General features: G+C 44.4%; 115 protein-coding genes, 2 pseudogenes and 1 riboswitch (2 of these 118 only partly in view). Of the genes and pseudogenes, 77 read left to right on the top strand and 40 right to left on the bottom strand.

Translation table 11 applies throughout. The annotated features are described in order from the left end of the window. Positions 1 to 576 carry the 3' portion of a Nif3-like dinuclear metal center hexameric protein gene (locus ACPUEK_RS13705; protein WP_425641083.1) on the top strand. Its footprint begins 186 nt before the window's first position, so 576 of the gene's 762 nt are visible here — the last part of the coding sequence; the start codon falls outside the window, past its left edge; its stop codon occupies positions 574 to 576. Positions 577 to 645: 69 nt separating this feature from the next. Here the strand turns inward: ACPUEK_RS13705 and ACPUEK_RS13700 are convergent, their stop codons facing one another. After that, positions 646 to 1,089, bottom strand: coding sequence for a ZapG family protein (locus ACPUEK_RS13700; RefSeq protein ID WP_425641082.1), 444 nt, complete (start codon positions 1,087 to 1,089; stop codon positions 646 to 648). A 130-nt stretch (positions 1,090 to 1,219) separates the two neighbouring features. Between ACPUEK_RS13700 and zapE the strand changes: the two genes are divergently transcribed. From zapE to ACPUEK_RS13660, 8 genes are all read left to right on the top strand, one after another. Continuing rightward, positions 1,220 to 2,329, top strand: a complete 1,110-nt coding sequence (gene zapE, locus ACPUEK_RS13695) for a cell division protein ZapE (protein WP_067037562.1) — start codon at positions 1,220 to 1,222, stop codon at positions 2,327 to 2,329. Positions 2,330 to 2,489: 160 nt separating this feature from the next. Further along, a complete protein-coding gene (gene rplM, locus ACPUEK_RS13690) occupies positions 2,490 to 2,918 on the top strand; it encodes a 50S ribosomal protein L13 (protein WP_067037564.1) in 429 nt (142 codons plus the stop codon). Positions 2,919 to 2,933: 15 nt separating this feature from the next. Further along, the gene (rpsI, locus tag ACPUEK_RS13685) at positions 2,934 to 3,326 is read left to right on the top strand and encodes a 30S ribosomal protein S9 (RefSeq protein WP_067037566.1); all 393 of its coding nucleotides are present in this window, start codon (positions 2,934 to 2,936) and stop codon (positions 3,324 to 3,326) included. Between the two features lie 198 nt (positions 3,327 to 3,524). Then, positions 3,525 to 4,121: a ubiquinol-cytochrome c reductase iron-sulfur subunit gene (gene petA / locus ACPUEK_RS13680; RefSeq protein WP_067037568.1), complete on the top strand. Its 597-nt coding sequence runs from the start codon at positions 3,525 to 3,527 to the stop codon at positions 4,119 to 4,121. Continuing rightward, entirely contained in the window at positions 4,121 to 5,356 is a 1,236-nt protein-coding gene (locus ACPUEK_RS13675) for a cytochrome b (RefSeq protein ID WP_231872640.1), read from the top strand. Before petA ends, ACPUEK_RS13675 begins: the two co-directional genes overlap by 1 nt. After that, on the top strand, positions 5,356 to 6,141 hold the full coding sequence (locus ACPUEK_RS13670; RefSeq protein ID WP_211564834.1) for a cytochrome c1: 786 nt from the start codon (positions 5,356 to 5,358) through the stop codon (positions 6,139 to 6,141). Before ACPUEK_RS13675 ends, ACPUEK_RS13670 begins: the two co-directional genes overlap by 1 nt. Before the next feature lie 113 nt (positions 6,142 to 6,254). Next, positions 6,255 to 6,887, top strand: coding sequence for a glutathione S-transferase N-terminal domain-containing protein (locus ACPUEK_RS13665; RefSeq protein WP_067037571.1), 633 nt, complete (start codon positions 6,255 to 6,257; stop codon positions 6,885 to 6,887). 61 nt (positions 6,888 to 6,948) lie between these two features. Further along, complete coding sequence (locus ACPUEK_RS13660; RefSeq protein WP_067037573.1) at positions 6,949 to 7,338, top strand: ClpXP protease specificity-enhancing factor; 390 nt, start codon at positions 6,949 to 6,951, stop codon at positions 7,336 to 7,338. Positions 7,339 to 7,342: 4 nt separating this feature from the next. Here the strand turns inward: ACPUEK_RS13660 and ACPUEK_RS13655 are convergent, their stop codons facing one another. From ACPUEK_RS13655 to ACPUEK_RS13645, 3 genes are read right to left on the bottom strand one after another with little or no spacing between them, the layout of a single operon-like run. Beyond that, positions 7,343 to 7,936, bottom strand: coding sequence for an SIS domain-containing protein (locus ACPUEK_RS13655; protein WP_067037575.1), 594 nt, complete (start codon positions 7,934 to 7,936; stop codon positions 7,343 to 7,345). Between the two features lie 14 nt (positions 7,937 to 7,950). Beyond that, the gene (locus ACPUEK_RS13650; protein ID WP_417503476.1) at positions 7,951 to 8,322 is read right to left on the bottom strand and encodes a YraN family protein; all 372 of its coding nucleotides are present in this window, start codon (positions 8,320 to 8,322) and stop codon (positions 7,951 to 7,953) included. After that, positions 8,282 to 10,042: a penicillin-binding protein activator gene (locus tag ACPUEK_RS13645; protein ID WP_425641081.1), complete on the bottom strand. Its 1,761-nt coding sequence runs from the start codon at positions 10,040 to 10,042 to the stop codon at positions 8,282 to 8,284. Before ACPUEK_RS13645 ends, ACPUEK_RS13650 begins: the two co-directional genes overlap by 41 nt. A gap of 103 nt (positions 10,043 to 10,145) precedes the next feature. Here ACPUEK_RS13645 and rsmI point away from each other — a divergent pair, with 103 nt between their 5' ends. From rsmI to thiH, 6 genes are all read left to right on the top strand, one after another. Then, a complete protein-coding gene (gene rsmI / locus ACPUEK_RS13640) occupies positions 10,146 to 11,000 on the top strand; it encodes a 16S rRNA (cytidine(1402)-2'-O)-methyltransferase (protein WP_425641080.1) in 855 nt (284 codons plus the stop codon). A 62-nt stretch (positions 11,001 to 11,062) separates the two neighbouring features. After that, a riboswitch (TPP riboswitch) is annotated at positions 11,063 to 11,167 on the top strand. A 148-nt stretch (positions 11,168 to 11,315) separates the two neighbouring features. After that, positions 11,316 to 13,286 carry a phosphomethylpyrimidine synthase ThiC gene (gene thiC, locus ACPUEK_RS13635; protein WP_425641079.1) on the top strand — a complete coding sequence of 657 codons (1,971 nt, stop codon included), beginning with the start codon at positions 11,316 to 11,318 and terminating at the stop codon, positions 13,284 to 13,286. Next, complete coding sequence (gene thiE / locus ACPUEK_RS13630; protein WP_425641078.1) at positions 13,287 to 14,429, top strand: thiamine phosphate synthase; 1,143 nt, start codon at positions 13,287 to 13,289, stop codon at positions 14,427 to 14,429. Then, on the top strand, positions 14,410 to 14,607 hold the full coding sequence (thiS, locus tag ACPUEK_RS13625; RefSeq protein WP_425641077.1) for a sulfur carrier protein ThiS: 198 nt from the start codon (positions 14,410 to 14,412) through the stop codon (positions 14,605 to 14,607). The genes thiE and thiS overlap by 20 nt, the downstream gene beginning before the upstream one ends. Position 14,608: 1 nt before the next feature. Continuing rightward, positions 14,609 to 15,382: a thiazole synthase gene (locus tag ACPUEK_RS13620; RefSeq protein WP_425641076.1), complete on the top strand. Its 774-nt coding sequence runs from the start codon at positions 14,609 to 14,611 to the stop codon at positions 15,380 to 15,382. Then, positions 15,379 to 16,539: a 2-iminoacetate synthase ThiH gene (gene thiH / locus ACPUEK_RS13615; protein ID WP_425641075.1), complete on the top strand. Its 1,161-nt coding sequence runs from the start codon at positions 15,379 to 15,381 to the stop codon at positions 16,537 to 16,539. The genes ACPUEK_RS13620 and thiH overlap by 4 nt, the downstream gene beginning before the upstream one ends. A gap of 299 nt (positions 16,540 to 16,838) precedes the next feature. On the opposite strand, the gene ACPUEK_RS13610 is transcribed toward thiH, so the two are convergent. Further along, positions 16,839 to 17,921, bottom strand: coding sequence for an integron integrase (locus tag ACPUEK_RS13610; protein ID WP_425641074.1), 1,083 nt, complete (start codon positions 17,919 to 17,921; stop codon positions 16,839 to 16,841). A 233-nt stretch (positions 17,922 to 18,154) separates the two neighbouring features. Between ACPUEK_RS13610 and ACPUEK_RS13605 the strand changes: the two genes are divergently transcribed. From ACPUEK_RS13605 to ACPUEK_RS13580, 6 genes are all read left to right on the top strand, one after another. Then, entirely contained in the window at positions 18,155 to 18,637 is a 483-nt protein-coding gene (locus ACPUEK_RS13605) for an SMI1/KNR4 family protein (RefSeq protein ID WP_425641073.1), read from the top strand. A 139-nt stretch (positions 18,638 to 18,776) separates the two neighbouring features. Further along, positions 18,777 to 19,178 carry a GFA family protein gene (locus ACPUEK_RS13600; RefSeq protein WP_425641072.1) on the top strand — a complete coding sequence of 134 codons (402 nt, stop codon included), beginning with the start codon at positions 18,777 to 18,779 and terminating at the stop codon, positions 19,176 to 19,178. 103 nt (positions 19,179 to 19,281) lie between these two features. Further along, on the top strand, positions 19,282 to 19,599 hold the full coding sequence (locus ACPUEK_RS13595) for an antibiotic biosynthesis monooxygenase family protein (protein ID WP_425641071.1): 318 nt from the start codon (positions 19,282 to 19,284) through the stop codon (positions 19,597 to 19,599). 86 nt (positions 19,600 to 19,685) lie between these two features. Beyond that, positions 19,686 to 20,471: a hypothetical protein gene (locus tag ACPUEK_RS13590; RefSeq protein WP_425641070.1), complete on the top strand. Its 786-nt coding sequence runs from the start codon at positions 19,686 to 19,688 to the stop codon at positions 20,469 to 20,471. A gap of 144 nt (positions 20,472 to 20,615) precedes the next feature. Next, positions 20,616 to 21,284 (top strand): alpha/beta fold hydrolase, encoded by a 669-nt coding sequence (locus ACPUEK_RS13585; protein WP_425641069.1) that lies wholly within the window; start codon positions 20,616 to 20,618, stop codon positions 21,282 to 21,284. A gap of 121 nt (positions 21,285 to 21,405) precedes the next feature. Beyond that, positions 21,406 to 21,726 (top strand): hypothetical protein, encoded by a 321-nt coding sequence (locus tag ACPUEK_RS13580; protein ID WP_425641068.1) that lies wholly within the window; start codon positions 21,406 to 21,408, stop codon positions 21,724 to 21,726. A gap of 283 nt (positions 21,727 to 22,009) precedes the next feature. Here ACPUEK_RS13580 and ACPUEK_RS13575 read toward each other — a convergent pair whose 3' ends face one another. Further along, on the bottom strand, positions 22,010 to 22,465 hold the full coding sequence (locus tag ACPUEK_RS13575) for a hypothetical protein (RefSeq protein ID WP_425641067.1): 456 nt from the start codon (positions 22,463 to 22,465) through the stop codon (positions 22,010 to 22,012). A 101-nt stretch (positions 22,466 to 22,566) separates the two neighbouring features. Beyond that, positions 22,567 to 22,974 carry an ABZJ_00895 family protein gene (locus tag ACPUEK_RS13570; RefSeq protein ID WP_425641066.1) on the bottom strand — a complete coding sequence of 136 codons (408 nt, stop codon included), beginning with the start codon at positions 22,972 to 22,974 and terminating at the stop codon, positions 22,567 to 22,569. A gap of 225 nt (positions 22,975 to 23,199) precedes the next feature. Here ACPUEK_RS13570 and ACPUEK_RS13565 point away from each other — a divergent pair. From ACPUEK_RS13565 to ACPUEK_RS13535, 7 genes and pseudogenes are all read left to right on the top strand, one after another. After that, positions 23,200 to 23,348: pseudogene (locus ACPUEK_RS13565) on the top strand (IS91 family transposase); the annotation flags it as partial. A gap of 301 nt (positions 23,349 to 23,649) precedes the next feature. Further along, positions 23,650 to 24,078, top strand: coding sequence for an SMI1/KNR4 family protein (locus ACPUEK_RS13560; protein ID WP_425641065.1), 429 nt, complete (start codon positions 23,650 to 23,652; stop codon positions 24,076 to 24,078). Between the two features lie 122 nt (positions 24,079 to 24,200). Beyond that, positions 24,201 to 24,548, top strand: coding sequence for a hypothetical protein (locus ACPUEK_RS13555; protein WP_425641064.1), 348 nt, complete (start codon positions 24,201 to 24,203; stop codon positions 24,546 to 24,548). Between the two features lie 157 nt (positions 24,549 to 24,705). Beyond that, positions 24,706 to 25,173: a DUF6892 domain-containing protein gene (locus tag ACPUEK_RS13550; RefSeq protein WP_425641063.1), complete on the top strand. Its 468-nt coding sequence runs from the start codon at positions 24,706 to 24,708 to the stop codon at positions 25,171 to 25,173. Between the two features lie 112 nt (positions 25,174 to 25,285). Continuing rightward, positions 25,286 to 25,768, top strand: a complete 483-nt coding sequence (locus ACPUEK_RS13545) for a GNAT family N-acetyltransferase (protein WP_425641062.1) — start codon at positions 25,286 to 25,288, stop codon at positions 25,766 to 25,768. 60 nt (positions 25,769 to 25,828) lie between these two features. Then, positions 25,829 to 26,068: pseudogene (locus ACPUEK_RS13540) on the top strand (putative quinol monooxygenase); the annotation flags it as partial. A gap of 98 nt (positions 26,069 to 26,166) precedes the next feature. Next, complete coding sequence (locus ACPUEK_RS13535) at positions 26,167 to 26,664, top strand: AAA family ATPase (RefSeq protein ID WP_067219283.1); 498 nt, start codon at positions 26,167 to 26,169, stop codon at positions 26,662 to 26,664. Between the two features lie 642 nt (positions 26,665 to 27,306). Here ACPUEK_RS13535 and ACPUEK_RS13530 read toward each other — a convergent pair. After that, complete coding sequence (locus tag ACPUEK_RS13530; protein WP_425641061.1) at positions 27,307 to 28,674, bottom strand: diguanylate cyclase; 1,368 nt, start codon at positions 28,672 to 28,674, stop codon at positions 27,307 to 27,309. Between the two features lie 29 nt (positions 28,675 to 28,703). After that, entirely contained in the window at positions 28,704 to 29,519 is an 816-nt protein-coding gene (locus ACPUEK_RS13525; RefSeq protein WP_425641060.1) for a substrate-binding periplasmic protein, read from the bottom strand. A gap of 157 nt (positions 29,520 to 29,676) precedes the next feature. Here ACPUEK_RS13525 and ACPUEK_RS13520 point away from each other — a divergent pair, with 157 nt between their 5' ends. Then, the gene (locus tag ACPUEK_RS13520; RefSeq protein WP_425641059.1) at positions 29,677 to 30,159 is read left to right on the top strand and encodes a nucleotidyltransferase domain-containing protein; all 483 of its coding nucleotides are present in this window, start codon (positions 29,677 to 29,679) and stop codon (positions 30,157 to 30,159) included. Between the two features lie 357 nt (positions 30,160 to 30,516). Here the strand turns inward: ACPUEK_RS13520 and ACPUEK_RS13515 are convergent, their stop codons facing one another. Continuing rightward, positions 30,517 to 30,807 carry a hypothetical protein gene (locus ACPUEK_RS13515; RefSeq protein WP_425641058.1) on the bottom strand — a complete coding sequence of 97 codons (291 nt, stop codon included), beginning with the start codon at positions 30,805 to 30,807 and terminating at the stop codon, positions 30,517 to 30,519. Between the two features lie 80 nt (positions 30,808 to 30,887). On the opposite strand from ACPUEK_RS13515, the gene ACPUEK_RS13510 reads away from it, so the two are divergent. The 3 genes from ACPUEK_RS13510 to ACPUEK_RS13500 all read left to right on the top strand — a co-directional run bounded on the left by ACPUEK_RS13510 (position 30,888) and on the right by ACPUEK_RS13500 (position 32,686). Further along, positions 30,888 to 31,358 (top strand): hypothetical protein, encoded by a 471-nt coding sequence (locus tag ACPUEK_RS13510; RefSeq protein ID WP_425641057.1) that lies wholly within the window; start codon positions 30,888 to 30,890, stop codon positions 31,356 to 31,358. Between the two features lie 411 nt (positions 31,359 to 31,769). Further along, complete coding sequence (locus ACPUEK_RS13505) at positions 31,770 to 32,306, top strand: hypothetical protein (protein ID WP_425641056.1); 537 nt, start codon at positions 31,770 to 31,772, stop codon at positions 32,304 to 32,306. Next, the gene (locus ACPUEK_RS13500; protein ID WP_425641055.1) at positions 32,294 to 32,686 is read left to right on the top strand and encodes a VanZ family protein; all 393 of its coding nucleotides are present in this window, start codon (positions 32,294 to 32,296) and stop codon (positions 32,684 to 32,686) included. Before ACPUEK_RS13505 ends, ACPUEK_RS13500 begins: the two co-directional genes overlap by 13 nt. Positions 32,687 to 33,278: 592 nt before the next feature. Here the strand turns inward: ACPUEK_RS13500 and ACPUEK_RS13495 are convergent. The 4 genes from ACPUEK_RS13495 to ACPUEK_RS13480 all read right to left on the bottom strand — a co-directional run bounded on the left by ACPUEK_RS13495 (position 33,279) and on the right by ACPUEK_RS13480 (position 39,242). Next, entirely contained in the window at positions 33,279 to 34,979 is a 1,701-nt protein-coding gene (locus ACPUEK_RS13495) for a hypothetical protein (protein WP_425641054.1), read from the bottom strand. A gap of 291 nt (positions 34,980 to 35,270) precedes the next feature. Then, positions 35,271 to 37,169 carry a TRAP transporter permease gene (locus ACPUEK_RS13490; RefSeq protein WP_425641053.1) on the bottom strand — a complete coding sequence of 633 codons (1,899 nt, stop codon included), beginning with the start codon at positions 37,167 to 37,169 and terminating at the stop codon, positions 35,271 to 35,273. 60 nt (positions 37,170 to 37,229) lie between these two features. After that, complete coding sequence (locus tag ACPUEK_RS13485) at positions 37,230 to 38,225, bottom strand: TAXI family TRAP transporter solute-binding subunit (protein ID WP_425641052.1); 996 nt, start codon at positions 38,223 to 38,225, stop codon at positions 37,230 to 37,232. A gap of 90 nt (positions 38,226 to 38,315) precedes the next feature. Further along, entirely contained in the window at positions 38,316 to 39,242 is a 927-nt protein-coding gene (locus ACPUEK_RS13480; RefSeq protein ID WP_425641051.1) for a dihydrodipicolinate synthase family protein, read from the bottom strand. A gap of 137 nt (positions 39,243 to 39,379) precedes the next feature. On the opposite strand from ACPUEK_RS13480, the gene ACPUEK_RS13475 reads away from it, so the two are divergent. Further along, positions 39,380 to 40,285: a LysR family transcriptional regulator gene (locus tag ACPUEK_RS13475; protein WP_067219653.1), complete on the top strand. Its 906-nt coding sequence runs from the start codon at positions 39,380 to 39,382 to the stop codon at positions 40,283 to 40,285. A 159-nt stretch (positions 40,286 to 40,444) separates the two neighbouring features. On the opposite strand, the gene ACPUEK_RS13470 is transcribed toward ACPUEK_RS13475, so the two are convergent. Continuing rightward, positions 40,445 to 41,224: an endo alpha-1,4 polygalactosaminidase gene (locus ACPUEK_RS13470; protein ID WP_156489060.1), complete on the bottom strand. Its 780-nt coding sequence runs from the start codon at positions 41,222 to 41,224 to the stop codon at positions 40,445 to 40,447. 59 nt (positions 41,225 to 41,283) lie between these two features. Then, on the bottom strand, positions 41,284 to 42,159 hold the full coding sequence (locus ACPUEK_RS13465; protein WP_067219309.1) for an MYG1 family protein: 876 nt from the start codon (positions 42,157 to 42,159) through the stop codon (positions 41,284 to 41,286). A gap of 360 nt (positions 42,160 to 42,519) precedes the next feature. Between ACPUEK_RS13465 and ACPUEK_RS13460 the strand changes: the two genes are divergently transcribed. Then, the gene (locus ACPUEK_RS13460; protein ID WP_170756318.1) at positions 42,520 to 42,672 is read left to right on the top strand and encodes a hypothetical protein; all 153 of its coding nucleotides are present in this window, start codon (positions 42,520 to 42,522) and stop codon (positions 42,670 to 42,672) included. Between the two features lie 44 nt (positions 42,673 to 42,716). Here the strand turns inward: ACPUEK_RS13460 and ACPUEK_RS13455 are convergent, their stop codons facing one another. Beyond that, positions 42,717 to 43,331 (bottom strand): uracil-DNA glycosylase family protein, encoded by a 615-nt coding sequence (locus ACPUEK_RS13455; RefSeq protein WP_425641050.1) that lies wholly within the window; start codon positions 43,329 to 43,331, stop codon positions 42,717 to 42,719. Positions 43,332 to 44,165: 834 nt separating this feature from the next. Here ACPUEK_RS13455 and ACPUEK_RS13450 point away from each other — a divergent pair. Continuing rightward, a complete protein-coding gene (locus tag ACPUEK_RS13450; RefSeq protein WP_425641049.1) occupies positions 44,166 to 45,488 on the top strand; it encodes a methyl-accepting chemotaxis protein in 1,323 nt (440 codons plus the stop codon). A 120-nt stretch (positions 45,489 to 45,608) separates the two neighbouring features. On the opposite strand, the gene ACPUEK_RS13445 is transcribed toward ACPUEK_RS13450, so the two are convergent. Continuing rightward, positions 45,609 to 46,874, bottom strand: a complete 1,266-nt coding sequence (locus tag ACPUEK_RS13445) for a cation:proton antiporter (protein ID WP_425641048.1) — start codon at positions 46,872 to 46,874, stop codon at positions 45,609 to 45,611. 240 nt (positions 46,875 to 47,114) lie between these two features. On the opposite strand from ACPUEK_RS13445, the gene ACPUEK_RS13440 reads away from it, so the two are divergent. The 4 genes from ACPUEK_RS13440 to ACPUEK_RS13425 all read left to right on the top strand — a co-directional run bounded on the left by ACPUEK_RS13440 (position 47,115) and on the right by ACPUEK_RS13425 (position 50,986). Next, positions 47,115 to 49,295, top strand: coding sequence for an OsmC domain/YcaO domain-containing protein (locus ACPUEK_RS13440; RefSeq protein ID WP_425641047.1), 2,181 nt, complete (start codon positions 47,115 to 47,117; stop codon positions 49,293 to 49,295). Between the two features lie 287 nt (positions 49,296 to 49,582). After that, on the top strand, positions 49,583 to 49,963 hold the full coding sequence (locus ACPUEK_RS13435) for a hypothetical protein (protein WP_067219321.1): 381 nt from the start codon (positions 49,583 to 49,585) through the stop codon (positions 49,961 to 49,963). Positions 49,964 to 50,130: 167 nt separating this feature from the next. Then, on the top strand, positions 50,131 to 50,460 hold the full coding sequence (locus ACPUEK_RS13430; RefSeq protein ID WP_067037617.1) for a hypothetical protein: 330 nt from the start codon (positions 50,131 to 50,133) through the stop codon (positions 50,458 to 50,460). Positions 50,461 to 50,569: 109 nt separating this feature from the next. Next, the gene (locus tag ACPUEK_RS13425; RefSeq protein WP_425641046.1) at positions 50,570 to 50,986 is read left to right on the top strand and encodes a universal stress protein; all 417 of its coding nucleotides are present in this window, start codon (positions 50,570 to 50,572) and stop codon (positions 50,984 to 50,986) included. Positions 50,987 to 51,162: 176 nt separating this feature from the next. Here the strand turns inward: ACPUEK_RS13425 and ACPUEK_RS13420 are convergent, their stop codons facing one another. Next, positions 51,163 to 52,260, bottom strand: a complete 1,098-nt coding sequence (locus tag ACPUEK_RS13420; RefSeq protein WP_425641045.1) for a LacI family DNA-binding transcriptional regulator — start codon at positions 52,258 to 52,260, stop codon at positions 51,163 to 51,165. 124 nt (positions 52,261 to 52,384) lie between these two features. Between ACPUEK_RS13420 and ACPUEK_RS13415 the strand changes: the two genes are divergently transcribed. The 11 genes from ACPUEK_RS13415 to ACPUEK_RS13365 all read left to right on the top strand — a co-directional run bounded on the left by ACPUEK_RS13415 (position 52,385) and on the right by ACPUEK_RS13365 (position 63,917). Further along, positions 52,385 to 53,308 carry an ABC transporter substrate-binding protein gene (locus ACPUEK_RS13415; RefSeq protein WP_067037622.1) on the top strand — a complete coding sequence of 308 codons (924 nt, stop codon included), beginning with the start codon at positions 52,385 to 52,387 and terminating at the stop codon, positions 53,306 to 53,308. Between the two features lie 71 nt (positions 53,309 to 53,379). Beyond that, positions 53,380 to 54,888 carry a sugar ABC transporter ATP-binding protein gene (locus ACPUEK_RS13410; RefSeq protein WP_425641044.1) on the top strand — a complete coding sequence of 503 codons (1,509 nt, stop codon included), beginning with the start codon at positions 53,380 to 53,382 and terminating at the stop codon, positions 54,886 to 54,888. Next, positions 54,881 to 55,870, top strand: coding sequence for an ABC transporter permease (locus tag ACPUEK_RS13405; RefSeq protein ID WP_425641043.1), 990 nt, complete (start codon positions 54,881 to 54,883; stop codon positions 55,868 to 55,870). Before ACPUEK_RS13410 ends, ACPUEK_RS13405 begins: the two co-directional genes overlap by 8 nt. A gap of 76 nt (positions 55,871 to 55,946) precedes the next feature. Continuing rightward, on the top strand, positions 55,947 to 57,494 hold the full coding sequence (locus ACPUEK_RS13400; RefSeq protein ID WP_425641042.1) for an FGGY-family carbohydrate kinase: 1,548 nt from the start codon (positions 55,947 to 55,949) through the stop codon (positions 57,492 to 57,494). 59 nt (positions 57,495 to 57,553) lie between these two features. After that, the gene (gene xylB / locus ACPUEK_RS13395) at positions 57,554 to 59,053 is read left to right on the top strand and encodes a xylulokinase (RefSeq protein WP_425641041.1); all 1,500 of its coding nucleotides are present in this window, start codon (positions 57,554 to 57,556) and stop codon (positions 59,051 to 59,053) included. Between the two features lie 11 nt (positions 59,054 to 59,064). Continuing rightward, positions 59,065 to 59,796 carry an SDR family oxidoreductase gene (locus tag ACPUEK_RS13390; protein WP_425641040.1) on the top strand — a complete coding sequence of 244 codons (732 nt, stop codon included), beginning with the start codon at positions 59,065 to 59,067 and terminating at the stop codon, positions 59,794 to 59,796. A gap of 141 nt (positions 59,797 to 59,937) precedes the next feature. After that, entirely contained in the window at positions 59,938 to 60,666 is a 729-nt protein-coding gene (locus ACPUEK_RS13385) for an SDR family oxidoreductase (RefSeq protein WP_067219342.1), read from the top strand. 184 nt (positions 60,667 to 60,850) lie between these two features. Continuing rightward, complete coding sequence (locus tag ACPUEK_RS13380; protein WP_067219348.1) at positions 60,851 to 61,735, top strand: DMT family transporter; 885 nt, start codon at positions 60,851 to 60,853, stop codon at positions 61,733 to 61,735. A gap of 213 nt (positions 61,736 to 61,948) precedes the next feature. Then, positions 61,949 to 62,077 (top strand): hypothetical protein, encoded by a 129-nt coding sequence (locus ACPUEK_RS13375; protein WP_425641039.1) that lies wholly within the window; start codon positions 61,949 to 61,951, stop codon positions 62,075 to 62,077. Positions 62,078 to 62,130: 53 nt separating this feature from the next. Continuing rightward, on the top strand, positions 62,131 to 62,778 hold the full coding sequence (locus ACPUEK_RS13370; protein WP_425641038.1) for a hypothetical protein: 648 nt from the start codon (positions 62,131 to 62,133) through the stop codon (positions 62,776 to 62,778). Positions 62,779 to 63,452: 674 nt separating this feature from the next. Beyond that, positions 63,453 to 63,917: a Spy/CpxP family protein refolding chaperone gene (locus ACPUEK_RS13365; protein ID WP_067037639.1), complete on the top strand. Its 465-nt coding sequence runs from the start codon at positions 63,453 to 63,455 to the stop codon at positions 63,915 to 63,917. A gap of 74 nt (positions 63,918 to 63,991) precedes the next feature. Here ACPUEK_RS13365 and ACPUEK_RS13360 read toward each other — a convergent pair whose 3' ends face one another. Beyond that, positions 63,992 to 64,639, bottom strand: a complete 648-nt coding sequence (locus ACPUEK_RS13360) for a YecA family protein (RefSeq protein ID WP_425641037.1) — start codon at positions 64,637 to 64,639, stop codon at positions 63,992 to 63,994. A gap of 58 nt (positions 64,640 to 64,697) precedes the next feature. Between ACPUEK_RS13360 and ACPUEK_RS13355 the strand changes: the two genes are divergently transcribed. The 4 genes from ACPUEK_RS13355 to ACPUEK_RS13340 all read left to right on the top strand — a co-directional run bounded on the left by ACPUEK_RS13355 (position 64,698) and on the right by ACPUEK_RS13340 (position 68,459). Further along, positions 64,698 to 66,467, top strand: a complete 1,770-nt coding sequence (locus tag ACPUEK_RS13355) for a RecQ family ATP-dependent DNA helicase (RefSeq protein ID WP_425641036.1) — start codon at positions 64,698 to 64,700, stop codon at positions 66,465 to 66,467. After that, positions 66,460 to 66,960 carry a SprT family zinc-dependent metalloprotease gene (locus ACPUEK_RS13350; protein WP_067037651.1) on the top strand — a complete coding sequence of 167 codons (501 nt, stop codon included), beginning with the start codon at positions 66,460 to 66,462 and terminating at the stop codon, positions 66,958 to 66,960. The genes ACPUEK_RS13355 and ACPUEK_RS13350 overlap by 8 nt, the downstream gene beginning before the upstream one ends. 82 nt (positions 66,961 to 67,042) lie before the next feature. After that, on the top strand, positions 67,043 to 67,879 hold the full coding sequence (gene ttcA, locus ACPUEK_RS13345; protein WP_067037653.1) for a tRNA 2-thiocytidine(32) synthetase TtcA: 837 nt from the start codon (positions 67,043 to 67,045) through the stop codon (positions 67,877 to 67,879). 13 nt (positions 67,880 to 67,892) lie between these two features. Continuing rightward, a complete protein-coding gene (locus ACPUEK_RS13340) occupies positions 67,893 to 68,459 on the top strand; it encodes a YfaZ family outer membrane protein (protein WP_067037655.1) in 567 nt (188 codons plus the stop codon). 77 nt (positions 68,460 to 68,536) lie between these two features. Here the strand turns inward: ACPUEK_RS13340 and ACPUEK_RS13335 are convergent, their stop codons facing one another. The 12 genes from ACPUEK_RS13335 to ccoN all read right to left on the bottom strand — a co-directional run bounded on the left by ACPUEK_RS13335 (position 68,537) and on the right by ccoN (position 79,778). Then, positions 68,537 to 69,079, bottom strand: coding sequence for an adenine phosphoribosyltransferase (locus tag ACPUEK_RS13335; RefSeq protein WP_067037657.1), 543 nt, complete (start codon positions 69,077 to 69,079; stop codon positions 68,537 to 68,539). Between the two features lie 26 nt (positions 69,080 to 69,105). Then, positions 69,106 to 69,867 carry a fumarate/nitrate reduction transcriptional regulator Fnr gene (gene fnr / locus ACPUEK_RS13330; protein WP_067037659.1) on the bottom strand — a complete coding sequence of 254 codons (762 nt, stop codon included), beginning with the start codon at positions 69,865 to 69,867 and terminating at the stop codon, positions 69,106 to 69,108. 30 nt (positions 69,868 to 69,897) lie between these two features. Further along, positions 69,898 to 71,268 carry an oxygen-independent coproporphyrinogen III oxidase gene (gene hemN, locus ACPUEK_RS13325; protein ID WP_425641035.1) on the bottom strand — a complete coding sequence of 457 codons (1,371 nt, stop codon included), beginning with the start codon at positions 71,266 to 71,268 and terminating at the stop codon, positions 69,898 to 69,900. Positions 71,269 to 71,349: 81 nt separating this feature from the next. Then, on the bottom strand, positions 71,350 to 72,018 hold the full coding sequence (locus tag ACPUEK_RS13320) for a sulfite exporter TauE/SafE family protein (RefSeq protein ID WP_425641034.1): 669 nt from the start codon (positions 72,016 to 72,018) through the stop codon (positions 71,350 to 71,352). Continuing rightward, on the bottom strand, positions 72,015 to 72,173 hold the full coding sequence (gene ccoS, locus ACPUEK_RS13315) for a cbb3-type cytochrome oxidase assembly protein CcoS (protein WP_067037663.1): 159 nt from the start codon (positions 72,171 to 72,173) through the stop codon (positions 72,015 to 72,017). Before ccoS ends, ACPUEK_RS13320 begins: the two co-directional genes overlap by 4 nt. Before the next feature lie 9 nt (positions 72,174 to 72,182). Beyond that, positions 72,183 to 74,561 (bottom strand): heavy metal translocating P-type ATPase, encoded by a 2,379-nt coding sequence (locus tag ACPUEK_RS13310; protein WP_425641033.1) that lies wholly within the window; start codon positions 74,559 to 74,561, stop codon positions 72,183 to 72,185. Beyond that, the gene (locus tag ACPUEK_RS13305; RefSeq protein ID WP_425641032.1) at positions 74,558 to 75,043 is read right to left on the bottom strand and encodes a FixH family protein; all 486 of its coding nucleotides are present in this window, start codon (positions 75,041 to 75,043) and stop codon (positions 74,558 to 74,560) included. The genes ACPUEK_RS13310 and ACPUEK_RS13305 overlap by 4 nt, the downstream gene beginning before the upstream one ends. Positions 75,044 to 75,101: 58 nt before the next feature. After that, complete coding sequence (gene ccoG, locus ACPUEK_RS13300) at positions 75,102 to 76,511, bottom strand: cytochrome c oxidase accessory protein CcoG (protein WP_425641031.1); 1,410 nt, start codon at positions 76,509 to 76,511, stop codon at positions 75,102 to 75,104. Positions 76,512 to 76,629: 118 nt separating this feature from the next. Beyond that, positions 76,630 to 77,526, bottom strand: coding sequence for a cytochrome-c oxidase, cbb3-type subunit III (gene ccoP, locus ACPUEK_RS13295; protein ID WP_067219382.1), 897 nt, complete (start codon positions 77,524 to 77,526; stop codon positions 76,630 to 76,632). Continuing rightward, positions 77,523 to 77,714 carry a CcoQ/FixQ family Cbb3-type cytochrome c oxidase assembly chaperone gene (locus tag ACPUEK_RS13290; RefSeq protein ID WP_067037672.1) on the bottom strand — a complete coding sequence of 64 codons (192 nt, stop codon included), beginning with the start codon at positions 77,712 to 77,714 and terminating at the stop codon, positions 77,523 to 77,525. Before ACPUEK_RS13290 ends, ccoP begins: the two co-directional genes overlap by 4 nt. A gap of 8 nt (positions 77,715 to 77,722) precedes the next feature. Beyond that, on the bottom strand, positions 77,723 to 78,325 hold the full coding sequence (gene ccoO, locus ACPUEK_RS13285; RefSeq protein WP_067219390.1) for a cytochrome-c oxidase, cbb3-type subunit II: 603 nt from the start codon (positions 78,323 to 78,325) through the stop codon (positions 77,723 to 77,725). 10 nt (positions 78,326 to 78,335) lie between these two features. After that, positions 78,336 to 79,778: a cytochrome-c oxidase, cbb3-type subunit I gene (ccoN, locus tag ACPUEK_RS13280; protein ID WP_067037676.1), complete on the bottom strand. Its 1,443-nt coding sequence runs from the start codon at positions 79,776 to 79,778 to the stop codon at positions 78,336 to 78,338. Between the two features lie 195 nt (positions 79,779 to 79,973). Here ccoN and ACPUEK_RS13275 point away from each other — a divergent pair, with 195 nt between their 5' ends. Together ACPUEK_RS13275 and tusA are read left to right on the top strand one after the other, a co-directional pair. Then, a complete protein-coding gene (locus ACPUEK_RS13275) occupies positions 79,974 to 80,603 on the top strand; it encodes an alpha/beta family hydrolase (protein ID WP_425641030.1) in 630 nt (209 codons plus the stop codon). 14 nt (positions 80,604 to 80,617) lie between these two features. Beyond that, a complete protein-coding gene (tusA, locus tag ACPUEK_RS13270; RefSeq protein WP_067219395.1) occupies positions 80,618 to 80,866 on the top strand; it encodes a sulfurtransferase TusA in 249 nt (82 codons plus the stop codon). Between the two features lie 23 nt (positions 80,867 to 80,889). Here tusA and ACPUEK_RS13265 read toward each other — a convergent pair whose 3' ends face one another. Both ACPUEK_RS13265 and ACPUEK_RS13260 read right to left on the bottom strand, forming a co-directional pair. Further along, positions 80,890 to 81,483, bottom strand: a complete 594-nt coding sequence (locus ACPUEK_RS13265) for a CBS domain-containing protein (protein ID WP_067037680.1) — start codon at positions 81,481 to 81,483, stop codon at positions 80,890 to 80,892. Positions 81,484 to 81,540: 57 nt separating this feature from the next. Then, positions 81,541 to 81,825, bottom strand: coding sequence for a hypothetical protein (locus tag ACPUEK_RS13260; RefSeq protein WP_425641029.1), 285 nt, complete (start codon positions 81,823 to 81,825; stop codon positions 81,541 to 81,543). Between the two features lie 240 nt (positions 81,826 to 82,065). On the opposite strand from ACPUEK_RS13260, the gene ACPUEK_RS13255 reads away from it, so the two are divergent. From ACPUEK_RS13255 to ACPUEK_RS13240, 4 genes are all read left to right on the top strand, one after another. After that, on the top strand, positions 82,066 to 82,797 hold the full coding sequence (locus tag ACPUEK_RS13255; protein WP_067037684.1) for a DUF599 domain-containing protein: 732 nt from the start codon (positions 82,066 to 82,068) through the stop codon (positions 82,795 to 82,797). Next, positions 82,787 to 83,488, top strand: coding sequence for an O-methyltransferase (locus ACPUEK_RS13250; protein WP_425641028.1), 702 nt, complete (start codon positions 82,787 to 82,789; stop codon positions 83,486 to 83,488). Before ACPUEK_RS13255 ends, ACPUEK_RS13250 begins: the two co-directional genes overlap by 11 nt. A 99-nt stretch (positions 83,489 to 83,587) precedes the next feature. Then, entirely contained in the window at positions 83,588 to 85,510 is a 1,923-nt protein-coding gene (gene htpG, locus ACPUEK_RS13245) for a molecular chaperone HtpG (protein WP_067219405.1), read from the top strand. A gap of 63 nt (positions 85,511 to 85,573) precedes the next feature. Further along, positions 85,574 to 86,413, top strand: coding sequence for a DNA ligase (locus ACPUEK_RS13240; RefSeq protein ID WP_425641027.1), 840 nt, complete (start codon positions 85,574 to 85,576; stop codon positions 86,411 to 86,413). Positions 86,414 to 86,566: 153 nt separating this feature from the next. On the opposite strand, the gene ACPUEK_RS13235 is transcribed toward ACPUEK_RS13240, so the two are convergent. Further along, positions 86,567 to 86,875 carry an ArsR/SmtB family transcription factor gene (locus tag ACPUEK_RS13235; RefSeq protein ID WP_067037692.1) on the bottom strand — a complete coding sequence of 103 codons (309 nt, stop codon included), beginning with the start codon at positions 86,873 to 86,875 and terminating at the stop codon, positions 86,567 to 86,569. 176 nt (positions 86,876 to 87,051) lie between these two features. Continuing rightward, positions 87,052 to 87,861 carry an exodeoxyribonuclease III gene (gene xthA, locus ACPUEK_RS13230; protein ID WP_425641026.1) on the bottom strand — a complete coding sequence of 270 codons (810 nt, stop codon included), beginning with the start codon at positions 87,859 to 87,861 and terminating at the stop codon, positions 87,052 to 87,054. 175 nt (positions 87,862 to 88,036) lie between these two features. Here xthA and gorA point away from each other — a divergent pair, with 175 nt between their 5' ends. The 10 genes from gorA to ACPUEK_RS13180 all read left to right on the top strand — a co-directional run bounded on the left by gorA (position 88,037) and on the right by ACPUEK_RS13180 (position 101,130). After that, entirely contained in the window at positions 88,037 to 89,395 is a 1,359-nt protein-coding gene (gene gorA, locus ACPUEK_RS13225; RefSeq protein ID WP_425641025.1) for a glutathione-disulfide reductase, read from the top strand. Between the two features lie 59 nt (positions 89,396 to 89,454). After that, positions 89,455 to 90,927 (top strand): aminoacyl-histidine dipeptidase, encoded by a 1,473-nt coding sequence (locus tag ACPUEK_RS13220; RefSeq protein WP_425641024.1) that lies wholly within the window; start codon positions 89,455 to 89,457, stop codon positions 90,925 to 90,927. Positions 90,928 to 90,929: 2 nt separating this feature from the next. Next, positions 90,930 to 91,673 (top strand): 2Fe-2S iron-sulfur cluster-binding protein, encoded by a 744-nt coding sequence (locus ACPUEK_RS13215; protein ID WP_425641023.1) that lies wholly within the window; start codon positions 90,930 to 90,932, stop codon positions 91,671 to 91,673. Further along, the gene (locus ACPUEK_RS13210; RefSeq protein ID WP_425641022.1) at positions 91,673 to 92,869 is read left to right on the top strand and encodes an exonuclease SbcCD subunit D C-terminal domain-containing protein; all 1,197 of its coding nucleotides are present in this window, start codon (positions 91,673 to 91,675) and stop codon (positions 92,867 to 92,869) included. Before ACPUEK_RS13215 ends, ACPUEK_RS13210 begins: the two co-directional genes overlap by 1 nt. Beyond that, positions 92,866 to 96,525 (top strand): AAA family ATPase, encoded by a 3,660-nt coding sequence (locus ACPUEK_RS13205; protein WP_425641021.1) that lies wholly within the window; start codon positions 92,866 to 92,868, stop codon positions 96,523 to 96,525. Before ACPUEK_RS13210 ends, ACPUEK_RS13205 begins: the two co-directional genes overlap by 4 nt. Before the next feature lie 268 nt (positions 96,526 to 96,793). Beyond that, entirely contained in the window at positions 96,794 to 97,522 is a 729-nt protein-coding gene (minC, locus tag ACPUEK_RS13200) for a septum site-determining protein MinC (RefSeq protein ID WP_067037707.1), read from the top strand. Between the two features lie 45 nt (positions 97,523 to 97,567). Further along, entirely contained in the window at positions 97,568 to 98,377 is an 810-nt protein-coding gene (gene minD / locus ACPUEK_RS13195) for a septum site-determining protein MinD (protein WP_067037709.1), read from the top strand. Position 98,378: 1 nt separating this feature from the next. Beyond that, positions 98,379 to 98,639: a cell division topological specificity factor MinE gene (gene minE, locus ACPUEK_RS13190; protein ID WP_067037710.1), complete on the top strand. Its 261-nt coding sequence runs from the start codon at positions 98,379 to 98,381 to the stop codon at positions 98,637 to 98,639. A 132-nt stretch (positions 98,640 to 98,771) separates the two neighbouring features. After that, on the top strand, positions 98,772 to 99,953 hold the full coding sequence (locus tag ACPUEK_RS13185; protein ID WP_067219431.1) for a cytochrome-c peroxidase: 1,182 nt from the start codon (positions 98,772 to 98,774) through the stop codon (positions 99,951 to 99,953). 124 nt (positions 99,954 to 100,077) lie between these two features. Continuing rightward, positions 100,078 to 101,130, top strand: coding sequence for an aldo/keto reductase (locus tag ACPUEK_RS13180; RefSeq protein ID WP_067219434.1), 1,053 nt, complete (start codon positions 100,078 to 100,080; stop codon positions 101,128 to 101,130). A gap of 88 nt (positions 101,131 to 101,218) precedes the next feature. On the opposite strand, the gene fusA is transcribed toward ACPUEK_RS13180, so the two are convergent. The 4 genes from fusA to ACPUEK_RS13160 form a co-directional block, all read right to left on the bottom strand. Then, positions 101,219 to 103,309, bottom strand: coding sequence for an elongation factor G (fusA, locus tag ACPUEK_RS13175; RefSeq protein ID WP_067219438.1), 2,091 nt, complete (start codon positions 103,307 to 103,309; stop codon positions 101,219 to 101,221). 158 nt (positions 103,310 to 103,467) lie between these two features. Continuing rightward, positions 103,468 to 104,643 carry a cation:proton antiporter gene (locus tag ACPUEK_RS13170; protein WP_425641020.1) on the bottom strand — a complete coding sequence of 392 codons (1,176 nt, stop codon included), beginning with the start codon at positions 104,641 to 104,643 and terminating at the stop codon, positions 103,468 to 103,470. Positions 104,644 to 104,664: 21 nt separating this feature from the next. Next, positions 104,665 to 105,330 carry a TIGR04211 family SH3 domain-containing protein gene (locus tag ACPUEK_RS13165; RefSeq protein WP_067037720.1) on the bottom strand — a complete coding sequence of 222 codons (666 nt, stop codon included), beginning with the start codon at positions 105,328 to 105,330 and terminating at the stop codon, positions 104,665 to 104,667. 166 nt (positions 105,331 to 105,496) lie between these two features. Beyond that, positions 105,497 to 106,081, bottom strand: coding sequence for a superoxide dismutase (locus tag ACPUEK_RS13160; RefSeq protein WP_067219443.1), 585 nt, complete (start codon positions 106,079 to 106,081; stop codon positions 105,497 to 105,499). Between the two features lie 165 nt (positions 106,082 to 106,246). Here ACPUEK_RS13160 and ACPUEK_RS13155 point away from each other — a divergent pair, with 165 nt between their 5' ends. From ACPUEK_RS13155 to ruvC, 7 genes are all read left to right on the top strand, one after another. Further along, complete coding sequence (locus ACPUEK_RS13155; RefSeq protein WP_425641019.1) at positions 106,247 to 107,218, top strand: hypothetical protein; 972 nt, start codon at positions 106,247 to 106,249, stop codon at positions 107,216 to 107,218. A 140-nt stretch (positions 107,219 to 107,358) separates the two neighbouring features. Continuing rightward, positions 107,359 to 108,717, top strand: coding sequence for a tRNA 5-hydroxyuridine modification protein YegQ (gene yegQ / locus ACPUEK_RS13150; RefSeq protein WP_067219449.1), 1,359 nt, complete (start codon positions 107,359 to 107,361; stop codon positions 108,715 to 108,717). A 164-nt stretch (positions 108,718 to 108,881) separates the two neighbouring features. Continuing rightward, positions 108,882 to 109,790 (top strand): sulfate adenylyltransferase subunit CysD, encoded by a 909-nt coding sequence (gene cysD, locus ACPUEK_RS13145; RefSeq protein WP_170756327.1) that lies wholly within the window; start codon positions 108,882 to 108,884, stop codon positions 109,788 to 109,790. Between the two features lie 15 nt (positions 109,791 to 109,805). After that, positions 109,806 to 111,419 (top strand): sulfate adenylyltransferase subunit CysN, encoded by a 1,614-nt coding sequence (gene cysN / locus ACPUEK_RS13140; RefSeq protein WP_067037731.1) that lies wholly within the window; start codon positions 109,806 to 109,808, stop codon positions 111,417 to 111,419. 63 nt (positions 111,420 to 111,482) lie between these two features. After that, complete coding sequence (locus ACPUEK_RS13135) at positions 111,483 to 111,968, top strand: hypothetical protein (protein WP_425641018.1); 486 nt, start codon at positions 111,483 to 111,485, stop codon at positions 111,966 to 111,968. A gap of 168 nt (positions 111,969 to 112,136) precedes the next feature. After that, positions 112,137 to 113,906 carry an aspartate--tRNA ligase gene (gene aspS / locus ACPUEK_RS13130; RefSeq protein WP_067100547.1) on the top strand — a complete coding sequence of 590 codons (1,770 nt, stop codon included), beginning with the start codon at positions 112,137 to 112,139 and terminating at the stop codon, positions 113,904 to 113,906. 128 nt (positions 113,907 to 114,034) lie between these two features. Continuing rightward, on the top strand, positions 114,035 to 114,094 hold the beginning of the coding sequence (gene ruvC / locus ACPUEK_RS13125) for a crossover junction endodeoxyribonuclease RuvC (RefSeq protein ID WP_067219459.1). Its footprint extends 489 nt past the window's final position; the window shows 60 of its 549 coding nt (coding positions 1-60); it begins with the start codon at positions 114,035 to 114,037; its stop codon lies beyond the right edge, outside the window.

Here is a 114,094-nt window from a genome sequence, read left to right as displayed (position 1 = left end):
CATCATGGTTACTTCTGGAAAGGCGAAAGTGAAGAAATTGTTGGTATGAAGTATCGCCGTATTTCTGCCTTGATAAAAAATGATATTAATTTGTTTGGTTATCATTTGCCAATGGATGCGAGCTTACTGGCAGGCAATAATGCCGGTTTGGCGCGTGCGCTTGGGTTGATGGAGTTGAGGCCTCTTGAGAAGGAAAAGCCATTGGAGGAAAGCATTGGCGTTGTTGGCCGAATTCATGAGGGCGTCTCTCCAGCCGATTTTAAGGCGAAAATTGAAACCGCTGTAGGGCGTGAGGTTTTGTTTGAAGCGGTCTCTGAGGATCTAATTACTGAGGTGGCGTTGTGTACTGGCGGTGCTCAGGGGTATATAGATAAAGCTTTGGCAGCGAATGCGGATGTCTTTATCACTGGAGAGGTGTCGGAAAAAACGATTCATACAGCCCGTGAAGAAGGTATTCATTTTTGTGCTGCAGGTCATCATGCGACAGAATGTTTTGGTCCACGTGCATTAGCTGGATACATTCAAGAGGAGTGGGGGGTTGACTGCGAATTTATTGATATTCCAAATCCTGCTTAACATAAAAAAGCCTGCTTAAAGCAGGCTTTTTTATGGGTATAGATTTAGCTGTTAGCAACAAAACTTTAATTAAATAGCGCGGCTTGGTTCTTCAGAGGCGTTGCGGTGCAGGCCATAGCTTTCACTAAGTGTGCCCTCATCGCTAGATTCTTTGGCAGCGTAATCTCGCGGTGGCGCAGTGGTGAACTCTGAGTCCGAATCGGTCTCTTTAGTCTCTTCCGGTTTTTCTAGTTCAACGGTCGCCAATGATGAAGCGCCTTCTAGTACGGCTTTACGAGCGTCAGCTAACTTTTTCTCTGCAGCAGAGATGTGCGCATGCAGCTGTAAAAAATGATCATCAGCCAATACTTGGCGTCGTTCTAGTTCTTGCTGCAAAGCTTCAATGGTTGCGCCGGCAGAGCGGTGTTTATCGCTCGAGCCTTTTTTGCTAAGTGAGCGGAAAGTCAATGCGCCAGCAAAACCAATAATGATGCCTGTAACAAAGACGATAATATCGAATACTTCTAGTTCCATGGTTTACTCCCAAAAACAGCTCCGATAATTATAACGGAAATACACCATAGGAAATATAGGGAATAGTGAGGTTTCTGTATCAATTTGGTAAGATGTCGCAATCTAACATGCAATGGTGTATTCCCAGACAATGACCCCGTTATCGAAATATCAGGAAGACTTAGAGCGTCCAGACTTTAATTATGATCCAGCGCAAGAGGAAGCTGTGCAGGCCCTACAAGATTTGTATGAGCGTATTGTCGCAAATGGATCAAGTGTCGTTAAACCACAGAAATCTCTGTTTGGTTTTTTTAAGAAAAAGCAACCTGAGATTAAAGTTGAGCAAGGTTTGTATTTTTGGGGTGGCGTTGGCCGAGGTAAAACGTATTTGATGGACACCTTCTATGAGTGTCTACCGATAGAGCGCAAAATGCGCTTACATTTTCATCGTTTTATGCAGATGGTTCATCAAGAGCTGCGTAAGCTAAATGATACTAAAAATCCGCTGGAAATTGTTGGTAAGCAAATTTCTGAAAAGGCTCAGGTGTTATGTTTTGATGAATTTTTTGTAACGGATATTACCGATGCGATGATTTTGGCTGGTCTTTTAGAGCAGTTGTTTATCAACGGTACAGTGTTGATTGCGACGTCTAACATTGAGCCTGATGGCCTTTATAAAAACGGTTTGCAGCGCGCACGCTTCCTACCTGCCATTGATCTTGTCAATAAGCATACTAAGGTAATGAATGTTGATGGTGGTGTGGACTACCGCTTACGCACATTGAAGCAAGCAAAGTTGTATCATTTTCCTTTGTCAGAAGAATCGCAAAATGCATTATCTGAGCGTTTTTTGAGTTTGGTAGTGAATCGTAATAATGTTGATGAAGGTGGGGGCGTTGAGATCGAAGGGCGAATGATCCCTCTCTTGCGAAGTTATGATGATGTTGCTTGGTTTGATATTAAAGCGTTGTGTGATGGTCCGCGTAGTCAGGTAGATTATATTGAAATTGCGAAGCAATACTCAACGATCATTATTTCTGATTTGCCGCAGTTTGATTCGTCTCGCGATGATATGGCGCGCCGCTTTATCAATCTGATTGATGAGTTTTACGATCGTCACGTAAAAGTCATTATCTCTTCTGAGGTCGGCATTGCTGATATTTATAAAGGGACGCGCTTGGCATTTGAATACGATCGAACGGTGAGTCGACTGCTCGAAATGCAGTCTGAAGAATACCTATCACTTGAGCATCGACCGTAATTAGCTTATTAAAATGCTTTAGTTTTACCGTGTCTTTGGTTATAATTCGCGCGCTCTGAAATTGAGTATGTGTACGTTATGAAATCATTTTGTGACTTCATAACCAATAATAATAGGTATTGACATGCGCACTCGCATGTAAATGATAAAGGGTTTTTTAATGAAAACTTTTACTGCAAAACCTGCTGAAGTACGCCGCGACTGGTTCGTGGTTGATGCTGAAGGCAAAACTCTTGGTCGTTTGGCTACAGAAATTGCTCGTCGCCTACGCGGTAAGCATAAAGCAGAATACACTCCTCACGTTGATACTGGCGACTACATTGTTGTAATCAACGCTGAGAAAGTACGTGTAACTGGTAACAAAGCTGCTGATAAGAACTACTACCGTCATACTGGTTACCCAGGTGGCCTACGTTCTATGAGCTTTGAGAAGTTGATTGATCACGCTCCAGAACGCGTTCTTGAAATCGCTGTTAAAGGTATGTTGCCTAAAGGTCCTCTAGGCCGTGCAATGCACAAGAAAATGAAAGTGTATGCTGGTACAGATCACCCGCACACAGCTCAACAGCCACAAGAACTTAACATCTAATACGGGAAGGTCAATATGTCAGCTACTCAATACTACGGAACAGGTCGTCGTAAAACGTCTACTGCTCGTGTATTTCTTAAAGCGGGTTCTGGTAACCTAGTTATCAATAACCGTTCTCTAGAGCAATACTTCGGTCGCGAAACTTCTTGCATGGTTGTTCGTCAGCCACTAGAACTAGTTGATGCAACTGAAAAATTCGACGTATACGTTACTGTAAGCGGTGGTGGTATTTCTGGTCAAGCCGGTGCTATCCGTCACGGTATTACTCGTGCGCTAATGCAATACGATGAGACACTACGTCGCAGCCTTCGTGCTGCTGGTTTCGTTACGCGTGACTCTCGTAAAGTTGAGCGTAAGAAAGTCGGTCTACGTAAAGCACGTCGTCGTCCTCAGTTCTCTAAGCGTTAATTTCTACTACGCTTCGTATTTTCAAAACGCCTGCATCGCAGGCGTTTTTTTATGTCTCAAATCAGTGTTTTGTGATTGTGCAAAAATGTTGCCTTGTCTACAAAATGCCTTTCCCATACCATCCTTTAAAGCATTCAAATCCTTATTGTTTTTATGGGTTTGAACTCGTTGACAGTAAATTGGTGGGAGAGAACCATAATGAGTCAAAGCGGCGTGAATGAAGGCCGTCGTCGATTTCTACTGGGTGCAACCAGCGCGATTGGCGCAGTGGGTGCAGTAGGGATTGCAACGCCTTTTGTTGCCTCATGGAATCCAAGTGCCAAAGCGAAAGCGGCTGGTGCACCGGTGAAGGCCGATATTAGTAAATTAGAAGTTGGTCAGCAAATGATCGTGGAGTGGCGTGGTCAGCCTGTATGGGTTGTTCGTCGTTCTAAGGAAACAGTTGCAGATCTGTCCAAATTAAATGACCAATTAGCGGATCCAGTATCTGCTGTTGAGCAACAGCCAGAGTACGCGCAAAACGAATATCGCTCAATCAATCCTGAGTTCGCTGTTTTGTTAGGTATTTGTACCCATCTTGGTTGTTCTCCTACCTATCGACCAGAAGTTGCCCCTGAAGATCTTGGGGAGAACTGGTTGGGTGGTTTTTTATGCCCATGTCATGGTTCCCGTTTTGATCTTGCAGGCCGAGTTTACAAAGGAGTCCCTGCGCCAACTAACCTTGTTGTGCCGCCGCACCGTTTCCTTAGTGATGCGGTCATTGAAGTTGGTGTCGATACTGGAGGTAACGCGTAATGGCTGTTATGAAAAACTTCATGGCGTGGGTGGATGCTCGTCTTCCAGTGACTCAAGCCTTCGAAAAGCACATGAGCAAATACTACGCACCTAAGAATCTAAACGTTCTCTATTTGTTTGGTGTGTTGTCTTTGCTGGTATTGGTTAATCAACTGCTTACGGGTGTTTGGTTGACGATGAGTTATAACCCATCGGCTGAAGGGGCGTTTGCTTCGGTAGAATACATCATGCGTGATGTAGAATATGGTTGGTTAATTCGTTACATGCATTCAACTGGTGCGTCAGCGTTCTTCGTGGTTGTGTATCTGCATATGTTCCGCGGCCTTTTGTATGGTTCTTACCAAAAACCGCGTGAATTAGTGTGGTTGTTTGGCATGGCGATTTACCTAGCGTTAATGGCTGAGGCGTTCATGGGTTACTTGTTACCATGGGGGCAGATGTCTTACTGGGGTGCTCAGGTAATTATTTCTTTGTTCAGTGCCATTCCAGTGATTGGTCCAGACCTAGCGCAATGGGTCCGTGGTGATTACTTGATCTCAGGTATCACATTGAACCGTTTCTTCTCTTTGCATGTCATTGCCTTGCCTTTGGTGCTGGTTGCTTTGGTTGTATTGCACTTGTTAGCACTTCATCATGTGGGGTCAAACAACCCTAAAGGTGTTGATATCAAGAAGCATAAAGATGAAAACGGCATTCCTTTAGATGGTATTCCATTCCACCCTTTCTATACAGTGCATGACATTGTGGGTGTGGCAGTGTTCTTATTTGTCTTCTGTGGTGTAATTTTCTTCTTCCCTGAAATGGGTGGCTATTTCCTTGAGAAGCCTAACTTTGAAGCGGCTAACGCGTTGAAGACACCTGCGCATATTGCGCCTGTTTGGTACTTTACGCCGTTCTATGCCATTTTGCGTGCGGTAACGTACCCGCTATTTGGTCTGGATGCTAAGTTCTGGGGCGTAGTTGCAATGGGCGGTGCAATTGCCATTCTGTTTGTGTTGCCTTGGTTGGATCGTAGCCCGGTTAAATCGATGCTTTATAAAGGGTGGATGAGTAAAGTTGCCCTAATCTTGTTCTGTATTAGTTTCGTGACTTTGGGTGTATTAGGTGTACTGCCATCAACTGAGAGCCGTACTAAGATCGCGCAAATTGCATCACTAGTGTACTTCTTATACTTCATTTTGATGCCTTTCTATACAAAATGGGAAAGTACTAAACCAGTTCCGGAGAGGGTGTAATGATGAAAAAGATGTTCGCAACAGTGGCGCTAGTGTTTGCGTCAGCGATGACTTTCGCATCTGGTGGTTCTGCGGTTCACTTAGAGCATATGGCTCCAGATTTGCATGACAAAGCGTCTCTACAGCGCGGTATGCAGGTTTTCACTAACTATTGTGCCGGTTGTCACGAAATGGGTTACGCCCGTTATGAACGTGCCGCGACAGATTTAGGTATTCCAGCAGATATCTTTGAGCAAAACCTTCTGCCATCTGGTAAGAAGATTGGCGAATTGATGACGAATTCAATGGATGCCGACAATGCCAAGAACTGGTTTGGTGCGACACCTCCAGATCTAACGCTTGAGGCGCGTCTGCGCGGCCATGATTGGGTATACACATACCTGAAATCGTTCTATGAAGATGAGACTCGTCCATGGGGAGTGAATAATACGATCTTCCCGAGTGTGGGGATGCCGAACGTACTTGAGCATCTACAAGGTGTGCGTCACATGACGTGCGCACAAGCACCATCTTTGGATGAGCATGGCAAGCCAAAATTTGATACACTTACAGGTGATATCTTAACTGAAGAGCAATGTAACGTTGTGGTTCAAAAGACTGAAGGGCAATTGTCCGAAGAGGAATTTGACCAAGTTGCTTACGACGTTACAAATTTCTTAGTATATATGGGTGAGCCAAGCCGTCTACAGGCTGAATCATTAGGCATAAAAGTGTTACTATTCATTGTTCTGTTTGGTATATTCGCATACCTATTGAACAAAGAATATTGGCGTGAAATTCACTAATGAACAGCTGAGTTTTGCTCGAAATGTCCCTCCTATGGAGGGACATTTACACAATAGTTTGTTAAGTTAACCCCTTCATGGGGTTTTCGTTGTTTATTGAATAGGGGTTATACATGGGTGTTATTGCAAAGCGCTCTTCAATGACGTTCTTCTCTGATGGAGAAGATCACTACAGCCATCGCGTACGTATTGTGTTGGCTGAAAAAGCGGTAACCGTAGATATTATTGATGTTGATCCTTTCAACAAGCCAGAGGAATTGGCGGATATTAACCCTTACAACGAGTTGCCGGCGCTGGTTGACCGTGAACTTGTTTTGTATGAGCCAAACGTAATGATGGAATACTTGGATGAGCGTTTTCCGCATCCACCATTGCTACCGGTTTATCCAGTTGCACGTGCCGAAAGCCGTCTTTACATGTACCGTATTCAGCGTGACTGGGCGGTATTAGTTGATACAATATTGACAAGTAAAGACCGTGAAACAGTTGAAACAGCCCAGAAAGAATTGCGTGAGAGCTTAGTAAGCGTATCACCAATTTTTGAAGAAAAGCCTTACTTCATGAGTGAAGAATTCACGATTGTTGATTGCTGTCTTGCTCCAGTATTATGGCGTTTGCCAATACTGGGTGTTGATATTGAAAAATCTCAAGCGCCTGGTTTGTACAAATACATGGATCTAGTATTTGAACGTGAATCGTTCAAAGAAAGCCTTTCTGAAGCTGAACAAGAAATGCGCCTTGATTAAGGTTAATTACGAATAACAAAAGGGGCATATTGCCCCTTTTATTTTATCTGGAGTGCAAGTAATGATTCCAAAGCGTTCTTATTTATTGAATGCAACCTATGAGTGGATTGCAGACAACGAGATGACGCCTTACCTATTGGTAAATGCTGAATATGAAGGGGCGGTTGTACCGCTTGAGTTTGTGAAAGACGGTCAAATTGTCTTAAACATCAGTATGAGTGCTGTGCGTCATTTGCATATTGATAAAGCCGGTGTTTCGTTTGAAGCGCGTTTTAGTGGAAAGCCAATGCAGGTGTTTGTGCCGATGGCCGCCGCTGAAGCGATTTATGCGAAAGAAAATGGGGATGGGTTGGCCTTTCCGCCAGAGGAATTTGGTGATGAGACTCCAGAGCCAGAACCAACGCCGCCAGAGCCGCCAAAAAAAGGCTTCACACTAAAAGTTGTGAAATAGCGCCTTAGTCATCGTAACCAAATAGCTGTCGTTCCAAAAGATCTACCAGTGCGTGAACGACAGTTGTTTGTACCTCTTGTACGCGTGCCGTTCCCGTTAGATTGATTTTTATTTCCGTATCATCCCGTGATGTGAGTGATGAGACATTCTTAGCGTCCGGAGTAGTCAATGCAACAATGCTCATCTTACGTTCGTGTGCTGCCTGAATTGCTTGAATAATCGGCGACGTATTGCCTTTATTTGCTACCACAAACAACACGTCACCAGGGTTACCCAGTGCTGTAATCTGCTTTGAAAACACATCGTGGTAACTGTCGTTATGAGTGATCGCGAGTAGAGCGTTGCCATTGCTGGTTAGAGAAATGGCAGGTAGACCTGGACGTTCACGATCCATGCGGTCTAACAACAGCGTGCTAAAGTATTGTGAAATAAATGAGCCTGTTCCATTCCCAACGGCAACGACCTTACCGCCATTTGCAATGCTATTAAATAACACAATAGCGGCATGCTCTATGTGAGCGGGTAATGTTTCCAGAGCATACTGTTGAGACTCAAAGCTTTGTGCGAATTGGGTATAAATGGCTTCTTGATAATCCATAACAACTACTGTGTCTACACTGCTTGTAACCAATCAATATGATGTAAATCTAAAAGGCCATCTATGGCAATTACATCAATTTGGTATTGGCTATGCTGCAGATTGTTTTTCATTAACCAATATTCTGCGGTTTTCAGAATTCGGCGATATTTTGCGGCTGTGATGCTTTCGCTAGCACTGCCTCGTGTGGCGTTGGCCCTGTAGCGAACTTCAACGAATACATAGGTAGATCGATGTTGCATAATCAAATCGACCTCACCAACACGCGAATGGAAATTTCGAGCGATAGCAACATAACCTTGAGAGACCAAGAACTGTTCGGCTAATCGCTCTGCTTTTTCTCCATCAGAGTTCTTTTTTCTGGGCGAAATAACTTTCTTTAGCATCGATAAGCTCTCCCTGCTTATACGTCACTATATTTGGTCGTCGATTGAAGATTCCGTCGTCATCTAGCGTAATGATCCCTGTTCTAGCGGATACTCTTGCTGATTTTACATTGGTAAACAAAGCTAATCTCTTAGCAAGTAAATAGCTGTCATTTCCCAACGCGGTCAACCGTTGCAGAACAAACGGCGTATCCCCGGTTTTGCTAGATGTATCTAGGACTGCAGGTAGCTCCGTAAAAATGATGCGTTCAATGTCTTCATTTTTAGTGGTGGAGTTAGGTGCTTTGTCGTGGATCGTTTGCGACGCTAATAACGGAATATCTTCGGCAAAATAGAAGTTTAGCAGAGGGCGTATCTGTTTCGCATCGTCAAGCTTGCCAACGTAGTATACATAATCCAAATCTTGGCGTGCTCGAGGTGTTGACTCAATATCTTGCTTTGTCCATTGACGAATTTTGTGAATACGCGCTTCACTTTCGTCCACTTGGAGTAACTGTTTAACCGCTGAGGCACGACCCGTAGGGGTATTCTCATAAGAGATGGTGTTTAGTACGGGTATGTTCAGCTCGTTGGCAATCTCGCGGAATTGATCGCTTTGGCGTAAAGCCCAAGTTGGCTGCATAGACAAAACAGCAGAGTTTTGAGCGCCTTCTTTCTTGGCAAACGTCATCAATTCACGAATATCGTCTCTTACGTTCAAAGAAAAATGATATAAGTTTGCTACGATCGTATTACTTTCAAGTTGGTTCAGTGCAATAGTTGGCACATCTGTAACCAGGTTAGGAAGTTGAGCAACGTTCTGCTTTCGCAAAGGTCCTAAAATAGTTTCTGCGCCACTTGCTAAGGCTACTTGATACGCTTCTGTGAAGGTAGTAAAAGAATCTGTATCGATGATACGCAGGTCCGGTTGCACCGACGTGTTGGAATAATATTGTTGTAAAATACCATCTAAAATCGCGTCAGATGCGGTTTTTAATTCTTTGCTCATCGGTAGCATGATGGCAACAGAAGTTGGCATGTGCTGCTCAAGTGATGCCATGATCTGGAAATCTAATGGCGGGTTCATTGACGCAGGGTGGCCAGGGTTCTGAGCTTGCCAGATGTGGAAAGCTTGTACTTGCTGGTCAACTGTCTGTGCTTGCTCGCGTAAGATTTTTGACACTTGAAGCCAGCCATCGAGTAGCGGAATAGGGCTGCTTTCTAAGTAAGAAACTTCATTGTCGGTAAGGTTTTGAATGGTTAGCCAAAGTTGTTGACGATTGGCTTCTTGCTGTTCAACAGGCAGCATCAAAGTAAGCTGCATGTAGTCTCTTACAGCACTTGGCCAACTGTCTAAAGAAGACATGACCGCGGCATGATGCTGTAACAGCTTAATATTGTTCTCTGGCCGTTGCGCGATGGGCATTTGACCCGCTTGACTCAGTACCTGCACTGCTAACATGGGCACTTCAAGCGCAATAGCGACTGTGCTTAACTCAAGTAAACCGCCAAATTTCGATGGCGTATCGAGGTTAATAACATGCGCTTCAAGGATCATACGAGCTTGTAGATATTGCTCATCTCTCACTAAGGCTTTTGCGGCTGCGAGATAAAATGGCGCGGACTGTTCAGGGCTAGACTGTTGTTTAGCCTGAGCCATAGCAAACTCGTAATCAAGAAGATCACCTTGCTGCATTTGCTGTGCAATCACAGGGCTTTGATTGGATGTGGAAGTTTCCATGGCTCCACAGCCAATAAGAGACAATGTGACTAAGGATAATGGTATGATACGGGATCTAAACAAACTCATATGTACGCAATACTTAAGCCGATAAAGAGGAAACATGGTAACACAGTCTGATAATGATGTGAGAGGAACCTTCTACATTGTAGCGACCCCAATTGGCAATCTGGATGATTTTACGGATCGTGCGAAACGAGTTTTACAAGAAGTTGACTTTATAGCGGCGGAAGACACTCGACACAGCAAACGATTGATGAACCATTTTGGTATTGAAACTCGATTATTTGCTTTGCACGACCACAATGAGCGAGACAAAGCCGCGTACATTGCATCGTTATTAGACGAAGGTAAAAACGTCGCTTTGATCTCCGACGCGGGTACGCCGCTGATTTCTGACCCAGGGTATCATGTAGTTCATTTTTTACGTCAAGAGGGGCATCGCATTGTGCCGGTCCCGGGCGCATCAGCATTAATCACGGCGTTGTGTGCATCGGGGTTACCCACCGACCGTTTTAGTTTTGTTGGCTTTTTACCGGCCAAAAGCAAATCGCGTCGTGATGAAATGTCCAGTTGGGTACCCAGCCTCGGTACCGTAGTATTCTATGAATCGACACACCGCATTTTAGACTGCTTAGAAGACCTGAATACGGTTTGGGGCGACACAGTACAAGTTGCCTTGGCACGAGAATTAACGAAAACATTTGAGACATTCTTGTCTGGTTCGGTTTCTGAAATTAAGCAAATTTTAGAAGACGATAGCAACCAAACCCGTGGTGAATTCGTCATGATGGTGTCACTTCCTGCCGAGCAAGAAGACAATACTGAAGCCCTTAAAGTGCTCACGATATTGCTAAAAGAATTGCCAGTGAAACAAGCCGCAGCTTTAGCCGCAGAAATTACGGGTGAGAAGAAAAATGCTTTGTATAAACAAGCGCTGACAATGAACGATTCTTAATCGGCTCAACAAGCAATGACCGTTTGGGAGTTTACAGCGACTTCCAAACGCGTATACTGATGCACAACTTGTCGGAGTGCCTTAATTGGCTGAGATCGCATTTTAATGCGGGATCCGCAGAACCTGATCAGGCTAATACCTGCGAAGGGAACAAGAAAGCATCTTTTCTTTTCTGCTGAATAAGCGTGGTTTGACCGCTTCAAATCTAGGTAACAACCCTAGTCGAAGAGGGGATCAAGCTGCCGCACGTACGTGGAAGTACGTGTTCTCCTGACAAGCATTTTTTCCAAATACAAACTTAATGGGAATCTGCTAATGTCGACTGCACCACCTAAACCCAATAAAAAAACGCGCGAAAAAGCCCGTCTAGACGCCAAAGCCTTTATCGAATCGTTACAGGCGACGCCATTTCCGTCGTCCGAGCGCATTTATGTGCAAGGGTCTGACGCGTCCATTCAAGTACCGATGCGTCAAATTAATCTTAGCGATACGCCAATTGGCTCCGATCCTGACAAGCTAACGTTTGAGCCGAACGAGCCCATCTACGTATACGATACCGCCGGCCCCTATGCGGACCCTGAAGAGAACATCGACGTACATGTCGGCCTAAAAGCCCTACGCCAGCAATGGATTGACGCTCGAAACGACACCGAAATCCTCGAAGGTGTGAGTTCAAACTTTGCTCAAGAACGTTTAGCGAACGATGAGTTGGAGGAGCTACGCTTCAAACACCTGCCCCGTGTGCGTAAAGCCAAAGCAGGTCAATGCGTGACGCAAATGCACTACGCACGTCAAGGCATCATCACGCCCGAGATGGAATACATCGCCATCCGTGAGAACCAAAACCTACAAGCGATCAAGTCTGAGCTATTGCTCAAACAACATCCGGGCCATAGCTTCGGTGCCAATATTCAAACAGAGATTACGCCAGAGTTCGTGCGTAAGGAAGTCGCCGAAGGCCGTGCGATCATCCCTAACAACGTAAACCATCCAGAAACCGAACCCATGATCATTGGTCGTAACTTCCTTGTGAAAGTCAACGCCAACATCGGTAACTCGGCGCTCACGTCTTCGATCGAAGAAGAAGTGGAGAAGCTAGTATGGTCAACACGCTGGGGTGCCGACACCGTGATGGACTTATCGACCGGTAAGAACATTCATGAAACGCGCGAATGGATTCTGCGTAACTCGCCAGTGCCGATCGGCACCGTACCGATTTACCAAGCGCTTGAGAAAGTAGACGGCGTCGCCGAAGACCTCAACTGGGAGGTGTTCCGCGATACGCTGATCGAGCAAGCGGAGCAGGGCGTGGATTACTTCACGATTCACTGTGGTGTGTTGCTACGTTATGTCCCCATGACCGCCAAACGCCTTACTGGTATCGTGTCGCGCGGTGGTTCGATCATGGCCAAATGGTGTCTGGCGCACCACGAAGAAAACTTCTTATACACCCGCTTCAAAGAGATTTGTGACATCTGTGCCGCTTACGACGTGGCCCTTTCGCTAGGGGACGGCCTGCGCCCTGGCTCCATCATGGACGCCAATGATGAAGCGCAATTATCCGAGTTACGTACTCTAGGTGAGCTAACCAAGATTGCGTGGGATTACGACGTACAGGTGATGATCGAAGGCCCCGGTCACGTGCCGATGCAGCTGATCAAAGAGAACATGGATCTACAATTGGATCACTGTCACGAAGCGCCGTTCTACACCTTAGGCCCATTGACGCAAGACATTGCCCCAGGCTATGACCACATTACCTCCGGCATCGGTGCGGCGCAGATTGGTTGGTACGGCTGTGCCATGTTGTGTTACGTGACGCCTAAAGAGCACCTTGGCTTACCCAACAAAGAAGACGTTAAGCAAGGTCTGATCACCTACAAAATTGCGGCCCACGCAGCAGATTTGGCGAAAGGTCACCCAGGTGCGCAAGTACGTGACAATGCGCTATCAAAAGCGCGTTTTGAATTCCGTTGGGAAGACCAGTTCAATCTGGCATTGGACCCGGAAACGGCGCGTGCCTATCACGATGAAACGCTGCCTCAAGCGTCAGGCAAAGTGGCGCACTTTTGCTCTATGTGTGGGCCAAAATTCTGCTCCATGAAGATTACCCAAGAGGTGCGCGACTACGCCGCGGGGCTTGAGAAAATCGAAGCGGTTGATGTTACGGCGGAAGAAGGCATGCAGAAGATGTCGGAGCAGTTTAAAGAGCTGGGCAGTGATGTGTATCTCACCACCGATAAGTTAAGCACAGACAAGCTGGCTGAAGCCGAAACGGAGCAGTAAATGCACGATACAGAGATTAAAACCATCGCGTTTACCGACGCGTGTTTTCAATCTTCTGTGGCTGAGCACGCTCGACAGCTAGGCTGTCGGGTGACTCACGGCATCACAGAAGCGCGGCGGATCGAAACCAGCCTTGCAGGCGTCATGCTCACCACCGATAGCGAAACGTGGCAGTTTGTGGATGAGCTCGATGCCAGCAGCGTAGTGCATCAAGCTCATTGCGACGGCCATGAGGTGTGGGTCAAATGGCTGCAAGACGATCGAATTGCGCACTTTTCTGCTCCCGCCTTGGGCGAGGTGGTGGTCGAAGATCTCGCCGTTGCGTTGGCGTGTTTTATCGCGCAAGGCTACGAACACTTAGATGCCATGACCTTGGCGCTGGCCTGGTTAACTCAGCTGGCGCAAAAGGCGGGTAATGCGTGGCCAACGGATCGAGCGTGGTTTCCCAGCACCGCGTTTGAAAACGACCATCAACTACCGACGGGCGGGCAGTTTGCCCCGATTTGCAAAGAGCAATTCACCTTGTATCCGGTGGTGGACAGCGTGGCGTGGCTAGCACTCGTGCTCGAGCAAGGGGTGAACACCGCGCAATTGCGCATTAAAGACCCGAGTGACCCAGATCTAAAGCAAAAGGTGCAGCAGGCCATTGCCTTGGGTGAGCAATACGGCGCCCAGGTGTTTATCAATGATTACTGGCAATTAGCGATTGAGCTGGGCGCCTATGGCGTGCATTTGGGTCAAGAAGACATTGAAGTGGCGGATTTAACTGCCATCCAGCAAGCGGGCGTACGCCTAGGAATCAGTACGCACGGTTACTTTGAAATTATGCGCGCTTTCAACCTCAAGCCCAGCTATATCGCGCTGGGTCATATCTTCCCGACCGTGACCAAAGACATGCCATCCCAGCCTCAGGGCATAACGCGTTTAGGGCAATACGTGGTGCTGATCGATGGCGCTTACCCCACGGTCGCTATTGGAGGCATCAACGCCGAGCGTTTACCCAAGGTCAACGCCACGGGTGTGGATGCGATTGCTCTAGTGACCGCCATTACTCGAGCCGAAGATCCCAAAGCGGCCACACGAGACTTATTAAACGCCGTGACGAAGAAAGAAGAGGATGCTTATGCAGTTGTATGTGAATGATGAGCTGATGCAATCTGAGCACCGTCAGTTATCGGCTTTGATCGATGCGCTCGTGACCAGTGAGCAACGCGTGGCCGTCGCGGTGAATCAACAAGTGGTGCCGCGCAGTCAGTGGTCTGAGTGCGAATTAAACAACAACGACCGCATCGATATCTTTGAATCCATCGCAGGGGGTTAACATGTCATTCACCATAGCAGGCCACGAGTTCCGCTCGCGCTTATTCACCGGCACTGGCAAATACGCCAATCAAGAGCAAATGATCGCCTCGCTTGTCGCCAGCGGCAGCGACATGACCACGCTGTCATTGCGCCGTATGGATCTTAAAAGCGGCTCGGACAACATTCTCAAACCGCTACAGCAACTGGGCATCAAATTGCTGCCCAACACCTCGGGCGCTCGGGATGCCAAAGAAGCGATCTACGCCGCACAGTTGGCGCAAGAAGCCCTAGGCACCAACTGGGTGAAAGTCGAAATCCACCCCGATCCGCGCTATCTCATGCCCGACCCGATCGAGACGCTAAAAGCCGTCGAAGAGTTGGTGCGTCTAGGCTTTGTGGTGATGCCTTACATTCACGCCGACCCCGTGCTGTGCAAACGCTTGGAAGAAGTGGGCGCGCAATGTGTCATGCCCCTTGGCGCGCCGATAGGCTCTAACCAAGGTTTGGCCTCTAAGCCATTTCTCGACATCATCATTGAGCAGAGCAACGTGCCGGTGATCGTGGATGCTGGTATTGGCGCGCCGTCCCATGCGGCCGCAGCGCTGGAAGCCGGGGCCGATGCCGTATTGGTGAACACGGCCATGGCGGTGGCAAGCGAACCTGAAACCATGGGCAAAGCCTTTAAACTCGCGGTCGAAGCAGGGCGCATGGCCTATGAATCGGGCACAGGGCCAGTGCAGCACACGGCCGCCGCCTCCAGCCCCTTTACCGAGTTCTTAAAGGAGCTATCATGAGTGGCACCGTTCGCGTATTACACCAAAGCCCCGCGGTAGACGGCCAGTTTAGCGCAGCACTAGAATCGCTAAATTGGGACGCCACCACGGCGAAGCATGTAGACGCGACCGAGGCCGATGTGCGCCGAGCATTGGCTAAACCACAACGTGATATCAACGACTTTGCGGCGTTGATATCACCAGCCGCCAAACCGTTTCTCAATGAGATGCTGGCGCAAAGCGAGCGCTTAACGCAGCAGCGCTTTGGCAACATCGTTAGCTTGTTTGCACCGCTGTATTTGTCCAACACCTGCGCCAATGAATGCACCTACTGTGGTTTCTCCATGAGCAACGCGATCAAACGCCTCACGCTGGACGAACAGCAAATTGAGCGGGAGATCACGGCGATCAAGCAAAAGGGCTTTGATCATATTTTGCTGGTAACAGGCGAAACCAAAAAAGTCTCTATGCCATACTTTGAGCGCATGCTGCCACTGTTCAAACCGGCGTTCAGTCAGCTCTCCATGGAAGTGCAACCGCTGGAAACGGAGGAATACGCGCGGCTTAAAGAGCTGGGACTTGATGGCGTGTTGGTTTATCAAGAAACCTACCGTCGCAGCACCTATCTTGAGCATCACCTTCGCGGTAACAAATCTGACTTTAACCACCGCTTGGACGCACCCGATCGCATTGGCCAAGCCAAGGTGCATAAAATCGGTCTAGGGGTATTGCTTGGGTTAGACGACTGGCGCACCGACTCCATTATGATGGCGTACCACTTAAGGCACCTGCAAAAACGCTACTGGCGCTCACGCTTTAGCGTCGCCTTTCCACGCATCCGCCCCTGTGCGGGCGGCATCGAGCCCAAGTCCGTGATCTCCGATCTAGAACTGGTGCAACTAATCGCCGCATGGCGCTTATTCGATGCAGACCTAGAAATGAGCCTCTCTACCCGAGAATCGGCAGAGTTTCGTAACCACGCTGCACGCATGGGCTTCACCACCATGAGCGCAGAATCGAAAACCCAACCGGGTGGCTACGCCGACGACGCCCAACAAGCCCTCGAGCAATTTGAAGTCAGCGACGAACGCAGCGTTACCGACGTCGCCAACGCCATCCGCGCCCAAGGCCGCGAAGTCGTCTGGAAAGACTGGGACATCTCCCTCAACCATACCTAATCAAAAGCGCTCCCAGCGAGCGCTTGATCTTTCGTACGAGCGGGTTGCACCCGCGATCAAGCTCACAGCCTAGGTAGTATTTCAAGGGTACAAATAATCAGTTTCGGTACTCAGAAACCGCTTTGCTGCACCCTTCCATGTCATTCAATTCGCTTGCGCAGTGTCTCGTACCTCGACGCGTCAGCACGAATCAAACCCATGGAATGCTACTCTAGCACGTCTTGTGCGAGGCGGCTGTGCCGGCGATCAAAGCGACAGCTTTGTGCTCTTGTCGGGTCTGGCGGTGCGAAAACAGCCTGTCAAATTATGTTATCAAGAGGACTGTTAGTCCCAGCAAAATGTTGTCCAATAACATGCGTATAAATCTGCGTAGTTGAAACGTCATTGTGCCCCAATAGTTCTTGGACTGTTCGAATGTCTCTACCAGCCATAAGGAGGTGGGTTGCAAAGGAATGTCTGAACGTATGACAATTCACGCGTTTGGTTCGAATGTTAGATAGCTGCACTGCTTTTTTAAGTATTTTTCGGGGCACTGAGTCATGCAGATGATGGCGACAAAGTTCACCTGTTAAAGGATGAGGGCTTAAAGTGGTCGAAGGGAATAAATACATCCAACTCAGTTGCCGAAAGGCATTAGGATATTTTTTACTTAGAGCAAAGGGGAGCGAAGGGCCATAGCCCTTGCTATTATCTTGCTGTTGAATCAATTTTACCGTTTCTATTTGCTTTGAAATACCGCCTTCTAACTTTCTGCTTAAAATAGTCGTTCGATCTTTATTACCCTTGCTGCATCGAACAACCAGGCTGCCTTGCTCTAGGTTTAAGTCTTGAACTCTAATTCTCAAACACTCACTGATCCTAAGACCGCTACCGTAAAGCAACGCAAACATCAGCCTATCTCGCTCACTCTCAATTTGATCAATGATCGATTTAACCTCAGTGGCAGAGAGTACTGATGGCAAACGCCGACCTTGTTTTGCATGCTGAAAACCAAGATCTCCAAGTGGCTGCTCAAGCACTTTGTTATACAGAAATGCGAGCGCATTCAAGGCTGATTTCTGTGTATTGATAGCAACATGCTGCTCTGTTGCCAGAAAAGAAAGAAACGCTCTTACCTCGTTGGCTCCCATTTGATTAGGGTGCTTAAGCTGATGGAATCTAATGAAATAACGAATCCAGTATAAGTAGGACTTTTCCGTTTTCATACTATAGCCACGTATACGCAACTCGCAGCGAAGGTGATTCATAAATGGACTGGAAGACATCACACACTCCTTGTGGATATATTGTTTAACTGTATGAATATACAATTTATTTTTACCTTCGCAAGTTGTGTGCCTGTTTTCATGATCTGAGTATGGTTCAGTTTCTTGATTTGTCATGGAAGCGTCAGTGAAAGTGTATTAAGATCAATAACTAACCAATGACACAGTCAGAATAACGTGCTGTGGACAATTAATATAACACGCATGCTCGATTTTGTGTTTTGAGGTGCTATTGGGTAAGCCAGAAAAATGCTGATAGAACAAATCGTTAGAAGGTTTTGTTTTAGGGCTTCGGCAATGTGTAAACCCGCATGCGCACTATTAAAATGTTATATTTTCTAGTAATGAATATGTTCGAAGAATTTAAGTTTGAGGAAAAGTATCCGGGTTTATCGAAAGATGAGACCCAGAAAATTTCTACTTTTCTGTCAGAGGAGATAAAAGGTGGGGAGATTGATAACGGCTCTGTTCTTGACTATAAACAGTGGTACCTCCCGATATTGAAAATCCCTGAGCAATATTTAAAACTTCTATCCTATTCGAATGGGGGGCTTATCGTAAATGGTGATAGAGAATTTGGCTTTTTTGGTAAGAATGAACTTAGGGAATACTATCTAAACTATGAATTCCCTCACTACATGCCAGGAGTATTACCAATAGCATTTAACGGTGGAGGTGTGTTTTATGCCTATGATCTTAGGAAAACCTTAGAAAATCCTCAAATAATTGCCGTGGGGTCAGGAGCGTTGGATTGGGAGTTTGCATATTCTCTCGGCAATGACTTGCTGGAAATTTTATCGAAAACTACGAACATCGAAGATGAAGAGCCGTAAACATAACAAGCCGCTGCACACTGACACATACTGCTACGCTCGTTTTTGTGTCTGTCGCTGCGCTCCATATTCACACAAAAACGCTCTACGCAGTATGTGCAGGTGAGTGGGGCGTTAGCTACCAAAAAGAGAGGGTGTCATGAGTTTGAAAGGAAGTTGTTTATGCGGTGGTATCCGCTACCAGATTGATGGTGAGCTTAGCCCGGCTATGTTTTGTCACTGCGGGAAATGCCGGAAGTCTAATGGTTCTGCTTTTGCTTTGAATGCTCCAGTTAAGTCGTCTGACTTCAAATTGTTGTCGGGAGAGAATCTTTTACGAAGTTATGCGTCTTCAGAGGACGCCAAGCGCTTCTTCTGTGAAAATTGTGGTTCCCCAATATACAGTAAGCGTATGTCGATGCCGGAAATTCTGCGGCTTCGAGTGGGGACCTTGGATGATGAGATCGCAATAGAAAAGGTGAGTCATATTTTTGTGGCGAGTAAAGCAGCATGGGACGACATTCATGATGACTTACCTCAATTTGCAGAGCGCCCCGAGTGAAATAGCTAACAAGGCCAGTCACGGCGACGTCTACTCCATTGCGGCTTCGCCTTCATTTCGTAGCCGCGCGTGCTGGCGGCGTTAAATACCTAACGGAGTAAAGATGTCTCTCATCGCTAACACACCGAAGCCGCCATACTACGCCGTAATTTTTACATCTCATCGTACCGAAGGTGATAGCGGTTACGGACAAATGGCAGATCGAATGGTTGAACTAGCTTCAAAACAACCAGGGTTTTTGGGCCTGGAGTCGGCACGAGAGGATGTTGGAATTACCGTTTCATATTGGGCTGATCTTGAGTCCATCAGACAGTGGAAGGCTAATGCAGAGCACCAAGAAGCCCAAAGGCTTGGCCATGAAAAATGGTATTCATCATTCAAAACTCGTATATCGAAGGTAGAACGTGACTACGGCATTTAACAAACCAATTAATCCGGCCTCAATACGCTGCGCTCCTTTCTGCGGCTTATTGGGGCGTTATATCTATATTCAAGCTAGAGGTTAAGATGGGATGTTATTATTGTGGTGGTAAGGTTACAGGAGTTGAACATGTACCACCTAAGAGCTTTTTCCCGAAAGGGCTGAGGCAAGATCTTATAACTGTTGATTCGTGTGATCTTCACAACCAAGAAAAATCAAAAGAGGATGAATATATCCGCGCAATTTTGCTTTCATCGATAAAAATAGATGAGCAACCCCATCTCGAAGTGTTGAGAAATACGAGCATGCGGGCAATTGAAAGAAGTGTTAAACGAGCGTTCGAAAAGCAAACAACAAGAGAACAAGCCCAAAAGGTCTTAGAAATAATCGAGAAGTATAAAGATGATCCTGTTGGTGGTGCTAAAGCATTTGATGAGATTAGCTCCCAAGGTATTATGAATCTGGGGTTGATGGGGTTAGTTACTAAGGATACAAGAGGGGAAACTGTTGTTGATAGTAATGGTTTAGAAGTTAAGGCAGCATCATTTCTTTACGATGAAAAGCGTTTTTATGCCTTCTTTGACTGCATGGCTAGGGGTATCTTCTACCATGAGTTAGGAGAGCGTTGTACAGGAAGGGTTAATATTTTACCACACACTTTCTTAAGAGAGGATGCACCTCAGCGTGATAAAGATTTGAGCGAAGACTTCTTAAAGCACTTTGATTGGGCTGCTGCCAAAGGTGCTCAGAAAGAAATTTTTTGTTATGAGGGTGCTAATCGGCTACACCCGGAGACAGGTGAAAGGGAGAGCATATTCTTTAATTTCTGCTTGTTTAATACATTTTATTTCACTGCTGTATTCCCACTATAGATATAACAAGCAATTTAAGAGGGATTCACAACGCTTGGCATTTTTGCTTCTACTTCAAATTTAGTGTTTATGGCACAATGCGTTAGGTTTGGGTGGAGGCGTTGTTCACCCCTTAATTGGGCGTTATATGTCACAGAGGTAGTTTTGAATTTAGTATTGTTACCCGGCATGGATGGCACTGGCGCTTTGTTTACGCCTTTTATTGAAATTCTTCCTCCCGAAGTTAACACACAAACTATCCCACTAATTCAAAAAGTTGGAGTGTCATACCAAGAGCAAGCAAAGTACGTTGCTTCAGAAATAGAGAATGATTCAATTGTCATTGCTGAGTCTTATTCTGGCATGGTCGCATTAGAGCTTTGTAGACAGTTCCCTGAAAAAGTTAAGCAAATAGTTTTCGTAGCTAGCTTCATTAGTCGACCTTCTAGTTTGTCGCGATTCGGGGGGCACATACCTTCAGCATTTTTAAAACTAGCTAAAAAACCCAATTGGTTCCTTCTCAGAGTTTTGTTTGGCGGTAAAGCCAATGACATATTGACTGGTAGGTTTATACAGGCTATGTCCAGTGTACCTTTAGATCTTCTTAAATTTAGACTAAAGCAGGTCGCCAGCTTGAAAAATCCGACCTCAAAACTATCTATTCCTTGTACTTATCTTTTAGCCAGACAAGATGTGCTAGTATCAAAAAATGTACTGCATGTATTTGAAAATACTTTTAGTAAAGTGGTAGTGCATAAATTGGAAGGGACTCATTTTCTTCTACAAACGAACCCAGAAGGAGCATGGGATGCAATTCGGGCAAGTGCCATATAACAAACCAATCAACACACTCGCTTCGCTCGCTGGGACGCCTACTTGCTGCGGCTTCGCCATTTTCGCAGCAAGCATTCGCCCATTATTGGGGCGTTAAGTTTTTAAGAGAGATAGTTCGAGCATGGTAGATGGATTCGATAACCACGACGATATGATCAACTCTGTATGTGATGGGTTCATCAATTGGGTTAACGATGTCGTTCCCGATGATATAGAGCTTCTTTGCAATCAAGATGGTTATGAGATTCTCACCAACGCTTTTGGCCGGGAGTTTCGAAAGCAAGACATAGAGAATGCAAGTATCGAACAAATCCAAGGAATAGCACTTGAGTTAAGTGAGTTCCTTGAGAGAGGTGTGAGTGCAGAGGAAGTATGCAGCTTTATTAATTCAGCTTTTAAGCAATCATTTGGTGACTTCAATGCCGTTCATAGCAAAATTTAACAAGTCAAAGCACGCGGACTTGGCAAAGCGGCCACATTTTTTGTTCCAAAAAAGCTACCAACTTCACCAACCCGGTGTTTGAGGCGTTAAGGCAATTTTTTAGTGATCATCAAGAAAACGTAAGAGAAAGATCGTGTGGCTGTCTGCGCAGTTGCATGTCGCCGCTTTTGAGTTCTGTCGCAGATACCTTCTCTGATGAAATTGGTAGAAGGCTGCCTTCAGATACTCTCATTGATGCCACGGTCAACACCTTGACAGAGCAGGTATTCAGCCATATTCCTTTCTATCCACAAACTTCAGGTTTAGGTTGCCCTTCCACGTGTAAATAATGTCGCCATTGCCAAGTTTTACGAACACCTTTTATAGATGAGAAATAAGGTATCCCAAACTTAGCTTGGTCCAATATGGTAATAGACCAATCCTTGTCACCGATAAAGCGGAACACTATTTTGTTGGATGAAATTAATTGCGATTCAGAGAATGAGCCGGTGCAGTACATCGCACCGATGGTAAGGGAGTCCAGCACATTGAAGCTATCATCTAGCAGATGTACATGTAGCATATCTTCAAAAGGGGTATCGTCGGTAGTGAAGATTAAAAACCAATCTTTATAGCGTGCACAAAGCTCAAGTGCCGTGCCAGTTATTTTAGTCTGTATGCGTCGGTTGTGATCGACAATAATGCTTTTTTGTTCATCTATAGGATGTAGGTTGAAGTCAGATTTAGGGATTAACTTCATAGTGCTATCGTCACGCTAGACTGATACTGAAAGAAATAAAAACAAGAGGATGTTCTATTAGGCTTTCTCTTGGCGGACGTAGATACTCCACAGCCTAGAAATTATGAGTTTTCGGCGAGCTCTGGAAGCTGCTTTATTACTCTTTTGTTTGCCGCGCTGGCCGTAAAAATTAAGATCAGACCATGCAGTACTAGCGAAAACACCATGCTAAAGACGAAAATAGAAAGACTTATATTTGCAGCAATGAAAGCAGGTGCACCCAAGAGAGTCGATGCGATCGCATCTCCGAGTAGAGCAAAGAGAATTAAGTGCCACTTTTCTTCACCGAAGAGTAGTCGTCGATTTTTGGTACTATAGGATTCAAAACACCAAAGGGCAACGAGAACCAATATGATACTGTCGATAAAGACGGGATCCTCTATATCGAATTGAGTCAAAGCCCCTGTCAGTGCTAGCAAAACCAGAGTATAGAGCAGTGTAAAGCGTGACAGAAATCCTATCTTGGTCATGATTATTCCTTAATCCAGCATATTTGAATACAGGGCGTTATCATCTCTGGAACCGATGTGGTGAGCAAGATCGGCTAGGCAAGTATTTAGCAAAGTATTTGTAAAGGTCTTATCGCCGTTAGAGGCTGTTCAAACCGATTCGTAACAGAACTAGCGCATCAAGACAGGATTGTTAAATTTTTAATAATAAAAAATCAACGCTGTTCCGATCACATTACTGGCTAAACCAATGAAGACAGCGAAAAGGCTGCTGAGTCAGGTTGTTTGTGCCCTGCTTGTGGAGAGCGTACCGTTGTTTATCTTGGCGATGCTTCTGAGAGTAAAGTGATAGAACGGCTTCGCGTCACATGCTTCCATGGGACAATGGCAGTTAGCATTAGCGCTCAGTGAGGTCAGGGTATAAAAATAGATCAGATTATAAAGTCTGAGGGAAGCGCTTGCCTCTCTGGTCAAATCACGCTACAAAAGGGTACATTATGAACCAACATAGCGGCGATCAAAGACGATCTGAAGCGGCATAGTCCAAACAGACTCTGATGTTTAGCGAGTTATTTAACAGGGACGTCCCACCATGAAAAAAGCAAATTCCCTATATAGACAACGCAGCCGTTCAACAGTGGGTTATACCCGCAGCTACGCTGCCGTATAACCCTTAATTGTTAGAAAGGAGCCATCGTGACATTCGAGCAGGTCGCATTAGAACTTAGGCAATTGAACGAAAAAGTGCCGAAACCATTACGCTTGCCCAGTGAGCACGAAGTGGCAGGCGCAGAATCAAGATTAGGTGTTTCTTTTCACCCTGAGTTTCGACGCTATCTGCTCGAGCTTTCAGACGTCGTATTCGGCCCATTTGAGCCAGTCACACTCACAATCCCCGACTCACATACTCACTTGGCCAGAGTTGCTACTCACGCTTGGTCAGACTGGGGTGTCCCACGTGATTTGATTCCCATATGCCACGACAACGCCGATTTCTATTGTGTGACTAAAGACGGGGATGTCGTGTTCTGGTCCCATGACATGCACGATCTGTCTGGAGAAAAATGGTCGTCAGTAAAACACTGGATCAAAGATGTCTGGATCGAGGAAACAAAATCTTTCTAACAATCACAGGAACGGCGACGGCTACTACATTGCGACTTCGCCTCCATTCCGCAGCCGCGCTTGCTGGGGGCGTTATGGCAATAGAACTCGAATTCAGCTCAAGTGATTAAGGAACAGTCGATATGGAAGATAATCAAGAAGAGTTAAAAATTGCGGAAAAGTATCTCACTGAAATGCTAAACGCAGATCAAAACGGAGATTATGCTTCTTTCATAAAACGTTATGAAACTGTTGATTCAGGTTTTAGCGAAGATGTTTTTATCAAAGACGTAGAGGTGATGAAAGATGAGTTAGGGACCTACAAAGAAAGGGTATATCTTGGCTCGTTAAATTGCTCGGGTAAAGGTAGCCCACAGAGATCTTTAAGGTTTGTGTGGCGTGGAATTTATGAAAAGAATGAGGCTCTTATCGTCTTGGGTATACACCAAAATGCCGGTGTCTGGTACGTTAATGAGAATCATATTTCTTAGTCGTGTGGTTGTGCAGCGGCCATAACAAACAGCTCCAGCGGACATGTAGGCTTCCCTGGTTTTTGTGTCCATTCCGCTCCGCTGCATTCTACACAAAAACCACTCCAGCCCACATGCTCGCCGAGTCGGGCGTTAGCTTACAAGGAGATTATTTTACATGGATAACAATTTGAAATTATTGGCTCTAGGTAGTTTGTACTATGATGATAATGAAATAAAAAAACAAATAGATGCTATTGATGAACAAAACTTGGATGAGTTGGTATTCGGAGAAAATCCAAAGTATGAATGGTTTGATTGTATTCCTGAGATAGAAAAGCAGTTACTTGCAATTAATATAACTGAGAAACAGTTTGAAAAAATTACTCTTCTCTCTGGGGAGTGTTGTAAAACTCATCATCTAATTATGCCTAACTGGGATGGAGAAGGGGATGAGTTTGCAATCAAGTCATTTTCAGGTGTAGAGATAATGGTAAATTTAAAGAAGTTAGAATTTCTTGATTTCGCTTCTGCGAAAGATATCGAGAGACTATTTGAACTTGGTATTGAAGAAATAGATGAATATTGCGGCTTGAGTGATGATCATAAAAGAGTATTCATTGATATGGGAGTAAAAGTAAGCTAACAAGCACTTAATCGGACAAAAACAGTTGGTTAGGTTCCGCTTCGCCTCACATTTTAACCAACACTTTTTGTCCGCTTAAGTGGGCGTTAGCTTGAAAAGGAGGTCAAAAGAAATGAGTATTATCACTGCAAGCATCAATGACTCGGAAGAGATAGCAAAAATCGTAGCAATCTCAAACAGAGATGTTGCTGAAAAGTTTAATCTAAATCGACAAAATAACCCCAAACATCCATCGTTCTACGATAAAGAATGGGTTTTGTCAGATTTTGAAAGAGGAGAAGAGTATTTTCTCTATAGAGAGAATAAAAAACCTATAGGCTGCGTTGCTTTCGAGCAACCCAATTCTCATATTGGGTATTTAAACAGGCTCTCAGTATTGCCAAACAATCGTAAGAAAGGCATTGGTGAAAGATTGGTATCTCATACCCTTGATTATGCAAAATCTAAAGGTGTTGAAGAGATTAGTATTGGTATCATTGCTAAACACGAAGTTTTGAAAAACTGGTATATTCGTCTTGGTTTCATTGAAAATGGGTTAAAGGAATTTCCGCATTTACCATTCGATGTTTTATTTATGAAATACAATCTAGCTTAACATATGCAAAGTAAAGAAATTAATTTGATTGTTTTAATTGAGGTGTAACCCGGGAAGGCTGAAGAGCAAATCAATTTATTCAAAAAACTTCAGCCATTAGTCTTAAATGAAAAAGGCTGCATGGAGTATAATCTTAGCACACTTGCCGGTAGCGACGTTGAGTTCGTAATAACAGAGTGCTGGACGTCCTCTGGAGATTTAGCAGCACATGACTTATCGCCACACATGCAAGAAGCAGATTCAATAACCCCCACATTTAGGGCAAAACCTGAAACCGCTCTTCAATTAGATGAAGTTTGAAAATTTACAAGCTAACAAAGGGCTCCACGGAATCCGCTCGCTGCGCTTGCTCTCCTGTGAGCCCGAGCGTTAACTGGATTGAAGACGAGGTAGGTACGATGAAAAAAATTGCAGTCATTGGTTCCGGCGGTTCTGGCAAATCCACATTCTCGGCTTTATTAGGTAAAGAATTGAACTTGCCTGTTCATCACCTCGATCAGCTATATTGGAAACCAAATTGGGTTAAAACTCCAAAAAAAGACTGGATAAAAATTCAAGAGAGCATCTGTGATAGCGAGTGTTGGATTATCGATGGTAATTATCAGAGTACACTTGATATAAGAATTGAAGCTTGTGATACAGTAATATTCTTGGATGTAAACCGCTATACCTGTATCTATCGAGCGCTAAAGAGAATATTTTTAAGTACTAAGCCTCAATATCTAGCCGACGGTTGTGATGAGAGGTTTAATATCGACTTTATCAAGTTTCTATGGGAATATCCGGGAAGTTCAAAACCTGTAATCATGGATAAACTCAATGCGCTTAAAAGTAAAAAGCGTGTAATTATCGCAAAATCGGGAAAGCAAGCGCTCCGCCTTTGCAAATCCAGTTAACACGATGCTCAAGTTCGTTCGCTACGCTCACTGGGACCCTCGCAGCTGTGCTACTACCAAGCTCAACATGACACTCATCTTAGAAAGTGACTCCCCGCTCACTTTTGGCTGAACCACAAAAATAAGCCTGTTCCGATTAGAGCGGGCTTATTTACACTCTTTTAGACTCTAGATTTATATGCTTTATGCGGTTTATTGAATACGAGAAGTGAGTAGTTCTGACCAGTTTAGATCATATGTGTTGAGAGGTGAGTTTGGTTTACTAGGCGAGTAGCTGTTTCGTTTTGCTTATTTTTGGCCATCGCTTATAGCCTGCATTCTGGTAGTAGCTTGATAGGATCAGTTCTGTACCAACGGCTGCGTGGGTGTGTTGTTCAAATTCGATGGCGATGATAATCCAGTTTCGGATGGGATATTAAGGCGCTGTAAAATGGGTGCAAACGAGAGATCTATGCTGTCTCATCGAGTAAGGCTTGGGACTTAAAACGACCTTCCCAACAATTTGTCAGAAACTAATTGGAACCGCGGAGCGGGCCCAAAAGGTAAAAGATAGGACGCTTTTTACTGAACGACCAGTGCAATCATCTTCTTGGTTTGTCTGGTGAGCGGTATTTTCATTTCAGCTGCCCCAAAAGTCCTACCTCATTCTGTTGTAAGAGTGTCTATTTTTGAATGGGCGGTTACTCGGTTGCGCCCTTGGTGCTTCGAGAAGTAGAGAGCTTTGTCCGCTTGAGCGAGTAATTGATCTAAGGTTGCGCTTCCTTGTGAGTTTACAGTTATCCCCATGCTAGCCGTAAAACGAACAATTGACTGTTCGTGGGTCAGCTCGATGTGGCTGATTTCTTGTCTGAGATGTTCGGCCATCTTCATTGCGTCATTTTCTTCTGTATTCGGTAAAATCACGGCAAACTCTTCTCCACCTAAACGCCCTATAATGTCGATTGAGGGAAGGTTGCTTTTCAGAACCTCTGCAAAGGTGATCAAAGCCTGATCGCCTAAAGCATGACCATAGGTGTCATTGAGTGCCTTAAAATTATCGAGATCAATCATAATCAAGCTAATGGGATAGTGCTGTGTTTCGGCTTGATTGAGCAGCTGCCTTCCTGTGTTAAAAAATGCGCGACGATTCCGCAGCTTGGTAAGTGGATCGCTATAGGCTAGTCGCTCGGCATTTTCCTTAGCTCGCTCAAGATCGCGAGTTCTAACTTTAACCTTTTCATCGAGCTCTTGGTTTAGTTTTAACAATTCGATTTGGTTCATATTGACCCGCTGAATCAGTTGGTTATAACTGTCTTTCAAGATGAGTAATTCATTTTCATCTGTCCAGCTAATATCTAAATCTATCGGGTTTGGTGATTGCGGATCTTGCTGATGAATTTTAAAAGTAAATTCTTTTAGTGGTTTACCAAGGTACTTATTAATGAAGAAATAAATAATCACCCAAAGCATACAAGTCTTGATAATGGAGTTAACCAAAATAAGTATGAAGCCATACTTCAATCGCTCAAAAACCAGTCGGTCGCTTGAATAAAGTGTTACTGTGCCGAGTGGAATTTTTTGATCAAATGCTGGCCCTTGATAATAAATAGGAAACTCGTGATCGAAGAGTGACTGAGAGCCTAGCCCTGTATGTGTTTGCTTGGTCGATAGACCGTCAGAGTTGTAGTACTCAACTTGACGTTGTTCGTTTAACACGGCACCGATTTGAAAATCCATTTTTTGGTCAAGCGAACTAACTTTGACGCCAACCACGATGGGTAGGTTGTACATCCCCTGTATAATTGATTGCATTAACTCTTGGTTATAGGTCCAAACGGAGTCGGAGATCCCTTTGCCAAAGGTAGATGGTAGGGTTTGGATTTCATTATAAAATTCTGTTCTAGTGTTTTCGTACTCTTTGTAAAGCTGTATGACCGTAACTAGGACAGCTACCAAAAAATAAACGCCGAAGATCATCAACAGTAGGTGCAGGGCAATAGAGCGATGGTAATGCTTAAGCAACGGTTGCATGCAACAAGCCTTAGTTGTCAAAGAACAGGTTACTCGGCTTTCCAATCTTTAATGCCATACTGCTCTAGTAATTTCTGAAGACGTCCATCTTCTCGCATTTTCAGGGTTTCCTCGGACACTATTTTGGCGTATTCAGAGGAGTTAGGGTTTTTGGGTGAGAAGCTGGTGAAGACATCAATCGTCACATCAGTTGTTCCAGAAACCTTTATTTGATCGGCCAAGGCCATTTGTTGCGCTTTATATTGTAAGACGATTTTGTCTTCAATCACTGCGGTTAGACGACCATTGATAAGCATTTCAAGCAATCGTTCTAAAGGCTTTTCACCCGTGATAGCCAGAACATTTTTAGGGTTTTGGTTTAAATATTCCATTACAGTTGGGTCAACGTAGTCATATCCTTTAATGACGCCAATGAGCTGTGCCTGCTTAAGTGACTCTTTGCCGTTGTAGTACCAGTTCGAATCTTGAAGGCTGAAGAACGTGCTGTTGCTCTTACCTAAAGCAAAGGCAGGGTAGATAAAGTCAGGGGCTTCTTCTCGGTAGCAGGCCATCGTTCCGTCAAGTTTACCCTCTCGAACCAATTGCAGCCCGCGCGAGTAGGATACCTCCACAAACTCGATCGTGTGTCCTTTTGCGCCCAAAGTTTCAACGAGTAAGTCTCCAAGGTAGCCTACTTTACCTTGGTTTTGGCTAGCGATGCAGTCGTAAGGACACCATTCGTCGGTGGCGATTCTTAGCGTGTCTGAAACGGCGGGTGTAGAAAACATAGCAGAAAAACCGACTAATAGAGTACTCATAGTAAGAGATTTGCTTGCTTGATTTAAGCGTTTATTTTTCGAAGGCATGATTATCTTCCTATGCGATTGCCCCTTAACTTTACATTAGTTTTACTGCAATATCTGCAAAGAATATTCTTCACTAATCTGCATACAGAAAATACTTACACAAATGCGTCTGCTATGGACGTCATGCCATAGGGCAAGATTTTTCAAAGGGAGCAAGATGGGTGATAAAGTAAAGACGGCCTTGAAATGGATCAAAGGACTTTTGGATAGCGAGGGAGTTGAGTATCAAATTGTTGGTGGATTAGCGGCAACGATTCATGGGGGCAGTCGTGAAGTCGCAGACATCGACCTCTATATCCACAATTCAGATGCAAGCAAGGTCTTGGCTCGCGTATCGCAGTTCGTATCTAAGCCGTTGAGTCATTATGCTGAGTATGGTTGGGATCTAGAGTATTTCCAATTAGTTTACCAAGATCAAAAAATCGAAATCGGTTTATCTCAAAATACGAAGATACAATCGGCTCTAGATGGCTTTTGGTATGAGCTTAGAATCGATTTTTCGGAGTCAGTTGTAAAGCAATATCAAGGTATTGAGATACCAGTTATTCCTGTACATCGTCTAGTCGAGTATAAGCGAATATTGGGTAGGGAAGTCGACCTAATTGACATACAAGAACTAACGTCGAGTTCAGTGCTCTAGCAATGTAGTGATACGTTGGATATCACATTAGGAAGCGTTCTTGTGTTTATGGTGCAATAGGGTTGAGTTGGCCAGATAGTTTTGGCTGGTTTAGCGCGTTTCAAAATCCTACATAATAAAGCGCCGCTAGATGATCCCTAGCGGCGCTTTTGTCGTTATATCTCTGACTAAGATTGCGTTTTGAAGCGCGCGCTTAGAGTGTTTAACTCTGTGCTAAGCGTTTTAAAGCGTGTTCACTGCTACGACGGATTCTTGTGAACCTTCACTGGTTTGATCTGCCAATTGGCGCACATTTTCGATACTTTGGTTGATCTCTTCTGCTACATGAGATTGCTCTTCCGACGCTGTGACGATTTGCTAGTTCATGTCTTGGACATAGCCCATTTGCTCACGGATGTCGTTAAATAAGGGGATTAAGCTGCGTGCATTGTCGGCGTTTTGCGTAGACTTCTCACGGCTGACTTGGATTTTGTCTAGTGACTCTTGAGCCCCATTTTGCAGCTGTATGATTAGTTCTTCGATTTCTTTCGCAGAATCCTGTGTACGGCTAGCAAGTCCTCCAGGGTCAGCAGTAGCTCTAGGCCGAAACCTAAGGCAAGCTTGGCTCCAATGGACAGGTTCTCTAAGAGAGTCTTCATAACTATTCATTCATAAGGTCGAAATTTGAACGGTTACTCGATAGTATAAAGCGCTTCCAATCATTTCATTTGGTGATGCTAGGACTTGCTATGAGAACCGTTTTATATCTATCGCTTGTGCTTATTAGCACTGTGACCACCAGTCATGCCGAGTCCTTATGCCAATCAGGGGAGCATGTCTCGTTCTCTTGTGGCTTTAACACCAAAAGCGTGTCGGTATGTCGTAATGGTGACGATAACTTAGTTTATCGATTTGGCACTGAGTCGAATATTGAGCTGGAGCTGATATCAGAGGTGCATTATAGCCGCACTGCCTACAGTGGCGGTGGTGAAGGTCACTTAACATTTGACAATGGCGATTACCGCTATGTGGTATATTCCGCTATTAGTAACGGAGAGGTGCAGCAAGATGGCACCCGTGACAAGGATATTCGAGCGGGTATTTATGTTCTTAAAGGTAGTCAGTTACTGACTGATATTCAGTGCCAAGGGTACTCAGGTAAAAGCTTTATTCATGATTTGCCCGCTTATCAAGAAAAGCCTTTTGAATTTTATAATTGATTGATACTTTACTTGTTCGAGGGGACTTTGTGCTGCATAGCAAGCCTGAGAATATAATTAGCTTGCTCTCTCTGTTAAGTGTGCAATTATTACTGAAACCTAAGTTCTACCTAGCCCAATCAAGTTTAACCCTTTTTTCTTCAGCTTCTTTATAATCTGTCATTTCTGCTTGGTGTTGAGCTCAACCAGCTGTGCTGGTCTTTTTTAGTGCTCCAAGTTTTCTAACTAGGCTCACACTTAATTTGAAAGTAGAGTAACAGCACAGTTTTGCGCTATGTCGTCATGGGAATCTTATTGAGAGTGCTAGTACACAATAAGATTAGTGTATAAAAATAGTAAGGTTTGAGAGAGTTGCTTGCCTAGCGGCCCAAATCGCGTTAAAAAGATTGAATAAAAGTAGCATGATTTAGAATGATTCTGATTTCGGCTATTTATACAATCGAGAAGCCCCCTCATGCAAAAGTTAGATACTCTAAATTGTTAAATATAAACATGAATCGACATCGTATTGTGGCTAAGCTAATTGAATGGAGCGTACCGATTCTAAATCTGTTCAGGAATCCAGAAGAGTGGCCTTATCCTTTTGAGCAATTAAATGAGTTTGAAGATCATACACTTGGTAAAGCGCTATATAATTTTTTGAACAGTAGAAATCTAGGGTACCTACCAAAATATGAAGAGCATGATACATATCATGTTCTGCTTGGGTATGGGACTTCTGTAACAGAAGAGTTAAAGCTTCAGGCCTTTATGTGGGGCAATAAAAATTCTACGTTTGCAGGTAGGGTACTCTTTATTATTGGTTATATTGTTTTTCCTTCCAAGCATTCTTTACTTAAAAGGGAAATGATTCGCGGTAGCAATGCGAAGCCTCTTTCAGGTATTTTAGTAGCCTCTATGATTCCGATGAATCTCTTAGAGTTGAGGTCCAATCTATGTATAGATTGATTTCAGGTATAGCTGCTGGTTTTTTCATATTTATAGTATGGATAATATACTTAGCGGGTACCGGAGGTGAGAGTGTTTTCTTTGATTTTATTGAAACGATCCCTTATGGCGACAAATTGGGACACATGTGTGTGTTTGGCTTTCTAACTTTAGTTAGCATTATTGGTTCTAAGTTTCGATATTTTAAATATGGTAGATTTAAATTCTATTATGGTGCGACGTTCGTTATGCTATTTGTGATTGGTGAAGAGTTAAGTCAAGCGTTTATAGAAACTAGAACATTTGACTTGACCGACTTGGTTGCAGATGCAGTAGGTATAGTCGTAGCAATATTGATTGTTTTTTTAGCACGAAAACGACTAAAGAGTGCCGCTATTTAATGTATATTTAAAGGCTGTATGAGATGGGGCGAAAAAATGCTTCGATATTTTTGGTTGTTTTTAATGTTTTTTTAGGTGCGTATCTTTTATGGGATTCATTTGAGGTAATTGCTTTTCACCAAGCAGAAGGGACATCGAATGTTTTTGAGTACATAATTCGATGTGTTGTTTTTTTAATACCATTAATTTCCTTGGTTTCAATTACATACCCAAAGAAATCACAATTGATGTATATTGCAGTTGTATATAATTCTCTAATGGTAATAGCTACTTTATATGGATATTATGTAGTGATAATTGAAGGCGGCTATAAGTTCCAAGCTGTTTACATTATACTCATTTATACTTTGGTTTTTTCATTTAACGCTTTAATGGTATGGCGCTTAAACAGAAAAGCCCTTTCAGTTTGATAAGTACGTACTTTAGGTGAGTCAGAATCCATTCCACCAGCAATTGGCCTAAGCGTTATTTAGGATCAAAAAATCGCCATTTTGGCTGCGGTTGCTGAAGTAATGTCTATTCGTCTAGTTGCTTACGCGAAGCAGTGTTGTAAAGATGACACGCCGATATGAAAAAGGCGCGTCTCTCCGTTTTAAAGTGCTTTTTTACGCAAGCTTTCCAGTAACCAATCCACCACGGGCTCGGCGATGTCCTCAGCACGGTCGTGTTTCATCCAAGATGAGTAGTCGATCATAGTGAGGTTTTCCTGTTCGCCGAATATCCAAGACCAGTCGATATGATGGCTAATGTCCTTCATATTATCCTCAACAAAGTCTGTTAACGCATTGCTTTTGGGGTGAATCTCACCGTTTTCCATGGTGCCAAGAGGGCGGCCAAAACGAAAGTTATCAAGCACCGTTTCAAGATCCAGTTCACTTGCCCCGCCTGTGATTCTAAAGAGTGCGGCGTCTAGACGATCGCGACGCTCTATGGCCTCCGCCATGGCTTGCTCTTTGTATTCATTCAAATCGGGGTCTTGTTGGCTAAATAAAGAAAAGCCCATGCCTGCTGTCGAATCTGAGTTTCGTAATAGGCGGCTATTTTCGCCTTTCTCCCAAGGCTCTAAGCCAAATTGGTTGTACACCATTTGATCGAGCATCTGGTTATTTTGACCTTGTGCCAACCATTCGTTGACGGTTTTTGGACGGGCTTCAAGCTGTTGCTGTTGCGTCTGCACGGCGCTGAATAAGCCACTGAAGGTGTTAACGATGCTGTGAATTTTGTCGGCGTGTGGATGTAAGTTATCGCCCGCTAGCATAGCGGGGTCTTTGCCATCCGAAAGGTTGTCGAGCATCTGTTGCAGTGACAATGTTGGCTCGATATTTTGCATTTGCACACTGATATTGGCCGAAAGCGTTGAGTACAGGTTGTGGTAATTGGCCAGTAAATTCTGCTGTTCTTGTTGCATTCGACCTGTGGCAAGGACATTTTTCATGGCACCCGCGTCACCCATTCTCAAAGCCATTTCTACCGTCCGCTTAGCATAGTCTTCGTGCACAGGGAATGAGAAGTTCAAGGCGTCGAACATGGAGAAGTTATCTTTATCCTTTATGGAGCCTAGCTCACTTGGCGCGATCATCTGTGCGTCTTGGGCGTCACCTTCGCCATCGCGAATGTTGAAACGAAAACTCTCTAATAGTGCGTCACTTTGCTCGCGCAGCCCATTCAAGCCACTGTAGCGGTGCTTTTCGACCATCGCATCGAGCTCGGTAGAGCGCTCAATGTGTTTGTGGTCTAGCCAGTCAGAAAGATGCTGTGGGAAGTTTTTGACGTCTTGATACTGGTTTTCAACCTGTTGAATCTGCTCTTGGTGTGTCTGCCAAAATGGCGTGATGTGTTCGGCCAATGCCACGCTAGACCCATCCGCATTGACTGTGGGTGCTCGACCCGCGGCAGCGTTGTCGAGTAGCTGGTCCAAATCTACATTGTTGTCGCGTCCTACCTGCTCTTCTAATGCATCGGATAAATTTTTAAAATTCGCTAAATAATCCGCGGCAGTCTGGCGTTTTTCTAAGGTCATTTGTGCCAAATAGTTTGCCGCTTGTTGTCCGACAGCGCCATCCTCCATCATGGCCCACCATTGTGTGTTGGTGCGTTCGCTCCAGAATCTTAGCTTTTCATTTTGCACTAAGGGCTCGTCAGTGCTGGTGCGCATCTGCCTTTCTTGGTAGGCATCGGAGCTTGCACCGATGAGCCCTTCTGCTTTTAGCTCATTAAATTCGCGCACCGTGGCGGTTTTGTCGTTTAAGCGACCCCATAAATCTGGGTTCATTTTAGGTAAGATCGTTGTCATACAAACTCCTTTTACGTTTCTAATCACCTCATAGTGTGGCAACCCTATGCCTCTGATATGGATGATCGTTGGCAAAGTGCTACCAAAATGCCGATCTGTAGGCGATAACCATGTGTTACGCAGAGTATCAGCAAGCTTTGTACCAATCTGTGTGACTCGACATCAATCTGGGTGGGCAATCAGGGCGGCGAACAGTGAGCCATAGAGATGGCATTGGGATGGGCTAGGGGAGTCAGGAGGCGATGAAAGCTCACTACTAAAGAGTGAGCTTCCATCGTGATGGGTAAATGCCTATTTGGTATGCAAACAGGCTTTGTTGATGGGCTGTGATTCTCTGGGTTTTACGTAATGCACCAGTAGATACACAGCGCTGATGCCAATCGCACTGAGCCAGATGTAGCTACCCGTTGCTGAGATCATGGCAAAGAAGCCGCAGCTCATCATCAGGATTCGACCAAACACAGAGACTTTGTGTTTGGCAAAGCCTGATACCCCAATCGCCCAAACCGCCGTGGAGAAGATAAGTCCAAGCCCTGCAATGGCGATGCTGCTATAGCTACCTACGAACAACAGTGCATCATCCGAAATAAAGGCAAATGGAATTAAAAAGGCGACCGCACAAATCTTGAAGGCTTCAAAACTTGTTTTCATCGAGTCAGTACCCGCGACACCTGCTGCGGCAAAGGAAGCGAGTGAAACCGGTGGAGTGACCATGGACAAGACACAGAAATACATGACAAAAAAGTGTGCTTGCAGTTCAGTGATGCCCAATTCTTTCAAGGCGGGCACGTATAACACCGCACCGATGATATACGCCGCCACAGTAGGGAGTCCCATGCCCATGATAATGCACCCAAGTACGATCAGTATCAGTGAAAAGACCATCGAACCGTCTCCCACACTGATCAATCCTGACGCGAATTTAAGCGCTAGATTGGACTGGATAGCAATGGACACGATGATACCAATGGCCATGATGGGAGCCGCAATTTTAGCCGCTTGAACCCCTGAATCTAGCACCATCAAGGGAATGTTTTTTAGGTCGTAGCGGGTGTTTGGGTGCAAGAAAGGCGCTACGAAACAGGTGATGGTTGACCAAAAAACAGCAATTTGTGCTGAGAATCCCAGCACCAATCCACAGACTAATACGATTGGCGGTAATAGCATGTGCAGGCGCGGCAGAATAGGGTCGATCTGCTGGATGTCCTCATCATTGAGGGTGCCGCAGTGATTTTTTTTGGCGTCCAAACCCGCGAAGAAGAATAACGAAAGATAAAATGCCAGTGCCGGAAAAATACCAGCCAGTGCAATGTTGGTGTACGACGTGGCCAGCATCTCTGCCATCACAAACGCCGCAATGCCCATAATAGGGGGCATTAGTTGCCCACCGGTGGAGGCAATGGCTTCATACGCCGCTGCACGCTCGGGTTGAATGCCGGTGCGTTTCATGAGCGGAATCGTGAATACGCCAGTTGAGGTCACGTTGGCGACCGCACTGCCTGAAATGGTTCCCATAAGGCTTGAGCCAATAATCGCGACTTTGGCTCCGCCGCCTGTGGATTTGCCGACCAGTTTGACGGCCAAATCGATGAATAACTGACCCCCACCCACAGCACTGTAGACCACACCAAAGACAATGAAGTAGAAAATGAAGTTGGTGGAGGTCGCGGTGGTAACGCCCAATATACCACTGGTGGTCATGCCTAAGATTTCGGACCACTCATACCAGCCGATTTGACTGAACCCCATGTCGCCACTGAGTTGATAGCCGAAAAGACCGTAGACCAGAAAGGCCGCAATCACGAACAATAAAATATAACCCACGGTGCGGCGTACCGCTTCAAGCAAGACAAACACGAGTATCGAACATACCACAACGTCATAAAACTCGATCGGTGAGACGTTTTCAATACGATTTGATAAACGATCCGCTTCTAAGAAGTAATAGGCACCAACGATTGCGACCATCGCAAAGAGTGCCATCGAGATAATGGCATTGAGTGTGGGGGAAGCCTGTTTTTTTGAGAAGGGCGTGGCGAAGCAAATAATGGCTAAGCTGAGCACCAAATGCGTGGCACGCTCAACCAATGGCAGCTCGGGATTAAACAAAATCCAGTACTGGAATGCCACTAAGGCCAGTGACAACCAAGCACAGGGATTCAGACACAATCTGTACAGATTATTCTTCATAAAATGGCACCAAATATTTATATTTATTGTTTGGTAATTAGAACGTTACTGGCGATCAACTCATGGCAGTAAACCTATTTCCTTGTAGTAACGAATAGCCCCTGGATGAAGCGCAATACCATTGTTTTCAGGTAACGCTGCACCTTCTCGTTTGAAGGCTTTCCAAGCCTTAAAGTCCTCGCTTAGGCGATCCATGTTTTCGACCACAAGCTTAGTGATTTCATAGGCGTCTTCATCGCTTAGACTAGCGTTGGCAATTAAGTGTGTACCAAAATCGCCACCAATATTTTCACCAGTCTGGGAGTCAAACCATTTGCCATAAGTGCCTTTTCTTAGACCGATAGAGGTAAATGCGGCAATGGCTTTATCTGACATGTCTAAAAATTCCACATCCCCTGTCAGACTGATTTCGGTGATGGTAGGGTGACCCCGCAACACGGTGTCAAAATACAAGTCGACACGCTTGTCGCGTAGTAGCCCTGACATTTGCGATGAGTCAACTTGGACAATACTACCGCCTTGGGCTTCGATGGTTTGTTTGTCTAGGTTATACAGGGTAAGAATCGTTTCTACGACAGGTGGGATGTTGGAACCGGCAGGTTTCATCATGATGTTGATTGGCTTGCCTGAGCTTAAAATGTCTTCCAATGTCTCAAAGCCGTTTTCGTCCATGTATTCTTTACGGGCGATGGCGCCAATATAAACAGGGTTTAAGCCCCCCACAAGGGAACGTATGTTGGTGGCTTTACGGCCGTTATACAGCAGCATGCCTTCGACCGCCCACTGGGATGTCGCCACGTTAGAGATGCCGATTTGAGCCTTGTTAGCGTTCACCACCATCGGGTTGGCGACGCCGCCCCCGCGAGCGAGAATTTCAATGTCTAGCTCAGAGTCACTCTCTTCAACCATCTTCTGGATCGCGGCCGCGCCGACATACCATCCAGAGCCTACAGGCATAGAGCCTAAACGCAACGTCTCGGCCATGGCCGAGAAAGAAAGACTGCTAAAAAGCATGGCAGACAGAAATAGAGAAAACGGATTATTTATTTTTATCATTGGGTTCTCCTACGCTTCTAGGGCAGAGAGTCCGCCCTAGAAGTTTTACAAGTTGTTGAACACTCTAGCGATTGATACGTAACTCCGCCATTAAATGATACCTGCTGCTCGTAAGGCATCTTGGATCTCAACCTCGGCACCTTCGGCCAAAGGCAATAGCGGTGAGCGTACCGTTGCATGCTCTAGAATGCCTCGTGCGACGAGGGCGTGTTTCAACGCAACCGTGCCTTCCATGTGCGAACCACGGTGATAAACGTTTTTAGTGACTGGCAGCAGCTTATCATGAATGGCTCTGGCACTTGGATAGTCTTGTGCTTTACCTGCTTTGATGAGCTCGACTAAAAGTTCAGGGGCCACGTTGCCGTAACCCACTAACAAGCCATCGACATCAAACATCGTGTGAAGTAGGTATTCATCGTGACAGCTTAAGATTTGCAAGTCAGGGTGTTCAGCGCGAATAACAGGGATTTCAGTGTCCCAGCGCTTCATATTGCGTACGCCATTTTTCATCGCAAACACGCCCGGTTGACCGGCGATTTCCAGCTGCGTTTCTAGGTCGTAGGTACATTTGGTGACATCAGGGTATTGAAATAGGATCAATGGCAATCCACTTTCTTCGTAACAGGTGCGATATTTATCTTGCGGTGCGCCTTTTTGGTAACCAAAGCGTAGCCAGCCATGAGAGGGGTACATTAAGCCTGCTTTAGCACCGGCTTCGATGGCATTGCGACACTCGGCAGCCGCGACTTCAGTGCCTTCTCGAGTGATGCCTGCGATAATAGGAATTTCATCGTTTACCGATTCAACAAAGGCTTCGATGACTTTCATCTGCTCTTTTTCCGATAGGAAAGTGCCTTCACCTGCGTGGCCAAGAACGGTCAAACTTTTAACGCCGTCAATACTTTTGAGCCAAGCGCCTAAACGCTGAATGGCGTTGTAATCGACGGAGCCGTCACGGTTGAAAGGGGTAACAGGTGCTGGGTTAAGTCCGCGAAGATCAATATCAATTTTGCTCATTCTGAATACCTATCATTATTTTGGATTTATTTTTTTGGGGTTGTTCAAAGAACACACAGAAAGAGTAGGACTTGTTTTGATATGTTAATACTGTAAATATAGTATTTCTGATATGCATTTATTGTATGGGTGGCGATGTGAATTATCTAACGTGGAAAACATTTATAGATGTCTGCGAATTGGGCAGCCTAAGTAAAGTGGCAGCGATGTGGGGAACCAGCCAACCTCAAATCAGCCGTCAAATAAAAGCCATCGAGGAAGAATTTAACTGCCAACTCTTTGTTCGCACAGGAAGGGGAGTTGAGTTAACCGACATGGGGCGACGCTTAGAACCTGAGATTCGGCGCTGGCTACAGCATACAGAGCAACTTGAAAACAATATTCGAAACAGTAGCGGTCTTCCTATTGGTAAGGTGAAGTTGGCGGTTCTGCCTTCTACTGCAGCCCCGTGGTTAAGCGAAGTGTATCGGTTGTCCAAAGAGCGCTATCCAGACATCCAATTGGAAGTTAGGGAAGCACAAGGCAATCAGTTAGAAAGCTGGTTAGAGGAGGGGCGTGTCGATTTAGCCTTACTTTTTAGACATTCAGAGGACAATAGAAGCGGCGATCTGTACTTAAGAGACACAGCGACCTTTCTTGTCGGCCCGCCAAACAGCCTGATTACAGCGAATCCCACGATTGAGTTCAGTCAATTAGATGGGCTGCCATTAACCATGTTCTGTCGCCCAAGCAGTTGGCGTGACCGGCTTGATGTGTTGGCACGGCGTTATGATGTGACATTAAACGTAGTGTTAGAGGCTGACTCGCTGTCGTTACAAACACACGCCGTGAAATCGAATGATTGCTATGCATTGCTAGGGGCGTATGCCAGCGAAGCGGCTAAGAAATCCCTAGGATTGTCTATGTCCCGTATTATCGCGCCAGGTATAAAACGCTATTTAGCCTTGGCGATGTCCCCCCATGGCCAAATGACGCTGGCGATTAAAAAGATACGAGAATTGGTGAAAGAAGTGGCTGACCAATGTCCGCCGGGGTTCGAGTAACCCAGCCGTAGGCCTGCTTAGACGGTAAAATGATCAAAACTCTGTAACATCCTATTCAGTTCAGATCATTTAATCACAGAGACGAGTGTAGTGATTAAGTAAAACTGGTCACGATTTTATAGTTTTCCAGTGTTGTTCGTCCTCCAGATTTATAGGCCTCTAGCGACAGGCTTGTCGAAGTCGGCCATCCAGTTCCAATGGCAGTAATAGCGTGCTGAATTGATGCTGGCTGGCGTATTGGCAGAGGTTTGAGCGTGATTGATACTCTGCATGAAATACGGCTTTGTTTTGCTGGATAAAGGGCCGCAGTGCGTCGCACTCTTGGTATTCGAGGCATTGTTCGTTGACGGCAAAGTCGAAGTCGTTGGCTAGCTGGGGAATTAAGCCGAGGCTGTTTTTCAAACCGATAGAGAGGTTTAAAATGTGAGCGCTCTGAGCCAAGAAGCGGTTAAACTTGATCTGATCTTGCGAGTTGAGATTAAAGCCCGAAGTATTTTGATACGCATCGACATTATCCGGCTCGACACCATCACAGCCTTTTTCCGCGGCCAGTTTGAGTCGATTTTGCATCACACGCCAGACTGATTTATCACGAATGTCCAGCCAACGTTCCCCCGGCCAATCATCTAATGGATTGCCCACAGCCGTTTTGCTGATTTTGCTAATGTCATCGCGCCAGTCTTCGACAGAACCTGCTGAAAAGTAGCAGATAACTTTACGACCTTGTTGCTGCAAGGTATGGATTTGATCGGTAGAGATATCAAAAAGGTCGATATCGTAAACCTCCACCTCATAGGCGGTGTTTAGCGTGCCTTGTAATTGCCATTGCCATGTCGTACCTGCAGAAGGCTGATACCAAGTTTCAGCCCAAGCGTTGCCGGTACCGATGGCTAGCATCCAGCCAAATGAATATTTAAGGCTGTGAAACCGGCTCAACATACGCCTATGTCCTCCAAAGTGTTACCGTTGATAAGCTGTGCATGAAACCCAAAAAGTCACTAATACTCTAACGCCATATTGGCCATTTTCAGGGTGTTCTCAAACGACTTACAACCTGCGATAAATAAGCCGTTGTGACAGAACATGGCGTCGTCAAGTCCGGTGACGTCTTGCAGTTCTTTGCCTGATAGCCCAGCCCACGGAGCAGGAAGCTTTTTACGGTCTTCAAACGAGCCGAGTTCGACGGGTACGGTTTGGATGCGCCACTCTCCGGTTTGCGCAGGGTAGAGCATAAATAGCGCATCTTGGGATAATTTCAGTACCGTGGTTTTCCAAGGAGTGAATTGCTCTAGCACGATAACTCTTGGGTCATCAGCTTTTTCTATGGCCTCGGCAACAATGCTTTTGGCGTTGACGCCACCTTGGGCTGCGGCGATAAATCGTGTTAAAACGCGCGATGCAAAGGTAACGGCTTCTTCAAAACAGTCATCAAAATTGTTGTCTTCTTCCCAGGTTGGGTTAAACATGGAGATGGTTTGACTCAGGCTGACGCCAGTGAGTGGGCCATCGACGTGCCCGCAGTCGATAGCGTCGATAGCAGAGACCAAGTTCTTATCCACTGAGTCTGCAACTTCTTGATCGCCAGAGCACAGTTTTAGGCCGTATTTTTGCCACATCAAGCCAAAGGATGAAAAGGGAATGCCGTTTTCTCGTGCACCTGCGCCGCCTCGTTGGTGATGATCGAAGCGGCCTGTGTCTGCATCGTATACACCGCCAACATCTAATACGAGATCGGCTTGGGCGATCACGTCTAGGTCTCGTGTCCTTATGATCTTTGCCGAAGTGAAAAGTTGTTTAAGGGCTGCTACAGCAAATACGTCGTCGGCGTGAAAGTTTCCGTTGTGTGTCGCTATCACTTGAATTTTGTCGGTCATTTTATCATCTCTTTTATTGATCTCATTTCACTTCACAGCACGGTTGTACTAAACATCCGAATTTTACGGGGTTTTGTGGGGAGGTGACACCGTTCATTTTGTTGAATCAAAGCGTAGCTTAGGTAAAACCCAGTGAAAGTGCTGATTTGAACTATTGGCGTAGGAGTCTTGTTAGGGTACGATGCGCCGAATGTTATGCACTTAGCTAAAAAGATATAGCTAAAGTTGCCTGCAAGTTGTGTTTTGCTATTGATTCGCGGCAAAACGCAAAATCAGTCGCTGTTTAGGGACGTTATGTTCTATACACTTGCTGAGCTAAAATACCGACCCTATTTGAACTTTACGACATGAGATTTATAAATGACCGCATTTGATACAAGAGTGGAAGAACTGATTGCTAAGCATCCGCATTTAACCAAAGATGAAGCCATCAAAATCGTAACCGAGAAAAATAAGCGCAAAAAACAGAAGAGAAACGAAAGATCAAATAAAGGCAATGTTAACAAGGACTAAAAACGAGCAATATGCTCTGGTCTTTGATAAAGGTGTCTGCCCCATTAGCTAAGTAAGTGTTTTACTTTGTCCCTCAGTATTGGCAACACCTCCTCTTCAAACCATGGGTTTTGTTTTAGCCAACGGTTATTCCTTGGGCTTGGGTGAGGTAGAGCGATCTTGCCTTGCTCCAGCCAGTAGGCCCAGCGCTTCACTTGTTCGGTGACCTTATCTGATTGAGTCAGATAGTATGCTTGGGCATGACTCCCAAGAACAATCGTCAACTCTATTTTATTCAATTCACCTAGCAGTATTTCGTGCCATGTGGCAGCGCATTCTGGTCTGGGGGGTAAGTCACCCGATTTGCGACCTTTGGACGGGCCACTTTTAAAAAAGGTGTTGCCGGGGAAGCAAAACCCCATCGGGACGATGGCGAGTTGTGTAGGATCATAAAAATCGCTTTTGTTCAGCCCTAGCCATTGGCGTAGACGATCGCCGCTGGCATCATCGAACGGGCGACCCGCATCGTGGGCTTTTTGCCCAGGTGCTTGTCCGGCAATTAACACTTTGGCGTCGGGGTGTATCTGAAGAATAGGCTTGGGTTCCAAGGGGAGCACATTGGCACATTGCCGACAATTCAGAATGTTTTGATGTAATTGAGAAAAAGATTCCTTATCCATAGCCTTACTCCACAAACAGCTTGGTTAAAACAGTGCATTAAGAGGTAATTGTACCGATAAGGCAGGCGCCACTCTATCTTTGTATCTGGAATGACTTCCTAAGGTTTTCATTTTAGTCTGTGAGGTCGGCATCAGTTTTGGGGGCACAAGCGCGAGTGGTTCGCCATAATGTGCGTGACCCCAAATTTCATCGGACGCTCAGAATCAACAAGCCTTAATCATCAAACAGGCCACTCATGGTTTATTAAATTCACAATGGTTTAATTATCAATTCCAACCCAATGGCCGTTATGGAAGCAAGGTTTGTTTGTTTTAATGGGACAGCAAGCCTACGCACCAGGCGCACTAGAAACAGTTAATACTTGGATAAGAGAATACGGGGCTAGGTGAAAAATTAGACAAATAGTTTCTTGCTTGAATTGTCTTTTTTGCATTTACGTGCTTGTTCGATTTGCTTAGGTAAATGAGCCGCTGTTACCACGTTTTGCCCTAACTTTTACAAGTCGGATGCAGCTTTCTTCCAGAGGTACTGGCAGGCACATGTACTAGGACCTGAAACTATCTACTTTGCTGCAGCATTTGTGTTCTTGATAAGTGCCAATTTTGTTTACATAAAAACACTCACTAAGTCGCTGCTCCATTGATCTACATCTTAACTTTCGATTGCTTTTTAGTTAATACGTTTAAGGGAATCATGTGATTTATCCAATCGTAACCAATCCTTACTCAATGTTACTAATCTGTATTGAAAATACAGGGTTCGAAATATCAAATTAGGTATATATTAGAGATATCTTTTTAAGTGCTTTTAAATTAGCAATCTAAGGAAATATCATGAAGAAATATTATCATTTAGCACTAGGTATCAACGTTTTATCTATAGTTGTAGCCTTACTGCTAGGGTTAGAAAGCACAAATGGACTTTTTTTAGCTGTAGCGATGGCTGGTTTGCTGGTTTGTTTGGTAAAGATAGAGCGCTCTACGAAAGAGCAATTCAATTACTATGAGCAAATTCTTGATTCGATCCCTAATCCACTCTCTGTTACAGATCTAGATATGAAGTGGACGTTTGTCAACCGAGCGGCTACCGATCCCTTAGGAGTACAGCGTCAGGACGTTTTGGGCAAGCACTGTTCAAATTGGGGAGCGAACATTTGTAATACTGATGGTTGTGGTGTCAACTGTTTAAGGAAAGGTAAGCAAACGACGTTCTTTCATCAGTGGGATAAGGATTTTCGTGTCGACACGTATTACATCAAAGACTTAAGTGGTAAAGAGATTGGTCATGTTGAATACGTTCAGGAGGTCTCAGAAAAAGTAGCTTTGAAATCTGTGTACAACGATGTCGATGCTATAAGTTATAGTCTAACTACGGGTGCAAATGAGCTGAATGTAGCTAGTCATGCATTGACCGTAGGATCAAATCAGCAAGCAGCTTCCATTACTCAGATTAGTAGTGCTCTCAATGATATTCTGACTCAGGCCAATGACAACGCCAAGCGAGCATCTGGGGCGAGTACTGTCTCTTCTGAGGCGCAGCAAGCGGCTACTATTGCCTCTGATGAGATCAAAGAGCTTGAGCAAGCAATGCTGGAAATTAATCGATCAAGTGAAGCGATAAGTGACATTATTAATGTCATAGACGATATTGCATCTCAAACCAATTTGCTTGCACTCAATGCCTCTATTGAAGCCGCACGAGCGGGGGAAATGGGGCGAGGTTTTGCCGTGGTTGCTGATGAAGTAAGATCTCTTGCTGAGCGAAGCACAAAAGCAGCGAGCGAATCGGCGCAGTATATTCAGTCTTCCGTAGAGAATGTTGAAAAGGGAAATGCAATATCACAAAGGTGTGTGATGGCATTAGGTGAGATCGTTAAACGTGTATCCACAATCTCTAGTACCATCAATGAAATAGACTGCGCGTCGCAAAGTCAGGCTGCAGGATTGAGTCAAGTTAATCAGGGCATGCTAGACATTGATGAGGTGATTCACTCGACGGCCGCGTCAGCAGAAGAGACGTCGCTGTCTGCCACTGAGTTAAGTGAGCTATCTGTGAAGCTTCAAGAGCAGCTCGAAAATATGAGAAAAATTGATGGGCTCATTGAAGATACTAACAAGAAAGACCTTCAACTAATTGAAGTTAAAAATGTGTCGTAACAAAAAATAAAATTTAACGTTCAGAGGTCTTGGTCCTCAATCTATTGTGATAGAGAACAGCTGATATCATAGATAGAGTAAGATGAAAAATTAAACAGACCTTTCATCTTACTCAAAGAATTAGTTATCTTTATTTATTGGCAACGTTTTAGCGACTTTGCCAATGCTTAAACCTTGCACCAAAATAGAGAACACCACCACGGCATAGGTAAGCGTAAGCAAAATATCCCTCTCAGTTCCTGCTGGTAGTTGAAGTACTAACGCAACGGAGATGCCGCCACGTAGGCCTCCCCAAGTTAAGACTTTCCAAGCACCACTGGGCAGATTGAGCTGTTTTTTAAACGTTGTTGTCGTAAGGCCCACGACGGTTAATCGAGCGGCCAATGCTACGCAGATGGTTAAACCCACAGCGAGAGATAAGTTACCTGAGTACGTTATCATGACGATTTCTAAGCCAATGAGTACAAACAGCGCTGCGTTTAAAATTTCGTCGACCAGCTCCCAAAATAAATCGACGTAATGACGAGTGGTATCGCTCATTGCCCATGTGCGTCCATGGTTACCGACCATTAATCCTACCATTACCATTGCTAATGGACCTGAAAGATGCCAATGACTTGCAAGTGTGTAACCACCTATGACGCCAGCGAGTGTCAGCAATACTTCCTCTTGATAGCTGTCGATGCTCTTCAGTAGGAAGTTTAAAATAGCGCCTAAGGTCAGTCCGAATAGAATGCCCCCGCCTGCTTCCACGCTTAAAGTGTGAAGAACATACTCAGCGGTAGGGATATCACCACTCGTTAAGATCCCTAAAAGCAGAACAAACACCACAACGCCAATGCCATCATTAAAAAGTGATTCGCCAGCGATGACGGTTTCAATGCTTTTAGGTGCACCAGCAGATTCTAATATTCCCATAACGGCAATCGGGTCTGTTGGAGATATCAGTGCGCCAAATAACAAGCACCAAATAAAAGGTAGCTTAAGGTCTAAAACAGGTAGCAAGTAATACAGAGCCGCGGCGATCATCGCGGTTGACAATAAAGTACCGATAAAAGCCAGAATGCCAATCGGAAGTTTATAGCGTCTCAAGTCTTTTACGTTAACATGAAGGGCGCCAGCAAACAGAAGCATCGAAAGCATGCCGTCGAGTAGTATTTCTGTAAAGTCAAGTTGATCAAGGAAGCTGACTTCATAATTTATAAGCTGATCAAAGCCTAAAACTCCCATGAGTATTGCGACAATAGAAATGACAATAGAGATAACCATGACGCCTATCGTTGTTGGCAAGCCAATAAAGCGATGGTTTACGTAGGCCAGTAACGCCGTAATTGATAAAAATATAGCGCTTACTTCCAGTACGCTTAGGCTAGACGCTGATTCCATGTCTGATTTCTCGTTGTGTAGGTTTAAGGAGTGACTGTACACGTCGTCAAACCCATATGATGCGCTTAGAGTTTGATTGTTGCGTAGAGTACCCACATGTTACCTATTTAATGATTATTTAGCATCGTGAATTGATGAACATCGTTACCACAAAAAATCCATGATCTAGCACAGTGAACACGCGAAGTAAGTGGGCAATTAATGCTAGACTGCGCGGCATATTGACGCTGGGGCCCCATCATGGAAATCAAAGTAAATTTTTTAGACAATCTTCGTCTAGAAGCCAAGTTCGACGACTTTACTGTCGTGGCCGATCAACCTATTCGCTACAAAGGGGATGGCTCCGCGCCTAGCCCATTTGATTACTTCTTGGCATCTTCTGCGCTGTGCGCTGCGTATTTCGTTAAGGTTTACTGTAAGGCACGTGATATTCCAACGGAAGATATTCGCTTATCGCAAAATAATATTGTCGATCCTGAAGACCGATACAACCAGATTTTCCAGATTCAGGTTGAGTTGCCGGAACACATTAGTGATAAAGATCGTCAAGGTATTCTGCGCTCGATTGACCGTTGTACGGTAAAGAAAGTCGTTCAAACTGGCCCTGAGTTTAAGATTGAAACCGTTGAAGACCTTGATGCCGGGGCTTCTCTGATGTCGATGGCGCAACCGGAAGTGGGACATAAAACGGCGATCTTAGGGAAAGACTTGCCGCTAGAAGATACCATCGCGAATATGTCCAACGTATTGTCTCAGCTGGGGATGAAGATTGAGGTCGCCTCTTGGCGTAATATCGTACCAGGCGTTTGGTCATTACATTTGCGCGAAGCGGCGTCGCATATGTGTTTTACCAATGGTAAAGGGGCCAGCAAAGAAAGCGCGTTATGCTCTGCATTGGGTGAGTTCATTGAGCGTGCCAGCTGTAACTTTTTTTATAACGATCAATATTTCGGCGAAGACATTGCGAATGCTGAGTTTGTGCATTATCCCTCGGAAAAATGGTTCCCATTGACAGAAGACGATTCATTACCACAAGGGCTGATGGATGACTACTGTCTGGACATATTTGACCCTGAACAAGAGTTGCAAGGCTCCCATTTGATTGATACCAACTCTGGTAATATCGAGCGCGGTATTTGTGCGATTCCGTATGTGCGTCAATCTGACCAAGAGACAGTTTACTTCCCATCAAATCTAATTGAGAACTTGTTCTTAAGTAACGGAATGAGTGCAGGCAACACCTTACCTGAGGCAATGGTGCAATGTTTGTCTGAGATCTTCGAACGCGCGGTGAAGAAAGACATCATCGAGCAGGAGATTGTATTACCGGATGTGCCCATGTCAGTGTTGGAGCACTATCCGAACATCTTGGCCGGCATTCAGAGCCTTGAAGAAAATGGTTTCCCAATCGTGGTGAAAGACGCATCGCTTGGTGGAAAGTTTCCTGTTGCTTGTGTCACATTGATGAACCCGCGCACGGGTGGCGTGTTTGCCTCGTTTGGTGCGCATCCAAGCTTCGAAGTGGCGCTTGAGCGCAGCTTAACAGAGTTACTGCAAGGCCGAAGTTTTGAAGGATTGAATGATGTGCCTGCGCCGACGTTCAATTCCTTTGCAGTCTCTGAACCGAATAATTTTGTTGAGCATTTTATCGATTCGACGGGTGTTATCTCGTGGAAGTTCTTCAGCGCCAAAGCTGATTATAAATTCTGTGAATGGGATTTCTCAGGAACCACTGAACAAGAATGCGACCGTTTGATGGCCATTTTGAAAGATCTTGGCAAAGAAGTGTACATGGCCGTGTTCGATGATTTAGGGGCCAACGTTGTGCGTATTTTGGTGCCCGATTACTCGGAAGTGTACCCAGCCGATGATCTAATTTGGGATAATACGAATAAGGCACTGTTGTTCCGTGAGGACATTCTTAATATCCACTCACTTGATGATGAGGTTCTGGGTGAGTTGCTGGAGCGCCTTGAAGAAAGCGAGATAGATCATTACACCGACATTCGTACCTTGATTGGTGTTGAGTTTGATGAAAACACACCGTGGGGGCAATTGGATGTTGGTGAGCTTAAGCTGTTGCTGTTTTTGTCGCTACAAATGCATGAGCAAGCCAAAGATCAAGTGCAGGAGTTCTTAAGTTACAACACGAATACTGTGGAGCGGGGCTTATTTTACCAGGCCATCAACACTGTGCTTGAGATCATCCTTGATGACGAGCTTGAGCTTGACGACTATCTACTGAATTTATCGCGTATGTTTGGCAAAGAGGTCATGGCGAACGTAGTCGGCTCCGTCGAGGGTACGGTGAAATTCTACGGTCTTACACCCACCAATATGAAGCTTGAAGGCCTTGATCGTCATTTGAAGTTGATCGACAACTATAAAAAACTACATGCTTATCGTGCTCGAGGGATATAGGAAGGTCTTAGTCTTAGGAAATATGGTGCGTTATTATTTTTGTTTTTCCTAACTGAGAATCTTTTTCAATAAAAATGATTAATGTTGATGTACCGCATAGATACGTGATTTTAGCGTCAGTGGCTCTTCGTTAAGGTAGTCATTGACGTTTTAAAGTCGTATTTTTCTACGCAACTCAATGCTGTACTTTCAGAAGGTAGTACTTTCAGAGGGTAGTTAACTGACAAGACATGCGCTACTGCGTGTCTTGTTGCTGACAATAATTAGTGACAAGACAAGGAAGAAAAATGGAAGCGGGTCAATTTAAAATCGCGGTAATTGGTGCGGGTAATGCGGGTTTAGAGCTGCTAGACCGACTGTTTACAGCGGAATTTGTCGAGATTTTAGGTGTGGCGGATACTAACATGCAGGCACCGGGAATGTTGTTGGCGAAGGAACATAATATTCCAGTGACAACGGACATGTATGATCTACTCGTAGACAGTGCGCAGATCGATATTCTTATTGATGTAACAGGCATAAAGTCCGTTCGTGATGCCTTACGCACGCACATGCAGGAAAGCGGTAATCATCATACTGTGATCATGCATGAGCGAATTTCGGCATTATTAATATCACTTTTCAATGGGCACCCTGTTGAAACGAAAGCCAGCGATGATTTTTATTAAGTTATCATGCTTTTCAATGATGTTGGGGGATTAGATTCCCCCGTAACCCCTCCGCTTTGAGCTTCTTACAATAACGCTTGATGTGATGACAAAAATTTGCCTTTTTCTTTGCTAAATGGTGAAATTTTGAGTCATTAAAAATAGGCGTTATGGTGTAAGGAGGGTCCATGAACCATTCGCAATGGCTGGAACAAGAGTTTCCCGCGTTACTTTCTGAGTCCAATGCAGTTATCCAAGAGCTGATCGATCAAGCGAAGGAAAGAACGCGAAGACCTCGATACTTTCTGAACGGTATTATTATTCTGGTTTTAATCAATGCTTTGTTTGTGTGGATATTGCCCACCGTTGTGGTAGCTCCTTATGAGTCTTGGGGGGAGTGGGCTTTGGTGATTGTGATTGTCTTGGCGGCTAATATCATCAATCAAAAATTAGAAAATCGTCTGATTAGGTCTAAATTGAAAACGCTAGTGAATGAGCGTGGGCTGAAGACATCGTAATCTTTACAGCGAGTATGGTTTGTTGTTCTGCCAATCGTCTGCAATACTGAAGGTACACTCACCAACCAATTGGTTTAGAACATAGGGTTCTGACCTAGGAGGGGTTGAAATGTACACTAAAATAATGGTGCCTGTAGATTTAGGGCATGTCGATCGATTAGAAAAAGCACTCAAAACGGCGGCTGATATGGCAAATCTTTATGATGTGCCATTATGTTATGTTGGAGTCTCCAGTTCTGTGCCAAGTAACATAGCGCATGGCTCTGCTGAGTTTACATCTATGATGACAGCGTTTGGTCAAGAACAAGCTCAAAAGTACAGTTTATCCAATGTGACAGCAGCAGCCTATATTTGCCCTGATCCTACAGTAGATTTAGATGATGTGTTGATAAAAGCTGCTGTTGAAAATAATGCGGATTTGATTGTTATGGCATCTCATGTGCCGGGCCTTGCGGATCATATATTTGCTTCTAATGCAGGTTATGTTGCATCTTATTCAAAAATTTCAGTACTAGTGGTGCGTTAATATTTAATTTATCAGTCCGGCTTTAAAAAGATCAAATGCTTTAGAGGAGTTGGGTGTTGTTAGCTGGGGCTAAGTGTTCAGCAGCGCAAAAGTGATATGTAATTTTAGTAGTTAAAGTTACTTCGATTCTGAGTTCACTTTTATTCTAAGCTTCGTCCCAGCTTTGGTTGACATCATTACGAATCAGATAGTACTCCGATGATGGCGCCATCCTCGATTTTCTTTGCAGGGTTCTTGATCAGCTCTAACAGCATACTTACTGCTGATGCCCCCAATTCGTATGTGTCGTGGTGAACGCATGGGATCGGTCTTCCAAAAGCATTAGAATAAGGAATATCATCAATGCTCATGATATGTGCTTGATCAATACCTAGTTTTGCCTCCTGTAAAGCTTCCATTGCACCTATAGTAATCAAGATATTTAAACCAAAAATAGCTTCTGGTCGTTGCCCGCTTTTGATGCATTCTAGCATTGCGTTTTTTGATTTTTCTTTCTGGTAGTCGCCGTATTTAATTGTTATGGAAATCGGTAGGGTGCAATCTTTTAGTGCTTTTTGAATGCCGTTAATACGATCAATTGTGATACAAGATTCTTTGGGGCCAGCTAATACAAGGATATTCTGGAACCCTTTTGAAAGTAATGACTTCATGGCTTTATAGCCACTGTTAAAATTGTCCAGATAGACACCTGGAAAGCTTGAACATGAGATTTTCCGGTCTATTTGTACAACTGGAATTTGCGTGAGTTCGAGTTTATGTAAGTAAGCTGGCGTGTAGTCATCTGCATCGGATACAGCGGATAAAATAATGCCAGAAGCTTGATACCCCATCAGTGTTTCAATAGCTTTTCGCTCTAGCTCTTCGGAGCCATCTGTATCAAATAACATCAGAGAATAATTGTGAGATTTCGCGATACGATTGATGGCTTTAAATGTATGAGCGTAAAAAGGGTTGTCAATACTGGCAGTGACCAGTCCTATGATACGACTCTCTTGGCTTTTTAGGTTACGCGCAATGGCATTAGGGACGTAGTGGAGCTCATGTGCAGCTGCCAATATTTTCTTAAGCGTTTCTTGCTTCACTTTTTCCGGAGTGTTCAGTGCGCGAGAGACGGTTATGGTAGTCATGCCAACTTTCCGGGCTACATCTGTAATGGTGGCTTTCTTTTTGTGTGTCGACATAATTAATATTCTATATTGTTGAGGCGAAAAAACTGTGCTAAGTTTTAAAAAGTTAACGATAACATTGTGATAAAAGTTGAGCAATTGAATCATTCGTCTTACTTATGGAGTATGTCCATAATACGATTTTGAGGATTTTGTCCTTTTTTTTGAAGTGCAATGTTAACGATAACATTGAAAAACCCTTACTCTAAAAATAATTAAAGGTGACCTATCAATGTCTACTTCAAAAAAAACTATGTGTTCTATCGCTGCAGGTGTCGGTTTGGCCGTTGCGTCCATGTCTAGCGCCTATGCGGCAGATACACTTAAGATCGGTATGTCTTTTCAAGAATTAAATAACGAATATTTCGTCGTGATGAAAGAAGCCTTGGAAGAAGCCGCTGATTCGATTGGGGCTGAAGTTATCATTACCGACGCCCACCATGATGTCTCGAAGCAAATCAACGATGTTGAAGATATGATTCAACGTGGTGTAGATATTATTTTGTTGAACCCTACGGATTCGGTCAGTATTGAATCAGCCGTGCTTACCGCTCACGAGGCTGGTGTGGTGACGGTCGCCGTTGATGCGCAAGCACAAGGTCCATTGGACTCCTTTGTTGGCTCTAAAAACTATGATGCCGGTTATATGGCATGCCAATATTTGGGTAAGAATCTTAATGGTAAAGGTGATGTCGCGATTCTGGATGGTATTCCTGTGGTACCAATATTGGAACGTGTGCGTGGTTGTAAAGATGCCATTGCGGAATTTCCAGGTATGAAAATTGTCGCTGTACAAAATGGTAAACAAGAGCGCAGCCTGTCTATGACGGTGACCGAAAACATGTTGCAAGCAAACCCAAACTTAGCAGGACTGTTCAGTGTTAACGATACTGGTGCTCTAGGCGCACTTACCGCAATTGAATCAAATGGTTCCGATGTCAAGCTGGTGAGTGTTGATGGTAATCCAGAAGCTGTTAAAACAATCGCAGATGGCAACGAACATTTTATTGCAACCTCCGCACAATACCCACGTGACCAAGTTCGCCTCGGCTTAGGCATAGCTTTGGCTAAGCTTTGGGGTTCAAATGTACCTAAAACGGTACCTGTAGACGTCGATTTGATCGACCGCGAAAACGCAGCAGATTTCCACTGGTAATCTCTCTTAGCCCTCTTCAGTGAAGCATACTGAAGAGGGCGCTTTCGTAATTTGTTTATAGGTACAGTGTTATGAATAGTAGCCTTCTTAAGCTTGAGCAAATATCTAAGAACTTTCCTGGCGTTAAAGCCTTATCAGATATGAGCTTGTCATTAGATTCTGGCGAGATTTTAGCCTTGCTAGGCGAAAATGGTGCAGGCAAATCAACACTGATGAAAGTTCTGTGTGGTATTTACCAGCCGGATTCGGGGCATATCTACATTGATGGTAAGCCGATGGTCTTTGCTAACTATCACAATGCCATTGAGGCAGGGATCGGCATCATTTTTCAAGAATTTAGCCTAATCCCTTATCTTAACTCTGTGGAAAATATCTTTCTAGGTCGTGAAGTCACTAATAGGTTGGGGCTCATGCGGACGGCAGAGATGAGAAAAGAAGCACAAGCGCTGTTTGAGCGTTTAGGTGTTTCTATCGACTTAGACAAACCTGTGGCACATTTGAGTGTAGCAGAGCAGCAGTTTGTCGAAATCGCGAAGGCATTGGCGCTGGATGCTCGTATCTTAGTATTGGACGAGCCGACTGCCACACTTACGCCCAGTGAAGCAGAGCATTTATTTAAGATCATGCGAGAGCTGAAATCACAAGGTGTTGGCATGATCTTTATTTCCCACCACATGGAAGAGATCTTCGCCATTTGTGATCGCATTGTCGTGCTGCGGGATGGACAACCTATTGGTGAAGCGGATACACAAAAAACCAGTGTAGATGAATTAGTCGAGATGATGGTTGGTCGAAAAGTTGAGAGCAGTTTTCCCACAAAAAATGATCATAAAGAGGATCATGAAATTGTCATTCATGCGAAAGCTATTCAACTTGAAAAAGACACACCCATCAATCAGTTCGAGTTACGTAAAGGTGAAATTCTTGGTTTTGCCGGCCTTGTAGGGTCCGGACGAACTGAGCTTGCAATGGGGTTAATTGGCGCTACGCCAGTACATCATAAAGAGATAGAAATGCACGGCGTCGCCGTGAAACTGGACAGTCCGGCTGCTTCACTCTTAGCGGGGATTGGTATTTTACCCGAAAGCCGCAAAACAGAGGGATTGATCTTACCTTTCTCTATCCGCGAGAACATTAGTATCAACAACCTGGCTAAACACACCTCTAAAATTGGTTGGATTGATCAAAGAGATGAAGCAGACAACATCACTGCATTGATCGAAAAAGTTCGTGTAAAAGCCCCAGGGGCAGAGTCAATCGTTGGCAATCTCAGCGGGGGTAATCAACAAAAAGTGGTGATTGCTCGCTGGTTAAATCATGACTGTCGAGTGTTGATCTTTGATGAGCCGACACGGGGGATAGATGTTGGTGCTAAAGCGGAAATCTATCGTTTGATGCGCGGTCTGACGGAAATGGGTGTTTCGATCATTATGATTTCGTCCGAACTGCCTGAAGTTGTGGGTATCAGCGATCGTGTTGCTGTATTTAAACAGGGCGAGATCGTGCAAACCTTATCCGGTGCTGACGTTAATTCGAATGAGATTATGCGTTATGCAACAGGAGGCGCCAGCCATGAGTAATACCTTGCAAAATACTAACAAGACTCAAGGAAAACATTCCATGAATACGCAGCTAGCTCGGTGGCGACAGTCGCCTATCTTTTACCCCTTGTTGGGTTTTATTGTCATTTTTATTGCTATGGCATTTGTGAATGATAATTTTTTAACCACGAACAACCTTAGTAACGTGGCTCGACAAGTATCAATTAACGCCATCATTGCTGTAGGCATGACCTGTGCCATTTTGACTGGCGGCATCGATCTATCAGTCGGTGCGGTCATGGCATTGTCAGGCACCGTCGCGGCGGGCTTAATGATGATGGGCTTGCCGCCTGAGTTGGCCATTCTAGAATGCTTAATTGTTGGCGGTCTGTTTGGTGCTGGCAATGGTGCGTTTGTAGCGTATGCCAAAATGCCTCCCATCATTGTCACATTAGCCACTATGGGGATTGCGCGAGGCTTAGCGCTTATTTATACCGGTGGTTATCCTATTTCGGGGTTACCCAAAGACTTTTCTTTTCTTGGTCGTGGCGAATTTATGGGCATTCAATCGCCCATTATTGTCATGATAATTGTCTATATCATTGCCTTTGTGATTCTAAATAAGACACCTATTGGGCGTTATATCTATGCCATTGGTGGTAATGAAGAGGCAACCCGTTTAAGCGGTGTTCGTGTTAAGCGCTACAAAATGCTGGTGTATACCCTATCTGGTGTGACGGCCGCCATTGCCGGCATTGTACTGACGTCACGTTTAATGAGCGGTCAACCCAACATGGGTGTTGGCTTTGAACTGGATGCGATTGCTGCAGTAGTCTTGGGTGGCACCGCTATTGCCGGCGGACGTGGAGCGATTATTGGCACTTTAATCGGTGCCATGATGCTAGGCGTTCTGAATAATGGCCTCAATTTAATGGGTGTTTCACCGTACGTACAAAACGTGATTAAGGGCGGCATCATTTTGTTGGCCATCTACATTAGCAGATCGCGCGACAGCAAATAACCCCCATAAGACACAAGGTATTGTGCAGCGTCACAACCCCCTTGTGCAGATGTTAATTAATTACGAGGTGTAGCGAATGGAGCACGTTATTGGCGTTGATATTGGTACTCAGAGTACCAAAGCGCTGTTGGTGTCCAAAGATGGCCGTATTGTTGCGCAGGCGTCGCACAGCTATCAGGTTGACCAACCAAAACCAATGTGGGCTGAGCAGTGGCCCGATGTTTGGATGGACGCAGTTAAGCATACGATCAAAGGCGTATTAGCGAAAGCCAATGTGCAAGCAAGCGACATAAAAGCACTTTGTGTCAGCAGCTTATACGGTGGCTCAGGGATTCCGGTGGATCAGCATATAAAACCGCTCTATCCATGCTTGATTTGGATGGACCGCCGTGCAGATAAAGAAGTGCAGTATGTGCGTGAATCGCTTGATTTAGAGCAGTTGCAGACAATCACTGGTAATGGCGTTGATAGTTATCACGGCTTTACAAAAATGCTCTGGCTTAAACACAATTGCCCGGATGTCTGGAATAAAACGCATCTTTTCCTGCCACCAAACAGTTACATTCAATACTTGCTGACCGGAGAAATCGCCGTTGACCATAGCTCTGCCGGTAACATTGGTGGCGTCTATGACATGCAGCAGCGCACTTGGTCAGCGACGCTATTAGAGCAATTAGGCATACCTGAACGTATGATGCCGCCGCGTTTAGTGGCGTCGAATGAAATTGTGGGTGGCATGCTTGAGACGATGGCGTTGGAGCTTGGCTTAGTACCGGGTACACCGGTGGTAGCGGGTGGCGTTGATGCGGCGGTGGCAACGTTGGCCGCGGGGGTTACTGAACCTGGTAATCATGTAGCGATGATCGGCACCAGTATGTGCTGGGGCTTTATCAATACGGATGTAGACGCCAAAAATGGTCTCGTCAGTATGCCTTATGTGACCAATGCAGAATCGTATAACTATATGTTTGGCGGCGCCATAACGGCGGGCGCCTCGATCAGTTGGTTTCGTGAGCAGTTTTGCCAGGAAGAAAAACAAGCCGCGGATCTTTTAGATGACGTGGATGTTCATGAATTGCTTGAACTACAAGCCGCAAAAACGGCCGCTGGTGCGAATGGGGTTTTGTTCTTGCCGTATTTAATGGGCGAACGCAGTCCTATTTGGGACAGCAATGCCACAGGTACATTCGTCGGCTTATCTTTGTATCACAAAAAGGCGCATCTATATCGTGCCGTACTAGAAGGCGTCACATTTGCTTTGCGCCACAATATTGAGTGTGGGCAGCGTGCAGCAAAACATTTAGACGATCGTTTAATCGTCGTGGGCGGCGCAGCGCATTCTAGTCTTTGGATGCAAATCATTGCAGATATTACCAACTTTGAGATCTACACCATCGAGCAAGAAGTCGAAGCCCCATTAGGCGCGGCATTTCTTGCGGCGGACGCGATCGGTTTGATTGATGACGCCGGTAAGATTAAAGACTGGTGCCAATTAAGACATCGTGCTACTCCGAATCACGACAATCGTGAGCGCTACGATGAAACCTTCGCAGTCTATAAACAACTGTATCTTGACATGAAAGACAGCATGCATCGCTTAAAGCATATCGCTAATCGCGAATAATGCTTGACGTTTCAAGGTGTGGGACATGATTGAGCAAGATAGTTTTATGAGGTAACAACATGATGTATCTAGGTGTGGATTGCGGTACGCAAAGTACCAAGGTCGTCGTATTTGATACGCAAAAAGCAGCCGTGATTGCGCAAGGAGAATCGCCTCATGAGTTAATTGGCGGAGGTAATGGCCGTCAAGAGCAGCACCCAAAATGGTGGATTCAGGCGTTTCGCGATGCCTTTCAAAACGCCTTATCTGGAGGCGCATTTCAGGCTATGGATATCGATGCTGTCGGCGTCTCGGGCCAACAGCATGGCTTGGTGGTGCTAGATGATGCAGGGGACGTGATTCGTCCAGCGAAGCTTTGGTGTGATACCGAAACGGCTGAACAAAATGCTGAAATCGTTGCTGCATTGGGTGGCACAAAGGGTTGCATCGACACATTGGGGTTGGCGGTAGCGACCGGCTATACCGCCTCTAAGTTGCTCTGGCTCAAGCAAAATGAACCGGATGACTTTGCTCAGGTTGCGCATATTTTGTTGCCCCATGATTACCTGAATTATTGGTTAACCGGTGAATACGTTATGGAGTACGGTGATGCATCGGGAACTGGTTTTCTGGACATTCGGCAACGTTGCTGGTCCGATGCCGTACTTGCCACGATTGATGATCCTGATCGACTTCGAGTCATGCTGCCAACTCTGATTGAAGCACAGCAAGCGGTGGGGACAGTGCGCTCAGAAGTTAGTCTGGAATTGGGCTTGCGTGACGATGTATTGGTGTCCAGTGGTGGCGGTGACAATATGATGGGGGCCATTGGTACGGGGAATATTGAGCAAGGAGTGGTAACCGCCAGTTTAGGAACGTCCGGTACGCTTTATGCCTATAGCGATCAAGCGCCTGATATCAAGCATCCTTTAATTGCGCCATTTTGCTCATCGTCTAATGGTTGGCTGCTACTAATCTGCACCATGAATCTGACAGGCACGGTGAATCACTATCGTGATTTATTCGGTTGGGATCTGACGCAGATGCTGCAAGCGGTTGAGCGTTCGCCCATTGGTGCGCAAGGGTTAACTTTGTTGCCATTTTTGAATGGTGAACGCGTCCCAGCGTTACCCAATAGTAGTGCCAGTTTACTGGGGATGAACGCTGAAAATTTAACCCCTGACAATATTATGCGCTCAGCTTTGGAGGGCGTCACCTTTGGTTTGCGTTTAGGGATGGATCTGTTGCGCGGGTCAGGCATTGATAGTCAGCAGTTACGCTTAATTGGCGGTGGTGCAAACAGTCCGCTCTGGCGTCAGATGATGGCCGATGTGATGAATTGTCCAGTGGTCTGTCCGACGTCAACGGAATCTGCTGCGTTAGGCGCGGCGATCCAAGCACATTGGTGTCACTTGAATCAACAAGGGCAATTTACCTCACTTAAAGCATTGTGCGAGCGCTTTTCAACACTGAATACTGATCAAGCCGTGTCGCCGAATCCTGACAATGTGGCGCGTTATGAACAAGCCTATCAGCGTTACCGTCAACAGTTGCTGGCGCTGTATCCAGAAAGTATCTGAGGAGAGTTTAAATGTTTGAAGACTTAAAAGGAAAAGCCATTGTGGTGACTGGAGCCAGTAGCGGCATTGGTTGGTTTACGGTTGAACAATTATGTTTGGTCGGAGCGGAGGTAACCGCAGTGGCGCGCAACGCGCAAAAACTGAGTGATCTCCGTGACTTGACTGGTTGCCATGTGATTGCCGCAGACTTAGCTGACATGGCAGGTATTGAAAAAGTCGATGCTGAACTTGATCGAGTGGATGGGTTGGTTAACTGTGCAGGGTTAGCCATATTAGAGTCGTGTGTGGATGTCACGGACAGCGCATTTGATCAGCAAATGGCAATCAATGCGCGTGCAACGGCCATGATGAGTAAATTAGTCGCCCGTCGTATGATCGCGCAGCAACAAGGGGGGGCGATCGTTAACGTTTCCAGTCAAGCTTCATTGGCGTCCTTAACAGACCACTTGAGTTATAGTGCTTCTAAAGGGGCAATGGATGCAATGACACGCGTGATGTGTGCCGAATGGGGCCCTCATAACATTCGCGTTAACAGCGTCAATCCGACTGTTACATTAACGCCGATGGCAAAAGTTGGATGGAGCGATCCACAAAAAGCAGCAGCGATGACAAGTCGCATCCCGTTAGGCCGCTTTGCTGAGCCTTTAGAAGTAGTGCAGCCAATTATGTTTTTGCTAGGCAGTGCTGCAAGCATGATTTCCGGTGTCGCACTGCCAATTGATGGTGGTTTCGTTGCGGGGTAGCGCGATCTAGAGTCCCTTGAATCTATTTTTTAGGACAATATGTTAACGATAACACATTGTCATGCTTGACAGCTGCTGCGTTAAAAGCAGCGTATTAATAAGAAAATCTCAGCGAATGAGAGTCAAAATTAGGAGTTTAGTATGTCTTTAAAATTGGAAGGTAAAGTCGCCGCTGTCACTGGTGGCGCATCAGGTATCGGTTTAGCGTCGGCAAAAGAGATGATTGCCGCGGGTGCTCGCGTTGTCTTAGTGGATCGCGATCAAGCAGCGTTGGACAAGGTGTGCGCTGAATTGGGCGAACAGGCTATCCCATTGGTCCTTGATCTTCTGAATCCTGAGAGTTGTAACCAGCTATTGTCCGGCATTCTAGATAAAGCAGGTCAATTGGATATTTTGTATGCTAATGCTGGCAGCTACATTGGCGGTGACTTGATTGACACAACGCCAGACGCCATCGACCGTATGTTGAATTTGAATGTAAATTCGGTGATGAAAAATGTCCACAATGTTCTACCGTATATGATCGAGCGCGGTTGTGGTGATATCGTTGTAACAGGTTCTGTCGCGGGCCATTATCCTGTGCCGTGGGAACCGATTTATGCGTCCTCTAAATGGGCGATCAACTGCTTTGTACAGACCACTCGTCGCCAAGTAAAAGACCATGGTATTCGTATGGCATCGGTTTCTCCTGGCCCAGTGGCGAGTGCTTTACTAGCAGATTGGCCCGAAGAGAACCTGAAAAAAGCGAAAGAGAGTGGCAGCATTATTGAGCCCGAAGAAGTGGCTGATGCGGTTATGTTTATCCTAACACGACCACGTAACGTCACTATTCGAGATATGATTATCTTACCGTCTGCGTTTGATATGTAAGGTTGATTTAAGGGGGGACTACTGAGTAGCTCACCCCCTTTTAAGAAATTAATATCTCCCTCCGCACTTTAACTTTGCGCCAAAAGCGAGTAAAAACATTCGTTTAATTAATATAATGGATGATGCCATAAATTACGGCATTCCCCTCTAGATCTGCAAAAGACTATAGAAAGGCGACTAAAGAATGAGTCAGACATGCAAGGAAGTAGAGCGTAGCCTGGTGGGTAAAGGTGTGCTGTTGTGTTTGGCTGCTATGCTGGTTTTCGCTTCTCAAGACGCCGTCACAAAGATGTTGGTTCAGGAAATGTCTGTCGCGCAAGTTGTGCTCGTTCGCTACTGGGTATTTGCTCTGTTTGCGATTATATGGGTGACACGTAGCAGCACGATTCGTCATGCATTACGCTCTGTACGTCCTAAGTTGCAAGTGTTCCGTTCGTTATTGTCGATTGCCGAGATTGCGATTTTTAATTTAGCGCTACGCTATCTTGGTTTGGCGGAGTCCCATGCTCTGATGGCAGTGTTCCCATTGATGGCAATTGCCTTGGCGGCTCCGATTTTAGGTGAGCGCGTTAGCCGTAATTGTTGGTTGGCAGTTATGGCGGGGTTTGTCGGCACACTGATTATCCTACGACCAGGATTAGAAGTGTTTAAAATCGAATCACTGATACCTTTGTCGGCAGCGCTGTGTTTTGCTGGTTATCATGTCGTTACTCGACAGGTCAGTTCGGCGGGCGATGGTTTCAATACCAATGTATTGTATATGGCGCTGGTCGGCTGTGTTTGTGCCACGCTTTTTGGTATCACAGCTTGGCGTGAGCCAAGCATGCAAGAGTGGTTCTTATTGGGCGTAATTTCAGTGATGAGTGTTGCGGCACAATTATTATTAGTGAAGGCACTTGAGTATGCACCTGCTTCCATTCTGCAGCCCTTCAATTACAGTCTGTTGGTGTTCGCTACAATTATTGGCTATTTAGTGTTTAATGAATTTCCGGACAGCTTGACCCTTGTGGGTGCCAGTATTGTTATTGTTAGTGGTCTGTATGTGATCTATTCACAACGAGCGAGTTGATTCTTTCGCTTAACCAAACTTGTGCATTTTTGATCCATTCAACGGTTCATATCTGCACAGTTTAAACTTTTTATTAAAATGTGTGCGTAAGCGTGCATATGTGCAAAGACACGAGGTGATGCTTTACATCCCCCTTTCGTTCTTACAGCGTACTCTGTACTGACTTTTCCGTAGAATATTTCCTATCGTTTACATCACACATAGGGAAAGTACATGACACATCTATTTGGACAGGCGCTGAAGTTTGGCTCGATTGGCTTAATGTTGTTGGTGTCAGGCATATTGGGAGCCTCTTCAACCAATCAAATTTCTATGACGTCAGACAATAATGATCACCATTGATTCTGATGGTTTGATTGTACTACTCGCTACTTGAACACTTTAAAGGAGGGAGCATGCAAAAACTGATCGCTGCTGCTGCATCAGCCGTTATTTTATCCGGTTGTAGTCCGACAGAAGACGTGAGCAAAGAAACGTTTAAATACGCAATCAATAACCAGATGTCACAAGACTGCCTAATGTTGAATACTCGGGACTTTGATTTCCCTGTGAGCGTTGATGTTCCTCAAACGGAGCGTGAAAAGCTAATTTCAATAAACAGTGATAGAATCACTCAATATGATGCATTGGTAGAGGCAGGTCTACTGACTGTCGAAAGTAACACGAAGACCATCCAATCTGCTTTTGAAGATGGATCGAGCACAATTACCTTGAATGTATATTCTCTTACAGATTTGGGGCAGAAGTCTTTTAAAGAAATACCGTCAAATAGCAATATGGCCGGTGACATTAAAGGGTTATGTGCGGCATCTTACCATGTGGGTAAAGTATTAGAGTTCTCTGAGCCAACGCAGTCTATGGGCGAAACCATTTCCCATGTACGTTACACCTTGTTGCCGACTGGTATTCAAGACTGGGCTCGAAATGACAGTGTTCAAAATGCTTTTCCAACGATGGCAAGTCTTCTTAATACTGAGCGTCGCCAAAGCGCAACCTTAGTTTTAAAAGAGGATGGCTGGGTTTTTAAAGACGACATTAAGTAATCAGGTCAATTCATTTAATGACTGTTTATTAGGGCCTTTCTATGAGTTGAAAGGTCCTAATGAAGCATACTGAGCATTGCTGTTAACGTCTTTTAAATGGTTCATCATTTTCAATTTTTCAGGACAGGTGATTGCGGGAAAATCTTTCTCAGTCTCCGGTATTAAAGAATACTTACGGAGCGCATTGCAAGGTCAAATCTCCCTGCTTGAAACAGCTTATCAGCCAAGTAGTCTGGCATTTCATTTCGCATCTGGATCAAGATTTTTACTAACTCAGCTAATGAACTTATTGCCGATGTATTCACTGGTTTAGTTGGCAAACCATTGCCTGTTGTTGAGCTAATTACAGATGTTATTGGCTAGTAAGTTCTTCTATTTGCATAAATCACCTGTTGTTTTTGACATTGATTCGAGGAAGGGGCGTGCCTACTCATGTTTAATAAAGAGTGTTGTTGTCTTGGTGTCATACTTAAGCCTTTATTTCATGTGTGCTTGCGAATTAACAGCCAATTACTGCACAGTCGTATTAAGAGAACATATTTCTTGGTTAATCAATAACTTGTGCATTGCCTACTGCATTCACTTTACACAGCCTTTGCTTTCCTTTAATACAAATTGACGCTGTGATCGTCATAATAGAAGTCACTTAAAGCACATTCAAAGAGGTACGAAACATGACTATTTCAGCGAAGAAAGCAGGTAAGTTAGGTGTGGTTGGATTAGCCGTTGCGATGGCAGCCTCCGTGGCGACAACGTCCTTTGCCGGAGATGCAATGCACAATGACAAGCAGGCAGCACCGCATGCCGTTCAGCCTTACTCTGAGCAAATGGTGCAGCGTATGTCTGCTCAGCTTAAATTTGACGAAGAGACCAAAGCAGACGTGTCAGAATTGTTCGCAGAAGCACGCGAAGAGCACCAAGAGTTGTTAGATGATATGCGCGCTTTCAGCAGCCCCGTTAAAATGTTGAGCCCTAAAGACGATGGCTATGTTGACCAAATTGAAGAGCTTGCAGAGAAACGCAGTGAATTGATGGTACGCATGGACGTACAACAAGCCGAGATCCGTCATGAGTTCTACGAACTGTTGACTGATGAGCAAATTGCGTTGCTAGAAGCTAAGAAGCAAGCAGGTAGCTAGTCGGTTTGTAATGCAGAGTTTTCTGCTAGACAAAAAAATAGCCGCATTTTGTAATGCGGCTATTTTAGTTGTCATTAGCGTTTCTTACCGCCTTTATTGTTTCCACCTTTGCCTTTCGCTTTGCTTTGAGGCTTTGGCTTATAGGCTTTTTTCTCAGGCTCGGTACGTAGCGCCAAAAATAGGTCTGTCACCAATTGCGGGATTTGATCGATGCAAGACTGAGTCAGTTTTTCGCTTTCACGAATTTGCTGAACTTCTTCGTCTTCAAATAATCCGGATGCCACCATAAAGGGTAATAAAAGCTCGGCAATCTCTTCTTCTTTATCGGTTTCAAACCAATGACGTTCAGTGAAAAATACACCTTCCATGAAGCCTGATGCCCACTCTTCCAGCTCACTTAACTCATTTGGGTTGGAGCTAACTTCGATTTCACAAGGCACTAGGAAGTCATCTTCTGACTCTAATTCTTTTTGAATGTCCCCAAAAAGACGAGTAAATAAATTCTCAATGTGCTTTTGTTCTTTATCAGAGGTAAAATTAGGCGTTTCCTCGAATACAATAGGTAACCATTGGGACGCAGCAGGTGCTTCAGTACTGATCGAAAGGGCTGTTAAAAAGCCATGTGCCATAACAAAGTTTTGGCAATCTTCGTGAACAGAGTCTGAGTCCAAAAAGTTTTCTAGTTCTTCAAGTTCTAGATCATCAAGAGGTTGGTGTTGCATTTAGGTTTTCCTATTATTCAATCGCAACACAGTTTAAACACATCAGTTGTAAAAAACCATGAGCAAGCCAGTCAAAATCGATACAGTTGTTGCCATTAACCCTGTGCAGACAGCATTAAAGCGCTTAGGGTTCGATGATTTCATTGGGTCGCAGCAAATCTGTGTCGAATCCCTGATGCGTGGGCAAGATGTTTTAGCCTTGTTGCCAACAGGGGCGGGTAAATCCGCCATTTATCAAGTCGCGTCATTGGCTCGGACTGGGGTCGGTTTGGTCATCAGCCCATTGATTGCCATTATGCAGCAACAAGTGGTCAGTCTTCAGACGCTTGGAGTGAGGGCGGAATTTTTGAACTCTACTCAAAATGGTGCTGAACAAAACGACTTGTACTGGCGCTTGCGACATAATGATGTGGAGATTTTGTATATGTCTCCTGAAAAATTGTTACAGGCCAGCGTCCTTGGATTGTTGGAAGATATTGATGTGTCATGCATCGCTATTGATGAAGCGCATTGTGTGATGCGCTGGGGCAGCCAGTTCCGTCCAGAATATGCTCAGTTAGGTTGCCTAAAAGAAAAGTTTCCTGAAGTACCTGTCATTGCGTTAACGGGGACGCTATTGCCAGAAAATCAGCAACAAGTTCAAGTAGCGCTTGGTCTTTTTGAGCCTAATGTGGTTCGAGAAAGTGTGAATCGACCCAATATACGGTTACAGGTATCGCAAAAACGTCGTGCAAAACAGCAGCTCTTATCCTTTTTAATGAAAGATGGCATGGCCCAGCCAGGAATTGTTTATTGTCGATCGCGCTCGAAAACTGAGGAGCTGTCAAAATGGCTTACATCCCATGGTATTCAAGCGACTTGCTACCACGCCAACTTATCATCGTCTGAGCGTGACTTTGCTCATCAGCGTTTCGCCCAAGGTAAAGTGCAAGTTCTGGTGGCGACAACGGCTTATGGAATGGGGATCGATTTAGATCACGTAAGATTTGTTGTGCATATGGATTTACCTCTGTCAATTGAGAACTATGCCCAAGAAATTGGTCGAGCGGGACGCGATGGCAAGCCCGCGCAAGCACTTCTTTTTTATGGTCTGCAAGACATTATGCAGACATGGGAATTTGTTCAGCAAGAAGGGTTAGAGCCTGAATTCTGGCGTTTGATGAGCTGTCTGGAACACCCTCAGTGTCGAAGAGCCTCACTGCTGTCCGCGTTTGACGAAATGGCAGAAAGCGAGTGTGGCAATTGTGATCGTTGTACGAACAAAGGTAAGCAACACAACGTCACGGTCGCTGCGCAGAAGTTTTTGAGTTTGGTGCATTTTACTCGCGGCGGAGTACCCTTTGCCTCACTTGTAAATACCCTATTAGGTAAAAGTATTAAGAGTGTGACCAATTTTGGTCTTGAAAAGCATGGATTATTTGGAGCAGGGAAATCACTGGATGAATTACAGTGGAAGGCGGTGGTGCGTCAGCTGTTAGCAAAAGGCTTCTTGACTCAGCGAAGTGTGAGGCCATTTTCTGTGATGTTGACAGAAAAAAGTCGTTTGGTATTGCGTTCGGAAGAACAAATTATTGTTTCATCTGATTGGTTTTATCCTGCATTAAAAGATACGGATTTGGAAATGCTTAGCCAAGGAGCTTGGAGCGAGCTAATGCAATGGAGTGTGGCAAACCGAGTATCGGAATATTTGTCAGAAACTCAATTGCATAAAGTGTTTGAATCGCAGCCGAGCTCTTTAGCGTCTATGAGTCGAATCACGGGATTAAGTAAAAATCGCCTAACCGAGTTAAATGCCCATACTTTGTTCGTAGAGGGGCAGTATGAGTAGTGTTGTCAATCACAAAAATGTTGAGAGAATCGAGAACAAAATCAGTGACTGTCTTAATAGAGCAGAACGCTATTTCAAAATTGGCCTTCAGCGTCCCAGTTTTAATTTTAAGCAGCGAGGTCGAACCGCTGGCACGGCATATTTACAACGCAATGAAATGCGCTTTAATACCTATATGCTGCAACAGGACCCAGATAAATTCATTGACCACGTAGTGCCACATGAGTTGGCGCACATTGTGGTCTATCAGGTGTTTGGTTCAAAAGTTCGTCCTCACGGGAAAGAATGGATTGCTGTGATGGAGCATTTGTTTGATGTTGAAGCCAGCCGCACCCATGACTTTGATGTACCCAAGCCACGTAATCTATTCCTCTATCAATGTGCCTGCCAAGTGCATGAGTTTACCGCTCATCGTCATGGTCGTGCAGTGAAAGGCACGCAGTATGTCTGTCGTTATTGTCGAAAAAATTTGAATTTTCTAAAAAAGAAGTAAACCTATTTATCCATTCGTCGATAGGGTGCTTCAACAAAGTGGTTGTAGTAAGATACCGCCATCTGTTTTATGGTAATTAAGAATGAACGCTGAGATCGATCGAAAAGAAAAGCTTGAGCTAAATAAACTGCAAAAACGTCTTCGTCGAATGACTGGACAAGCCATTGCGGACTTCAACATGATTGAAGATGGCGATAAAGTAATGGTGTGTTTGTCAGGCGGCAAAGACTCTTACACAATGTTAGATATCCTTTGCAACTTGAAAAAGAGTGCGCCAATCCACTTTGACATTGTAGCCGTCAACTTGGATCAGAAACAGCCGGGATTTCCAGAGCATATTCTGCCTGCTTACCTTGCCGATTTGGGTGTGGACTATCATATTCTTGAAAAAGATACTTACAGTATCGTTAAGGAATTGGTGCCTGAAGGTAAAACGACTTGTGGCTTATGTTCTCGCTTGCGCCGCGGCTCTTTGTATGGTTTTGCTGAAGAAATTGGCGCAACGAAAATTGCGTTAGGTCATCACCGTGACGATATTCTTGAAACTATGTTTTTGAATATGTTTTTTGGTGGCAAGCTTAAGGCAATGCCGCCAAAACTGTTGAGTGATGATGGCAAGCATGTGGTGATTCGTCCACTTGCTTACTGCAAAGAGTCCGATATTGAACAGTATTCTTTACGCAAGGCTTTCCCGATCATTCCTTGCAATCTGTGCGGGTCTCAGGAAAATCTACAACGTCAAGTTGTGAAAGAAATGCTTCAAGGATGGGAGAAACAATACCCTGGTCGTCTTGATACTATGTTCTCAGCTGTTCAGAATGTTGTGCCGTCGCATTTGGCCGATACTGAACTGTTTGACTTCAAAAGTTTGACGCAATCCGAAGATGCATTGAAACGCTTAAATATTATTGAGCTTTAAAAAAGGAAGCAGTATGTCGATGAAGAAACTTTTACCAATCGTATTAGGGGCCGCTATTTCAATGACAGCCCATGCGAGTGATACAGTAGAAGGCAGCCTTTCTAATGATGCTGTTAAAGTAGATATGAGCCTAGACCAAGGTAAATACTTCTTTGATGCAGGTGGTATGTATCACACTGATGATGGCAAATATGGCTACATTGGTGCGCACATCGAAGATATCGATACTGCAAAAGATTACCCAGTTCAAATCGGCTTAGGTATGCGCTTAATGGCGATTGATACTGAGTACGACGTTGATAATGCGGGTATGGCGATTGCGCTAGGTGGTTTCTACCGTTACACCTTTCCTAAAGCAAACCGCTTTAGCGTATTAGGCTCGTTATATTACTCACCGAAAGTATTATCGTTCCAAAATATTGACAGCATGTACCAAGCTGAAATCCGTGGGGAATATCGTACGTTGCGTAATGCTCGTGTATTTCTACGTTACGGCTTAACTAGCGTAGATCTAGAGAGCTATCGTGATGATGTGGACATGAATAAAGGTGTTGCGATCGGTGTTTCTGCTACGTTTTAGTAGTAACTGCTATAGCTATAATAAAGCAATGATAAAAAGGTGGCTGATGCCACCTTTTTTATTAATCAAAAGAAGAGTTATTCACCTTCAAAAGCACACAATGCAAACACTGGAATGTCCATTTCTTGGATTTTCGCGCTGCCACCAAGGTCCGGTAAGTCAATGATCGCAGCCACTTCTTTAATGTTAGCGCCTTGCTGTTTTAACAAGCTCATAGCGGCAACAAGCGTGCCGCCTGTCGCGATCAAGTCGTCGAACAATAGAACTTGTGCACCCGCTTCAACAGCACCTTCTTGAATTTCTAATTCTGCGCTGCCGTATTCCAAATCGTAGCTTTGCGAGATCGTTTTGCCTGGTAACTTACCCTTTTTACGAACAAGAACTAGAGGTTTACGTAATTCGTAAGCTAATACGGATGCGATCAAGAAGCCACGAGCATCGATACAGGCTATGTGAGTAATATCACTATCAATGTAGCGGTGTACATAAGCATCAACCACCATACGCATTCCTTTTGGATTGCTGAAAATTGGTGTGATATCACGAAAGCTGATGCCCGGCTTTGGCCAGTCTTCAATAGTACGAATTAGAGACTTAAAGTAAAAGTCGTCAAAGAGCATAGATAAACCTTAACTAACTGGTTAAATTAAACGTGCTCAATGGTAGCACATTCTCCCGCGGCCCCGACAAGTTTCTCCATTTCAGGAAGATTGACGATGGAAATTTCTTTGCCATCAACATCAATCAAACCGTTCTTTTGGAAACGTGTCATAACGCGACTAACTGTCTCAACCGCTAAGCCTAAGTAGTTACCAATTTCACCACGAGACATCGATAAACGGAAGGAAGTTGCTGAGTATCCACGCTTTTTAAAACGGTGTGACAGGTTTAACAGGAACGAGGCTACTTTTTCATCTGCATTTTTCTTGCCTAACAGCACCATCATCTGCTGATCGTCACAAATTTTACGGCTCATTAAGCGAAAAAGTTGATGTTTTAAAGATGGGATCTGTGAAGACAGCTGTTCAAGGTGCGAAAAAGGAATTTCACAGACTGTCGTTGTTTCAAGCGCTTTGGCTGAAATAGGGTAGTGATTATCATCGATACCACTAAGGCCAACAAGTTCACTTGGACAGTAGAACCCCGTGATCTGTTCTTCGCCAGAGTTAGTGATGTTAAATGTTTTTAGTGTGCCTGTACGAACTGCAAATACGGAGTTGAATTCTTCACCTTGATGAAACAGCAACTCGCCTTTCTTCAATGGTCGTTTTCGCTCGATGATTTGGTCTAGACGATTCACGTCTTCGTCCGCTAATGCAATTGGCAAACATAATGCGCTTAAGCTGCAATTCTGACATTGTGATGTCAGTTTACTGCTAAAACGATTGTTTGAGTTAGAAATTGCCATGTTAACTCTCCCTGAGCTCGATCGGGTAATTTATATAACTTTAGAAAAATTTGACTGGGTTGTGAGGTATTTATCGAACGCCATGCATACGCAGCGTACGAGTAATCGACCTACTTCCGTTATTTTTATATGTACTTGATTATTTTCATGATAGACGGTTATGACACCATCTTCCTCTAGATTCTTTAGGGAATCCAGTTCTGCTTCGAAATATTCGAGAAATCTAATACTAAAGGCTAATTCAATGTCTTGGCTATTTAATTCGTTATGACATAGTAGTTGCATGATAGCAGAGTGACGAATGCGATCATCTAAACTGCTGATATAGCCTTTCATAATCGCTAATTGGCCGTTTTCGATGCTATTTTGGTAGAGCGAAAGGTCGGTATGATTTTGGAAATAGGCTTCCCCAACCTGACTGATAGCAGAGACTCCAAATGCCAATAAGTCTGTTTCAGCATGGGTGGTGTACCCTTGAAAATTGCGTTGTAGATGACCTTCTTGTTGTGCTTTTGTTAATGTGTCATCGGGCTTGGCGAAATGATCCATACCAATATAAACATAGCCAGCGCGCGTGAGTTTATCAATGCTTAACTTTAGCAGTGCCAGCTTTTGGTCGGGTGAAGGTAAGTCTTCATCCAATATTCGTCGCTGCGGTGCGAAGCGCTGCGGTAAATGGGCATAGTTAAACACAGAAATTCGATCTGGAGACAGTTCAATGACCTTATCTAAGGTATCTTTAAAACCTTCTAAGGTCTGTTTAGGTAAGCCGTAAATTAAATCGAAGTTTACTGAGCGGTAGCCTAGCTCACGCACATCTGCTAATACATCGTTCACAAGCTCTAACGGTTGAATTCGATGAATGGCTTTTTGAACGTCATGATTAAAATCTTGAATGCCTAAGCTCACTCGGTTGAAACCTAGGGTCTTAAGTAGTTCAAGTTTGGATCGATCTACTTCACGTGGGTCTATTTCAATGCTGAAATCTTGTGTGCCATCCGTGACTAAATTGAAGTAATCTCCAATCATAGAGAATAAGTGCTTAAGGTTCTCTTCACTTAAGAAAGTTGGCGTACCGCCACCGAAATGCAGTTGTGTCACGGGGCGTGACTGATCGAGCATGAGCGCTCGTAAGCGCATTTCTTCGCCTAATAATTCAACATATTCAGTGCCTTTGTCGTATTGCTTGGTAACGATCTTATTACAGGCGCAGTAATAGCAAAGATGAGCGCAAAAAGGAACGTGAAAATATAAACTCAGTGGCGCACTCGAGGGCTCAAGCATCTTACCAATCAATTCCATCTTGCTGATATCAGTGCTGAACTGAGGTGCAGTAGGGTATGACGTGTATCGCGGCCCTGCAAGGTTGTATTTTTGGATAAGTCTGGAGTCCCAAAGCATAAGGTTTTTCCTATTAAAATTGCTAATAGGAAGTTTACCTGCATCTTTATTTTGCTTGATGACTTAGATCAATTATTGAGTTCATACAATATTAGAAAGTAGGTTTTTTATGGAGGGAATTGTATATAGACCATAGCCAATCAAACTGACGCCAAATATCCAAGCAAGATGGTAATGGCTCCATACTTTTTTTAACTGTTGACTAAACATCGCTGCAAGCAGCATCGCAGGTAATGTACCCATTGAAAAACCGAGCATAGCCATCAGAGATAGCTCGATTGAACCTAATGATGATGCCCATAAAACTGTTGAGTACACAAGCCCACAAGGTAACCATCCCCATACCATGCCAGCCCCAACAGCTTGTCCAAGGGTTTGGATGGGTAGAAATGATTTGGCAAACGGTTGGACGTATTTCCAAATGTAACGTCCCAATGACTCAATCCGAAGAATAAATTTCGACAGACCGCAGATGTACAGCCCCATTAGAACCAACAAAATGCCCGCGAATGTTCGTAGCGGTGTCATCAATTCTGAGTAGATCGATGCAAAGCCGAGATTGATAGCCGACGCGAGTATTAATGTTAAAATGCAGTAAGATAAAATGCGGCCAAGGTTATAGGCAACAATGGTTTGAAAAGTGGTTTTATTGCCAATCGATAGCATAGAGGCTAAGCCACCACACATCCCTAAACAGTGACCCGCTCCAGCTAACCCGATGAGCAATGCGCTAATAAAAATCGAAATCACGCTTTTTTGTCCGTGTCATCGTCTTCAAATAAAATACGCTCACCTTCTCGATTTAAGTCGTCAAATTGGTCCCCTTTAACGGCCCAAATAAATATGATGATGGCAATGACAACAAATAGGCCCGCTATTGGGATAAGTAAAAATAGACTTTCCATGAATACATCCTACGCATTTGTGAGTCGAGTGGCGTTCACCACAACCAGTAGCGAGCTTAACGCCATACCAATGGCCGCAACCCAAGGGGGTATTAATCCAGCAATGGCTAAAGGTAGCAGTGTTGCATTATATGATGCAGCCCAAAGTAAGTTTTGTTTGATTACTTTTCGACAACGCTTGGCTGAGTTAATGGCTGTAATAATGGTTGATAAATGCTCATTCAACAAAATAGCATCGGAGTGGATCTTGGCTAAATCCGTACTTGCACCCATTGCTAGGGATGTTGTGGCACCAGCAAGTGCAGGTACATCGTTTAAACCATCGCCTACCATCAAAATATTATGATTGGATTGCTCTTTAATCCATTGCCATTTTTCATCTGGTAAACAGTTGGTTTTAAAGTCATCAAACCATTCAGGGTTGAGAACCCCTTTTGCTGATTCCAGTGTGTCACCCGTTAATAGGCTAATTCTAATACCTTGTTGTCTGAGTGCTTTGATCGTAGATTCAGCTTCAGGGCGTAACACGTCACAAAGCGTTATTTCTGCTATGACGTGTTGAGTATTAGCAAGGTAAAGGCTAAGTTCTGCAGCATTCGACTTGACTTTTTTAGGAATGGCTAAACCAATGCTGTGCATAAGGGATGAGTTACCAAAGTAAAAGGTGTCTTGTTCCAATACGCCTTGAACCCCTAAGCTGGAAAGGTTTTTAATCTGGACTACGTTAGCGGGTATAAAGTTACTAAAAGCATTGGCCAGTGGGTGTTTAGAGTGTTGCTCCAGTCCACTGATAATACTTAACACATAGTCCTTGGTCAGAGACAAATCAAAGCATTTAACCCGGGTGATTGAAAAATCACCCTGAGTTAACGTTCCTGTTTTATCGAACACAATGTGGTTCGTCTTGGCTAACGCTTCAATTACATGTCCACGTGTGATTAAAAAGCCATTGCGTTTTAATGTATTGGTGATCGTCGTTAATGCTACGGGGGTCGCTAAAGATAAAGCGCATGGGCAAGTCACTACTAAGACGCTGACCATAATCCAATAGGCTTCACTTTCACCCATATAACTCCAGAAAGCGTAGGTTAGTGAAGCCGTGATCAGTACTGCGATAACAAAATAATGGGCGACTTTATCAGCTACGATTGCAACTTTTGGTTTTTCACCCAGAGCGCGTTCCGTAATTCTAGAAATCGCTGCTGCGTGCGTGTTTTGGCCAATATTTTCGACGCGCACTTCTATTAGTTGTTCAACGTTGACGGTTTGAGCTTTGAGGCAATCGCCTTGTTTTTTTATAATAGGGGTGTATTCACCGGTTAGGCTTGATTCATCAATACTGGTCATATCGCTCAGTAGAACTCCATCGACAGGGAGGATCTGCCCAGGCTCAATAATAACCGTATCGCCAGTTTTCAACTGTTGCTGAGGAATGGTCTTTAGTTCGTTGTCTAATCTTATCTTGACTGCCGTAAGGGGTTCTTGTTGGTGTGCACCGCTATGATAGGATCGGGCTACGGTTTCTAGAAAACGTCCTAAAAGTAAGAAAAAGATAAACATGGTAACCGAATCAAAATAGACATGCCCAGATTGTGTATAAAGTGCTAACACACTGGATCCGTAAGCGAGGAGAACACCTAAAGATACGGGCAAGTCCATTGTGAAGTGACGGTTTTTCAAATCACGCGCAGCGCCTCTATAAAACGGCCAGCCAGCATAAATCACAACAGGGGTAGCGAAGAGGAAGCTTATCCAACGTAGCATTTGGCGATAGATGTCCTCCATTCCTTGTAAGTCACCTGCGTACATAGCGATGGCACTCATCATGACTTGCATCATGCCAACACCAGCGATTCCCAGACGAATGATCGCTTGCTTTTTATCTCTATGAAGTTGTTGGTGTTGCTCGCCGGGTAAGTAAGGTGTCGCGGCGTAACCGATGAACTGCAGTTCTTTTGCGATGGTTTTAACAGACGTCAGCGATGGGTCCCATGTTATGGTAGCGATTGAACTACTGAGATTTACATGAACATTTTTAATGCCGATTTGATGGCCTAAATGTTTTTCTATTAACCAAGCGCAAGCAGAACAAGTGATGCCCGTTAACGCGACTTGAATGAGGTGTTCGTTGGCCGTCTGGTGAACATATTGGTTGTAGAGTTGTTTATCATCTAGCAACTCAAAGATCGGCGTATTATCTTCTGTAAGTCGACTACCTGCAGTATTTTCTCTACGTTCGTAGTAAAGAGACAGGTCGGCACCACAAATATGCTCTGCAATGGCTTGGCAACCATAGCAACAAAACTCGTGGCGGTTATTTTGAAGATGGCTGGCGATATCGACACCAGCAGGTATCGGATCGCCACAATGGAAACAACGGTTAGTCATAGATTAAAGTTCAAGCTGCTGTGAACATCGCTGTTAATGCGTCCGTTTAATTGCCAGCCATTGGCTGACTCCAAATAAACATTCCAAATACCACTAAGAGGCTTTTCGAGCTGAGCTCGGTACTCGTTTTCACCCACTTGATTTAGCTCTAGATTAAAGTCTTTTTTTGACACGGCTGCATGAGCAAATAACACAGACAAGTTGTGTGCGTTAGCATTTTTAGTCGTCAGGAACACTTCACCGGTTAGGTTGTCCAAACGTAAGTTCGCTTCGATGCCTAAATCTCTCGCCGCTTCACGCTTTGTAATAACCTGATTAATCGCAAGTCCATCTTTATAATAATCATCTTTTACAAGATCACTTGAGGAGTGCAGCGCGGCATATACTTGTACCACTGCAACTAAAACCGAAGAAAGCGGCACGCTGATTATAAACCATGGCCAAAATTGCTTATACCAGACCGGAGCTTCTGATGTTGACATAAAGGTACTCCAATAAAGAAATGTTATAAGCGGTGATATTATCACCGCTTATAGTTGATTATTTTGATACAGGACCAATAAACCGACTTTCAGTCACTTTTTCTATTGGATAATCTGGATCTTGTGATATCACTTTAAAGTAAATGGTATTACGCTGTTGCGAAATCGCAGTCGGAGGCACTTGAATGGAAAAAGGTACGGATCGAACCTCTCCCGCATTGACCGTTACTTTTTGACGACCAATCATATCCATATTTTCAAGCCCACTGACAGACAGTAAAAATACGTGAGCTGTTTGATCCATGTTGATGACTTTGACCGTGAAGATGTTCTCTATCATGCCGCTTGGTGTTTCATTGAAAAGACGATTTCGATCGCGGATCACGTCAAGTCCTAATGCTTCACGGTCGCTGGCAAAATAAAAGAATGCAGTGAAAACAACCAACATGCTCATCGCGTAGCCAATGACTTTAGGGCGCAACATATGCGTGGTTTTTCCTTCCAAACGTCGCTCAGTGGTATAACTTACCAAGCCCCGTTCGTAGCCCATTTTATCCATGATGGAGTCGCACGCATCAACGCATAGGGCACAACCAATGCACTGATATTGCAAACCATCACGAATATCAATGCCCGCAGGACACACATGAACACATAGGCTACAGTCAATACAATCACCTAGGCCTTGAGCCTTATGGTCTGCTGAGCGTTTGCGTGCACCGCGTTGCTCTCCGCGATTATAATCGTATGAAATTACCATGGTATCTGGATCAAACATTACGGCTTGGAAGCGAGCGTAAGGGCACATGTAAGTGCAAACCTGCTCACGTAGCCAACCAGCAAATAAGTAGGTTGCGCCCGTGAAAAATGCCACCCAGAAGTAGGCCCATGGGTGCGCTTGGTAGGTAAATAAGTCAATAAGTAACTCGCGGATGGGGGTGAAGTACCCGACAAAAGTCAGTCCGGTTAACCAGCCAAATATGAACCATAAGCTGTGCTTGTTAAATTTCTTGAGAAACTTGCGTTTGGACATCGGTTCTTTATCAAGCTTCATTCGCGCGTTGCGAGAGCCTTCAGTCTTTTCCTCAATCCACATAAACACCATGGTCCAAACTGTCTGTGGGCAGGTATAGCCGCACCATACTCGACCAAATAGGGTGGTTACAAAAAATAAACCAAAGGCACAAATAATTAATATCCAAGCCAATAGAAAAAAATCTTGAGGAAAAAAGGTAATGCCAAAGATGTGAAACTGTCGTGCTGGCAAATCAAATAAAACACCTTGTCGATCATGCCAGTTAATCCAAGGTGTTAGAAAGTAACCAAGCATTAAGATCCACAGGGCACGGGTACGAATCTTTTGAAAAAAACCTGAAATCGCACGTGTATAAATTTTTTTGCGTTTCTCATACAAGTCGAATTCAACAGTTTCAGGCTCGACATTTTGAACAGGTATTTTCTCACTCATGCTGCTTTCCTTAACGATCAACAGGCTGTTTAAGTACTGACTAATATTACAATTTTTAATGAAAAAAGGGTGTGCCTTTCGGTCACACCCTTTTGATACACATCAGAGGTTTAATGATTTACTGATTTGATAAGCTGTAAACGTAACCTGCAACAACGTGTGCTTTGTCTTTACCTAGAATTCCTTCCCAAGCCGGCATTTGACCATTACGTCCATTACGGATGGTTTGCATGACTTGTTGTGGGCTGCCGCCGTAAAGCCAGATGTTATCGGTAAGGTTAGGGGCACCAAATAAGTGATTACCTTTACCTTCCGCACCGTGACACGCTAAACAGTTAGTCGTGTAGAGTTGCTGACCTTTTTGTGCCGCTTTTACGTCAGTCTCATTACCACTTAGGCTTAGAACGTATTGAGATACGTTATGTACGCCTTCTTCCCCTAACATGGGACCCCAGGCAGGCATAGCAGCTATTCGACCATTCAAGATGGTTTGTGAAATTGCTGCTGCGTCACCGCCATATAGCCAATCATCATCCGTTAGGTTAGGGAAACCGTAGCTACCCGTAGCTGCAGAGCCGTGACATTGCGCACAGTTATTGGCAAACAAGCGCTGGCCAATGCGCATGGCTTGATCATTCTGCGCCAACTCTTCAATCGGCGTTTGCGAGAATTGAGCGAACATTGGGCCAAATTCTGCTTCTGCTTTAGCGACTTCGCGCTCGTAGGAGGATTCCTGTGTCCAGCCCAATAAGCCTTTGTAGTTGCCTAGACCTGGATACAGAGCTAAGTAAGCTAAAGCAAAGACTACTGTCATGACGAACATCCAGTACCACCAGCGTGGCAAAGGATTATCGTACTCTTCAATGCCATCGAATTCATGGCCCATTGTTTGTTCAGTCTCAGAGTTGAATCGTTGACCTTTACGTACAACACTCAATAAGATGAAACTGCCGAATATGGAACCTAGCGAGATCACAATGATCCAGCCGCTCCAAAAAGAAGTTAATTCATTCATTTTGTATTCTTCTCCACGGATGGCTCGCGTTGAACGTTGCTTGCCTCATCTTCTTCATCAGCAAAGGGAAGGTTAGCGGCCTCATCAAAGCCTTTCTTGCGCCCCCGACTGAATGTCCAAAAAAAGATACCTATGAACGCAATGAATGCGATCGGTGTTGCAAGTGCTCTTAGCGTATTAATGTCCATGATTAGCCCTATCGTTCGATCACTGTGCCAAGCTGTTGCAAGTATGCAACCAAGGCATCGATTTCACGTTTGCCACGTACCTCAGTTTTAGCTGATGCGATTTGATCATCAGTATAAGGTACGCCAACCATGCGCAATGCTGACATTTTGTTGGCGGTGTCATTGCCATCAATTTTGTTTTCAAATAACCAAGGGAAGCCAGGCATATTTGACTCAGGCACTACGTCGCGAGGGTTGTACAAGTGAGCACGGTGCCACTCATCGCTGTAACGCTGCCCAACACGAGCAAGGTCAGGTCCGGTACGTTTAGAGCCCCATAGGAATGGATGATCGTAAACTGACTCGCCCGCAACACTGTAAGGGCCGTAGCGTTCTGTTTCAGCACGAAATGGACGAATCATTTGAGAGTGACAGCTTAAGCATCCTTCTCGTTGATAAATGTCGCGTCCTTCTAACTCAAGCGCAGAAAGAGGCTTTAAGTTCTCTACTGGTTGAGTGGTTTGTTTCATAAAGAATAGAGGGATGATTTCAACCAAGGCGCCGAAGCTGATTGCTACGACAATTAGGATGATCATGAGCCCCATATTTTTTTCAATAACTTCATGGCGCATGTGTAAACCCCTATGCTGTTTGAGTATCGGCTTCGAAGCTTTCAGCTTCTTTACCGTTCGCTTGACGGACTGTCATGTAAGTGTTGTAAGACATGATCAACATACCCAATAAGAACACCACACCACCTATAACACGAACAAACCAGCCTGGATAACTCGCATCAACAGCTTCTACGAACGTGTATGTCAATGAACCATCGTCATTGAATGCGCGCCACATTAAGCCTTGCATAATGCCGTTTACCCACATAGAAGCGATATAAAGTACTGTGCCAATAGTCGCTAACCAGAAGTGAACATTGATTAGACGCGTTGAGTACATTGCGCCAGCTTTCAGCCCTAGAACAACCGGTAGCATGTGGTAAACCGCACCAATACTTACCATTGCCACCCAGCCTAGTGCGCCTGCGTGTACGTGGCCAATAGTCCAGTCTGTATAGTGAGATAAGGCGTTTACCGTCTTAATTGACATCATTGGCCCTTCAAAGGTAGACATACCGTAGAAAGACAGTGATACAACCAAGAAGCGTAGAATGGGATCATGACGAAGTTTGTGCCATGCGCCAGATAGCGTCATAACGCCATTAATCATGCCGCCCCAAGATGGTGCTAATAGAATCAGCGACATAACCATACCTAAACTTTGCGTCCAGTTTGGTAGAGCCGTGTAATGTAAATGGTGAGGTCCGGCCCAAATGTATAGAGAGATCAGTGCCCAAAAGTGGACAATAGATAAACGATACGAGAATACCGGACGTCCAGCCTGTTTAGGAACAAAGTAGTACATCATGCCTAGGAATCCAGCCGTTAGGAAGAAGCCCACCGCGTTGTGACCGTACCACCATTGAACCATTGCATCGGCTGCACCAGAGTAAACTGAGTAAGATTTAAATGCACTGACAGGGATAACGGCACTGTTTCCAAGATGTAATACTGCAACGGTAATGATGAAAGCACCAAAGAACCAGTTTGCAACATAAATGTGTTTCATTTTGCGCTTAGCAATCGTACCGAAGAAGTTGATAGCAAAGGCTACCCAAACTAAGGTAATTAAAATGTCGATTGGCCATTCTAGCTCTGCGTACTCTTTAGTTTGAGTGTAGCCAAGCGGTAATGTAATGGCAGCGGCAACGATGATGATTTGCCAGCCCCAGAAGGTAAATCCTGACAAAACGTCAGAGAAGAGTCTGGCTTGTGTGGTACGCTGTACAACATAGTACGCCGTAGCAAACAAGGCAGAACCACCAAATCCAAAGATGACTGCGTTAGTGTGAAGTGGGCGTAAACGTCCAAAATGTAGGTAAGGTATGTTAGCAAGTAAATCTGGCCAGACTAATTGTGACGCAATTAATACGCCGACGGCCATGCCTACTACGCCCCATACCACCGTCATGATGGTGAATGCGCGCACCACTCGATAGTTGTATGTTGGGTGATCAAAAGCTGTGCTCATAGTTTCTTCCACAAACCACGTTGAGTGATAGACCTTGTTAAAGATAATACTGTTGTTATTAAAGAGATGGACTGAAGTGCTTCGAACGAATTGTGCGTAGCAGTCGGACCTTCCTTCTAATTCCAACAGCGGTAAACTAGCAGAATTGATTCTAAGTCCTTTCACATTTCAAATAACAGGAGCACCGAATGCTTTGTGGGTATTCCTTGTCACAGAGCAACGTTTTTAACCAATATGATAAAAGTTTACCTCTTACACGGCGCGGGTGCTGGGCATCAGAGTGATTTTCTACAAAACTTTAAACAACGTTTTGAGGATGAAGTTGGCTTGCAGGTGAATCCAGTAACACTTGATTATATGGTGCAAATTGAGACAACAGGAAAAATGCGTCCACCGCCGCGTATTCCTAAGTTGGTTGAAGAAGTGCAGCAGAAAATTGACCCGGAAACACCAATTGTTTTGATTGGTAAGTCAATGGGATGTCGGATCATTGCTGATCTTTGTGCCAGCCATAATGTTCAAGCATGTATTGCATTGGGGTTTCCTTTTTACCCAGCTAAGAAAACAGATAAACATCGATTAGGGCATTTTGAGCAAACTGGCGGCGTGCCTTATTACATTTTGCAAGGGACAAGGGATAGTTTAGGCAACCATGAATGGGTAACGGAGCAAAATTTGCCAGAAAATGTTCATGTTAATTGGATAGAGGGAGCAGATCACGATTTTCGCGTTTTAAAACGCTATAATCTGTCCGAGCAAGAGGTTATGCAAAATCTGATCGCTCATTGTGCGGTCATTTTACATGACTATGATATCCGTCGTTAGTATAGAGGTCATTCGTGGACACCGTAGATCACAATCAAGTATTAGATACCCAAGGGTTATATTGCCCAGAACCTGTCATGATGTTACATGGTGTAGTGCGTAAGATGGCGGCCGGAGAGGTGGTTAAGATTATTGCAACGGATCCTTCCACTGAGCGCGATATACCTAAGTTTTGCACCTTCCTTGGACACCCACTATTAAAGCAAGCACAAGATGGTGAGCTTTATTATTATTGGGTGCAAAAGAAAAAGGCCAGCGATTAGGCTGGCCTTTTAAAACTTATAATCTAAGCAACTCGTATTCTTTTGCTGTCAGCATACTCGTGCTCAAGGATCTCATTTAGTTTAGCAAAGCTAGTAGATGTCGATACATCGATGCTCAACTTTAATTGACGAACAATGTCGTTTGCTGAAACCAGTCCGCGTATGCTCATAGTTTCTTCATCTACAACCAACAAGTGCTGATGAGCGTTGTTTTTTTGGCTTAGAATGAGTGATTCAATATCACTTCCAGCTAGTGACTTTAATGAGACAGCAAGCAAATCTTCTTTAGCGCGCATTAGGTCAATTGCCAGTAGCTCATCACGCACATAACCTTCTGCAATGCGCTTAATAAAAGCTTCTTCAGATAGATCTTCTAAGCTCACCACGCCCAAAAAGTTATTTTGAGAATCCACTACGATTTTCATTCGTACGTGCTCTTTCTTCATGATCTCAACGAGTACGTCGGCACGTACATTCGGTTCGATCAAACGAGGGCTAGAAGTTTTAAAGTCCGTTAGGACGCGAAGAGCGGGCGTGTAAAGACCGATGTTCTCTTCAACTACAGGCCAAGTTAAATCGCGGATGTCAGCAGTCGTTACGTATGTAAGTGTTTTCATGATAGTCACCATTAAGCTTAATTAATTATTCAGTTTGTATTTTAAATAGTAAATAAATTAAGCAGCGTAGGGTGGGCCACGACATGATAGCGCGTAGGCAACATTGGTTACGTTCGTTTGCGCAAAAAAGCAGAATGACTGTGTTTGAGCGTCGCTTATTTTGATTCGTACTGCAGGCAGCAGTGTGTGATCTAAATCTGGTGAAACCTCTGTGGAGGGCAATTCGAAGGGCGCTTCCAAAAGGCCATTTTTAACAAAGCCACGATGTTCATTACTATCAAGCGCCTTAGCACTGATGCTAAAAAGCACAAGCAGCGGTATGAGTAATAAAATGCGTGTCATGGGAACGCTCCGTAGAAGTAATAAATTCAGCATAGCCTGAAAGACAGAACTTTGACAACGATCAATTTTAAGTTTGCGTTTTTAGTCAAATTTATTTCACTATCCGTATTAATCTCTGCTAATAAGAAACATAACGTCATGAATATTGTGAAAATGTCTGAAACAAACGATTGTTTTTGCTGAAAGTTCGATATAATTCAGTTTTATTACTGCTTCAACTAGAAGGTTGCCGTTAGCGTTATGGACATAGATCCGTTTGCTCAATTATTGATTCCAGTTAATGTAATGACACTTGTCGTATTTCTCGGATGTTGGTGGGGATACGCATGCTATGCACTGTATCATTCTAAACGTCGAACATGTCTGGTGAGTGTGTTGCACCAATTCCGCCTCGCTTGGATGTCTCGCCTCCTACGTCGCGATAACCGGATTGCGGATGCGTCGGTTATGGCGAACTTGGAGCGTAGTAGCTTATTTTTTGCATCCAGCAGTTTATTGATTATTGCCGGCTTGTTTACGGCGTTTAATTACTCTGAGCAAGCGTTGAGCATTATCAACGATTTCCATTTCCTAACACCAACAACTCAAACTGAGTGGGAATTGAAGATCATTGTGTTGGTCGTTATTTTCGTTTATGCGTTTTTTACATTCACTTGGTCCGTACGGCAATACAATTTTTGCTCAGTATTAGTGGGCAGTGCGCCTCTTGCAACGGAACGAGGCATCGAAGAAAGTGAACGAGAGCTTTACGCAATGCATATGGCAAGAGTCTGTAGCCTAGCTGCAAATCAATTTAACTATGGATTGCGCGCTTACTACTTTGCTATGGCATTTTCTGCTTGGTTTTTGGGCCCATATTTTTGCATGGCTTCAAGCGTTATGGTTGTTGCTGTGTTATATCGTCGCGAATTTCGTTCAAAAACGTTTAAAACACTAAGTCGTGGACTGGTTATTAAATCCCATGCTTCCTAATTTTCCAAAACAAGTCACTGAAAGTAATTCACCTGTTAATCGAACAGTAAAGGTGGATGACCAACTTTATAACTACATTATTAATCATTCTGTTAATGAACCGGCTGTGCTTAAGGGCCTGCGTCGTGAAACTGCCCAATACCATATGGCACGTATGGCGTTATCTCCAGAAGTGGGTCAGTTCTTAGGTTTGTTGATTACGATGCAGGCACCTAAACGAGTCTTAGAGATAGGTGTATTCACTGGATACAGTACCATCTCCATGGGTCTTAAGTTATCTAAAGATGCGCAGCTCTTAGCGTTAGATAAAAAGCAAATGTGGTTGGACATCGCCAATAAATATATCGATCAAGCAGGACTATCTTCGCAAGTTGAAACTCGATGTTGTGATGCAAAAACCACAATGCTCCAATTGCAGGAAGAGCAACCAGGGACGTTTGACTTTATTTTTATTGATGCAGATAAAGCCAATTTACTCTCCTATTACAACATGGGTAAAGCGCTTTTGCGTCAAGGTGGTTGTATGGTCATCGATAATACCTTGTGGTGGGGAAATGTTGCCGATGAATCTTTCGATGACAAAGACACACGTATCGTTAGGGCTCTCAATGATTGTGTTCACCAAGACCCTGAAGTGACAGCCAGCTTGCTTCCAATAGGCGATGGATTGACGATCATTCATAAGTCTTAACTTTTTACGCTTGAATTTTTTTTCTGTGCCTCCATATCCTTTAACATCATAAAGTTATGCGCTAATGCGCGTTGTTGTAACAAAGGAGCATGGAGAAACATGACAACTGAAACTCAAAAAGAAACCTTAGGATTCCAGACTGAAGTAAAACAATTGCTTCATTTAATGATCCACTCTTTGTACTCAAACAAAGAAATCTTTCTACGTGAGTTGATCTCAAACGCGTCGGATGCAGTGGACAAATTGCGTTTTGAATCGGTATCTAACGCAGATCTATTGTCTGACGATCCTAACCTACGTGTTCGTATTGGTTTCGATAAAGATGCGGGTACGATCACGATCGATGATAACGGTATTGGCATGAGCCGTGATGAAGCGATCTCAAACCTTGGTACCATCGCGAAGTCAGGCACAGCTCAATTCCTAGATCAACTTAGCGGTGATCAGAAGAAAGATAGCCAATTAATTGGTCAATTCGGTGTGGGTTTCTACTCAGCGTTTATTGTTGCAGATAAAGTAACTGTAGAAACACGTCGTGCAGGTCATGAAGAAGCGATTCGTTGGGAGTCAGAAGGCACTGGCGAGTTCACCATTGAAGCAATCGATAAAGCAACTCGCGGAACAAGCATCACGCTTCATTTAAAAGACGATGCACAAGAATTTGCTGATAACTGGCGTCTACGATCCTTAGTGTCTAAGTATTCGGATCATATTTCTATTCCGGTTGAAATGCTCAAAGTGGCGACACCAGAATACGACGAAGAGGGTAATGTTAAGCCTGCAGATGAGAATGCTGAGCCTACTTGGGAGGCGGTTAATTCTGCTAAAGCCCTTTGGACTCGTCCACGTAACGAAGTATCGGACGAAGAGTACCAAGAATTCTACAAGCATGTTTCTCATGATTACCAAGACGCTTTGAAATGGTCTCATAACAAAGTTGAAGGCAAATTAGAGTACACAAGCTTATTGTACATCCCTGCTAAAGCGCCACAGGATTTGTGGAACCGCGATATGCTGCGTGGTCTTAAGCTTTACGTTCAGCGTGTGTTCATTATGGACGACGCAGAAGCCTTCTTGCCTCCTTACATGCGTTTTGTTAAGGGTGTTGTGGATTCAAACGATCTGTCTCTTAATGTTTCTCGTGAGATTCTACAAAACGACAATGCGGTCGACTCAATGCGTTCTGCGTTGACGAAACGTGTGCTGGACATGTTGTCTAAAATGGCGAAGAACGATCCAGATACTTACCAGTCTTTCTGGGATGAATTTGGTAATGTGCTGAAAGAAGGTCCAGCTGACGACTTTGGAAACAAAGATAAAATTGCTGAACTGCTTCGCTTTAGCTCGACGCATACTGACAATGCTGCGCAAACAGAGTCGCTGAAAGGCTATGTAGAGCGCATGGCGGAAGATCAAGACAAGATTTACTACATTTACGCTGAAAACCATAATACAGCTAAAAATAGCCCTCATTTAGAAGTGCTTCGTAAGAAAGGTTACGAAGTGCTGTTATTGAGTGATCGCATTGATGAGTGGATGATGTCGTCTCTACGTGAGTTTGACGGTAAGACATTCCAAGATGTGACCAAAGGCAAGTTAGACATTGAAGTAGAAGAGTCTGAAGAACAGAAAAAAGAGAAAGAGCAAAAAGCTGAGCAAATGAAGCCGCTGCTTGATCGTATGAAATCTGTTTTGGAAGGCAAAGTAACGTCTGTTAATAGTACTGACCGTTTGACGAACTCTCCAGCGTGTTTGGTGGTAGGTGAGTTTGACATGGGTCTACAAATGCGTCGTTTACTTGAACAAGCGGGTCAACAACTGCCTGAATCTAAGCCATCATTGGAAATCAACCCTGATCATCCAATTGTTCAGAAAATGGATGCGGAATCAGATGAAGAGCGCTTTGCGGATATGGCTTGGTTATTGTACGAACAAGCAACCCTTGCAGAGGGTGGTCAACTAGACGACCCTGCAACGTTTGTAACACGTATGAATAAGTTGATTGTTCAAATGTCGAACTAAGCAAAATTAGAGCCCAAGCATTGCTTGGGCTTTTTTGTATCTGTCGCATGACAAGGAGGTCTTATGCGTCTATGTTTATCGGCTGCGCTATGCTGCCTAATCGGTAATTCTATTGCTCAACCTGTCCAGCTGGCGACGGTTTATGATGGTGAGCATGTTGAATCTTATCTTGTCAGTGAAAAGCTTGATGGTATACGTGCTATCTGGGATGGTCATCAATTGACGACACGACAAGGTAATCTAATAGTGGCTCCTTATTGGTTTATTAATGGCTGGCCTGAGCTATGGATGGATGGCGAATTGTGGTCAGGTCGTCAAGGCTTCAATGCAGTTCAAAAGACCGTATTAGATCAGGTGCCAAACGAATCACAATGGAGACAGATTCGTTATATGGTTTTTGATGCGCCAAATGTCGAACATACCTTTGCCGAACGCTATAAAATCTATTTAGATGCTATCGAGTCTACTCAGAATGAATATTTGCAGCCTGTGACGCAGCATTCCATTACGACTTCTGATGAATTGTATCGTCTGTTGGATGAAGTTGTGTATCAAGGAGGAGAGGGTTTAATGCTCCACCGTAAAGATGCTTCTTTTAAAGATGGTCGAAGTGATGCCTTACTTAAGTTGAAGCCTTATAAAGATGCTGAGGCGAGGGTAGTTGCTCATGTTCCTGGAAAGGGAAAATATTCAGGCAAAATGGGGGCCATAGTAGTTGAGTTAGCCAATGGTCGGCAATTTAGAGTTGGTTCGGGCTTTAATGATCAAGAGCGTTCTGAGCCGCCTGCAATTGGTGATTACATTACCTTTCGCTACCAAGGCTTAACTTCAACCGGACTGCCTAGGTTTGCTAGTTTTATTAGAGTTCGTAGAGGGCCATTTGAATTTAGAGATCCTGATTGATGACCTTTTTAGGGGCTTCCCAGAGCCTTACGTGTCGATTATAGGGGATGAGTTCATCACATGAGCTTGGTGTGGCGTGGTGGCTCAAAGCGGATTTATGTGATCGCTTGAGCCACCTGAATGGGCCGTTAGACAAATAACTCGCTCATCTAGCTAAACGCAGAATAAATCATGTAATTTCTGAATTAACTCTTTCACCCTAGAATCAGCAATAGAGTAGAAAATAGTTTGCGAGTCCCTGCGTGTGCTTACCAGTCCGTCTTTCCTGAGTACGGCTAAGTGCTGTGATAAAGCCGATTGGCTGAGCAAGACTTTTTCATTTAGAGAGCCTACCGAAAGCTCTCCCTGTAAAAGGTTGCAAAGGATAATAAGTCTGTTCTCGTTGCTCAATGCTTTTAGAAAGCCAGAGGCTTCACTAGCGCGTTCGAGCATTTCTGTGATGGTGAGTTCTGATTTAGGCATAGGTGTTATATATCGTTATTAGTATAATTAAGAATGAATATCAGTGTTATAACAAAGATTGCTGGGAAAACAAGTAATCCACAACTCTTGTGGATAAGGCTGGGGGTATGAGGCGTAAAAGCAATCACGACAAATGCATACCCTCTGTCTAGCCTGGTTGGTTAAAAAACCATCATCTAGAGTTCAAACTCAGCCCAGATCGGGGCGTGGTCAGACGGTTTATCTAACGCTCGAATCTCGTAATCAATCCCTGTTGATATTAGACGCTCCATAAGTGGCCCTGTGGCAAGCACGCCATCAATTCTTAGGCCTCGTTTAGGGGTGTCATCAAAGCCTTTTGAGCGATAGTCAAACCAGCTAAAGCGTTCGTTAGAGGTTGGATGTTGGAAGCGATAGGTGTCAGTTAGTCCCCATGCTAACAAGCGATCAAACCACTCTCTTTCTTCTGGAAGGAAACTACACTTGCCCGTTCTTAACCAGCGTTTTGCATTTTGGTCACCAATGCCTATGTCTAAATCCAAATGGGAGATATTGAAGTCACCCATAATGACAATTTGAGCTTCTTTAGGTTGGTCAGAAAGGTAGTCCATAAGGTCTTGGTAGAATTTACGTTTCGCAGGAAACTTTGTCTCATGATCACGATTTTCACCCTGCGGAAAATAGCCGTTTATAACCTTCAAAGGGCCATTTTCGGTATCGAACGTAGCAATAATCATGCGACGTTGGGCGTCTTCGTCGTCACCAGGAAATCCGTACTCTACTTCGAGAGCTGGTTTTTTGCTGAAGATGGCTACGCCATAATGTGACTTTTGACCGAAATAGTAGGCATGATAGCCCACTGATTCTGGAATCTCATGAGGGAAGGCGTCATCATGCACCTTAATCTCTTGCAGGCCGATGATATCTGGTTGCTGTGCTTCAACAAGCGCTGAGATCTGATGTGGACGCGCTCTTAAACCGTTGATGTTGAAGGATACTACTTTCATAGAGCTAATGATTCCTGACCTAATTCTCAATATTACAAATACTTACAGATTAAAGTCTTATTGACAATAATAACTAGCCAGAATTTAAAAAATAATCATTTACATTAGTAGAGTTGAAATAACCAAGTCACAACCCAATTGATTGTAGATATTTACATTTAAAAGGACTCTCGTAATGAGCTATCAATATGATTTATTCGTGATCGGAGCAGGTTCTGGTGGCGTGCGTGCCAGCCGTGTTGCTGCTTCAAAAGGATTTAAAGTGGGTGTTGCAGAGTCTCAAGCGCTAGGGGGAACCTGTGTCAACATTGGCTGCGTACCGAAGAAGCTGTTTGTTTACGGTTCCGAATACAGTCATATTGCAAGTCAGGCAAAGGGGTATGGTTGGACGTTTTCTGAGCCAAGTTTTGATTGGGCAACGTTAAGGGACAATAAATCTAAAGAGATTGAGCGTTTGAATGGCATCTATAAAAATCTGCTTGAAAACCCAGGCGTTACCATTCATCAAGGCTATGGTGAGCTAGTAGATGCTCATACTGTTAAAGTAGGTGATGAGATCATTACAGCCGAACGTATTCTAATCGCCGTTGGTGCTCAGCCATTTGTTCCAGAGTTCCCCGGCAATGAGCATGTACTGGTCTCCGACGATATGTTCTTTCTAGAAGAACTGCCGAAATCGATTCTAGTCGTAGGTGGTGGTTATATCGCCGTTGAGTTTGCTGGTATTTGTAACGGTTTGGGCGTCGAAACGACGTTGATGTACCGCGGTGATAAGTTATTACGCGGTTTTGATGAAGACGTACGCGATTTTGCAAGTAACGAATACGGTCGTTCCGGTGTCAATGTTCAACTAAACAGCGATGTTGCGAAAATTGAATTACAAGGTAAGCAAAAACGTGTGATGCTAAAAGATGGCCGTGAGTTGGTGTTCGATGAAGTGCTTTATGCGACAGGCCGTGTACCTAACACTGATAAGTTGAATGTGGCATCAACAGGTATTGAAACCACTAAAAATGGTGCGATTGTGGTGAATGATCGTTATCAAAGTACAGCGGATTCTGTTTATGCCATCGGTGACGTAACAGATCGTGTTCAATTAACTCCTGTGGCAATTAAAGAAGCGATGGCGTTGATTGGCTATTGGTTCGATGGCATTGAACCAAACTTTGATTACGATAATATTCCGACCGCTGTTTTCTCGCAGCCACCAATCGGTACCGTAGGACTGAGTGAACAAGAAGCGGATCGACGTGGTTTAGATATAGATGTTTATCAAACAGATTTTCGCGCCATGAAGCATACGTTATCGGGTGCACAAGAGCGCAGTTTTATGAAGTTGATTGTTGATAGATCAACTGACAAGGTTATCGGTGCTCATATGATTGGTGACTATGCCGGTGAGATTATTCAAGGCCTTGGTATTGCGATTAAAGCAGGCGCGACAAAAGCACATTTTGATTCGACGGTGGGTGTTCATCCAACTAGTGCTGAAGAATTTGTTACGTTTTCAGCAGGCTCGCTTAAAAAGCGATGAAAAAATGTTTTAAGCCGTTTAGCGCTTAGTTAAACGGCTTATTTTATTGGAGTGTATAAATGAACGAATGGTTAGAGTCGCTTCAGCCACAAGCTGTATGGCGACAGTTTCGTCTGATGTGTGATACCCCGCGCCCGTCTTTTCACGAAGAAACGCTACGTAGCTATTTATTTGAATGGTCTCAGAGTTTAGGGTTGAGAGCCAGTATTGATGCGGCCGGCAATTTATTAATTTGTAAGCCTGCCACGACAGGTATGGAAGCTTGTGAGACCGTTGTGCTACAGGGGCATCTAGATATGGTGGCTCAAAAAGAAGCGACCTCTAATCATTGCTTTGAAAATGACCCAATTGAAACGTATGAGCAAGACGGTTGGGTGCATGCAAAAGGTACGACTCTTGGGGCGGACAATGGCATCGGCGTCGCGGCTATTTTGGCCGTTTTAGAAAGTAACGATATTCCCCATGGCCCCATTGAGGCACTGTTCACGATTGAAGAAGAAACCAGTCTACGTGGTGCATCTCAACTTCCTGAAGGCATTCTTAAGGGTACCCGACTGCTAAACCTTGACTCAGAAGATCGTGGTGATGTTTACATCGGTTGCGCCGGTGGTGTTGATATCAATGTGTCCAAACGTTTCCTGTTAGAGCATGAACCGGAATTTGATAGGGCCTTCTTGATTACTATCACAGGGCTAAAAGGTGGGCATTCAGGCCTAGACATCAATAAAGGTCTAGCCAATGCAAATGTGCTGATGGCGCGATTACTGAATGACTTAAATGATGCAATGGATTTTCGTTTGTCTTCAATAGTGGGTGGTACACTGCGAAATGCCATTGCACGAGATGCCAATGCTACTGTGTTAATGAACGACTCTGAAATTGGTAAATTTGAAGAATGGCTTACTGAGCAAGCCGAACTCTATCAACAAGAATACGTAGATACAGATCTCAACTTATCCATTTCAGTTTCTACTTCTGATGTAACTGGACACCTTTCTAAAAGTGATCAGACGAGTGTGATACAAGCTTTATTATCGGCACCGCATGGTGTTCGTCGCATGTCACCTTCTATTGCTAATGTGGTGGAAACCTCCTGCAACTTGGGCGTTATTAGAATCTTGGTCAATCAGGCTGATATTGAATTGTCTGTTTGTCTATTAGTACGTTCTTTAGTGGACAGTCAAACTGAATACTTAGCGAAGATAGCTAAAGCGCCATTTCAATTAATTGGCTGTGAGGTGTTGTTAGAAAATGGCTATCCTGGCTGGAAGCCTGAGCCACATTCTAATTTACTGACACATTTCCATCGTGTACATGAACAGGTAATGGGCTTTGAGCCTAATGTGAAAGTGATTCACGCAGGGCTTGAATGCGGTATCATCGGCGCAAAATACCCAGCAATGGAGATGGTATCGTTTGGGCCGAATATACGCGGTGCGCATTCACCCTCTGAACGCCTCCAAATCGATTCCGTAGCAGAGTTTTGGAGCATCCTTAAAACACTGCTTAAAGACACGCCGAAAGCCGTTTGATTATGTCAAAAGTTTGTGCTGTTACCCTTGATGGGACAACGTATGAAATTGAGTCTGGCGAGAATTTACTGGCTGGCTTGACCTCCAACGGGGTCATTGTTCCGCACAGTTGTTTAGCTGGAGCGTGCCGAAGTTGTTGTTTATATGAGGCGACAACCACTACTCCTTTGTTAGCGTGTCAGCAGAGAGTTACGGAGGATCTATCCCTAACGACACAAGCACATCATGTATATGATGTTGTCCTAGAACACGTAACCGTGAGCGAGTTGACACAGCGGTGGGCTGTGGTGACGGGTCGCACGAAAATGGCGCTACCGTTAGGCGCAGACATTCGTTGGCAATGTGGCGGACAAGAGGGGCGCAGTACCTGCTGTTCACCCGATGGCACGACACTTGATTTCTACTTCCCCACCCATCTTTGTAATCAAATAGACACGTTGAAGCTAGTGAATAAGCCTCAGCGAGCATTGTTGGACCCAAATGCCACGTTTCTCTTACTGTACGGCGCTAAGAATGAACCCATGGCGCGGCATTTTGCAGAAGCGCTTACGGCTAGTAATTTGGGCACCAAAATCGAGTTGGCGTTAATAGATTTGTCGAAGTCTGATGCCAGCTTATCCTTCAAGCGGTTTGACATGGCGGTCGTAATGGCCGATGAGCCCATATCCCTGCATGCCTTAGAGACTTGGCTAACGAACAGTCGTTGTCGAGTGAATGAATTTACCTATCTAATAAACCACTCCTAATGAAAATACTGCACACATCCGATTGGCACCTTGGTCAGAGTTTTATGGGCAAAAGCCGTCTCGAAGAGCATCGTTTATTTGTTTCTTGGCTTGCGAATATTGTTGAACAACATCACATCAAAGCCGTGATTTTGGCGGGAGACGTATTTGACACATCAACTCCGCCCAGTTATGCCCGAGAGCTCTATCATGAATGTGTTCTAAAACTGAATGCCTTAAATTGCCAGTTTATTGTGGTTGCAGGCAACCACGATTCGGTCAGTGTATTAAACGAAAGTAAAAGTCTTTTGAGAACGCTCGATACCTATGTCGTGACGCAACCAGAGTGGGCAGCACTGGATAATGCTGTCATTCCATTGCGGGATGAGCAAAACACACTACAGGCGATGGTATGTGCCATTCCATTTCTTCGCGCAAGAGACATGGTGCGTTACGAAGCAGGGCAGGCAGGGGATGAAAAACAACAGCTGCTTTCCCATCAAATACAGCACTATTACCGAACTTTATTTTCAGAGGCGAAGCGATTATCTGGCGATGTGTCCATAATTGGTACGGGTCATTTCACCGTGTTAGGCGGACAGAAAACAGAGTCAGTGCGCGATATTTATGTGGGTACGTTAGAGGCTTTCCCGCCAAGCATGTTGCCTGAGTTTGATTATTTGGCGCTGGGTCATATTCATAAGCCAATATCAGTGGGAGGCAATCACTGCTGGCGCTATTCTGGTTCGCCGATGCCAATGAGTTTTGATGAAGCCAGCAGTCAAAAATCCGTTTGTGTGTTTGATACTGAGACCCGTGATGTTGAGCGTATTGATGTGCCGGCGTTTCGTGAACTCAGAAGCATGAAAGGAAGTCGTGATCAACTGATCTATGAAATTGAGCAACTACCATGTAGCGAGCATTTGACCGTATGGCTTGAGATTACTGTTACAGAAGATATCAATCTAGGTCCTTTTCAGGAACAGCTAAGACAAATAACCGAGCATAAGAAGATTGATGTCGTCAAAGTGCGCCGAGAAAAGAGGCTCGTCGATTTGGTCGATGGCTTGGCTGAAACCGCTACGTTAGAGGATGTAACCCCGGTGGAAGTATTTGACAAGTTATTGCTTGAGAAGGACGTATCAGAAGAGCGAAGTGTGGAGCTTAGAGGCTTATTCCAGCAAATCATTATTGACGATGAGGAGCCTAACTCATGAAAATCTGCTCACTACGTTTTGAAAATTTGAATTCTTTGAAGGGTAAGTGGTTTATAGATTTTGAATCTGCACCCTTAGCAGACGCTGGCATTTTTGCTATCACTGGCCCTACGGGGGCAGGGAAGTCCACGTTATTAGATGCGATTTGTTTGGCGCTCTATCATCAGACGCCCCGTATTAATGTATCCCAATCTGCTAATGATGTAATGACTCGACACACTGCCCATTGCGCTTCTGAAGTAGTGTTTGAAGTGAAAGGTAAGCGATACACCGCGTCATGGGAGCAAAAACGTGCTCGTAATAAAGCCGATGGCAAGCTGCAACCGATTAAATGCAGTTTGTCGCAAGCTGACGGTAAAATCATTGCCGATAAAATTGCCTTAAAACTTGACGGCGTCGCTGAATTAACTGGACTGGATTTTCCACGTTTTACTCGCTCGATGATGCTTGCTCAAGGCGGATTTGCGGCGTTTTTGAATGCCAAAACGGACGATCGAGCTGAGTTATTAGAAGAACTGACTGGAACGGAAGTATACGCGGATATTTCACGACGAATATTTGAAGCCCATCGTGAGAAAAAAGCTCATATCCAGCAACTTGAGGCCGTTCAAGCGAGCCATAAGTTACTGTCTATTGAAGAGTGGCAAGTGTTGCAAGATGAGCATGACGTTGCTAAGAAAAACGTTGATCAAACGAAACAGTCGCTAAATGCGCTGCATCGAGTGCTCGCATGGCACCAATCAGCTCAAGAGCTGACAGAGAAAAAATCAAAACTCAATGATGAGCTTGTTCAGGCTCAAACAAATTGGACTGAGCTTGCGCCGTCTTTTAGTTTGCTTGAGCAAGCGTATCTGGCACAACAAATAGAGCCCAAACACGCACATCTACAGCAGCTTAAAGTTGAGCTAGAGCAAAGTAAAAGTCTAGAAAGAAGCTTAAAAACAGAGTTATTAGAAAGCCAGCAGTCTTATGATGACACTCAAGCCCGTTTTAATGATGCTTCTCACACACTTTCTGAACATCAGGCCGCATTTGCAAAATTTGAACTGGCCGCTGAGAAGACTTGGTCGCCAAAAGAACACGAATGTAATCGACAGGCTCAAGCGTTGCAAACGCATCAAGATAATCAGCGAGCGCTGTTACAACAGTTGGATGCTTTAGAACAGGATATTTCGAATCAGAACTCTACGGTAACCCAACTTCAGAATGAAAAACTGAGCTTAATGGAGTCGCTAAATGTTTGGAAAGATGGCGCGAAAGCCTCAGAACTAATAGAAAAGTGGCGCCTGCAAGATGATCAGATAAGCCAAAATAAACAGCAGTCTATAAATAAACAAACACAACTGACTTCACTGCAGTCTGTCAAAACAGATATTGAGCAGAAATTAGTGTCTGCTGAGCAACAGCTAAGTCAAACTCAAAAACATCAGTCAGAGCTGAATCATCATTTACAGACGGTCGAGTCGGATCTTGCGTCTTTGTTGAATACTTATGACGCAGCAAGTTTGGCGCACAAAATTGACAGCCTTGAAGTATATGTAGAGCAAAAGCGAACGCTTCAAACCACTTTGAGTCGATTGGCTGAATCAAGACAAGAACTGGAGCGGTTAAACTGTGCTCAGCAAACGTTAAGTGACGAGTTGACCCAAAACACCGAGCAAGTTAAGCAAGCGCTGTCCAATATCAAACGAATCGAAGCGCAAATAGCCGACCTTGAGCAGCGGATTTTTTTGCAACAACGTGTTGCTGTATTGGAGCGTGAGCGTCAATTGCTTATCGAGGGGGAGGCCTGCCCTCTTTGTGGAAGTGACAGTCATGATTTGGTGGCGGTGGAAGCTTTTACTATCGATGACACGCTCACCAAGCGGTTATCTGAATACCAAACTGAGCGTTTGCAAAGCGTTAATGACATAAAGCCTATTGAGCAAGAGGGTGCGAAGTTATTAGGTAAACTTGAATCAATAGAGGCGCAGCGTTCGATCATTAGAGATCAAATTATTGGCTATGAAATAGCGGCAGCAGAAGATGCGTCAGTTTCCTTGCAAGAGCTAGAAACGAACATTGAAAAGGCCAGTGAAGAGCTAAAGATCCTAAGGCAAACCCAGAGGCGATCTCAGGCATTAGAGCAAGAGCGTCATAACCTATTGAAGCAAAAGCAGGATGTTGATCAACAGCTCGCTAATCAGTCAATGCTTCAGAAGCAATGGTTGCATGAACGAGACAGTAAACAAATCGCTATTGATCAACTAAATCATGCGCTTGCTACCTTAGAAATAGACACAAAAGAACAGTTGCAAAACTTATCAGATAGTGTCGCTGAATTGGCGAATGATGCTTCTTGGTGTGAGCAATATTCGACTAATTTAGTGGCCATTACCGAGGCGGTTCAGCAATGGCAGAGCGCTTCTCAAAAAATAGCTCAGCTTGATAAGTCCCTAGAGGCTTGCTTATGGCAAAAAGATCAAACCCAAAAAACAATTAGCCAAGTTAGCCATCAGAAAGAAGTACTGACAGATGACATTGGGGCATTGTTGCAAACCGTTGAGCGACTTGGAAATGAGCTGGCAGAAGGGTTACAAGGAAAGTCTGTTCAAGCCTTACGTACTGAGTATCTAAGCCAGCTGGATGCCTTACAATCGACAAAAGACCTGTACGCAAGCCAGTTGTCTACACAGTCTATTCAGCATACACAGCTCACCACAAAATTAACCAATGTATCGGAAATGCTCAATCAGCTTAATCAGAAGACAAAAGCGGCGGAGCAAGATTGGTTAGAGTGCCTTGAAAGCGTTGGCTTTATATCATCAGACGCTTGGAAGAGTGCGTCTATCGACGCGACTGAGGTCAAACGAATAGAGCAAATGCGTGATGATGCGCAAAATACAATTCAACGACTTAATGCACTGGTTGAGCAAGTTAATCATGATTTAGCAGAACACGAAGCCGTGTTTGCAACGTTACCGGTATTGTCTGAACAGCAGGACTTGCATGCATTAGAGCAAAGGTTTGAAACGCTTAAAGATGAGTGTGATGAGCAAATGGTTCAGTTAGGGCAAATTGCTGAGCGTGTTCATTCAGAAAGTGTTAAACGTAAAAATAACCAGTCCATGTTGAAAGATATTGCAGATCAAAAACATGAATTTATTTTGTTGGACGATTTGAATGCTTTAATTGGGTCTTCCGACGGGGCTAAATTTCGACGTTATGCGCAAAGTGTGACGTTAGATCATCTCGTGTGGTTAGCGAATCGACACCTGAATACCTTGCACGGCCGCTATCAATTACAGCGTCAGCGTAATGAGGGGTTGCAGCTTGAAGTTATTGATCAGTGGCAGGGTGATATTACGCGAGACACAAAAACATTATCTGGTGGAGAGTCTTTCTTGGTGAGTCTGGCGTTGGCGGTGTCTCTGTCTGAACTTGTGTCTCACAAAACCTCGATTGATTCATTATTTTTAGATGAAGGGTTCGGCACGTTAGACAGCGAAACCTTAGATATCGCTCTAGATGCGCTAGATCGCTTAAACAGTTCCGGTAAGACAATTGGTGTGATTAGTCATGTTGAAGCTCTCAAAGAACGCATTTCGGTACAAATTCAAGTGAACAAGCAAGCAGGACTGGGTGTGTCAGGTCTTGAACCGCTCTATAAAGGGTAAAGTTGCTATTAATATTCATTAGTGAGTTGTCCCCAGAAATGATGGCAAAACCTTGTAAATAAGTTGTAAAAGTTTAATAAATACAATGGGTTACTAGTTTGGTTTAATTTGCGCACAAGTGTTATATTAGGGCACAATATGTAAACTTAAGTTATTTGTTTGCACGGAATTGCTTCATTTCTACTTGTATATTGTTAAAATAGAATATTGCAAAATTCGCTTATTTTATAAGCGTTACCGCACTGATTTAATTAAGGAAATTCTTTAGATGTCAGATAATGACTTTCGCCTCAAAGGGAGTGTTGTGACCACTGTTGTATTAGAGGTCAAAACACCCAATCTAGAGCAGATCAAATTGGGGCTGAAGGAAAAGATTGCTCAAGTTCCTCAGTTTTTTAATCAAGCACCTCTTATTATCGACATCAATCAATGCTCTGAGCCTGTTTCATTGGATCTTTTTCAAACACTTGTCGCGGGCTGTCGTGAATTGGGACTGGCTGTAATTGGCTGGAGGACGTCAGAAGGTGATATTCCAAGCTGGCGCTTCGATTGCGAGTTGCCGTTATTGCCTAATGCAAACAGTCGACAGATTAATATTAAGAGTGAAACGCCTGCGCCTGCGAAAGATCCGCATGTGGTCATTAAAACGGTGGTTGAAGAGCGTGAGGTATCGCAGCCTACCAAGCTTATTACGAAGCCTGTTCGCTCGGGGCAGCAAGTGTATGCGCCAGGCGATTTAGTGGTCGTGTCTCAAGTGAGTGCTGGTGCGGAAGTGTTAGCAGAAGGCAATATTCATATTTATGGCGCCTTAAGAGGTCGCGCTTTGGCTGGAGTGAAAGGTGATACTTCGGCTCGTATTTTTTGTAAAAACATGGAAGCAGAGCTGGTCGCGATTGCAGGCAACTTTATGTTGAGCGACGCTCTGCAAAAAATCATTTGGAAAGACGCCGCGCAAGTGCTATTAGTGGATGAAGCATTAGAAATCGCCTCACTATAGGTTATGGCAAAGGCTATCAGAATTTGTTTCTCGGGGGATATATAGTTGGCTAAAATTATCGTCGTAACCTCAGGTAAAGGTGGGGTTGGTAAAACTACATCTAGCGCTGCAATCGGTACTGGATTGGCGCTGAAAGGACATAAAACGGTTATTATCGACTTCGATGTGGGTCTACGTAATTTAGACCTTATTATGGGTTGTGAACGTCGAGTTGTGTACGATTTTGTGAATGTTATTAATAAAGAAGCAACACTTTCACAAGCTTTGATTAAAGATAAGCGCACTAAGGATTTGTTTCTTCTTCCGGCATCACAAACACGTGATAAAGATGCATTGACAACTGAAGGTGTAGAGGCGGTTTTAAATGAGCTGTCTAAGGATTTTGAATACATTGTTTGTGATTCGCCTGCCGGTATAGAGAAAGGCGCACAAATGGCGTTGTATTTTGCAGATGTCGCAATAGTGACAACCAACCCTGAAGTCTCTTCAGTGCGCGACTCTGATCGCATTTTAGGTATTCTGCAGAGCAAGAGTCGCCGTGCCGAGCAAGGTTTGCCGCCCATTGAAGAGCATCTTCTAGTGACGCGCTATAACCCTGATCGCGTTTCAGAAGGTGAAATGTTAAGTGTTGCCGACGTTGAAGAGATTTTGGCAATTCCATTGTTGGGTGTTATTCCTGAGTCGGAAGCGGTGCTTAAGGCATCTAACCAAGGCACACCAGTTATTTTAGATGGTCAAGCTGAAGCGGGTCAGGCTTATTCTGATGCGGTTGACCGTTTGCTGGGTGAAGAGCGTCCGTTGCGTTTTACGGATGTTCAAAAGAAAGGATTCTTTAAGCGTTTACTAGGAGGCTAGCGTGGGGATTTTTGATTACTTTAAAAGTAAAAGCGAACCAAGCTCTGCGTCAGTAGCTAAGGATCGTTTGCAAATTATTGTGGCACATGAGCGTAGTCGTCGCACTCAGCCAGACTACTTGGAGCAGATGCAGCAAGAGATTATTGCTGTTATCCGTAAGTATGTGCAGGTCGATAATGAGCATGTCCAGATTCAGTTAGAAGATACGGACGATTGTTCAGTGTTGGAATTAAACGTTACTTTACCTGAAAAGAACGATTAATCATTCTTTTATTAAGTGACTGATGTCTCTGTGACATCAGTCACTTAGAATACTGTTAGTTTTCATTCTCATTCATTTACCTCTTATCTAATCAAGTTGTATCATGTGACCATCTGAAAAAATGGTAGTGATATGAAACATACGATCTCGTCTATTTTGTTGCTAGGTGCCTTGTCGGTATCTGGTTGCAGTCAAAAGTCTGAAGAGTTGGCGATTGAAACATCTTCTGCTGATTTGATCTCTGATTTGCCTGTGGCGCTGAATCACCCGAAGGCGCAGCTAGGCAGTCAATTATTTTTTGATGTGAATCTATCTAAGTACCGAAATCAGTCTTGCGCTAGTTGTCATGATATTGGTCGTGCTTTTGCTGACAGTCGCCAAACAGTGGATTTGGGGGCGGTTTCTTTAGGGAGTGATGACGTTTCTCATGGGGAGCGTAATGCACCTACAGCGAGCTACGCAGCGCTGACACCTGCGTTTCATCGAATGAAAGACGGGGAGTTTCGTGGTGGTATGTTTATGGATGGCCGTGCTAACTCGCTTGCGCATCAGGCAGCAGGGCCTTTTGTGAACCCCATGGAAATGCAGATGGAAAATGAAGGTGCTGTCGTTGATAGGGTGCTTGAAAATCCTACGTATAAGTCATTATTTAAAAAGCTGTATGGCAATGATCTTTTTGAGCAAAAAGAACGAGCCTTTAGTGCGATCACGGATGCTATTGCTCATTTTGAGCAAACTGAGCTTTTTATGCCATTTGATTCAAAATATGATCGCGTCTTGCGGGGTGAGGCAGCATTCACCCAGGAAGAGGAGTTGGGGCGTACTTTATTCTTTTCTCAACAGTTTACTAATTGTAATTCATGCCATCAGTTAAATGGCTCTCCTTTCAATAAGCGTGAAACCTTTACCAACTATGAATATCGAAATATTGGTGTACCCGCTAATTCAGCGTTGAATCTTCAGTCACTTGATGAAGGGTTATTTGATAATCCGCAGGTAAGTGACCCTAAGGAGCGTGGTAAGTTTAAAGTGCCTACTTTACGTAATGTGGCGATTACTGGTCCCTATATGCACAATGGTGTATTCAAGGATCTTAAGACAGTCATTTTGTTTTACGACCACTATAACAACCCAATGAGAAAGGTGAATCCTGAAACTGGAGTGCCTTGGGCTGAGCCAGAGGTGTTTGAAAATATTGACCATAATACGTTGCAGATAGGGCCGCCGCTTGATGAGCGTCGTGTCGATGCGTTGGTGGCCTTTTTAAAGACGCTGACTGATAAACGATACGAGTACTTATTGGAAAGTAAATAATCCATTGTTTTGATGTTTTTAGCAGCCAGCCTCCACATTGTTTCCAAGTGGAATGCTGGCTTTGTTGTCTTTGATTTATTACATTCTTAAAGTTGATGTAAAACTTTTAAAGGAATGTATATACATGAAATACAGTAAGTTAGGTCGTACTGATATCGATGTGTCCCATGTTTGCCTTGGTACAATGACTTGGGGTAAACAAAATACTCAGCAAGATGCCGACCAGCAAATTGAGTTTGCCTTGGATCAAGGTATTAACTTTTGGGATACAGCGGAAATGTATGCCGTTCCCCCTACGCCTGATACCTATGGTAAGACCGAGTCTATTATTGGTGATTGGTTTTCACGTCATGAATCGCGTCGTGATGAAGTTGTACTAGCGACTAAGATTGCTGGTAACGGTTTATCATGGGTGCGTGATGGTGGCGATGTAACTGGTGAAGCGATTGTGCAATCTGTTGATAATTCACTTGCTCGATTAAAAACAGATTATATCGATCTTTACCAAATTCACTGGCCAAATCGTACCTCCCCGCATTTTGCAAAACATTGGCCTGGGCGCTTAAATTTTTCTGATGTTGATACTCAGCAGCAGTCTGCTGAGATGTTAGAGATACTGCAAGCGTTAGATGAGTGCGTTAAAGCGGGTAAGATTCGTCATTTTGGTCTTTCTAACGAAACCCCATGGGGGGTCAGCGAATACCTACGTTTAAGTGAAAAGCATAGTTTGCCTCGCGTGGCATCGATCCAAAATGAGTTCAGTTTGTTGCACGCGAAAGATTGGCCGTATCTGATTGAAGGCTGTGTTCGCGAAGATGTGGCGTATTTGCCATGGTCGCCATTAGCTGCAGGAGCGTTGTCTGGTAAATACATTGATGGTGCGCGTCCGCAAGGTAGTCGTTGGAGTTATGCGCAGCGAAATGGCTTATTCAGGGATACAGAGGCGTCTAACCTGGCAATTAAAGCTTACAAAGATATTGCTGAGCGTAATGGTCTGACTGCCTCTCAGTTAGCGTTAGCGTGGGTAGATCAAGTGGATGGAGTAACCTCTACCATTATTGGTGCAACGACCATGGATCAGTTGAAAGAGGACATAAAGGCTTTTGAGGTTGCTTTGAGTGAGCAGGTTATATCTGAAGTGGCTGAGGTCTTTAAGCAGTATCCTGCTCCTTACTAGTAGGTATGAGTTACTGGATATATGATGTGAAATTTGAGCATAAAAAAACCCGGCATATGCCGGGTTTTTTGTGTCTTAAAAAAAGGAATTACTTCTCTTCTTTTTTAGCTTTCGCTTTTTCGATCACAGTTTCAGCAACGTTCGCAGGACATGGAGCGTAATGAGCGAATTCCATAGAGAATTGGCCACGACCAGATGTCATTGTACGAAGAGAACCGATGTAGCCAAACATTTCAGACAGAGGTACGTCTGCTTTAATGCGTACGCCAGTTAGACCTGCTTCTTGGTCTTTGATCATGCCGCGGCGACGGTTAAGGTCACCGATTACATCACCAACGTGATCTTCTGGAGTGAACACGTCAACTTTCATGATTGGCTCAAGAAGTTGCGCGCCTGCTTTCGGGATAGATTGGCGGAATGCGCCTTTCGCTGCGATCTCGAATGCTACAGCAGATGAGTCTACTGCGTGGTAGCCACCGTCGAAAAGTTCAACTTCTACGTCAAGAACAGGGAAGCCCGCAAGGACACCTTGATCCATCATAGATTTGAAGCCTTTCTCAACTGCAGGCCAGAATTCTTTCGGTACGTTACCACCCACAACAGATGATGTGAATGTGAAGCCAGAGTTTGGCTCACCTGGTTTGATGCGGTAATCGATCTTACCGAACTGACCAGAACCACCAGACTGTTTCTTGTGCGTGTAGCTGTCTTCAACTTCACGAGTGATCGTTTCACGGTAGGCAACTTGAGGTTGACCAACGATTAGATCTACACCGTATGTACGCTTAAGAATGTCTACCTTAATGTCTAGGTGAAGCTCACCCATACCTTTAAGGATTGTTTCACCAGAGTCTTCGTCTGTTTCAACTTGGAAAGATGGATCTTCTGCAACCATTTTACCGATTGCGATACCCATTTTCTCGTTGCCGCCTTTATCTTTAGGCTGAACAGCGATAGAGATTACTGGTTCAGGGAAAATCATCGCTTCAAGTGTACATTCATGTTTAGGATCACAAAGAGTGTGACCTGTTTGAACGTTCTTCATACCGATGATGGCAATGATATCACCAGCTTGCGCTGAAGTGATCTCGTTACGATCGTCTGCTTGCATCTCAACCATGCGGCCAACGCGCTCAGTTTTACCTGTTGCAGAGTTAAGGATCGTGTCGCCTTTGTTTAGTTTACCTGAGTAAAGACGAACGAAGGTAAGAGCGCCGAAACGGTCGTCCATGATCTTAAACGCAAGTGCGCGTAAAGGTTCATCAACAGAAACAATAGCGTATTTGCCAGTTGATTCACCAGTTTCTTTGTCAGTTAATTCTTGTGGGTCAACTTCCGTCGGTGAAGGAAGGTAATCTACTACTGCATCAAGAACGTTTTGCATGCCTTTGTTTTTAAACGCAGAACCACAGTACGTTGGGAAGAACGCAAGGTCGCGAGTACCTTTACGGATACAGCGCTTGATTTCATCGATCGATGGAACGTCACCGTCTTCTAGGTAAGCCATCATTAGATCTTCGTCTTGCTCTAGAGCTGTCTCGATCAATGCTTCATGATATTCTTCAACTTTGTCTACCATATCAGCTGGAACATCAGTGATTTCGTAGTTCTCTGGAAGACCACTGTCGTCCCAGATGTAAGCTTTCTTAGTTAGAACGTCTACAACACCTGCGAATTCATCTTCTTCACCGATAGGAAGCGTCATAACAAGAGGGTTAGCAGCTAGAACGTTTTTAACTTGATCTACAACGCGGTAGAAGTTAGCGCCTAGACGGTCTAGTTTGTTAACAAAGATTACACGAGCAACTTCAGACTCGTTAGCGTAGCGCCAGTTTGTTTCTGATTGTGGCTCAACACCACCAGAACCACAGAATACACCAATACCACCATCAAGTACTTTCAAAGAACGGTATACTTCAACTGTGAAGTCTACGTGTCCAGGAGTATCGATAACGTTTAGGCGGTGGTTTTTCCACTCACAAGTAACAGCAGCAGACTGGATAGTAATACCGCGCTCTGCTTCTTGTTCCATGAAGTCTGTAGTTGATTCGCCGTCGTGAACTTCACCAGTCTTGTGGATTTTACCAGTAAGCTTAAGGATACGTTCTGTGGTGGTAGTTTTACCCGCGTCTACGTGGGCAAAGATACCGATGTTTCTGTAAAGTGATAAGTCAGCCATTACATTACTCTAAAAAGTGTCGGATGAATTTTTCGCATAGTTAGTATACAAGACCTTTCAGCGAAGTAGTCAGGTATTCGCGCGTATTCTATTATACTTTGATAGCGCAATAAAAGAGGCATGCTGACTACCGCCGATATTTATTTGATTATTTTGGTCTAATCACGCCTTAATCGATCAGATATAGCGATAGGATTAGGGTAGCTCAAGATTACTACATAGGTTGATAGGGCAAAGGTCAAAATCGCTGTAGCTTGAATGACATGACTGGCTTCTACACCTATTAAGCCTAGTGATGCAGCTAAATAAGCAATGAGTAGTGAGAATTCACTTACCTGTCCTAGGCGAAAGCCGACCTCCCAGCTAGTAGATTTGTCTTCTTTTAAGCCTTTTAATAAAAAGCGAAAAACAACGGGCTTGATAATCATCGACAGCATCGCTAGAGCGAGCGCTGGCCTAATGACAAGTCCGAGTAGATCTAGGTTGAAACTCGCACCAATGGAAAAGAAGAAAAGGATAAGGAAGAAGTCTCTTAGTGGTTTTAAATTGGTGGCGATGTATTGGGAAATAGGCGAGGTGGCCAACGCAACACCGGCAACAAAAGCGCCCATTTCGGCGGATAAGCCAAGTAATTCGGCTGCGGTGGCCATTGATAAGCACCAGCCGATTGAGAGTAAAAAGATGTACTCATGAAAGCGGTCGAATCGTGTAATAAGGGGTAGTAATACGTATTTGACTAGTAAAAAAGCACCGCCAATTAAAGTAGGTAAGCCTATTATAGGCTTAAGGTATTGCATGTAGCTATTCGATGCATCTGAAGAGCTGCCTATGGCAACTAAAGCAAGCAAGGCTGCGATGGCGATAATGTCTTGCAGCAAAAGTAAGCCTACAACTAATTCACCGGTGTGTTTATGGTGCAATACCGTAGTAGGAAGTAATTTGATACAAACGATGGTGCTGGAAAACATCATTGCAAGCCCGATGATGAGCGATTCCATTTGAGTGTATTGAAATGCGATGGCTGTGAAATACCCAAAGGCGGCAAAAGTGATGGATGAAATGATAGCGACCCAAGATGCTTTCTTAAGCATGTTAAAAAGGTGGCTCGGTTTCATATCAAGACCAAGTAAAAATAGCAGGAAGATGATGCCGATGTGAGACATACCTTCAAGCAATTTGGGGTGGTCCACTAGTTGAAGGGCGGAAGGGCCAAATAATGCACCGAGTGCAATGTAGGCCAGAATAAGAGGTTGCTTAGTATAAAGGGCAATGGAGGCGACCACCGCGGCGCCCCCAAAGATGAGAAAGAAAGAGTGTACAATGTTCACATCCATGTTTTGCCCTCATGCAGTTGTCTACCAAGAGCTAGATGATACCTTCTTTTTACGCGTCATTGGAAATAGTAAGCCTAAAATGCCACCAGCAATCAATGTCCCCGCACCGATTAGGAACCAGCGTTGTTCAATCGAATTGCTAAGCTCTTCGTTTTGCATCGTAAGCGTGTCGACTTGTTGTTGCAGCGATTTGATCTTGTAGTCAGACTCCTGATTGGCTGACACGATCTCTTTAGCTTGCTGCGCTAAGACGGACACATCCATCAGTTGCTGTTCAAGTGCTTGCTTTTGAGAGGTGAGTGATTCTACCGAGGAAATCAATTCGCTGTTCGTGTCTTTGGTCTCTTGTAACACGTCCTGAGCGTCTACCTTTGCTTCTTTCGCTTGGGTGAGCTGATTTTGAAGATAAACAAGTTGGTCTCGGCTTACACGGTCTTCGCTGATGAAGTAATTTGGAAGCCAGCCTTCATTGCCATCAGGTGTGCGAACTTTTACGTAGTCATTACGACGTTGTAAGACGGTAAGAGGGGTGCCGCTCTTTATACCGCGTTCTGTGGCGCGAGTGTCATTGCTTAGTCCTTCGCGGATGGCAACGAATTGAATATCAGAAACATAAACCGTTTCTGCTTGCGCTGAAAGTATAACGCTAAAGGAAGCCGTTAATCCGAACAGTATTTGTTTTAGCACGTGAAGACCCTTTTACAATCAATTACTTGTAACGAGACAATAACGCTACTAGCACTTAAGCGCAATATCTTGCGGGTCGACATAGCAAAGGTATTGCGTCAACAATGTGTAAAACAAAAAAAGCGCAACCGAAGTTGCGCTTTTTTAGACTGGTCATACTGTGGGTTTATGCTGCAAAGTTAGCTGCTGCGAATTCCCAGTTTGCAAGTGCCCAGAAGCCTTTAAGGTAATCAGGGCGAACGTTGCGGTAGTCAATGTAGTAAGCGTGTTCCCAAAGGTCAACTGTAATCAAAGCAGTTTGACCAGCAGTCATTGGCGTACCAGCATTGCTAGTGTTAACGATTTCTAGTGAACCGTCAGCGTTTTTCACCAACCAAGTCCAGCTAGAGCCGAAGTTATTTACGGCTTTGTCGTTGAATGCTTCTTGGAACGCTGCGAAAGAGCCCCATTTAGCATTGATTGCATCAGCTAGAGCGCCCGTAGGCTCGCCGCCGCCGTTTGGCGTTAGGCTATTCCAGAAGAAAGTATGGTTCCAGATTTGTGCCGCATTGTTAAATACTGGGCCAGCTGGAGCTGAAGAGATGATCTCTTCTAGAGATTTGCCTTCGTACTCAGAACCAGGAACAAGACCATTTAGCTTAGTTACGTAAGTGTTGTGGTGTTTGCCATGGTGAAACTCAAGTGTCTCTTGGGACATATGTGGTTCAAGAGCATCTTTAGCGTAAGGTAGAGCTGGTAGTTCAAAAGCCATTTCTTTTCTCCTTGCTTTATTGTAATGAAAAGTGCTTGTGATCAAGCAGTTAATGGTGCTTATATAGTAGCATCGAACATTTGAATATTATATTCATTCTGTTTGTATGGTTATTTATTCCCAAAGTTTTCATAGTTGTACAAAGATTGACGGCTGACCATAGTTATGCGCAAAGATGATGATGTAGAAATCCCAAGTCTAACACTCGATCAAGATGAAATTAGTGATCGGGGCACAAGTAGTTCGCAAGTGCCTAGAACAGGCAAGCAACGCCTAAACCCTCCACCAGCAAGGCCTACAGGATCTCCTGGTGCCGCTGGATATGCGCCAGCTAAGAAAACCAGTCTAGCGTTTGTGTATTTTCTTCTTCTGTTGATTGTAGGTGGTGCAGGAGCAGGTGGCTACTGGTTATGGATGGAAAATCAGGCGTTGCGTGACGAGTTACTTGGCGCTCGTAGTCAAATTCAAGACTTAGACAGTCAATTGTTGGCGGCCGATGTATCGACAAATGCCCTAGGTCAAACAGTTGAAGAAACATTGAAGACTCACGATAGTGAAATTCGAAAGCTTTGGGCTGTTGCGTATGATCGAAACCGGACTGGTATTGCGAATAATGATCAGCAAATTGAAGTGTTACAAGAAAAGCTGTCAGAATTGAGAGAGGTTGTTTCAACTCAGGGTAAGCGTTTCGCTGTTCAAGCGGATGCGTTTAATGATATTGAAAACGGCTACAATACGATGGTTAATACAGTCGCTAAGATTGAAGAGGCTCAGAAGCATCAGATAGAAGAGGCGAGTACTCTTGCTGGCGATCTCAATGCTAAAGTGGAGCAACAAGGGTCAACGATTGGTTCGCAACGAGACCGTATTGCAGATTTAGACCGTCAACTGTCTGAATTAAAGCGGTCGTTGAGTGGCTTGGATTCTAAGGTGTCTCAGCAGTCAGAAGGTATTGATGCGTTATCAAGTGCTGCCAGTCAGCCATCTGTGCCAAGTAATCTGTCTTCTAGGCTCCAAAGCACGGAAGAAGCTATTCGCTCAATAGATCAGTTTCGCCCTCAGGTGTTACGTGAGATCAATAACTTAAAGTCACAAGTGCGTCAAATGTCGCTGGAGTTGAGCTTAAAGAATGGTTGATTCGTTTCATAGTTTTTTTGCAGATTGATTTACATCAAAGAATGGCCGACTTGTTCGGTCATTTTTGTTTTTACGCTTCGGGATAGAGGGCTGTTTTCGCTAGAATTCGCGCCATCTTAATTTCTGTATAAAGTTTTATTATGACTGAATTGCTTTCCCCTGCTGGTACTCTTAAGAATATGCGGTATGCCTATGCCTATGGTGCTGACGCAGTCTATGCTGGCCAGCCTCGTTACAGTCTGCGTGTCCGTAATAATGATTTTACAATGGCAAATCTTGCACAAGGCATAGAGGAAGCTCATGGCCAAGGTAAGAAATTGTATGTTGCGACAAATATTGCCCCGCATAACGCTAAGATTAAGACTTTTATAAAAGATATGGAGCCTGTGGTTGAAATGGGTCCAGATGCTTTGATCATGTCTGATCCTGGTTTGATGATGTTGATTAAAGAGAAATGGCCGGATATGCCAATTCACTTATCAGTGCAGGCTAATGCAGTAAACTGGGCAACGGTTAAATTTTGGCATAATTTCGGGTTGGAGCGCGTCATTCTATCTCGTGAGCTTTCTTTAGATGAAGTGGGTGAAATTCGTCAAAGGGTGCCAGAGATGGAGATCGAGACATTTGTTCACGGTTCTTTATGTATCGCGTATTCTGGGCGTTGTTTGTTGTCTGGTTACTTTAATCGTCGCGATCCAAACCAAGGGACTTGTACGAATTCTTGTCGCTGGCAATATGATATGAAATCGGCGGTGCAAGATGAAAATGGTGATATTGTGCCAGCGGATGGTAGTCACCTTAAAGGTGTGCAAAGTTTTGATCCAAATGGCTTCGTAGCGCCAACGCTTGGGGAGGGGAAGCCGTTCGATGACGTGGTATTGCTTCGTGAGCAGGGGCGTGAGGGTGAGTTCATGCCAGCTTTTGAAGATGAGCATGGCACCTACATTATGAACAGTCGTGATTTACGTGCCATTCAGCATGTGGAAAAGCTAATTGAGTTGGGGGTTCATTCTTTAAAAATTGAAGGGCGCACCAAATCTCACTTTTATGCAGCACGAACCGCACAGCTTTATCGTAAAGCCATTGACGATGCGACGCATGGTCAACCTTTCGATATGTCATTGATGGACAAACTTGAAGGATTGGCTAACCGTGGATATACCGAAGGATTTTATCGCCGTCATGTGCATGATCAGTACCAGAATTATCAACATGGTAATTCCAGTTCAGATCGCCAGCAGTTTGTGGGTGAAATGCTTGACTGGAATGATGGGTGGTTGACGATTGAGGTCAAAAATCGCTTTAAAATAGGCGATTCTATTGAGCTGATTACGCCTAAAGGAAGTATGCTTTACAATATTGAGGTGATGGAAAACCTCAAGGGTGAAGCAGTGGTTGTTGCGCCGGGCTCAGGGCATAAAGTGCGTATACCGCTGCCATATCAGCCAGAACAATTGGAGCTTGGTTTGATTATGAGAAACTTACCAAACGGACAGTGAAAATTGTTGCCTGGATAAGGTATCAATTAAAAGGCTCATTATGAGCCTTTTTTAATATCTATATGCCATGAAAATCTATTTGGGTTGGTTTTTATAACTTTCTGGCATGTTATAGTTAACTAAATGCCGAAGACTTTACAAATTTGAGACGAGATACTATGACAGTGACAGAGGCAAGACTGACACACCTTAAACAGCTTGAAGCTGAGAGTATTCACATTATTCGAGAAGTGGCCGCAGAGTTTGATAACCCGGTCATGTTGTACTCTGTAGGTAAAGATTCAGCGGTTATGCTGCATCTTGCAATGAAAGCGTTTTACCCAGGAAAACCACCATTTCCACTGCTACATGTAGATACAGGTTGGAAATTCAAGGAAATGATCTCGTTCCGTGACGAAATGGTCGCGAAGCTTGGTTTGGATCTGTTGGTCCATCAAAACCCTGACGGTATCGCTCAGGGTATTGGACCATTTTCCCATGGCAGCGCAGTACATACTGATGTGATGAAGACGCAAGGTTTAAAGCAAGCGCTTGATCAATATGGTTTCGATGCGGCTTTCGGTGGCGCGCGTCGTGACGAAGAAAAATCTCGTGCGAAAGAGCGTGTTTATTCTTTCCGAGATAAACAGCACCGCTGGGATCCTAAAAATCAGCGTCCAGAATTGTGGAATATCTACAATGGTAAAGTAAATAAAGGTGAAAGCATCCGTGTATTCCCTTTGTCTAACTGGACGGAACTGGATATCTGGCAGTATATCTACCTAGAGAGCATTCCAATTGTTCCTCTTTACTTCTCTGCGAAGCGTCCTGTCGTTGAGCGTGATGGCGTGCAAATCATGGTTGATGATGAGCGTATGCCGCTTAAAGAAGGCGAAGTGCCAGAAATGAAATCAGTGCGTTTCCGTACGCTAGGTTGTTATCCGCTTACAGGTGCGGTGGAATCTGAGGCGGATACGTTGCCAGAGATCATTCAAGAGATGCTATTGACGACGAGTTCTGAGCGTCAAGGCCGTGTCATCGACCACGATTCAACGGGTTCGATGGAAGAGAAGAAGAAGCAAGGTTATTTCTAAGGGTAGGAGTTGTAAATGTCTCATCAATCAGAATTGATCAGTCAAGATATCCTTGGCTACTTAAAGCAGCATGAAGAGAAAGACCTGCTTCGCTTGCTTACCTGCGGTAACGTAGATGATGGTAAAAGTACACTAATTGGTCGTTTGTTGCATGATTCTAAGCTGATCTATGAAGATCACTTGGATGCGGTGAAGCGCGACAGCAAAAAATCTGGCACGCAAGGCGAGGAAGTTGACTTGGCGTTGCTAGTCGACGGTCTACAAGCAGAACGTGAACAAGGTATTACCATTGATGTGGCATACCGTTACTTCTCAACGGAGAAGCGTAAGTTCATCATCGCAGATACCCCAGGGCATGAACAGTACACGCGTAACATGGCAACGGGCGCATCATCTTGTGACCTTGCTATTATTTTGATCGACGCGCGCTACGGTGTACAAACGCAAACACGTCGCCATAGTTTTATTGCTTCTTTATTGGGTATTAAGCATGTTGTGGTTGCTGTAAATAAAATGGACTTGGTGGATTTTTCTGAAGAAAAATACAACGAAATACGCGCGGATTACTTACAATTCATTGAGCAATTAGGTAACCGCAAACCTGAAGATGTGTACTTCGTGCCAATGTCTGCTTTGCAAGGCGATAACGTTGTTAACGCATCGGAGAAAACACCTTGGTATCAAGGTGGTCCTTTGATGCAGATTCTTGAGTCGGTTCAGATTAATCGTGATGTTAAAAGCGATGCTTTCCGCTTCCCTGTGCAATATGTTAACCGTCCGAATCTAGATTTTCGTGGCTTTGCTGGAACGATTGCTGCGGGCCTTGTTAAGCCTGGCGATGAAATTGTGGCTTTGCCATCAGGTAAGAAGTCAAAAGTTGCAGAGATTGTAACGTATGACGGTAATCTTGATGTGGCTAAGAAAGGTCAAGCGGTTACATTAACGCTTGAAGATGAGATCGATGTCAGCCGTGGCGATATGATTGTTCATCCTGGTCATGAGCCAGAAATTAGCTCTAACCTTCGAGCATCTGTTGTTTGGATGGCTGAGCAACCGCTAGTGCCAGGCAAGCTGTATAACTTCAAGCTGGGAACTCAAACGGTTCCAGGTAAAGTGCATCATATAAATCACCGTGTTGATGTGAATACTCTTGAGCACATTGAAGTTGATCAAGTTGAACTAAATGTTATTGCTGATTGTGTGATTAGCTTTGACGCGCCAGTTGCTTTTGATGATTATCAGAATAGCCCGCTGACGGGGGCTTTGATCATTATTGATCGTCTATCAAACGTGACCGTTGGTGCGGGCATGGTTGAAGAAACCATTGGTGATCTGGATCAAGATACCTTGGTAACTGCTGAAGAGCGTGCAGCTCGCCTTGGTCAGAAGCCAGCGGTTGTTGCTTTAGCGGAAGGAGCAAGTGTTGATGTCCAGCTGTTAGAGCGGGGATTGCTTCGTCGCGGTGTGGTATCCATTGCAAAGCTAAATGCTAGTCATGCAGAAGTGGAACTGTTGAAGCAGACGGGGGTTGTTGTGATTGTTGCGGACGCGTCAGTTGCTGATATCCAGTTGTCAGCGGGGTCAGTCGATGATCTTGTTGAGCAAGTTTTATCGGTTGTAAGCCTGTAAAAGTTTACTAAATCGTGTATAAAAGCCACTGTTTTTACAGTGGCTTTTTTGTGCGTGGTTGTTATGTCTTTAGATCGTCTTTTTGAACAGTTGCTTCTTTATATTGTTGGACGAGTGGCGATTGCCGCCGAAGCGGTTAATCAGGCAAAGGAAGCGGCCACTAGTGTAGAAAGTGTTGCAGAAACTAAGTGGGATACATTTGGTCTGGAGAACTCCTATTTAGCACATGGACAAGCGGTGCGCTTGGCAGAGTGTCAAGCGGATTTGGCGTATTTTCGTAAGTTTAGTTTTTCTAATTCAGAAGTGATCGAGTTGGGCTCTGTATTGTTGCTTTCGCGCTCGGATGGCTGGCAACGGATTGTGATCATTGCTGAACATTCTGGCGGTGGTGAGTTTGAATTGGATGGCGAAAAAGCTTTAATTGTTACGCCCTCTACGCCGCTTGGTAAGTCATTGTTGTTAAAAGAAGAGGGCGATGAAATTCTTATGAAAAGTCGAGGTGTCGAAATTGATGCTGAGATTGCGCAAATTTTTATGGGTCAAGTTTAGAAATTTGAGTCATCCCCTAGAGTGTGTTGGGCGCTTGGCATATAATGCTGGGCCTTAAATGATTAATATCTCCCTGTTGCCAGCATTTGACTGCATTTGAATTGAACTGCGGCGGGGTGAAATAACGGTATGTTCTCGTAATGTCGAGACAGTAATAGGATAGAAATTATGCGCAGCCATTATTGCGGCGAATTAACAGCAAAAAACATTTCAGAAGTCGTGACTCTTTGTGGATGGGTTCACCGTCGCCGAGATCACGGTGGTGTTATTTTCTTGGACCTACGTGACCGTGAAGGCGTGACTCAGGTTGTATTTGATCCAGATCGCGCGGAAAGCTTTGCGCTAGCAGACAGCTGCCGTAGTGAATTCGTGGTTCAAGTTAAGGGTCTGGTTCGTGCTCGTCCTGAAGGTACTGTTAACCCAAACATGAACACGGGCGAAATTGAAATCCTTGGTCATGAAATCGAAATTTTGAACCGCGCCGCGACGCCTCCTTTCCAATTGGATGAGCATCAGGCTGTAGGTGAAGATATTCGTCTGAAAAACCGTTTCTTGGATTTGCGTCGTCCTGAAATTCAACAAAAGCTTCGTCTTCGTTCAAAAGTAACATCGATTTTGCGTAGCTACTTGGATGACAATGGCTTCCTAGACATTGAAACACCGATTCTTACACGTGCAACGCCAGAAGGTGCGCGTGATTACTTGGTCCCAAGCCGTACTCATCAAGGTAGCTTCTTTGCATTGCCTCAGTCACCACAGCTATTTAAGCAGTTATTAATGGTGTCTGGTTTTGATCGTTATTATCAAATTGCTAAATGTTTTCGTGATGAAGATTTGCGTGCTGACCGTCAACCAGAATTTACTCAGATTGACTTAGAAACCTCTTTCCTAGGTCAAGAAGAGATTATGTCTCTGACGGAAGGTATGATCTCAAATCTGTTTAAAGAAGTGAAAGATGTTGATTTGGGGGCATTCCCACGTATGCCTTTCTCTGAGGCTATGGAGAAATACGGTTCTGATAAACCAGATCTGCGTATTCCGCTTACGATTGAAACTGTATCTGACTTGATGACAGAAGTAGACTTTAAGGTTTTCTCTGGTCCAGCGAAAGATGCAAATGGCCGCGTTGCTGCACTTAAAGTACCAGGTGGTAATTCTCTGACGCGTAAGCAAATCGATGAGTACACTAAGTTCGTAGGTATCTACGGCGCGAAAGGTCTTGCTTACATCAAGGTTAATAACAAAGCGGATCTTGAAGAGGGTCTGCAGTCTCCAATCGTTAAGTTTTTGCCAGTTGAAGTACGTCAAGCGTTGCTTGATCGTGTTGAGGCACAAGATGGCGATTTGATTTTCTTTGGTGCTGATCAAACAAATGTTGTCAATGAAGCGCTGGGTGCGCTTCGCTGTAAGCTTGGTGCGGATCTTGATCTTTACACGTGTGAGTGGGCGCCTCTTTGGGTAGTTGACTTCCCAATGTTTGAGCAAACATCAGATGGTGGTATTACTGCCATTCACCATCCGTTTACAGCACCTTCTTGCTCTCCAGAAGATCTGAAAGCGAATCCATTGACGGCATTGTCTCAAGCCTACGATATGGTACTTAATGGTACTGAGTTGGGTGGTGGTTCGATTCGTATTCACCAGTCTGAGATGCAAGAAACGGTATTTGGGCTATTGAATATCTCAGCTGAAGAGCAAGAAGAAAAATTCGGCTTCTTGTTGGATGCATTGAAATTCGGTGCGCCACCGCACGGTGGTCTTGCGTTCGGTCTTGACCGTCTAGTGATGTTGATGACGGGTTCTGCGTCGATTCGTGATGTTATTGCTTTCCCTAAAACGCAAAGTGCTACGTGTCTATTGACTCAAGCGCCGGGTGAAGTGAGCGAGAAACAGCTTAAAGAATTGAGTATTCGTGTACGTAAGCCTGTTACCGAGTAATAGGTTAAGCGTTAATGATTGCGTGAAAAGGGCCATTTGTATGGCCCTTTTTTATTGCCTTGCATTGTTTGCTTTATGCTGTTGAAATATACAGTATTTTACGTGGATGATCATCCAAGGGAATCAGTTTGGCGCGTATATTAGCAATTGACCCAGGCTCACGAATCACAGGCTTTGGGGTGGTAGAT

Source organism: Marinomonas gallaica (assembly GCF_049821165.1).
Classification (GTDB): Bacteria; Pseudomonadota; Gammaproteobacteria; order Pseudomonadales; family Marinomonadaceae; genus Marinomonas; species Marinomonas gallaica.
Note: the sequence above shows the minus strand (reverse complement) of the source record. Positions and strands in the feature narration are given on the sequence as shown.

Coding starts and splice junctions, on each gene's coding strand:
- ACPUEK_RS13700 (WP_425641082.1), bottom strand. CDS start 1,089: ATGGAACTAGAAGTATTCGATATTATCGTCTTTGTTACAGGCATCATT.
- zapE (WP_067037562.1), top strand. CDS start 1,220: ATGACCCCGTTATCGAAATATCAGGAAGACTTAGAGCGTCCAGACTTT.
- rplM (WP_067037564.1), top strand. CDS start 2,490: ATGAAAACTTTTACTGCAAAACCTGCTGAAGTACGCCGCGACTGGTTC.
- rpsI (WP_067037566.1), top strand. CDS start 2,934: ATGTCAGCTACTCAATACTACGGAACAGGTCGTCGTAAAACGTCTACT.
- petA (WP_067037568.1), top strand. CDS start 3,525: ATGAGTCAAAGCGGCGTGAATGAAGGCCGTCGTCGATTTCTACTGGGT.
- ACPUEK_RS13675 (WP_231872640.1), top strand. CDS start 4,121: ATGGCTGTTATGAAAAACTTCATGGCGTGGGTGGATGCTCGTCTTCCA.
- ACPUEK_RS13670 (WP_211564834.1), top strand. CDS start 5,356: ATGATGAAAAAGATGTTCGCAACAGTGGCGCTAGTGTTTGCGTCAGCG.
- ACPUEK_RS13665 (WP_067037571.1), top strand. CDS start 6,255: ATGGGTGTTATTGCAAAGCGCTCTTCAATGACGTTCTTCTCTGATGGA.
- ACPUEK_RS13660 (WP_067037573.1), top strand. CDS start 6,949: ATGATTCCAAAGCGTTCTTATTTATTGAATGCAACCTATGAGTGGATT.
- ACPUEK_RS13655 (WP_067037575.1), bottom strand. CDS start 7,936: ATGGATTATCAAGAAGCCATTTATACCCAATTCGCACAAAGCTTTGAG.
- ACPUEK_RS13650 (WP_417503476.1), bottom strand. CDS start 8,322: ATGCTAAAGAAAGTTATTTCGCCCAGAAAAAAGAACTCTGATGGAGAA.
- ACPUEK_RS13645 (WP_425641081.1), bottom strand. CDS start 10,042: ATGGAAACTTCCACATCCAATCAAAGCCCTGTGATTGCACAGCAAATG.
- rsmI (WP_425641080.1), top strand. CDS start 10,146: ATGGTAACACAGTCTGATAATGATGTGAGAGGAACCTTCTACATTGTA.
- thiC (WP_425641079.1), top strand. CDS start 11,316: ATGTCGACTGCACCACCTAAACCCAATAAAAAAACGCGCGAAAAAGCC.
- thiE (WP_425641078.1), top strand. CDS start 13,287: ATGCACGATACAGAGATTAAAACCATCGCGTTTACCGACGCGTGTTTT.
- thiS (WP_425641077.1), top strand. CDS start 14,410: ATGCAGTTGTATGTGAATGATGAGCTGATGCAATCTGAGCACCGTCAG.
- ACPUEK_RS13620 (WP_425641076.1), top strand. CDS start 14,609: ATGTCATTCACCATAGCAGGCCACGAGTTCCGCTCGCGCTTATTCACC.
- thiH (WP_425641075.1), top strand. CDS start 15,379: ATGAGTGGCACCGTTCGCGTATTACACCAAAGCCCCGCGGTAGACGGC.
- ACPUEK_RS13610 (WP_425641074.1), bottom strand. CDS start 17,921: ATGACAAATCAAGAAACTGAACCATACTCAGATCATGAAAACAGGCAC.
- ACPUEK_RS13605 (WP_425641073.1), top strand. CDS start 18,155: ATGTTCGAAGAATTTAAGTTTGAGGAAAAGTATCCGGGTTTATCGAAA.
- ACPUEK_RS13600 (WP_425641072.1), top strand. CDS start 18,777: ATGAGTTTGAAAGGAAGTTGTTTATGCGGTGGTATCCGCTACCAGATT.
- ACPUEK_RS13595 (WP_425641071.1), top strand. CDS start 19,282: ATGTCTCTCATCGCTAACACACCGAAGCCGCCATACTACGCCGTAATT.
- ACPUEK_RS13590 (WP_425641070.1), top strand. CDS start 19,686: ATGGGATGTTATTATTGTGGTGGTAAGGTTACAGGAGTTGAACATGTA.
- ACPUEK_RS13580 (WP_425641068.1), top strand. CDS start 21,406: ATGGTAGATGGATTCGATAACCACGACGATATGATCAACTCTGTATGT.
- ACPUEK_RS13575 (WP_425641067.1), bottom strand. CDS start 22,465: ATGAAGTTAATCCCTAAATCTGACTTCAACCTACATCCTATAGATGAA.
- ACPUEK_RS13570 (WP_425641066.1), bottom strand. CDS start 22,974: ATGACCAAGATAGGATTTCTGTCACGCTTTACACTGCTCTATACTCTG.
- ACPUEK_RS13555 (WP_425641064.1), top strand. CDS start 24,201: ATGGAAGATAATCAAGAAGAGTTAAAAATTGCGGAAAAGTATCTCACT.
- ACPUEK_RS13550 (WP_425641063.1), top strand. CDS start 24,706: ATGGATAACAATTTGAAATTATTGGCTCTAGGTAGTTTGTACTATGAT.
- ACPUEK_RS13545 (WP_425641062.1), top strand. CDS start 25,286: ATGAGTATTATCACTGCAAGCATCAATGACTCGGAAGAGATAGCAAAA.
- ACPUEK_RS13535 (WP_067219283.1), top strand. CDS start 26,167: ATGAAAAAAATTGCAGTCATTGGTTCCGGCGGTTCTGGCAAATCCACA.
- ACPUEK_RS13530 (WP_425641061.1), bottom strand. CDS start 28,674: ATGCAACCGTTGCTTAAGCATTACCATCGCTCTATTGCCCTGCACCTA.
- ACPUEK_RS13525 (WP_425641060.1), bottom strand. CDS start 29,519: ATGCCTTCGAAAAATAAACGCTTAAATCAAGCAAGCAAATCTCTTACT.
- ACPUEK_RS13520 (WP_425641059.1), top strand. CDS start 29,677: ATGGGTGATAAAGTAAAGACGGCCTTGAAATGGATCAAAGGACTTTTG.
- ACPUEK_RS13515 (WP_425641058.1), bottom strand. CDS start 30,807: ATGAATAGTTATGAAGACTCTCTTAGAGAACCTGTCCATTGGAGCCAA.
- ACPUEK_RS13510 (WP_425641057.1), top strand. CDS start 30,888: ATGAGAACCGTTTTATATCTATCGCTTGTGCTTATTAGCACTGTGACC.
- ACPUEK_RS13505 (WP_425641056.1), top strand. CDS start 31,770: ATGATTCTGATTTCGGCTATTTATACAATCGAGAAGCCCCCTCATGCA.
- ACPUEK_RS13500 (WP_425641055.1), top strand. CDS start 32,294: ATGTATAGATTGATTTCAGGTATAGCTGCTGGTTTTTTCATATTTATA.
- ACPUEK_RS13495 (WP_425641054.1), bottom strand. CDS start 34,979: ATGACAACGATCTTACCTAAAATGAACCCAGATTTATGGGGTCGCTTA.
- ACPUEK_RS13490 (WP_425641053.1), bottom strand. CDS start 37,169: ATGAAGAATAATCTGTACAGATTGTGTCTGAATCCCTGTGCTTGGTTG.
- ACPUEK_RS13485 (WP_425641052.1), bottom strand. CDS start 38,225: ATGATAAAAATAAATAATCCGTTTTCTCTATTTCTGTCTGCCATGCTT.
- ACPUEK_RS13480 (WP_425641051.1), bottom strand. CDS start 39,242: ATGAGCAAAATTGATATTGATCTTCGCGGACTTAACCCAGCACCTGTT.
- ACPUEK_RS13470 (WP_156489060.1), bottom strand. CDS start 41,224: ATGTTGAGCCGGTTTCACAGCCTTAAATATTCATTTGGCTGGATGCTA.
- ACPUEK_RS13465 (WP_067219309.1), bottom strand. CDS start 42,159: ATGACCGACAAAATTCAAGTGATAGCGACACACAACGGAAACTTTCAC.
- ACPUEK_RS13460 (WP_170756318.1), top strand. CDS start 42,520: ATGACCGCATTTGATACAAGAGTGGAAGAACTGATTGCTAAGCATCCG.
- ACPUEK_RS13455 (WP_425641050.1), bottom strand. CDS start 43,331: ATGGATAAGGAATCTTTTTCTCAATTACATCAAAACATTCTGAATTGT.
- ACPUEK_RS13450 (WP_425641049.1), top strand. CDS start 44,166: ATGAAGAAATATTATCATTTAGCACTAGGTATCAACGTTTTATCTATA.
- ACPUEK_RS13445 (WP_425641048.1), bottom strand. CDS start 46,874: ATGGAATCAGCGTCTAGCCTAAGCGTACTGGAAGTAAGCGCTATATTT.
- ACPUEK_RS13440 (WP_425641047.1), top strand. CDS start 47,115: ATGGAAATCAAAGTAAATTTTTTAGACAATCTTCGTCTAGAAGCCAAG.
- ACPUEK_RS13435 (WP_067219321.1), top strand. CDS start 49,583: ATGGAAGCGGGTCAATTTAAAATCGCGGTAATTGGTGCGGGTAATGCG.
- ACPUEK_RS13430 (WP_067037617.1), top strand. CDS start 50,131: ATGAACCATTCGCAATGGCTGGAACAAGAGTTTCCCGCGTTACTTTCT.
- ACPUEK_RS13425 (WP_425641046.1), top strand. CDS start 50,570: ATGTACACTAAAATAATGGTGCCTGTAGATTTAGGGCATGTCGATCGA.
- ACPUEK_RS13420 (WP_425641045.1), bottom strand. CDS start 52,260: ATGATTCAATTGCTCAACTTTTATCACAATGTTATCGTTAACTTTTTA.
- ACPUEK_RS13415 (WP_067037622.1), top strand. CDS start 52,385: ATGTCTACTTCAAAAAAAACTATGTGTTCTATCGCTGCAGGTGTCGGT.
- ACPUEK_RS13410 (WP_425641044.1), top strand. CDS start 53,380: ATGAATAGTAGCCTTCTTAAGCTTGAGCAAATATCTAAGAACTTTCCT.
- ACPUEK_RS13405 (WP_425641043.1), top strand. CDS start 54,881: ATGAGTAATACCTTGCAAAATACTAACAAGACTCAAGGAAAACATTCC.
- ACPUEK_RS13400 (WP_425641042.1), top strand. CDS start 55,947: ATGGAGCACGTTATTGGCGTTGATATTGGTACTCAGAGTACCAAAGCG.
- xylB (WP_425641041.1), top strand. CDS start 57,554: ATGATGTATCTAGGTGTGGATTGCGGTACGCAAAGTACCAAGGTCGTC.
- ACPUEK_RS13390 (WP_425641040.1), top strand. CDS start 59,065: ATGTTTGAAGACTTAAAAGGAAAAGCCATTGTGGTGACTGGAGCCAGT.
- ACPUEK_RS13385 (WP_067219342.1), top strand. CDS start 59,938: ATGTCTTTAAAATTGGAAGGTAAAGTCGCCGCTGTCACTGGTGGCGCA.
- ACPUEK_RS13380 (WP_067219348.1), top strand. CDS start 60,851: ATGAGTCAGACATGCAAGGAAGTAGAGCGTAGCCTGGTGGGTAAAGGT.
- ACPUEK_RS13375 (WP_425641039.1), top strand. CDS start 61,949: ATGACACATCTATTTGGACAGGCGCTGAAGTTTGGCTCGATTGGCTTA.
- ACPUEK_RS13370 (WP_425641038.1), top strand. CDS start 62,131: ATGCAAAAACTGATCGCTGCTGCTGCATCAGCCGTTATTTTATCCGGT.
- ACPUEK_RS13365 (WP_067037639.1), top strand. CDS start 63,453: ATGACTATTTCAGCGAAGAAAGCAGGTAAGTTAGGTGTGGTTGGATTA.
- ACPUEK_RS13360 (WP_425641037.1), bottom strand. CDS start 64,639: ATGCAACACCAACCTCTTGATGATCTAGAACTTGAAGAACTAGAAAAC.
- ACPUEK_RS13355 (WP_425641036.1), top strand. CDS start 64,698: ATGAGCAAGCCAGTCAAAATCGATACAGTTGTTGCCATTAACCCTGTG.
- ACPUEK_RS13350 (WP_067037651.1), top strand. CDS start 66,460: ATGAGTAGTGTTGTCAATCACAAAAATGTTGAGAGAATCGAGAACAAA.
- ttcA (WP_067037653.1), top strand. CDS start 67,043: ATGAACGCTGAGATCGATCGAAAAGAAAAGCTTGAGCTAAATAAACTG.
- ACPUEK_RS13340 (WP_067037655.1), top strand. CDS start 67,893: ATGTCGATGAAGAAACTTTTACCAATCGTATTAGGGGCCGCTATTTCA.
- ACPUEK_RS13335 (WP_067037657.1), bottom strand. CDS start 69,079: ATGCTCTTTGACGACTTTTACTTTAAGTCTCTAATTCGTACTATTGAA.
- fnr (WP_067037659.1), bottom strand. CDS start 69,867: ATGGCAATTTCTAACTCAAACAATCGTTTTAGCAGTAAACTGACATCA.
- hemN (WP_425641035.1), bottom strand. CDS start 71,268: ATGCTTTGGGACTCCAGACTTATCCAAAAATACAACCTTGCAGGGCCG.
- ccoS (WP_067037663.1), bottom strand. CDS start 72,173: ATGGAAAGTCTATTTTTACTTATCCCAATAGCGGGCCTATTTGTTGTC.
- ACPUEK_RS13310 (WP_425641033.1), bottom strand. CDS start 74,561: ATGACTAACCGTTGTTTCCATTGTGGCGATCCGATACCTGCTGGTGTC.
- ACPUEK_RS13305 (WP_425641032.1), bottom strand. CDS start 75,043: ATGTCAACATCAGAAGCTCCGGTCTGGTATAAGCAATTTTGGCCATGG.
- ccoG (WP_425641031.1), bottom strand. CDS start 76,511: ATGAGTGAGAAAATACCTGTTCAAAATGTCGAGCCTGAAACTGTTGAA.
- ccoP (WP_067219382.1), bottom strand. CDS start 77,526: ATGAATGAATTAACTTCTTTTTGGAGCGGCTGGATCATTGTGATCTCG.
- ACPUEK_RS13290 (WP_067037672.1), bottom strand. CDS start 77,714: ATGGACATTAATACGCTAAGAGCACTTGCAACACCGATCGCATTCATT.
- ccoO (WP_067219390.1), bottom strand. CDS start 78,325: ATGCGCCATGAAGTTATTGAAAAAAATATGGGGCTCATGATCATCCTA.
- ccoN (WP_067037676.1), bottom strand. CDS start 79,778: ATGAGCACAGCTTTTGATCACCCAACATACAACTATCGAGTGGTGCGC.
- ACPUEK_RS13265 (WP_067037680.1), bottom strand. CDS start 81,483: ATGAAAACACTTACATACGTAACGACTGCTGACATCCGCGATTTAACT.
- ACPUEK_RS13260 (WP_425641029.1), bottom strand. CDS start 81,825: ATGACACGCATTTTATTACTCATACCGCTGCTTGTGCTTTTTAGCATC.
- ACPUEK_RS13255 (WP_067037684.1), top strand. CDS start 82,066: ATGGACATAGATCCGTTTGCTCAATTATTGATTCCAGTTAATGTAATG.
- ACPUEK_RS13250 (WP_425641028.1), top strand. CDS start 82,787: ATGCTTCCTAATTTTCCAAAACAAGTCACTGAAAGTAATTCACCTGTT.
- htpG (WP_067219405.1), top strand. CDS start 83,588: ATGACAACTGAAACTCAAAAAGAAACCTTAGGATTCCAGACTGAAGTA.
- ACPUEK_RS13240 (WP_425641027.1), top strand. CDS start 85,574: ATGCGTCTATGTTTATCGGCTGCGCTATGCTGCCTAATCGGTAATTCT.
- ACPUEK_RS13235 (WP_067037692.1), bottom strand. CDS start 86,875: ATGCCTAAATCAGAACTCACCATCACAGAAATGCTCGAACGCGCTAGT.
- xthA (WP_425641026.1), bottom strand. CDS start 87,861: ATGAAAGTAGTATCCTTCAACATCAACGGTTTAAGAGCGCGTCCACAT.
- gorA (WP_425641025.1), top strand. CDS start 88,037: ATGAGCTATCAATATGATTTATTCGTGATCGGAGCAGGTTCTGGTGGC.
- ACPUEK_RS13220 (WP_425641024.1), top strand. CDS start 89,455: ATGAACGAATGGTTAGAGTCGCTTCAGCCACAAGCTGTATGGCGACAG.
- ACPUEK_RS13215 (WP_425641023.1), top strand. CDS start 90,930: ATGTCAAAAGTTTGTGCTGTTACCCTTGATGGGACAACGTATGAAATT.
- ACPUEK_RS13210 (WP_425641022.1), top strand. CDS start 91,673: ATGAAAATACTGCACACATCCGATTGGCACCTTGGTCAGAGTTTTATG.
- ACPUEK_RS13205 (WP_425641021.1), top strand. CDS start 92,866: ATGAAAATCTGCTCACTACGTTTTGAAAATTTGAATTCTTTGAAGGGT.
- minC (WP_067037707.1), top strand. CDS start 96,794: ATGTCAGATAATGACTTTCGCCTCAAAGGGAGTGTTGTGACCACTGTT.
- ACPUEK_RS13185 (WP_067219431.1), top strand. CDS start 98,772: ATGAAACATACGATCTCGTCTATTTTGTTGCTAGGTGCCTTGTCGGTA.
- ACPUEK_RS13180 (WP_067219434.1), top strand. CDS start 100,078: ATGAAATACAGTAAGTTAGGTCGTACTGATATCGATGTGTCCCATGTT.
- fusA (WP_067219438.1), bottom strand. CDS start 103,309: ATGGCTGACTTATCACTTTACAGAAACATCGGTATCTTTGCCCACGTA.
- ACPUEK_RS13170 (WP_425641020.1), bottom strand. CDS start 104,643: ATGGATGTGAACATTGTACACTCTTTCTTTCTCATCTTTGGGGGCGCC.
- ACPUEK_RS13160 (WP_067219443.1), bottom strand. CDS start 106,081: ATGGCTTTTGAACTACCAGCTCTACCTTACGCTAAAGATGCTCTTGAA.
- ACPUEK_RS13155 (WP_425641019.1), top strand. CDS start 106,247: ATGCGCAAAGATGATGATGTAGAAATCCCAAGTCTAACACTCGATCAA.
- yegQ (WP_067219449.1), top strand. CDS start 107,359: ATGACTGAATTGCTTTCCCCTGCTGGTACTCTTAAGAATATGCGGTAT.
- cysN (WP_067037731.1), top strand. CDS start 109,806: ATGTCTCATCAATCAGAATTGATCAGTCAAGATATCCTTGGCTACTTA.
- ACPUEK_RS13135 (WP_425641018.1), top strand. CDS start 111,483: ATGTCTTTAGATCGTCTTTTTGAACAGTTGCTTCTTTATATTGTTGGA.
- aspS (WP_067100547.1), top strand. CDS start 112,137: ATGCGCAGCCATTATTGCGGCGAATTAACAGCAAAAAACATTTCAGAA.